Source organism: Oribacterium sp. KHPX15 (genome assembly GCF_900107835.1).
Lineage (GTDB): Bacteria > Bacillota > Clostridia > Lachnospirales > Lachnospiraceae > Oribacterium.
Genome location: NZ_FNRG01000015.1, coordinates 1 through 97,201, shown reverse-complemented (window position 1 = coordinate 97,201; position 97,201 = coordinate 1). Strand labels below are relative to the sequence as shown.

The following is a 97,201-nucleotide window of genomic DNA, read 5'->3' as shown; positions in this document are numbered from 1 at the left end:
AAGGTGCCTTGTCTCTCGTGAAATGCGACACAGAGTACCGCAACTTCTATCACTCCAAGTATAAAGAAGTGAACAGGCATCAACACAAACGTGCACTCGCATTAACTGCCCGTAAATTTGTGCGGTTAATCTTTCGACTGCTGAAAGATAATCGCCTATATCGAGCAGCGGAATAAGAACTTATTCCTGTTGCTAATACCACCTGCTTCAAAAAAGCTGAAATCGCAGGGTTTATTAAGGTTACCCTTTTTCCAGCAAATGATGCAGAAAATATATCAAAACATTATTATTTTTCACTTGACATCACACCGCTGGACTATAATAGGAACGACAGCACATTTAGAATCGCTTCTCAAGAGCTGACGCCACATAAACTACTTATCTGTTAGTCCATTGCATGATTTAAATCACCTGTGGTCCGTCGCCGATGCTTACAACATAAAATGTACAATCATAGCCGACACGTTTCTTATATGCTTCACCCACAAGCTTCCTAAAGTCTTCAACCGCCTCATCCTTTACGATGGAAACTGTACAGCCGCCAAATCCGCCGCCGGTCATACGTGAGCCGAGAACTCCCGGTACCTTCCATGCCTCTTCCACAAGGATATCAAGTTCCTCACAGCTGACCTCGAAATCATCTCTCAGGGAAACATGTGATGCATTCATAAGCTTTCCAAAGGTTTCAATGTCTCCGGCCTTTAAAGCTGCAACAGCTGTCAGAGTACGGTTATTCTCATATACCGCATGCTTTGCTCTCTTCTGAACAACCGGATCCTTGATGGCATCCTTATGCTTTTCAAAATCCTCGTTGCTGAGGTCGCCAAGGGTCTTGATTCCTGCAACAGAAGCAAGTATCTCTCTTGCCTCCTCACATTCTCTTCTTCTGTCATTGTAAGCTGAACCCACGAGCTTATGCTTCTTGTTTGTATTGGTAACCACCAGCTTCATTCCATTTAAAACTACAGGAGCGTACTCGTAATTAAGTGTCGCGCAGTCAAGGAAGATAGCATTATCCTTCTTACCCATAGCGCTTGCGAACTGGTCCATGATTCCGCAGTTCATACCGCAGTAGTTATTCTCCGCATCCTGACCGATGACAGCAAGGTCAACATTAGTCACATCGAAACCATAGAGGTCTCTCAAAATAAAACCTGTAAGAACCTCGATAGATGCACTGGAGGAAAGTCCTGATCCGTTGGGAATGTTTCCGTAAATAACCAAGTCAATTCCCTTATCCATTTTAAAGCCCCTCTTTTCGAAGGCCCACATAACTCCCTTTAAGTAGGATGTCCAGTTATCATCTTTTAAAGGTCTGAACTCATCAAGGGAGGTTTCTACTACACCGATCTTATCAAGATTGACACTGTAAAAACGCAGCTTACGGTCATCTCTCTTTTTTGCAGCCGCATAGGTTCCTATAGTAAGCGCACATGGAAAAACATGTCCACCGTTATAATCTGTATGCTCTCCTATGAGATTCACACGGCCGGGTGCAAAATAACACTTTACTCCATCAAGGCTTTCTGTGCCGAATTTCTCCTGAAATGCTTTTAAAGCGCCTTCTTTAAATGAAAGATCCATAGGTGTATCCTCCTGTGTATGGGAACAAAATCCCACCTGATATAAACTGATAAAAATTTGTCACCTTTTCATGGAACATTATAAAAATGATAACTTTCGTAGTCAACGCGAAAAAACATCTGAAAATCTTAGATATTCTATCCTGTCTATACCGATAATGTCCCCTTGAAACATCGTCATTCACATGACTAATCTATCATATTTTCGAGGATTTCCTACGGTTTATGATATCTTTGATGATTTCTGCATTTGATATGGTCGAAAACGATCACCACCTTCAAAATCAACCATTTTTAGAAAATCCCCACTGCTGTAAGGCTCATTATCCAGAAGAATATGGTAAACAATGATAAAACCGTACTTATGGCAAGGAGCTGACCCTGAAGTTCCCCGTCTCCTCCCATATTCTGGGCCATTGGGAACGATGCTCCGGCAATAGGGGTCGCATACAGGATAAACGCAATGAAAAGCTCAGGTCCTCTATATCCAAGCATATACATTAAACCAAGAATAAATGCCGGCACCGCCACAAGCTTCAGGAATAATGTCACAACAATGATATTCATATTTTTTCCAATATCAGGTAATGAAAGTGTGGCTCCCAGAATAAAGATGGCAAGCGGCGTTGTCATGTTCGCAAAGTTGCTGATGGGTTTCATGACAGATGCCGGAATCTGCCAGCCTGCAAATTTAAATACAGCTCCGGTAATGGCACCGACTATCAGAGGATTTGTTATTATATTCATCAGTATCTTTTTGACATCCACCTTTGACCCTGCGCTTCTGTCAAAAAGTGTGAAAATGATAACCGCACCAACGTTGTATACAGGAACAATCGTTGCGATAACCAGTGACGCAAGTGCTCCGTAATCCTCTCCGTACATGCTTACACATAAAGGATATGCAAACATCAGGGTATTACTGCGCCATATAGACTGAATGACAACGCCTTTTCTTGGATTCTCCTTTACGAAAACAGGCACCAGTACTATACAAAGCAGGATTATCGCTATGAGAACACCGGTAAATATCGCAATAAGGGACGCATTTTCTCCTAAGTCAATGTCAGCAGAATAAAGGTTGTTAAACATCAGAATAGGAAAAAAAGCCTTGAATACTATCTGATTAAGCCTTGTATAAAATGCTTCGTCTCCATATCCCAAATGTCTTATGATGTATCCATACAACATATAACAAATAAACGGTATTACTGCATTGGCTGCGATAAAAAAGCTCTGCATCGTATTGTCCCTTACCCCTTCTTTGATCCTTTTTTCTTTTTAGCCTTAACTGTATGTGAAACTTTAAGATCCGGCTTTTTGATCAGTTTTCCGTCAGAAGTCAGCAATGAGTGTCCTGCTTTAGGAAGCTTTTTCTTTCTCCTGGGCTTCGCCTTCCTCTTCTCCACACGGAATTTATTGATTTCGTCCAAAACGGTATTATAGTCTCTTTCAAACAGCTCTGTCGATATCTCTTTTCTTAGACAATCATAACTAATTTGGGCAGATATTCTTTTTATGACCTCTTTTTTGCTGAGATAGTCATACTTGTTTTTGAGATTCCGACTGACTATACGCTGTAGCTCCGGCCTCCACAGAAGGCTCAGTTTATCCTCGTATCTGATATGGGGGTTTTCCTTTGGCTTCCTTAATATGTAGAAGTCAGGTTTACCATCCTCCTCATCTATGGTTATGATGCCCCAGTAGTCAGGCACATGCTCCTCTATATGCATGGCATGACTTGTTCCCACTGCAATGTAATTATAGTCAAAGAATCTGTCATAATCCTTTACCTGCCCGGAAAGCCGCACGTAAGTATCCGCATCCGACTTAATCTCTATTCCGTAAATGCTGTCTTCTGTGACCATAACCACATCCGCACGGCTTTTGCCCATGATTTTCTCTTCTATTATTCTGGTTTTCCCATAGGTATCTTCAAGAAAGGAAAACAGGGGTTCTCTAATGTCTCTATCGTACAACATAGCTACCATGATACCACATTGCCCGAAAAAGCATTAAAAAAACTAGAAAAAATTACTATTCCTTTTTATAATTGAAAAAGTATGAATAGATGAGGGATTTTTAATTATGAGTAAAGACGAAAAGAACAATATTTCCGAAACAACAAACGAGCCAGCTACATCTGCCCCACAAGAGTCAGGATCCGGGAACAACTCCGGTTCCACTCTTACAAAGAAAGGCTCAGCACTGCTTGCAGTACTCATACTGATGATAGTTGCCATAATCGGTGCCTTTGGTTATATGGTAAACACTGCCATCACTGAGGATGCCATCGATGAGTCTGTTAATGCAGAACGAATCAATGCTGCAAATGAACGACTCCAGCTTGAGACAGATGCAGACGGAAATATCATCACAAAGGGTAATGGCTCAGAAGCAGCTTCTGCTGTTATTCCGGAAGACAATAGTTTTCTTAATAAGCTTAGTGCAAAGGAGCCGGTTTCAATTCTTGTTATCGGTGACGTTTTCGGCACAGGCGCAGGCGCCAAGGATGGAACAAACTGGACAGACCTTTTGGCATCAGGCATTAATGAAAGTTTTGGATCTGAAGCTTCAGTAAAGAATCTTTCCCTTCCTAATGGAAACAACGCCTACTCTGCATATGTAACTCTCATGAACGAGGCGGCAGGGAACAAGGATTCTGTCTATGATGCGGTTATCGTAGCTTTAGGTTACTATGACGCGCCATTTACATTTGATCTTCAGTATGAAGGCCTGCTTCGTTCCATAAAGCTGCAATATCCTTCCGCAGAGATCATCGGCATGATCGAGTCAGCATCATTAACAGAACCGGGTGGATATTCTGATGAAACAGCAACCTATGCCAGAAATCTTCTTGAGCACTATGGTGCCATCGTTGCAAACATGGGCGAAGCCTTTATGGTTACAGGCGAGGATGTGAACTCTTTCACAGATGACGGCGTTCTTCCAAATGCTGAAGGCCAGAAGCTCTATGCAAACTGGATAGTTCGTAAGATAAACGACAAGCTCAGGAATCCTGAGGAAATCGTTCCTGAAAATAATAATGCTGAGGCTTCAACAACTTCAACATTGGAATCTGACGGAACAATAGCACCTGTTAATCCTGACGCAGCTCTTTACGATCATTACTATTACATCGCATCAGACAGTTTCCAGCGTCTCGACGACTGCAACTTCATCATCAGCGCACAGGAGCTTACAACTCTCGGTTCAGAAACCGTCGGTATGATCGGACTTGATTATGACTACCTTACCGGCAGCAACACCGCCCAGGTAGTCATCGACAATACTATCTTCGGAGGTCTTTCTTTTGAAAGCGAAGGTGTTTCTCCGGAAAGACATATCCGTATAGTGGATAACGATGCTTCCATCAATGACAGTATCGCAGTCAGCTTCGCCACAAAAGAACAGGCAGACTGTTTCCATGGTCTCATCATAACCGGAAACCTCAATTTCAATCAGCCTAAGGACAAGTACGATGAGCTTCCTCTTCCACCTGAAACTACGGCTCCGGAGACCACAGAGGCAGAGACAACTGTAGAAGAAACCACAGAAGCAGAGACAAAGGCAAAGGAAACAACTGCAGCAGAAACCAAGGTTCCGGAGACAACTGCCAAGGAAACCAAGGCAGACAATGATAATAAGAAACAGGACGAGACTACAAAGGAAACAAAGAAAGCTTCCGAAACTCAGGCTCCTGCAAAAAAAGCTGCTCCAAAGCAGACTGAAACTCAAGCAGCAGAAACAACAGCTGCTGTCGCAGAAACCCCGGCTCCTGAAACTGCTGCTGCACAGACTACTGTAGAAGAAACAGCCGCACTGCCCCAGGAAACCGTTGTTCCTGAAACTGCTGCTATAGAAACCCCTGAATCAACCGAGCAGGCTGTCATCAGCGATCCCGCAGATTCTGCCACAATCACGATACCGACAACAGCCTACACTGTCGAGGCCGGTCAGGGAATAGATTTAAGTCAGTGGAATAACGCAGGTCCAACCATAGGCATTACTATCGCTCCATAACTATTCTATACAGAACTTTCGGAGTCCCCGGTCAGTTAAAAACTGACCGGGGGCTCTGTTTTATACGTGCAATCCATCCGTAAAATGTATATCTGCCGGCTACAACCTGCATGTATTCGCAACGCACTATTACCTTATGACGGGATTTTGCGAGAATATTCAAATAAAGTTAATTGATTTTTATCGCCAATGAAAGTATTATTAATCACTGTGTTAATCAGCACCTTGCGCACAAGTAACAATCATTGCGCATCAAACGTGGATGGTCAAAGCATTATCCCTCCACAGCATTGATATTAAGGAGATAACAATGGATTTTAAAACTTTTTTTGAGAATAACAAAAAAGCCTGTATCGGTGGAGCCGCCGGTGTAGCAGTTATCCTGCTTGGCATCGCCGCTATCAGCGGTCAGAACAATTCCGTTAAGACACCTCAGGAGACAACAATAGCTGTAACTGAATCCGATCAGAAGAACGAGACCAAAGAAACCGGAGAATCCGTAGTAACCGGAAATTTTTACGCAAAACTCAATGCCGGAAAGCCTGTATCCGTTTTAGTAATAGGCGATGGATTTGCTGCCGGAAACAATCTTGAGGATTCCTCTAATGCATGGGCCGAGCTTCTTTCTGCAAAGATCACAGAGACCTTCGGTTCCGAGGTTCTGCCGGAGAACCTGTCGCTTCCTTCTGACAACACAGTTTTTTCAGGCTATGCCGTTGCAAATCAGCTCTCTGAAGATGTGGAATATGATGCGATTATTCTTAGCTTTGGAAATTACGATGATCCTTCAAGCTTCGGAATTTTCTATGAAGGTCTTATCCGTGCTCTTGCAAACAAGAGTCCCGATGCAGTCCTCATATCTCTCATCGAACCTTCTTCTGTCACTAACCCTGAAGGCTACGCCGATGATAATGCTTCCGCAATCCAGAATATCACAGATCACTACTACGGTCTGACTGTAGATGTAGCAAAGCTAATGGAAGCAAACGGCAGCAACGCAGCAGATACTGCAGATGACGATAAGGTAAATCAGAATGCTGAAGGAAATGCTGCAGTTGCAGATGCGATCATTAAAGCAATCAAGGAGCATTCAGAAAATGGTGAAACACTCAATACTGCTTCAGATGCTCTCAATGCTGCTTCCGAAACCCTTGAAGACTTTGCATATATATCTGCAAGTGACTTTGAGAAGGTTGATGACACTACTTACGTACTCCTTGCGGATTATGTCCGTGATTATGACGATAACGCCGTATCCGGATTACTTGCTATCGACTATGAATATCTTCCGGGTTCAAATGATGTTTACGTAACTGTTGACGGCAATCCTTTCGGACGCTCCACAGTGGATTTTAAGGGAACAGAGTCAGAACAGCATATCGCACTGATCAATGATGATTTTGAGCCAGCTGAAACCATAACCGTATCCTTCGCTTCCGCAGATGAGGCCAATACATTTGCAGGAATCATAGTTTCCGGTAATGTTAAGCTCCCTATGTCTTATGATGAATTCGAAACAAAGGAAATCCATCAGTTAAGCACTGAGGAAATCAGAGCTCTTTTCGGTGAAAGTGAAGACGAAGACGCTGCCGGAGGACCCGGTTCTGAGGAAACTGAGGCTGTTACTGAAGGAAACCAGGAAGGTGACACAACATATATCGATGGTGCTCTTTATGAGTATCACAATGGTGAATGGTACGAAGTTATAAATGATGACACAGGAAACCCTGATATCGGAGTAAAATCTCAGGTAGCTCCTACAAGATCTGCACATGAAGTAATCACAAACAAAGAGGTAGTTAATTCCTCTTCTGCTGCAGGTACAGAGACTGCCGCTGTTGAAGAAACCACAGTAGCCGAAACTGCTATGACTGAGTCTTATGCTGAAACTGTTGCTGAAACCGCAGCAGAGACTGTTATGGAAACTCCTGCAGAAACAGCTTATACAGAAGCAGCTGCAGCAGAAACCACAGGCTATGAAGTTCCAGTTGAAACACAGGCAGCTTCCGGCGACTATGCAGTAAATGGAACCGATTTGAACGGCAATGCAATTGGAAACATTGCAGGATAATCAATAATCCAAGACATCAAAAAAGCAGATAAAAAAACGGCCTCCAATCTTTAGATCTAATGATTGGAGGCCGTTTTTTTATCTGCTTTTTGTTATATAACGTTTTTTAGTATCAAAAAACAGCCTTGGCTGTTTTTAAATTTGAATTATCCTGCCTTTTCGTTTCTGCGGTTTTTCGCATCATAAAGTGAAAAAGCGATATTTGTTGCGTGATCTCCTACACGCTCAATTCCGGAAATGATATCTGAGAAGAATACACCTGCCTGTGCAGAACACAAACCTTCGCTGAGGCGCTGAATATGCTTGTTCTGAAGCTCACGCTCAAGCTCATCGGTTTTATTTTCAAGATCTCTTACCTTTTCCATGTTTGTCATATCACCTGTAACAAACATGTCCAAAGAATCCTTCATAAGCTCCCTAACAATAGCCATCATGCCTTTGAGTTCCTCTTTGGCATCCGTTGATAGATGAACGTCTTTTTCATTAAAATACTTAACAATGTCAGCTATATCCTCTGCATGATCTCCGATTCGCTCTATATCCGAGCAAACATGGAAATAACCTGCGATGAGATCCGCATCACGCAAAGGAATGGCGTTCTGGTTGATCTTAGTCATGTAAGTATTGATCTGCTCACAAAGCCAGTCGATATACTTTTCTGTTTCATAAACCTTTTCGATTCCTGAAGCATCTTCGTTAAGAAGACAATCCATGGCTGTGGCAAGGTTGGTGAAGGCAGCATTAGCCATCCTCTCCATCTCCTGTTTAGCCATATAGATGGCAACCGCAGGGTTTGGAAGCTTGTTGAGATTGATGTATCTGAGCTTGAAAACATCCTCGCTGTCTTCCTGTTCCTCGCCGTCCTTAACAAGAACATAGGTAAGCTTGATGATCTGATCCATAAACGGATAGAAAACAACCACCTGGAATACCTTGAAGATAAAGTGGGCAAACGCAATGTTTCGTCCCAGGGATCCCGGATCATCTCCGGTTCCTGATATGGTTCTTATGATGGTTTCGATCTGCGGTGAAAACAAAAGCAGAAGGACAAACATCAGAATTGTACCGAAAATATTGAAAAGCAAGTGAATGAGTGCTGCACGCTTTGCGTTATTATTTCCCTGAAGCGCTGTGAGAACCGCACTTGAGCAGGCTCCGATGTTACATCCAAGGATGATGAACATACATATCCTGAGATCCACAAGTCCCATGGAACCCATAACAACGAGGATTGAAACAGTAACTGAAGATGACTGAACAATCGATGTTATGACAAATCCCATAAGTACGCCAAGCACCGGATTGGTAAAGCTTGACAGGAAGGTTATGACTGCCGGAATCTCTCTGAGGGCTGCCATGGAACTGGACATAGTGGATATACCCACAAACAAAAGTCCGAATCCCATCACTATCTCACCGGATTTCTTCACCGTAGGATTGGGGATGAAGTTCATCATCACAGCACCGAAGAAAACAAATATAGGTGCTATGGCAGATAGCCTGAAGGCTACGAGCATTGCCGTAATTGTGGTACCAATGTTGGCACCGAGTATAATTCCGCAGGCATTGGAAAGGGCCATCAAACCGGAATTAACAAAGGTTACAACCATAACCGTCGCCGTACTGGACGACTGGATAACAGCTGTAAAGAACATTCCGACAAGCACTCCCGTCAGTCTTGTTCTCGTAAACGTCTCCAGTATCTTTCGAAGCTTGTTACCTGCAACCTTCTCGATACCATGACTCATCATGTACATGCCTGCTATAAAAAGACCAAGTCCTCCTATCAGGCTCACCAAAATCGAAATCATGTGATTCTCCTCTGTTCTGTTTTTATGAACTTTGCTGAAACGCCATTCCTCTTAAGTATATCTTACAATCCTCTTTTTAAATAGAGGGATTTCATAGAAAGCATTTAAAAAATATCATAATATTTGCAAAATTGTAACAATATGCGATATGTATTTAAAAAAATAACCTGGTCTTCTCTCTGTACCCTATAAATGTCATGAGGGCTGTCAGCAGGAGTTCTGCTCCAACTATGAAATAAACCTTAGATAAAGAACTTGTGGTTCCGTAGATATCCAGTATTCCGTGAAAAACCGAGCCCACAGTCAGGGTGGCAATGCCGGATCCCCATAGATTTATGGTGTACATTGGAGGGTAATCCTTTTCAGTTGCTCCCCTTCCCATTCGGGCAGAGGCGATAAAAAGCCACGGCAGTACGCCCAAAATCAACGGGATGGCGAAAGCATATATCATATAGTAGGAATAAACACCGAAGCTGAAGTACTCATAAACTGCGCCGAACAGGGCAACTGCTATGGTGATTAAGACGTAGCCCAGTACTTTTTTAGTTGCTTCGCCGGGTTTATCCTCTCCCTTCGCTGCCATGATTTCATTCTTTTGGCTTATATCTGATCCTTTAACACCGCTCTTATAAACATTTCCATTTATACATTTTTCTTTCATTAGCTTTATCCTTTCAGATATCCATCTAAATCTAATATCGAACTGCATACAAGGGTATCACTTAACTTTCACACCTCATGTACTTTCTGTTGCAGAATCCTCTGCTTTTCCCAGATAAACTATATCGCTGACCGATCTTTCCTTTATATTGTTACCACCTGTGGTTGGCTTGTTGATGATCTCGCCGTTGAAATACAGGGTACTTGAGCCGCCACCGTCAAGATTATAGGCAGACGTGCAACCCAGGCTCTGCATAAACTCTGCAAGCTGGTACAATGTTAAGCCCTCAGACTCTTCTGTTCTTCCGTCGGTAACCACAAATACGTAATGTCCATCCTCAAGTATGCCGATAGCTGTTCTCGGATTTGAAGCCATTGCCTTACCTACTTCCTCGTCCTTTGTTACTGCTATCTCACTGTTCTCCACCAGACCGGGTCCAAAACTGAGTACGTCCACCGCTCCGGCAGCCAGAACCTCTTCTGCGGAAAGGTCATTTTCCGAAAAAATCTCGAAGCTTCCATCTGCAAGTATAGCCAGATCCTCATTTCCTCCTGAGGTGGATCTGTAAAGAGCTCCGTTTCTTATGACATAACCGTCATTCTGCGCCCCGTAAAAATCTCCGTTTATGGCAAGGATGGCGTCATTTTCTTCCGCTGTCACAGAAGTAGCTTCCTTTAAATTTTTGCCATAGGTATCATCCGCAAAGGCTGTCTGAATGAGATCCGAGGCACTGTAGGCCGATTCATCAAGCTCGGTGGCATCTCCAAGCAAATGTACATCCGCAACATATATGGAAGTATCATTTGCTCTGTATTCACTTAAGGTAATGGTCTTTACACTGTCGGTGTAGGTTCCGATAACTTCATCTGAACTTACTGTATCTATAGTTGTTGATACTGCTTCCTCAGCTTTGGATGTGCTGCTAACTTCAATCCTTTCAGGTCTGTTTTTTCTGTGATGCTTCTCCGAAGCAGCTTCTGTATTGCTTTCGGATACATTCTCAGTTCCGTAAGCATTATCTATATTACTTTCAGAACTGTTCCCTGTTTCTGAAGCATCCTCTTCCGATTTGCCCAGGTTCTCGGCATTGGCACCGGTTCCCTTTGCGGTTTCAAACACGCTTTTATCAACTTCAACTGTTCCTTCTGTATTTAATGCCACCGACTGCTGCACTGTTCCTTCTGTGTAGCTTCTTGGGATTACAAATGTGTCCAATAGCGCATATCCCGTAAACGCTGTAAGAGCCAGAAATGATGTAAGTCTGTATTTCCAGCTGCTGAAAAAATCCTTCATATAATGTTCCTTATCGTTCTGTTTATTTTTTGATGACCTGTTCCCGTTTCAATTAGGGTTTCGCTTCATTTCAAGCGGGTCAGCCTTGATTATTTTCACGCTACCCCGTAATCCTGAAAGGGGCTATGACTTCCTTTTACCGATTCTCTATCCTCTCCGGTCTGTTTTGCCTCAACCCTCATAGGCTGTGCAGAAACTTTATTTTCTTCAACGCCCTTTCCTGATGCTGCAAATACAAATCGTCTCTGGAGTGTGAAATTCACAAAGAACATCAGTATCTCTATACAGACTTTTGCGATCATGGGGTTTACAGGCAAAAATTTTGTCACTGCACAAAGGAGTGCTGTATTCAAAGCAAGAATGGTTACTGCAAGAAGCATGTACTTTACCGCTGAGTTTGCCACACTAACCTTGTTCCTTTTTTCAGCCTCTATATATTCATTGTCGGTACCTGCGAAAACGAAATTCCGGTTGATGCTGTAATTCGCTGTGGCACTGATCAAACGGGCGAAAACATTGGCACAAAGCATAACATAGGCTGTTTTTCCGAAAAGTTCCACGATGCATCCGAAAATAGCAAAATCTATGAGAAAACCGACGAAACCAGACAGGCTGAACCTGAAAAGCTCCTTGTAGATACGGATTGAGTCCTTAAGGGGATTAAAGTGGCTGCCGGCATTGTTATCGATATAGATAGTCTCTATGGTAAGCTCCTCCATGGGAACCTGCTCACGGGCAAGATTCATAAGCATATTCATCTCGTATTCATAGCGGTCACCCGGAACAGAAAGCATCCGGTCCATAAGTTTTTTTGAAAAGGCCCTGAGTCCTGTCTGAGTGTCGTAAATTCTGACTCCCGAAAGAAGTCTGAACACATTTCTGGTTATTCCATTGCCTATACGGCTTCTGAGCGGTGAACTCGGTCCCTGCTTGCGGCTTCCCAGTACAAGAGTTCCGGGGTGTACAGCAGCATGCTCCACCAGTCTTGTGGCGTCAACAATCTTGTGCTGTCCGTCAGAGTCGATGACTACTACCGCATAGTTGTCTTCATATTTGTACTCTTCTTTGATGTAGGCAAAAGCCTGCTTCATGGCATACCCCTTTCCTCTGTTTTCAGGGTAACGTATCACATGGGCAAAACTCATGACGTCTCCGAAAATTCTGTCATATTTTTCTACAGGAACTATTCCGCTCTTAACAGAGTTTCCTGACGCAGATCCGTCATCCACCACTACAACTTCAAAGCCAGAAGCTGCTGCCTCAGATGCAACTTCTATAAGCATTTCATCCGGCTCATATGCCGGTATCACCGCTATCTTTATAAGTGCTGTTTCTATATACATAATTACTGCTCCTTTCAGAAGGTCAAACGCTGTTTCACATATTCGTAGAAATAAAATCCAGATCATAAGTTTCCATCTCTTCTCATGACCTGTATGGCTGTATCTTAATTTGCGAAGCTTAAACCATGCTGAAGAATCGAAAAAATAACAACAAAAAACACCTCCCAGTGTATACAAGTGTTACACAAGAAGGTGTTTTTCAAACAGTATATTTTTTCTGTTAGAGTGACATATCTGTTTAAATGTACATTACCAAAGCCCAATTATAAATTATATTGATTATCCTGCTGCTGCGCTGGTCTCAGGCAGAGTCTCTCCGGCTCCGGTCTGGCCGAAAGCACCGTTCATATCGGGAGGGGTTCCGCCCATGTCAGCAGGTGGATTTCCGCCCTGTCCACCGGGACCACCCTTTCCTCCGGGGCCACCCTGGCCACCGGGGCCGCCTTGACCAAAGCCGCCGGTCATTCCTTCCGGTGCACCGTTTTGGCCATCGGCAGCATTCATCTCAGGCATGCCTTCCGGTGGTGTGCCCATTTCGCCCTGCTCACCGTTTCCCTGCTGACCACGCATGCCGTGTCCGGGGAAGCCGCCCATCATGCCGCCGGTTCTCTCACCGATGGTGGCAATGTTTCCATCTACAGTTACGGTTTCTTCCTGATCTCCGGTCTTTACTGTGTAAGTCTCACCCTGCTTAAGTTCGGGACTTGAAAGAAGGAATGCCTCAAATGCCTGGGTTGACTCAGCATTTTCATAGATTACATTGCCGTCAGAATCGGTTACAGTGATTTTGGTACCCGCTTCCTGCTTTTCAGTATAGTAAACCACAAGCTGAATCTGTGTTGAATCCTCACTGAAGCTCTGGAACATGCCTGAAGAGCCTGTGAGAGCAAAGGTTCCACCTGTGATGGTTCCTGTTCCGTTATAGTCAAGTGGAGCGTTTGCACCGATTTCCGGACCATCTATGTAAATCTCACCGCCGGTCACAACAACGTTTCCGTTTGAATCAAGACCGTCACCTGCTGCCGCAACATAGACATTACCGCCATTGATGGTGATAGCAGCACCCTCGGTAACAGCGAAAATGTCATCGGTTTCATCAGATCCGCCGGCGGAATTGACACCATCGTCCGAAGCCTTGACCCTGACTGTACCGCCGTTGATGGTCACGGAAAGTCCCTCAAGTCCTTCATAGGAATCAGCCACATCCACAGTTCCGCCGTCAATGATCAGAGCAGTTTCCGCATGGATACCGTCATCCTCCGCATGGATCACCAGAGTTCCGTCGCTTATGATAACGTCCCCCTTTGAATGAAGTCCGTCCTCACCGGAGGTGATGTTAATTCCTCCGTCCTGTATTTCCAGGCTGTCCTTACCATTGATTCCGTGCTCTGCTGCAGTGATATCAAGCTTCACATCATCTGAGATCACCAGTGCATCCTTGCCATGGATACCATCACAATATCCGCCCTGCACGGTAAGTGAACCACTACCGGTTATGTAAAGGTCTGATTTACTGTAAATGGCAGCATCGGGGGCATCAGATGTGTCCTTTCCACTGTCCTTGGCAGCCTCACGCTTATCCTCAACCGTATTTTCACTGCCTTCCGCAAGCTCAATAAAGAAATTTCCGGAAGTCACAACGTTTATCGGCGCAGTCTCGCTGTTTGTAATGCTGAAATTATCAAGTACAAGCCTCACATCATCCTTGTCTCCGGCCTCAACCGAAATCTGACCTTCCGGAAGTTCACCGCTTAACCTGTAGATTCCGGCATCTGTTATGGTCACGGTGGTGCCGCTAATGCTTACGGCCTTTGAATTGGCCCCTGAAACCTTGATCTCACCTGACTCCACTGTTATGAGAGTCTCATCCTTTGATACATTATCAGTCTCTGCCTTTGTATCTTCCGCTTTTGCAGCCTCTGTCTCAACAGCAGCTGTTGTCTCTGCCTGCTTCTTACTGCAGCCGGTACCAAACATAGCTGCCGCACATGCCAGTGTCAGAACTGACGCGGCACCTCTGAAGGTTCTTCTAAACATTTTTTCTGAAATATTCTGCTTTTTCATTTTTCACTTTGCCCTGATACTAAAAACCGGGCATCCTTTCCATCTTGGTTTTTCCGATTATTAATAACTGATATTCTGTATTCAACCTGAATTTCCGACCGAATACTGAGATTTCATATATTTTATAGTGATTCTGTCTTTTCCGGAATTCTTCCGCAAACTATCTCAAGGTTTCCGTTTCTTGCCCTGAGGTCATCTATCATCTGCTTTTCCTGACTTGCATTCTTAAGTGTTAACTGGTAGATCAGCTCATAGAGTGAACCCATATTCACAGTCTTAACCTTAATGAGCTTTGTGCCTTCCGCATAAGTGGAAAAAACATCATCAAATATACCTGCATAATCAAGATTCTCAGGGATTACAACCTTTAGCTCTCTTTCAAGCTCCTTAGTCTCTCCTATAGGAGCTGCCACAAGCGCCATGGTTACTATGCCAATGACTACAGTAAATACTGCTGCCAGCATGACATAACCCATACCTGTTGCAAGTCCCACAGCCATAGCCAAAAAGATAGATGCGATCTCACGGCTGTTTCCCGGAAGCGATCTGAATCTCACGAGAGAAAAGGCTCCCATTACAGCTACTCCGGTACCGACATTACCATTCACCAGCATGATAACCGACTGAATGATGGCCGGAAGAAGAACCAGTGTGATAAGGAAATTCTTACTGTATCTGTTCCTGAAGCTGTGGAAGGCTGCGATGACCGCTCCCAAAACCAGTGATGCCATAAGGCATACGATAAAGCCTTCTGATGTGATATTGTTTCCGTTTATTATTGTATCTAACATTTTATACCTCCAAAATCCATACTGAACAGTTTTTCAAACCTTTATCATCTGATGATACTGTTTTTATCTGTAATATCCGAAAAATATTCCGGTATGATATATTCTCATTAAATCTTCAAGCACGTATAAAATAATCCGATTATTCCGATCATATTCACGCCATGGCTCTGCGGCCTGCCATTCCGACACGGTCCAATGCCTCTGCCTCACCACTATTACGAAGCTCGATTGCATTGTACTGCTTAAGCGCCATGATTTTTGCCTCCCGGCCTGTACGTTCGGCAAAATGCTGCTGGTAGTAAGTTCCGTATTTTGAAAAAGACATCATGTTAATGTCAAGCTCTGCAAATGCCTCTGCCATCCACATAGGCATGGCACCCGGAATCTTCACTTCCATAAGTGTCTTTCCTTCAGGAAGCAGGTGCTCTCCCATGTCACCGTGTGTGAGCTCCAGGTCATTCTCTCTCGCCCTTATGGCATTATCGAAGGTGACTCTCAGGTCGCTGTTCTCATTTCCGTGAAGTGCCACTCTGTCATAACCTATAAATGCCTTGGGTTTTAATCCGTAAAGCTTTTTCGCATAGTCGATTTCTTTTAAAATCTGTTTGTTTGCGAAGTTCATCTCTATTTCCGGTGTTTTATCTTCGTAGAGATATTTTCTTGCCTCACTCATCTTCATTGCCACCCGACGCTTGTAAACTATACCTGCATACTTCTTTTTAAGTTCAAGGAAAACCTCCTGATCCTCGGTTGGAACTCCGTAGGATCTGAGTCTCAGCTTTTCCTTGTACTTTGGCTTCTCCAAAGATGTTCTTATAAGCTGAAAATTATCTGTATCAAAATATATGTTGCAAATGGTGTAATCAGTGAATTTATCGGGAGACATATACTTATCAAGTATCGGCTTTAACTTCTCAAGCTGCTCCTTTGTAAGCATAAACTTCTTTTCAATTCTCTCAAAAATCTGTCCTGCCATGTCATTTCCTCCTCTCAGGATGGCTGTATCATACAAGACAAAGCTGAAAGAAAACTGAAAGAATATAGAGAAAACTGTGTATAATTTGTGAACTGACCAGGAAAGGAAAGCAGACCCCAAAAAATGTCTGGAAGTCCCTGGTCAAGACATAAAATAAAAAAGCCTTGGAACCGGCTCACAGAGCCAATCCCAAGACCTGATAGTTACTTGTACTGTCAAAAACAGGATATCAATCTAAATTATCGTTGTCACCCAGGAGTTCCGGGAGGAAGTACTGAATCTGCTCTTTCCACCAGTACCAGTCATGACTTACATCATATCCCCAATAATCGCACCAGGCGTCGATACTTTTGGTAATAAAAATTCTTTCAAGACTTTTCAGTGTCTTAACACCGTCAAACTCCTGATATCCCTGTCCTACACAGAAAATCATCTTTCTCTTATTGTAGAGCTCTATGTACGCGTGATCCGGCGGCATATTCTCAAGGAAACGTTCAGGCGCATTGTCATAAAGATTGCTGTCCATATAATCATCAAAGAAATACCTGACATCATAAATTCCCGAAAGCGCCATGAGAGACTGGAAAAGATCCGGTCTCCTCAGGAAAATGATGGCAGCATGATTTGCTCCCATACCAACTCCGGCCACTATAGGCATGGTCTTTGACTTATTCTTCTTATGAATATAAGGCAGCACTTCCTCTATTATGCAATTATAATAGGCTTCCTGTCTGGACGTTCTCCAAGGATTTATACCGTTCTCACAAAACCAGCTTTCCGAATCCACAGTATTAACCGTAAATAGCTGGACACGGCCTTTCTCGATATATTCCTGAATTGCTTCAACCATTCCGTGCTCTTCCCAATCATTGGCCGAACCATTCTCACTCGGAAAAGCCAAAAGAGGAATGCCCTTCTCACCATACACGAAGAGCGACATATCTTTATCCAACTGCTTACTGTGCCATGTATAAAGCTCCTGTTTCATAATCAGTCTCTCCCTATTTTTTCAATTCACGAACATTGTCAAACAGATAGGAAAAGTATACCATGATATGACATTTTAGCGCAATTTTATTACGAAATTTTATATTAATTTAGTCCGAAAATGGTTATAATGTATTTTGGACATGCATCTGATACTAAGCAATCTTATGTCCCTCACCTCAATAATACAATTCAGGAGGCTTCTATAATGAATTTCGTTTTTATATCTCCAAATTATCCTCATAACTACCGGCATTTCTGTAAAAGACTCAGAGAAAATGGTGTTAATGTTTTAGGAATCGGCGATGCTTCTTTTGTTGAACTGGATCAGGATCTTCAGGACAGTCTGACAGAATACTACAAGGTTTCGGATCTTTCCGACTACGATCAGGTTTACAGGGCAGTTGCATTCTTTACTTACAAATACGGAAGAATTGACTACCTTGAGTCCATGAATGAATACTGGCTCAGCCAGGATGCCTCTCTTCGTACTGATTTCAACATTAAAACCGGTCTGAAAACTGAAGATCTTGAAGGTGTGAAAGATTCTATCCGGCTGCTGGACCGTTTCCGGAGAACCGATATCCCGGTTTTCACAAGAGACCTTGATGCTTTTGGTGCTACGGCAGCGCCTGTAGAGGCCGAACTTTGCTCCTATGATGCCATTGCAGACAGTCATTGTAACCCTCTGTTTGAATCCATGACTGTATGGGCTCCCGCAAAGAATCCGGATGTATTGATCGATACCGGAGAAATCTACTACACCTGCCCTAATATGCCTGCAAAGCTTCGCCTCCTTGGCCGTAGAGCTTTGAAGGCAATCGGAACCGGTTCCCGCTTTATGCGTGTCGAGTTTCTGCATCTTACAAAGGATCACGGTCAGCTTGGCAAAGCCGGTGATTATGTTGCCGTTAATGCTTCCATCTGTCCTGCAGGTGGTGATGCTCCCGACATGATGAACTACGCTCATTCTGTGGATGTATACAAAATCTGGGCAGATATGATCACAACAGACAAGCGCTACCTGGACGGTCGTCTTCAGACTTCATCGGAGCTTGGACATCATACTTCCGAAAATGATGAAGACTGCTTCTGTGTATATGCAAGCCGTAAGGAAGGCCCGTCCTATGTTCATCCTGAAAGCCGCATTGCTGACAAATTCCATGACGTTCTCATGATACGCCGAAAGGAAACAGATGAATATGGCACAGGGATCACCCGATATGTCGCAAGACTCCGCACTCAGCATGAAGTAAACACATTTATACGTTACCTGCACGAGACAACACCTCAGCTGTAAATCTCTTATAATTGATGGACTGATAATCGTTAAAGTTTCGCTTGAACTGCTTCATAAAGCCGCATGACGATTAAAAAATCGTGACAGAACAAAAAAACCGACAGATGCGTCACACTTGCATCTGTCGGTTCTTTCATCTTATTGTCCCAAGTATTCATTTTCCGGAAGATCATCCAATGACTTGAAAGTATAACCGGCACTTTCCCATCCGGTGAGAAGCTCGTCCAGGATTGCATCATTGGTGGAGGAAGTAGCATGCAGAAGTACAATTGCGCCGGGATGGATACGCTTGTTAAGGGTTGCCAGGGCACTGCTGCGGCTTGGCTGTGCCTTATCATCATAGTCCTTGTATGCAACTGACCAAAGCATGGTCTTGTAACCCATGGCACGGGCAAGCATCAGCTGAGCCTCGGAAAACTTTCCCTCAGGTGGGCGATAATAACGGTTCATGGGATGTCCTGTCAGTGTTTCGTACTGTTCCTCTACAGTATTTACCTCTGTATAGAACAGCTCTTTTGTTGTGACAGTTGACATGTTTTTATGACTGAGAGTGTGATTTCCCACTGTGAAGCCGTTTTGGGCAATGCTGAGTACTATTCCGGGATCTGACCTGGTGCAGGCTCCGGTGACGAAGAAGGTGGCAGGAGCATTATGCTTCTTAAGTGTGTTCATTATAGACACGGTGTGCCCGTTCTCATATCCAAGGTCAAAGGTCAGATAGCATACCTTTTCAGCAGTCATCTCCTTGGAATATGTGTCAAAAGCTCTGAGCCAGCTTTCATCAGCATTTCCCACAGGCGCTGAGTTTGCAACCGGGTAATAGTTTCCCCAGTCCATATTTGCTCCTCCGCCGGAAAGCTGTGAAAGATCCGACTGTATATCTGCATCCGGCTTAACATATTTCGGTACACGGATTCCGTCTACAATAGTTACTAAACCGGTGCCAGACTCAGCTGAGGATGCGGAATCACCGGTTTCAGACTCCCCTTGTACAGACTGTGGCATATTTTCAATCCCCTGTGTACTTACAGACTCAGAAATACCGGACGGGTTATTGATATAATCGACTCCCCTGGCTTTTACTCCCGCAAATGCCTGAACAGTCATTGATTCTGTGACTAAAAGTGTCAAAAGAATCTTCGCTGAAAATTTACTGAATCTCATATGTTACCTCCATGACTTATCATTATTTCCTGTCTTCAACTATCTTATTGATGGTCCAGACCCTGATGTTTAAGGATTCCAATCCGGTGCCGCAATATGGGCATACTTTCGATCCGAGGCCCTTAACAGGCGCTCCGCAGTTAGGACAATTATAGCCTAACATCTTTCCCTGGGTTTTCTCAGCATCCTGAACATACACAAGCTCCGTATGGAAAACAGTCTGAATCTTTCTCATCTTCCAGCCTGAATCTGACTCTTTGGAAGCATTGGCTTTGGTACCCACCTTAACTTTTCGTTCATAGCTGGCTGAAGTCTGGGCATGTATGGTGCAGGCTCCTGCTCCCCGTAAGTAACCTGAAACCACAGTCTTATAAGCATATCTGTTTTTGTATTCAAGCTTATCCTCAGAGTATGCCATCCCGGAAGAAACTTCACTATCGTTTGTTATGAGAGTCTCAACTTCTTTCATAATTACCGGGTACTCGCTAAGAAGCTCGGGAGCCCTTTCGTCAATTGCCTGCATTCTGAGAACCACTGCATTCTGGATACGTGACCTCCACTCATTCCAGCTGAACTCCGGAAAGTCCTTTTCTATCCTAGGAATGTAAAGTGAATCCATTGAAGACAGTGACTTTGGTGTTGCGGATATTTCCTCTTCGTCCGTAATACCTTCACCTGTCACAATGGACCTTGCCAGGATTTGCAGTGCCTGTCCCATGATGGATCTTCGAAATCTCCATATCTTATAAGAAATGAAACCACCTATTATTATAAAAACCGCCAGGTTCAAAAGCGGTCCTAAAGCTGCTGAACTCAACTCCATATCACATCATCCTCACAGTAAAATCAAGAATCATATCAATCTTCTGAAAACTTCTTCCCACACTTCGGGCAGTATTCAAAATCCTCAGAAGTCTCATAAGCACAGCCATAGCAGATTTTTGTTGTAGTCTTTTCACTTCTTGCTCCTGCCCCGCGCTGTCTCAGATAAAGGTCATTTGTACTGATGGAAACATTATCCCCCCACTCAATGGCTTTTCCGATCTCAGGTCTGAGCTCATACAGGGATCCGCAGCAGGAGGTTTCCACGTAGTAAGTCCTCCCCCACTTAAATACAGGAATAAAAAACAAGGTTAATGTCATATAAGTCATAAAAACCTTGAATCTCCCCATCCTCCCGCATACATCACAAGTCATCTGCTGATTATATTCCAGGTCCTTGCGACCGTTATTGATTCCAAAAATAAAAAACATTATTCTCTGTCCTTCTTTAAGAAAATGTACGTTTAGAATTATAGCATATAAAGATACAAAAAATGCAGTCTCCCGAAGGAAACTGCATCTTTATCTTAACTTCTCCGTTAACGCTGATTTTTGAGCCTGAATATCTGACACTCAGACTGAGATCTGATAGGCTCTATACAATTTACCAGTATCTTCCGATGGCAGCTATATTTTCATAGTGTATAGCACTGCTGCCTGCATCCTCAAATACCCATCCGCGTCGGCTGTTAGTAGCGTGAACAATGGAATTATCTCCGGTGTAGATGGCTACATGTCTGACACTGCCAATACTGCTGCCGTAGAAAATCAGGTCGCCGGGAAGCATCTCTGCCTCTGTTACATATTTTGGAGCGCTTGCAGCCTGCTCTCTGGAGCTTCTCGGAAGTGAGATACCGAAGGTTCTGTATACAGCCTGTGTGAATCCTGAGCAATCCGCCGGACCGCTGAGGCTGTTGCCTGTTCCATATCTTAAAACACCGACACCTACGTACTGTCTCGCAAAATTCACTATATCCTTACGTCCGGCAGTGTTTGTGCTGACCTCTGCTGAGGCATCAGACTGACCTGAGGAAGCTGTGGCACCCGGGGTCATATTCATGGCCGGTGTAGAAACGGCTGCCTCCACGGAGCCTGTGTTGGCATCGGAAGTCTCTCCTACAGCTTCACTTTGGGCTGAATCACCCAGCGAAAAAGAAAATGACGTGTTTACATCTCCCCAGTTTGAGGCCAATGTAAAAGTCCCATCAACATTGAAATAATAAGGTTCTGATACGCCATCGTTGTTGGCGTCCATCCATGTGATATCATTATTATCTGCAAATGCCAGGCCGGATGCTGCTGTGATCATCATTACTGTGAGCACGCCGGTGACAATTTTTTTAATATTTTTCATATGACTCCTATAAAAATTTTTCCACAACGACTTTCCTAGTTTAACCTTAAAGGGTTTATATATGCAAGTAGGCGAGGTATATATTTTATTTATAACCAAAAAAATGTCCTGATTCCTCGCATCCGGAACCAGGACCTGTCTTCGGTAATATTCACTTTACGATTTAACGGTAGCCAAAATGGTTTGATTGGCAATACTGCTGTCACAAGAGAATATCGAGCTACTGACCGGACTTGAACCGGTGACCTTCTGATTACGAATCAGATGCACTACCGACTGTGCTACAGTAGCCAACCCGGGCAGAAACGGTTTTCTGCCCTTCGTTTTTCATGCCACATAAGTTTACCGATTTTAAAAGGGGTTGTCAACCAATGATGGCATTCTCACATAAAGAAAAATCTTCACTGATATAACAGTCAGCCCCGTCCCCATTGTAGCTGTCTGCTGCTCACCGGTAGTTACTGTCACATGAGAATTATTGCGATGCAGTTACTGTACCATCTTCGCCAATGGAGATTCCTGTACTAATGCTCTCAATGTAGGAATAAAGTTCCGCCTTGTCTGCTGAATCCGACAGGGTTCTTGTATATCCTGCCGAGGATTTTCCGGGAATAAGCTGCAGCTTCAGGTCTTCCGCACCTTCCATGGTCTCATCGACAGTCACCTTAAGAAGTGCCGTCCTCGGTATGGAACTTCCGAATACAAAGTTTCCAAGGCTGTATACGATAGGAACATCTTTATAAAACTCAATTCCCTGGAGAACATGAGGGTGAGCTCCCACAACAAGATCAGCACCGGCGTCCACTATATCATGGGCCAATGTCGTTTGAATCTCATTAGGCATCTCCTTACTTTCTTCTCCCCAGTGAATATAAACCACAACAAGATCAGCCTGCTCTTTAGCCTGCCCGATCTCTTCAATCAGGTTTGATGGGTCGTAGGCTGACAGAAGCCCCGGTGATGTTTTACCTGCTTCCCATTCCCCTACCGGCATAACTCTGGTTGCTCCGATAAAAGCAATCTTCCTGCCCTTTATGTTTACCATAACAGGCTCTGATGCCTCTTCTATATTCTCTCCGGCGCCCACATGACTGATCCCGGCTTTATCCAAAGTATCAAGCGTATCCAGAAGGGCATCCGTTCCAAAATCCAGAGTATGATTATTGGCCAGGGTAACCAGATTGATACCCATTTCCTTAAACATGTCCACTTTTGAAGGATCAACCTCAAAGGTGTACTGCTTATCCTCTGCCGGAGTTCCTCTGTTACTGAACGGAAATTCTTCATTGACAACAAAGTAATCTGCCGACTTTATTTCATCAAGGTATGCCTGAGAAACCACTCCTGTAATATTTCCGGAAGCCTGATATGCTTCCATTACATGGTCACTGAGGTACACATCTCCGGAAAACATAAGTTCCACAGGTTGAAATTCAGCCGCTCCTATGGCTCCGGCTTCCTCAGTCATAACAGGATTTTCCACAAAAACGGCGCCGCTTTCATTAACATGAGTTGTGGTTTCTTCTGTTAATGTCTCAGGCTCAGATGATTCCTCTGCAGCAGCCTCTGTGGATTCTGTTAAAATTTCTCCTTCAGCATTCGCCGTTTCATCACCTTTATTTTTGTCTGCAGCGGCACTTTGAAGCTGAAGCATAACCGATCTTACTTTGTCCCCCGACTGAGGTTTCAGGGTAATCACTGTGATCATAATGATCTCATATATCACAAGGAACAAACCTATTGCCAGGAAAAGCAGTTTCCACCGGCTTCTCCCCTTAAGTCTTTCTTCCTCTTCATCTTCTTCCAAATAAGGTCTTACATCGCTGAATCTTTCTTCTGTTTCTCTTCTTTCCCGGCTTTGCAGGATTCTTTCGGAACGTGAACCTGAATAGTTGCTCTGTCTGGTATTTAAAAATACTCTGGTTCTCTCAGAATCAACAACTGAATCACTGCCGGAACCATGATTTAAACTGCTTTTTGAATTATCGCCTGCATGTACCCCGGAATTTTCAAATAAATATTTCCCGGTCTTATCCTTTGTCAAGTCTTCTCCGAAGATCAGATCAACTTCTTTATTCTCAATGTTATTACTCTTAACTGTCCTGTCTCTCTTATCTGGGTTTTTCCTCTTATTTATCCTTTTTCCATCGGATTTTCTACGGCTCCTGCCAAAATCCGAACGATCAACCTTCTCAATACTATAATCACCGCTTTTATCTATTCCCAGAGTTTTTCCGATACTCTCTACTTTTATCTGTCTCCCGGGTCCTGTATATTCAGAACTTTCCCCGTGATAATCTGATTCCAGAAACCTTTCAACTTCCCCTTCAGACAGTAACACTCTTTTAGGATAATTCACTGTCCTTTTTACGTGGCCAGCTTTTTTTATATGGCCAGTCTTTTTTACGCGATCCGTCTTTTTTACCCGGTCCGCATTTTTATCTCTTTCCCCAATATTTCTCTCAGCCCTTGGTCCTTTGTAGTTTGACCTGAGGTGATCATTCCCCGATTGCTCTCTCAAAGCTTACCTCTTAAGATTATTAGTTTTTTCAATGGTATGGACCATTGCTCAGCGCTCCATATTATTCCCCTAAGCGCAGTTAAAGTCCATCTTCCACTTGTTCTCCTCAAGTTCGGAAGATGGACTTTAAACTTATACCATCATATCTTCAATTATTCAAGTTCAAATGCACCTGTATACAACTGATAGTAATTTCCCTTTGCAGCTATCAGCTCATCATGAGAACCTCTCTCGATGATATTACCGTGATCGAGAACCATGATGACATCTGAATTCTGGACAGTGCTTAGTCTGTGGGCAATGACAAATACCGTACGTCCTGCCATAAGGGCATCCATACCTCTCTGAACTATTGCCTCTGTATGTGTGTCGATGGATGAGGTAGCCTCGTCCATGATCATAACAGGAGGATCTGCAACTGCTGCTCTTGCGATGGAAATGAGCTGTCTCTGTCCCTGGGACAGGTTTGAACCATTGGACAGGAGCTTTGTGTTATAGCCCTCAGGAAGTCTCTGTATAAAATCATCGGCTCCCGCAAGTCTTGCCGCAGCCATACACTCCTCATCTGTGGCATCAAGCTTTCCGTAACGGATATTATCCATAACAGTTCCCGTGAAAAGCACAGTGTCCTGAAGGATGATTCCGAGGGAATGTCTGAGATCCGCCTTCTTTATCTTCTTAATGTCGATACCGTCATAGGTGATGGTACCTTCCTGTATCTCATAGAAACGGTTGATAAGGTTTGTAATGGTGGTTTTTCCTGCACCGGTGGCACCAACAAATGCAACCTTCTGTCCCGGACGGGCGAAAACATTAACCTTGTGAAGAACTGAGTGTTTTCCGTCATAGGAGAAATCCACGTCCTTGAGAACTACGTCTCCTGCCAGCTTTCTGTACTCAAAACTGCCATCCTCTTTAGCACGTTTCCATGCCCACATTTCCGTAGACTCCGAAGTTTCTGATATCTGACCGTTTTCCTCTTTGCAGCTTACAAGAGTCACGTAACCCTCATCCTCTTCCGGCATTTCATCCATAAGAGCAAATATACGTCCTGCTCCCGCAAGTCCCATTACAATAGCATTGATCTGCTGTGATATACCGCCTATCTGACCTGCAAACTGCTTTTCCATTCCAAGGAAAGGAACGGTAATGCTTATGCCCAGAGCAATTCCGCTGAAGCTTAAGTTCGGCACCTTGAGGAAAAGCAAAAGCCCGCCGGCGAAAGCCAGAATAACATACATGATGTTTCCGATATTTCCAAGGATCGGCATCAGGGTATTGGCATATTTATTGGCCTTTTCCGCAACCCTGAAGAGCTCATCATTTACCTTATCGAAGTCCGCTTTAGCAGCCTCTTCATGGTTAAAGACCTTGATGACCTTCTGTCCGTTCATCATCTCCTGGATGAAGCCCTCGGTTTTTCCAAGTTCTGCCTGCTGCTTCATGAAGTATTTTCCTGAGCCTCCGCCCACCTTCTTTACTACCTTTGTCATGACGAAAACGCCGCCAACAACGATGATTGTAAGCCAGATGCTGTAGTACATCATAAGGCAGAAAATAGTGATAACAGAGATGGCAGAAACCATAAGCTGAGGAATTGACTGTGATATGAGCTGTCTCAAAGTATCAACGTCATTGGTGTAGTAAGACATGATATCTCCATGCTCATGACTGTCAAAATATCTTATGGGAAGATCCTGCATTTCGTCAAAAAGCTTAACACGGAGCTTCTTGAGAGAACCCTGCGTAATGATGGCCATGCACTGATTGTAGACAAAACCTGCAAGGAGTGAAATTGCATAGAGAACCGCCAATGTTGCCACAAGACCAAGAATCTCTCCAGATACCGAATCCCAGTCTCCGCTTTGCCAGTTCTGTTCAATGATTGCAATTACCTTCTGCTGAAACATTGATGGTATGGCACTTACTATGGCATTTATAAATATACATACAAGGGTAAATGGAATCAGCTTCGGGTAGAATGAAAACAAGAGCTTTATCAGTCTGCCCATAACCTTACTATTCGGAAGTGTTCTTTTCTTTTCCATCAGTTAACACCTCCTTCGTTATTTTCTTCAGCATCTGAAGCAGGTGCTGTCTCCTCGGTCACCTTATTCTGTGCCTTGTAAAGCTCCTGATAGGTTGTATTTCTTGAAAGAAGCTCCTCATGGTTTCCGATATCCTGTATCTTTCCACCCTTAAGGATGAGGATTCGGTCTGCCTCCTGTACAGAAGATACACGCTGTGCAATGATTATCTTTGTGGTCTCCGGGATAAATTCCTTAAAGCCCTTTCTGATAAGCGCATCTGTCTTTGTATCTACCGCCGAGGTGGAGTCATCGAGAATAAGAACCTTTGGTTTCTTAAGAAGTGCTCTTGCGATACAGAGGCGCTGCTTCTGTCCTCCGGAAACATTGGTACCGCCCTGAGTAATGTAGGTATCGTACTTGTCCGGGAATCTCTGAACAAACTCGTCTGCCTGGGCAAGCTTGCAGGCTTCGATGATCTCCTCATCAGTAGCCTTCGGATTTCCCCAGCGAAGATTTTCCTTGATAGTACCTGAGAAAAGGACATTCTTCTGAAGCACTACCGCAACCTGATCACGAAGAGTCTTGAGATCATACTGCTTTACATCCAGACCTCCTACTCTGACAGTACCCTCAGTCACATCATAAAGTCTGGGGATGAGCTGGATAAGGGAGGACTTTGAAGAACCTGTGCCGCCGATGATACCGATAGTCTCTCCGGACTTTATATGAAGGTCAATGTCTGAAAGAACATATCTTTCCGCTTTTTTTGAATATTTAAAGCTTACGTTGTCAAAATCTATGGAACCGTTCTGAACCTCCATAACGGGATTCTCCGGGTTTGTAAGAGAACTCTCTTCTCTCAGTACCTCTGCGATACGCTCTGCCGACTCGGCTGAGATGGTCACCATAACGAAAATCATGCTGAGCATCATGAGTGAAATGAGTATCTGGAAACTGTATGTAAGAAGAGCCGAGAACTGTCCTACGTCAAGAGCTGAGCCCCTGGTTGTGATGATAAGATAAGAACCGAAGCTCAGAACAAAAAGCATTACCACATAGAGGCAGAACTGCATCAGAGGATTGTTGATGGCAAGTATTCTCTCCGCCTTGGTGAAATCCCTCTGAACATCTGCTGCTGCAGCTTCAAACTTCTTCTTTTCGTACTCTTCACGTACAAATGACTTCACAACTCTCATACCGGTGACATTTTCCTGGACAGAGTCATTAAGGGCATCATACTTTTTGAATACTGCACGGAACAACGGCATAACTGTCCTTACTACAATGGCGAGGCCTATTCCGAGGATAGGGATAACCGCAACGAAGATCCAGGCCATCTTTCCACCCATGATAAATGCTGTTGCAAAGGAAAAGATCAGCATCATAGGTGCTCTGAAACCTATACGTATCAGCATCATGAATGCAAGCTGTACGTTCTGGATATCGGTGGTCATACGGGTAACCAGGGAACTGGTCTGGAACCTGTCGATATTTTCAAAGGAAAAGTCCTGTATCTTATAGAAAATATCCTTTCGAAGATTCCTTGAAAAACCTGTTGCGGCTGTAGCACTGGCATTGCCGGCGATGACACCGAAGGTCAGAGACATCGTTGCAAGGATTATCAAAACTACACCGAATTTTGTGATGACATCCATGCCACATCCTGCTTTGATCTGATTTATAAGTTCAGCAGTAACAAACGGGATAATGGTTTCCACAAGAGACTCTAATACCACAAAAAAGGGCGACTTCCAGGCCACACTTTTAAACTCTCTTATGGACTTTGAAAGTGTTTTTACAACGTCCATTTTATCTCCTTTCTTAATCTATGATATTTATCCGGATAAAGGATTTTTGAACTAAGCGCATCGCGCCCGGCGGGAATAAATCCACACCAAATATTTAGAAAGGCGCCGATAAATAGATTATCGGCGCAATGGTACTATACTAATAGATTGTTTAAAACATTTCAAGAATTTTATAAAAACTTAATGAGCGCAGATCCAGCGATTAATAGTCTCGGAAAGACAAAGAAAAAATCCTTAAGTATCCTCTTGAACCACTCAATGACAATAGCCATCGGGGACGGTTCCACGAAGAGCTTCAGCGAAAAAATACGTGGCATTTGATCTCGACCTGCAAAATATCAGCCGGGGAATATGCCCCGGCTGAAAAAGTTTTCATCAATCTTCTTTTGGTGTCTTTGTTACATCCTTGGTTTTGCATATATCGTAGATGATATCTACACAGCTGTCGATTCCGAGGCTTCCACTATCCAGGGTGATGTCATAATTCTGGCATTTGCCCCACTCCTGTTCGGTGTAGTAACGGTAATTGAATTTACGTTTCTTATCCATATCCTTCAGCATCTTGTCAGTATGCTCAGGATCCTTGTAGATACGTGTAATACGGTCTTTTCTTTTTTCAAGATCCGCATGGATGAATACATTAAGAACGTCAGTCCTCTCCCTGAGTATATAATCTGCGCAGCGTCCCACTATAACGCAGGGGCCTTTTGCCACAAGCTCAAGTATGACTTCTCTCTGCTTTGACCAGAGATAATCCTCAGGACTCATGCCGTAACTGTTACGGGCTGAGAAGGAGTACTCGATCCAGTTCTTGGCGTTGGCATACTCACCCTGTTTTTTTACATATTCTTCTGCGAAGCCCGTCTTAAAGGCAGTCTGCTCGATGATTTCCTTATCATATAATGGGATTCCCAGTTTGTCGGCGAGTTTCTTTCCTACCTCACGTCCGCCGGAGCCATATTCTCTTGAAATTGTTACATACTTAATACTCATACTGTCACCTTCTTCCGGATTGTTGTTTCACGAACTATATCTGTTTACATTTTAACATCAATATTTCGGCCATTCAATGAGTTTGAAAAAAATTTCTACATTATGACTCCGAGGTCGTAACAGTTCACGATGGCTATGTAATAATTTTTATTTCTCGAAAAATCTTTTCCAAATGAACCAGAGTAGAACACTCATGGCCCATCCGAGAACAACGTCAACAACTGAATGCTGCTTTATGAACATTGTGGAAAGGCAGATGAGAACTGCGATTATGGTTTCTATGTTCTTATATCGCAGCTTTATGTATCGGCACTCTCGCACTACCAGGTCGATGGCTATGGTGCTGGAGACGTGCATGCTGGGGCAGACGTTGCGGGGCGGGTCGATGGAGCGAAGCCAATTCACTGCTGTCGAAAACAAGTCTGTCGACTCCAAGGGTTCTCTCAAGGCGAGGCCGTTGGGCCAGATTGTGTACACTATCATGCAGATAGTGTAGCCTCCGAATAGTATGAAGCAGAGCTTCAGGAAATCATTTTTGGTTCCCCAGAAAAGGAAAAACACCAGGGCCCCCGGGAAGATGATCCACCACATGGCATAGGGTATGAAAAATGCGGGGATGGTGGGTATCATTCTGTCAATCGGTAACTCTATGATTTGGACTTCGCTTGCCGGAACTTCCCTTAACTGTAAACGCGCAAAATATAAAAGGTAACAGGGGAGGTACAGAAGCCAGAGGCAGTAAATATTATCTTTTATAAAACCTTTCGGGTTTGTGTACATGGTTTTGATTTTTTCCATTTATCATGCTTCCTTTGCAAACTGGCTGTTATAGAGTGTTGAATAGAAGCCACCCTTTTGGAGGAGCTCCTCATGTTTACCCTGTTCGATGATATTTCCGTCCTTCAGAACCAGTATCAGGTCTGCATTTCTGATGGTGGACAGACGATGTGCAACTATGAAGGTTGTTCTGCCTTCCATCATTCGGTCGAAGGCATGCTGGATATGAAGTTCGGTTCTGGTATCGATGGAGGAAGTAGCTTCGTCCAGAATAAGCATTGGCGGAAGGCGGAGCATGAGTCTCGCGATACAGAGAAGCTGTTTCTGTCCCTGGCTGAGGGAGCCTCCGTCTTCTCCGAGAACCGTATCATAACCCTGAGGCAGACGGCGGATGAATCCGTCGCAATGTGCCTTTTTTGCAGCCTCAACTATCTCTTCCATTGTGGCATCGGGCTTTCCGTAGGCAATATTTCTGCGGATGGTAGTGGCTTTGAGCCAGGTCTCCTGAAGTACCATTCCGAAGTTGTCACGGAGACTTCCGCGGGTGACAGAGCGGTTGTCAAATCCATCCACCAGGATACCGCCCTGATCCGGCTCATAAAATCTCATCAGAAGGTTTATAAGTGTTGATTTTCCGCAGCCCGTGGGACCAACGATTGCCACAGTCTCACCGGGTTTAACGTGAATGTTTATGTCGGTAAGGAGCTTCCTGCTCTTATCATAGGAGAACCAGAGGTGTTCTATATCCACTCTGCCCTCAAGCTCTTTATTTTCTCCAAGCACCACTGCGTCCGGGGCATCCGGCACCATGGCCTCTTCATCGATGATCTCAAACACACGGGATGCGGAAGCAATGGCATTCTGAAGCTCTGTCACAACCCCTGAGATTTCATTAAAGGGCTTTGTATACTGGTTTGCGTAGCTAAGGAAGGAAACAAGCTCTCCAACAGTTATAAGGGTTTTTATGGCCATAAAGGCACCGCTCACACCTACTGCCGCGTATACGATATTGTTCACGCATCTTGTTGCAGGGTTCACAAGAGAGGAAATGAAGGTTGCCTTAAAGCTGTAACCTGACAGCTTTTCGTTTATTTCTTCAAATCTTTCCTGAGCATCCTTTTCATGCGAAAATGCCTTCACCACCTTAAGGTTTCCAAGCATCTCCTCTGTAAATGCAGTTATCTCTCCTCTGCTTTCCGACTGCTTCTGGAAGAAGTTGTAGGTGTGCTTTGCTATGAGACTGGCCACAACAAAACTAAGTGGTGTAAGGCAGATAACTATCACTGTAATGACAGGCTCAATGTAGAACATAAACATTAAGGTTCCCAGTATGGTGAGAACACCTGTGAAAAGCTGGGTAAAGCCCATGAGAAGTCCCTGGGAGAACTGGTCAATGTCCGTTATTATACGGCTTGTCAGGTCTCCTGCAGGATGCTTGTCAAGGTAGCTTATGGGAAGCTCCTCCACATGGTTAAATGCTTTTGTTCTGATATCCTCAACTACTCTGAAGGTAACGATGTTGTTGATGTGGTTCATGAGCCACTGAGCAAGGGCTGTGAGGATTATGAGGACTCCCATAAGCTTCAGGATGTCCATAAGCTTCACCCAGTCAACATTACCCTCTCCGACTATAGTGTCCACCGCATATCCTGTCAGGATCGGAAGGTACAGCGTCATCACCACGGTAACCGCTGCAAGAAGGATGGAGATGATAACAAGATGCATATATTTCCTTATATACCTAAGGATCCTGCCAATGGTCCGACGGTCTTCAGCCGTCATTTTTCTTGGTTTTCCCTTTGCCATCACTCTGCCTCCTTTCCGTTTTCTGCCAATGCTTCTGCCTTTGAAGCTTCAACCGAGCCGTCATTTGAATCCGCGGAAGATCTTTCTGTTTCTGCCGAAGGATTCTGTGTGTTTCCGGCAGGTTTTCCTGCTTCATCTTTATTGAGCTGAGAGAGGCAGATCTCCTTATAAACTTCACAGGAGTTGAAAAGTTCATCATGGGTTCCGATGCCGGCAACATTACCATCATCAAGAACCACGATCTTGTCGGAATTACGTACTGTGGAGACTCTCTGGGAAATGATGAAAACAGTCATGTTCTCGGTATCTCTCTTTATAGCCTTTCGGAGTGCCACGTCCGTTGCGAAATCAAGTGCGGAAGCGGAATCATCCAGGATGAGGATCTCAGGTTTACGAACCACGGCTCTTGCGATGGCAAGTCTCTGCTTCTGTCCTCCGGAGAAGTTTCTTCCCTCCTGCTCCACCTTAAGCTCCAGGCCTTCGCCCTTCTGCTCCACAAAATCGTAAGCCTGGGCAGTCTTTAATGCAGCATAGATTTCTTCATCTGTTGCATCTTCTTTGCCCCACTGCATATTTTCTCTGAGGGTTCCTCTGAAAAGAACGCTTCTCTGGGGAACTACACCGATTTTCTTTCTAAGCTCTGAAAGCCCGTACTCTTTTACCGGCTTTCCTTCTATATCTATCTCACCGCCGGTAACGTCATAAAATCTAGGGATAAGGTTAATGAGTGTTGACTTACCTGCACCGGTACCTCCGATGACACCCACAGTTTCTCCCGGCATAACATCAAAAGTGATGCCGGAAAGGGCCGGGTCTGCACCTTCAGTATAAGCGAAGGAAACGTCACGGAAGGAAACCTTGGGGGATGCAGACTTATTGCCTTCACCCAAGGATGAGCCGGTTTGAGCTCCTTTGATAATATCTGAAGCAGCTTGTTCTTTTGAGATACCTGCAGAAACCGGAGCTTCTGATGAGCTGCTGTCTGCGCCCTTCGCAAAAATACCATTTGAAACAGAGCCGGCAGAAACTCCGGCATGACCCTGAACGCTTGGCTTGATGCTGAATACACCGTCGATTCGGTTCATACTTGCCATGGCGCGGGTGATCTGGATAACAAGGTTTGCAAGCTTGATAAGCTCCACAAGAATCTGAGACATGTAGTTCACAAGAGCTACAAGCTGGCCCTGGGTTAATGATCCCTTATCAACAAAATTGGCGCCGCGATAAATGAGATAAACTACAGCGAGATTTATGATAACGTAAGTCACAGGATTAAGAAGCGCAGAGATACGTCCGACATTTACCTGCATTTCTGTAAGTCTGTCGTTTTCTCTCTTAAACTGCTCTATCTCGGAAGCCTGACGATTGAAGGCGCGGACTACTCTCACACCGAGAAGATTCTCTCGGGTAGTCTTCATTATCTTATCGAGCTGCGTCTGGTTGTTTTTGTACATAGGCGCAGTTGTAAGGATAATTCCGAAAACCACCGCAAAAAGTACAGCTATGGTGATGGTGAAAATGATTCCGGCCTTAACATTGATGGTAAAAGCAAGGATCATGGCACCAAAAACGATGAAGGGTGATCTCATGAACAGGCGGAGGGCCATGTTTACGCCGCTTTCCACGGCATTGATATCTGAGGTCATTCTGGTAATGAGGGTGCTGGTGCCCAGGATATCGATGTCCTTATAGGAAAGACTGTTTATATGCCTGAACAGGTCATTTCGGAGCCCTTTTCCGGTATGGATTGCCACCTTTGCGGCAAAGAACTGGGCTGTGAAGGAACAGGTGAGACCTATGGCCGCCAGTAAAAGCAGCAAGCCTCCCATTTTGAAAACATATCCAAGGTCATCGTTATGTATGCCCTTATCGATCATGCTGGAAATGACCATGGGCACCAAAAGATCGAAGCAGGCTTCCAGGCACTTGAACAGCGGCGCCAGAATCGCCTTGACCTTGTAATCATTTATATAAGATAAAAGTCTTTTCACGAATTGCCTCCTGAAATTTTGTTTCTGTTTTCGCAGGAAGTGCTCTTTTCTATAGAAGAGACTCTCCCAAAACAAAAACAGCTCTGCTGCGGCAACCACCACAGCAGAGCCATTATATACCCTTTGTCAAGAGATGTCACATTTTCAACGATTATCTATTACATCCCAAATAAACCGGAATGCGTGCCTGTATCTGTTATCGAGTACACAGAAAATGTTCAGATTCCGACTAATCTAAAGTTCGACTTTAGATTAGTCCGATGCAATCAATCACATTGAAAATAACCATATGGATGATACAATTAAAATAAGAATCAGCTCTGTGAAATAAGTCTCAGAGCATTGTGCGTGAAATCAGAAAACAAAATAGACAGCGGCATGAAAGATGCCGGGAGGTGACGTATGGCAGATAAGCTTGGAATCATCGCACTTGAATCAGCGATAAAATCAGGCCAGAAGGTAGATAAGATACTGGAAAGCTGGCGTGGTGAAAGTTTTCTCATTCCCTGTGAATGTCCAAGATTTAACAGCGGAGAAGGAAAGGGAATCATAAAGGAATCTGTCAGAGATAAGGATATATACATCATGGTGGATGTATGCAACAACTCTTTGACTTACAAAATGGACGGAAGCCTGAATCGCATGTCTCCGGATGACAACTATCAGGATCTGAAACGTATCATTGCAGCCTGCAACGGAAAAGCTTCCAGAATAACTGTCATCATGCCTTTCCTGTATGAAAGCAGGCAACACAGAAAAACCATGCGTGAATCCCTGGACTGTGCGGTTATGCTTCAGGAACTGGAAGCCATGGGGGTTCATGACATTGTGACCTTTGATGCTCATGATCCGAGAATGCAGAATGTGGTACCACTAAAAGGAATAGAGAATGTTTCCCCTGCCCTTCAGTTTACACAGGGACTTTTTACCGAGTATGAAGATTTAAAGATAGATGGTGAGCACCTCATGTTCATAGCTCCGGATGAAGGTGCTACGGAAAGAGTTGTGTTTCTGGCTTCTCTGTTCGGTGTAAACATTGGCATGTTTTATAAGAGACGTGATTATACCACTATCGTGAACGGTTCCAACCCAATCGTTGCCCATGATTTCTGCGGAAGCAGCGTTGAAGGAATGGATGTCATCATAATAGACGATATGATCGATTCCGGAGGAAGCATGCTTGATGTTGCACGGCAGCTAAAGGATCGTGGCGCAAAGAGGATTATTATTTTTGCCACCTTCGGACTTTTCTCCCGTGGATTTGAAAAGTTTGATAAAGCTTACGAAGAAGGTGTTTTTGACAAGATCTTCACCACCAACCTTGTATATCAGAAAGAAGAAATGCTTGCCAAGGAATACTATTTCAGCATCAACATGGAGCGATATATAGCGGCCATTATAGACACCATGAACAAGGGTGGTTCAATGTCGAAACTGACAAAGCCTGCTCAGAGGATCAAGGAAACAGTTGAGAATTATAAAAAAATGTCCGGAATCGGAGATTGATAATAATCCAATTACCGAATAGACAAAAACTTCAACAAACCTACATACTTTTATAAAGGTGGATGTATTATTCACAGTGATCAATCAGAGTGAAAAATGAGGGAGATTCTCACCAGCGAGAATCTCCCTCATTTATGTAATTCTTTCTTATTTCATCATCTTCCATTTATCCAGTAATCGAAAACCTTCTTTGCCACCGGTACTGCGGTGCGTCCTCCGGTCTCGCCTTCTTCTACCACTACGCAGACTGCGATCTCGGGGTTATCGTATGGGGCGAATCCGGTGAACCAGGCATTGGTAATAGTTTCACCGTTTTTAGTTACCTCTGCGGAGCCGGTCTTTCCGGCCGCGGCATAGTCCGCATCTCTAAGCTTTGAGGCTGTTCCATCAGTAACAACCGAGCGCATGAAAGAGCCAAGAATCGATGCCTCCTCTTCCGTCATAAGCTGTAACTTTTCGCCTTCCTCAAAAACCTTAATGACATTTCCTTCAGCGGACTGGACTTGTTTCAAAACCTGCGGTTCTGTAAGTACACCTCCGTTTGCAATAGCTGATGCCAGAATCACCTCATGAAGGGGACTCATCATGGTCTCACCCTGCCCGATGGCGGTCTGCATCATGGTCCAGGTACCGGAGTCCTCCGTGACATTAAATCTGCTCTTTTTTGAAGAAAGAGCTATAGGCAGATCCTGGTTGAATAAAAGCTCTTCCGCTGTTTTGGCAAGCTTCGTTTTATTTACCATGGTGCCTATCTTTGCAAAGGCAGAATTGCAGGAGTAGGCAAATGCTTCGTGCAGATTCTCTTTCCCATGTTCCTCACCGCTGTAGCAATGCACCACATAGTCTTTATCCTCATCATCACTGTACTCACCGTCACAGTTGAAAGAGAAGTTTTTGTAGTCATTGGGATGCTCTCTTATATACTCAAGAGCCATAACGATCTTGAAGGTTGAACCCGGAGCATAGAGTCCCTGAGTGCATCTGTTGAGAAGTGGCGCCTCGGAGTTCTCATCATTAACTATTCTGTCCCAGTCCTCCACTATGGTGTTTGGATCAAAGCTTGGCTTTGAAGCCATGGCAAGTATCTCTCCTGTTTTAGGATTCACGGCTATAACTGCACCGTTATACTCACCCAGTGCCTCATAGGCCACCTTTTGGAGTCCCGCATCCAGGGTTATGATCACATTATCTCCAAGACTTTTGGTTTCTGTTATCTCATTCGCCACCTGAATCACGGGGTTGGAGTTTGATTCCATGAGGTAGAAATTGGCAAGAGACTCTATACCCGTTTTCCCTTTGGTTGAGTAACCCACCGTCTGTGCAAAAACTCTTCCCAGCGGATATTCTCTCTTCTCTGAGTAACTGCCATCAGGGTTGTCAGAACCATCTTCATTTTTCCTGGTATCCGTCACCTCTGTTCGTGCCAGAACCTGTCCGTCGGAAGATATTATGGCACCTCTTACGAAACGGTTATCAAATACCTCCATTCGGGGGTTGTAGGCATTACCCATTAGTTCATCCGAACGCCAGCCTATGAAGTACACCATGTAACCGATCATGGCAAAAAACAGCAGTGCAAAGAAATAGATGAACCCCACTATATTCTTATTTGTAATTTTCTCCCTTGAACGGGATTTGTTATTATCCATCACAGATCTTCCACATTGACATTATTTCCGTACACCGGATTTTCATTATAAAAACTGCCTTCCTCTCCAAAATCAGGCTCATCTTCCACCATCTCATATTCATCGAATTCGTCTTCATTGCCCTGGATAATGTATAGGGCCTGAATAATTGCAAAAACGATGAAGGCTGAAACCAGTGAAGATCCTCCGTAGCTTACGAAAGGAAGTGTAACTCCTGTAGACGGTATAAACTTTATGGCGCCTCCTATGGTAAGGAACACCTGCACTATGTACTCGATAGCAAGCCCGACAGCCACGTACTTATAAAAACTGTCCCTCATATATGTGGCTATGACCATCATCTGCATGAAGCACCCAAGGCACACCAGGGTAATACATATAGCCGTTATTGCCCCCATTTCCTCAGAAATAGCGGAAATGATGAAGTCCTTTTCAACGATTGGAATCTTATTTGGAAGTCCCTGGTAAAGTCCAAGTCCCGCAAATCCACCGGTACCTATAGCAAAAAGCGACTGGGTGATCTGATAACCCTTATTGTCGATATCAGCCCAGGGGTCGATCCAGGCAAAAACTCTTGTTCGTACATGGCTGAAAGCAAAGTAGGAAAAAACCGCTGCAAGACCCATGCCGATATTACCGATGGCGAGATACAGCCAGTTATTGGTTGCGATATAAAGGATAACAAGGTAAGCCACAAAGAAAATGAGAGCAGACCCAAGATCCTTACATAATACAAGAACCAGCATATGCAAACCCGCCACGATGGAGGTATATACGATATCTTTGAAGCTTTCCGCACAGCTAAGCATTCCCGAAACTGCCAGAATAAAGGTGATCTTTACAATCTCTGAAGCCTGAAATGTGAATCCGGCAATTGAAATAGACATCTTAGCGCCATAGCTGGTTGCACCGATTATCAGGACGATTCCCTGCATAAGTATTCCCAATGCAGCAAATACATATCTCCATCTCACCAGATCCCATACCTTGTCGATGATATAAGGTATGACCAGCGTCAATGCTGCCGCTCCCACCATGATGACAAACTGTTTTATGGATTTGCCCATGTCGAGACGCTCCAGCATGATGAGGCCATAAGCCATGAAAAACACTGTATTGTTCAGCAGTAAGCGGTTAATGTTTCTGTATATATGCGTGGATATAAAGACATAAAGTGCGAAAAACAGAAGCTGAACCAGATAAAAGATCACTGCACTGATCTCTCCGGTTTTCAGATATACTGTCAGATTCATCAGAAAATGAACTAACAGAATGATGCGAAACTGCCAGTAACACAGCGGATTCGCATCATCCTCGTCAGGTATCGTAAGATACCTGAAATTGCAATATGTATAAAGAACAATCAAAAACAGCTGGATATATTTTGTAGCTGTAATATATAAATTTACCATTTAAATCCCTACTAAATTCGAGTATGTAAAGCAGGTTCCCTTGCCTAAGTTGTAAGGAAGCACATCAAAAGCAAGCACACCTCTTAACACCGGATCACTCTATTCCGTGACGGAAATGCCCCCTCGTCATCGCCACGGGCACTGCCCCGGAAAGAATCTTCCGTACTTCATTTTCCGACTCTATGGAAAAATCATACCGTACACTCTCAGGATCAAGCGCTCTTATATCTCCCTCAAGATCATATAAAACCAGTGGCTCAGCATTAAAGATCTGGTTGTAGCAATACTTGCAGTAGCATCTAACCGGCATATCCTTCTGCATTCTGTCTCTCAAACGAAGAATGCGGTTACGATGATCGCATCTGTCAGAGGTTCTCTGTATACAGTTGGCACTTACCATCATAGGAAGATGTCCGTAAACCAGCGCCTCATAGGGCACTGTCCTGAGTCTCTCATCCGATTCATTCTCTTTGAGAGATTTTCTCAGCCCCATACATTCTCTGCCGGTAAGCTCTATGGGATAAGTGAGACCTTCCGCTCCCAGATCCAAAAGCATGGAAACTGCCTCTGTGTTGTACCCGTAACAAGTATAATCAAAAATCTTCTTTATAGTATTTAAACCTTTATTACCGCTTTCTGAAGGTTCCGATTCCGAAAGAAGCATTGCTTCGTCAAAGCTTCTGATGAGAACCGCATCAGGAGCTGCCTCAAGTTTTACTAAGTTATCAAGAAGTTCCCGTGAATTAAGGAAAGGGTCTGTCTCCCTCTCAATGCGTCTGAGCCTCAGTCCGCACTCTTTTCCGGAAGCCCTGATACTTCTGAATATTGCCGCGAATGCTTCTGCCTCACGCTTCTCATTTGCGGCCTTAGATCCTGATTCCTTTTTATCCGAGGTTATCTCCGGAATCCCAAAGCAGGCTTCGTCAACATAAATTCTACTGACAGCTTTTATATCCATCACAGCCTTAAGCTGTGCCTCTGTTTCAACGGAGGCACTGACCGGCATGTGCCAGGCTTCTGCAGATAACCCCTTTTTCCCGGTATTCTTTTTATCATTCCGCGAGTTGTCTCTTCGAACCACTTAAAATCTCCTCTTCGTACCTTTCCAGTGCTTCTCTTCTTAACTGATTAAGCTTTCCCACCGGATAAAACGCATCAGGACTGATATTGACCCTTACGTCCGTAAATCTGAACGCTGTTCCGCCGGTTTTTCGCAGCTTCTCTTCAACATCTGTCGCCACCATGGGACGTTTTTCCGCTGCCGAAACATTATCCTGAGACACCACAGTCACCATCCTGCCACCCTGATCTGTCAGAGTGAGTACCACCGGTCCTCCTGTTTCCATTACTATATCTGCTTCCAGAGGTATCGTGCGGTTTTTGTCTATAAACTCACTCTCGATGTAACCGAGAACCGCTTTATCAATTTCACGGAATTTCTTCTCCTCTATGGCAATCATATCCGCACCGTTATGCTTATTGAGATAGCTGGTGGTGCCGCCTCTGTCGAAAACCTCACTGAGTATCTTCTTGTCTTCGGGATCCACACTGTAAGACTCTATCTCTCCATCCAGATATTTCATGGCCAGATCCAGATACTTTCTGTAGACACTGACTACCCCCGCCGTATATACCGGCGATTTCATACGTCCTTCAATCTTGAAGCTGTAAGCCCCGGACTTAATAAGGTCAGGCAAAAGGTCTATGGTCTGCATGTCTTTCATGCTGAGAAGATATCCCTTTTTCCGAAGTTCTCCCGATGTCTTTCCATTTTTCGGGTTTGCCAATGTTTTCGCCCCGTCGGCAGTCTCTCCGCGGCTGATGCTTTCGTAACACAAACGGCAGGTCCCTGCGCAGCGACCTCTGTTCCCGGATCTTGCGCCAAGAAGAGAAGACATAAAACAAGCTCCTGAGAAGCTGTAACACATGGCTCCATGGCAGAAAACCTCAAGCTCCATTCCGGTTTCATCATGAATCTTTTTTATCTCTCCGAGGCTTAATTCACGGCTCACCACAGCTCTTGTCATGCCGAATTTCTGCGCCATGCGGGCTCCTGCTACACTTGATATTGTTTCCTGGGTGCTGGCATGAACTTCAAGACCCGGAAACATTTCATGTACCTTCTTAACGGCACCCAGATCCTGCATTATGAGCCCATCAACTCCGGCTTCATAATAAGGTTTTAAGTATGAAAAAAGCTCTTTAAGTTCATGATCCTTAAAGAGTATGTTTACCGTCATATAAAGTTTTACCGAGAAGAGATGACAGTAACGGATGGCCTCCATTACCATATCTTCCTCCTCGGTTGTTGCTGAATCCGCGTAGGCTCTTGCGCCAAATTTCCTGCCGCCCATGTAAATGGCATCGGCGCCTGCATTAACCGCCGCCACCACCGATTTAAATGAACCGGCCGGTGCTAGCAGCTCTACACGTTTATCTCTTATTATTTTCATATTTAATAATTAATTCTTTTTTCTTGCCCCTGTTGTGATGGAAGTAACCTTCTCATCCTCTGTAAGAGCATTATCTCTCGCATCTCTGGCAGCAAGCTTTGCTTCAAGCTCCGCAAGACGCTTCTGAGTATCTGCAAGTTCCTTTATATTATTCTCAAGCTTCATCTGATAATTTACCAGATCATGCTTCAAACTGTAGCACTCGCGCTCAGCTTCGTCTTTTTCTCTTTCAAATTTTCTGGTCTTATCCTGCTCGTGGAAAAGATCGTCACATATATTAATTTCCAAAAGTAATGCTTTTAAGTTGTCATCCAGCTTATTGTAATTGGCAACCATTTTTTTAAAATCAATAACCTTCTGATTCAGATAACTTGCTACTTCATGCATGTATCCTTCTGTTGCATTGCCTGAAAGCTGATATATCTTTCCATCGATAACGACTTCTACTGTATTTTTTTCTGCCATGGATTTACTCTCTGTTCTTTCTATAATAGGTATATGAAAAATACACCGAATATTACTACACTCCGATGGTTTTGTCAAATGTAGAAAGCCACACCCGACCTCGGAATACATGTATATTGTACCACATTACAAGCCCAATAAAACAGAGATATATGAGGAAATGCTGTTTTAATAAAGAAAATGCAAGGCGATCTTACAGATCAAGCGTCTCCTGATGAGGCAGTCCAAGATGCCTGTAAGCATTGGCAGTGGCAACACGGCCTCGTGGAGTTCTGTTTATAAGACCATTCATGAGAAGATACGGCTCATAAACGTCCTCAATGGTTCCGCTGTCCTCGCCCAGAGCAGCCGCAAGGGTCTCCACACCAACAGGTCCGCCGTTAAACTTTTCCATGATTGTCAGAAGATAGGTTCTGTCGTTCTGGTCAAGACCAAGCTTATCCACGTCCAGTATATCCAGTGCCATGTCCGCAGCTTCCTTTGTAATCTTTCCGCCGTACTTCACATCTGCAAAGTCTCTCACTCTCTTTAAAAGTCTGTTGGCAAGTCGCGGCGTTCCTCTGGATCTCAGCGCTATACGCTCGGCACCCTCATCATCTATCTCAACATTAAGAACATTTGCTGAACGCAGCACGATTTTTTTGAGCTCATCTTTATTGTAAAACTCAAGCTTTGAGATGATGCCGAAACGGTCACGGAGAGGCGCTGACAGAAGTCCTGCTCTTGTGGTTGCACCGATAAGGGTAAAGTGCGGAAGGTCAAGTCTTATGGATCTCGCCGTGGCATCCTTGCCAAGCATGATATCTATGGCAAAGTCCTCCATGGCAGGATAAAGCACCTCCTCCACCTGACGGTTAAGTCTGTGTATCTCATCCACAAAGAGTACATCTCCTTCGGAAAGTCCGTTAAGTATCGCCGCAATCTCACCCGGTTTCTCGATAGCCGGTCCGGAAGTAACCTTTATGTTCACCCCGAGTTCATTGGCTATAATGTTGGAAATGGTAGTTTTTCCAAGTCCCGGAGGTCCGTAAAAAAGGCAATGGTCCAGTGACTCTCCACGGTTCTTCGCTGCCGTGATGTATACCTTCATCATCTCCTTAAGCTTTGACTGACCTATGTAATCATCCAGCTTCTGGGGTCTGATCTTCGGCTCCAGTTGTCTGTCTTCTACTGTTTCATCTGTATTTATAATTCGACGTTCCATCTAAATTAACTTCCTTCAAATTTATAGAAAACTGAGATTCTTCAGCGCCAGCTTCAGTATCTGATCCACTGTCATATCTCCGCTTATCTCAACCTTCTTCACCGCACGACTCGCCTCGGTCTCAGAGTATCCCAGAGCAACAAGTGCTTCCACGGCTTCCCTTTGTGCACTGTGCGCCATGGCCGCTCCGGTAAATGCCTGTCCGCTACCTGAAGAACCATGATCCAGAGCTGTATTGAAAACCTCTGAGGCATCCAGCTTATCCTTGAGATCCAGAACTATCCTCTGGGCGGTTTTACTTCCTACTCCCGGTGCTCTTGAGATAGCCTTGCTGTCTCCGGTAACTATAGCCATCCTAAGGTCATCCGGCGACATGGCACTGAGGATGCCAAGGGCTCCCTTGGGTCCCACACCGCTGACTGTCAGAAGCATTGTAAACATCTCCCTGTCCTCCGGTGTCAGGAATCCGCAAAGCTCCACACCATTCTGGGTTACTGAAAAATATGTATATATCTTAACTTCTTCTCCTATGGAAGGAAGGGCTCCTATAACTGTGGCCGGCACCCTGATTCCGTATCCTACCCCGGATGCCTCAACAACTATCATTCCTTCCTGGATCTCCGCCAATTCTCCATGTATAAAACTGATCATATATGTCTCCACAAATACACGAATATTCGTCCCACACATTGCTTCTCTGAAGCTATTGCAATGCCGGCATGTACCTCGAATCCGCGCTAACGCGCTGCTTCTCAATATCTGTCGTAAAATCAGACTATCCGTTCTGTCTGTCAGGTTTATTTCACGACGCGCAGCCGTCTGATATTGGACTTATACAGTATGATAGCACAAATGTTTGCTAAATGCCATATCTCCTTTTGACCAATGTTTAATCCTGTGTTAGACTCGGTCTATCGGTCAGGAAAAATGTTTTGCTGAGAGAAAGGATTACTTTGCTTCGAATAGAAAAACCAATTGAACTTACAACTGAATTTAACTTGTCACTGATCGCTCCGGCGGAGGATATCATGTTCTTTGACATTGAAACCACCGGACTTTCTTCATGGAAATCAGGGCTTTATCTCATTGGTCTCCTTACCTATGATGAGGGCTGGAAGCTTATCCAGTATTTCTGCGAGGATGTCAGCGACGAAATCACAGTGCTCGAAAACTTTTTCACACTTCTGTCTTCAAAAAAAGTGCTGATTTCCTTCAATGGAGACGGTTTTGATATCCCATTCCTTTCACATATGGTGGAACAGTATGGGCTTCCCTACTCTTTTAATTATGTTGAGAGCTTTGACATTTTGAAAAAAATCCGTCCTTTGAAGAAACTGCTGGGACTTGAGAATATGAAACTTAAGACCTGTGAGAAATTTCTAGGGATATACCGCGAAGACCGGTTTTCAGGCGGCGACCTTATAAATGTCTATTTCCAGTGGCAGGAGGACCACTCTCAGGATAAGCTGGAATGTCTCCTTCTCCACAACTTTGAAGACGTCGAAAACATGCCCAATGTGCTTCCCATATTGAATTATATTTACGCACTTAAAGGAAATTTTTCCTTGAAATCGCAGGAAGTCGTGAAGCATCCGACTGAAAATAAACGGGTTTTGAGTCTTTGCTACGAAATATATTCCCTGAATCCGGCTTGTAAGAGCATGTCAAGCCACAATTCTGATGCAATCACAACCTCTGAAGCACCAAAATCGGAACTAAATAACGATCACGTTTCAATTTCTGTCCCTGTCCCTCTTGATATAAGTCTGGATAACTGGTTCATTAATCTGACGGGCTCTGAGCTAAACCTCTGCGCAAATCTCTATGAGGGAGAACTCAAATTCTTCTACCCGAATTACTGCGACTACTATTACCTTCCCATGGAGGATAAAGCCATACACAAGTCACTTGCTGAATTTGTGGACCGCAGCCACAGAAAGAAAGCCACTGCAAAAACCTGCTACCAGAAGGTTTTCGGCATTTTTCTTCCTGAACCGGAACCGGTCTTTTCTCCGACACTATGCCAGGACTACAAAGACAAACTCATTTACACTCAATTTTATTCGGAAATGTTTGAAGATGAGGCTTCAGCCGAGGCATATCTTTGTTCAGTCATAAAACAGCTGAAGTTGTAAAAATTGTCACATCATTCTCAGTAACAAACATCATCCAAAAAGCTATGGTCTAAAAACAGACTATAGCTTACTTTCGTTTAACAAGATAACAAAAAAATAACCGCCCCAGCCTAGCAACTGAACGGTTATTTTTTGTAACAATTTAGTTAAGGGCTAACCGCCTACGGCGAGCACCTTCTAAATAAATAGTATATCAGAATCATTCCTATTTCAATGTATTTCTAAAAAATATCATACACTTCTCACATATCCGGCAACCGCGCTGTGCGCCGCAGTCACAGGTGATGCGAGATAGATATTAACCTTGTTGGTTCCCATACGTCCCAGGAAATTTCTGTTGTTTGTAGCAACAACAGTCTCGCCATCTGTGAGGATTCCTCCGGCACGTCCGCAACAGAGTCCGCAGCCCGGATTCATGATGATGGCACCGGCATCATTAAATATCTTCATGATACCATCCCGGACAGCCGCATTATATATTGATCGGCTTGCCGGTGTCACGATGAGCTTCACATATGGTGCCACGTGCCTGCCCTTAAGTATCTCCGCTGCCGCTCTCAGATCTTCGAGACGGCCGTTTGTACAGGAACCGATAAATACCTGATCTATCTTTATATCCTTAAGCTCTGAAATAGGTCTTATCTTATCTACCTGTGAAGGGCATGCCGCTACCGGCACGAAGTCCTCGGCCTTATAATTCATGACTTTCACATAATCGCCGTCATTTGTGTCCTTAAAACAGCCATGCTCTTCATCGCAGGGCACTCCGGAAAACTCGGCAGTCTTCTCATCCGCATAGAAAAGTCCGCACTTGGCACCGGCTTCGATGGTCATGTTGGCCATGGTAAGTCTCTCCGATACCGACATAGCGTCAAAAGTATCCCCGGCAAACTCCATGGACTTATAGGTGGCTCCCGCTGCAGTGAGATCCCCTATGATGGTAAGGATCACATCCTTTGAGGTCACACCATCGGGAAGCCTGCCGTTAACATTGACCCTGATAGTCTCCGGCACCTTTATCCAAAGCTCGCCGGTTCCCAGGATTCCCGCCATTTCTGTATATCCTATTCCCGTGGAAAATGCACTGACACCACCGTAAGTCACTGTATGCGAATCTGTACCAAACACCACATCTCCGGGAGTCGCATAACGAAGCTCCGGCATAAGCTGATGGCAAATGCCGTCGGCCCTGTGAATATGCACTATGCCCTGCTCCTTTGCAAACTCGTCACCGCGTCTGAAATGTCTCGTGTCATCCACCTGACTGGCAGGCACCATATGGTCATAAATAATAACCACCTTATCCTGATCCCATACCTTCTTAAATCCCATTTCGTGAAACTTATCCGCCACGAACGGAATAAAAATGTCATGTATCATAACACGATCCGGCTTTACGAAGACAATGTCTCCGGCCTTAACATTATCATCATGAACATTACGTCTGATGATCTTTTCAATAAGTGTTGCTCCCATGCTTCCTCCTTATATAACCCCATTTCTCTTCTTCATGGCGTTTACAAGTCCGCCTTCCTTCAGGATATCCATAAGGTTTTCCGGCAGTGAGCCTATCTTGTAGGACTCCCCGTTAAGAACCAGATCCTGGCCCGGATTCACGGTAAGCTCATCACCTTCTTTTATCTTGTCCTGTATATCGCTGTTTTCTATAAGAAGCAGCCCGTTATTGATGGAATTTCTATAGAAGATTCTGGCAAAGGATTTTGCGATAACACAGCTCACACCCAATGCCTTTATGACTTCCGGTGCCTGCTCTCTTGAAGAACCGCAGCCAAAATTATTTCCGGCAACAATGATATCTCCGGGTTTTATAAGAGACGGCAGCTCCGGTCTCAAAGGATAGAATCCGTAGGGCCTCATATCCTCTATAGTTTTCAATGCAAGATATTCTGTTGGGATGATGATATCTGTATCAATGTCATCCCCGAGAATAAAAACTTTCCCTGTAAATGAAGCCATTCAAAACCTCCATTTTTTAATAGCAATCAGGATTCAGAGATACCGCCTATACCCCGGGTATTCAAATCCTTGATAACCATATCAATTCATAACTAAACTATATACAAATCTGTCAGAAAACCTTATATCATCTATAAGCGCATATTTTCAGCCGTCTATATCTGACATACAGAAGCAGATATAATCAGCACTGAAGACAGGTCTGACTATATACCTCGTCAAATCACAACCTTATATTTCAAACCTTATCTGCCCTGGCTATCTTTCCCGCAATGGCAGATGCCGTAACAGTAGCTGCCGATCCAAGATATACAAAGGAATTCTTGTCTCCGGCTCTTCCCTTAAAGTTACGGGTTCCGGTGCTGATGAGAACCTCGCCTTCACCGATAACTCCCTGACAGCTTCCCCAGCAGACACTGCAGTTAGGATTTACCACGATGGCGCCTGCGTCCATAAAGGTCTCAATGATTCCCTCTGCCATAGCCCGGTCATAAACATCACGGCTTGCGGGAGATACCAGGAATCTCACACCCTCTGCCACTTTCTTTCCTTTTATGATGGAAGCTCCCAGTCTCAGATCCTCTATACGTCCGTTATTGCAGGAACCTAAGAAGGCTTCATTGATCTTAACATCCTCCACCTCTGACACGGGAGAAACATTATCCACAAAATGAGGCTTTGCAACCACCGGAACTATCTCCGAAAGGTCAATGTCATAGACCTTCTCAAATACAGCATCCTCATCACTTACGAAACCGTCTGCCGCCTCACGGCCATGCTCTTTAAGATATGCCTTTGCGATATCGTCAACTTCCATGAGCGCTGTCTTGGCCCCCGCCTCAACACAGAGATTGCAGATACAGATTCTGTCCGACATGGTAAGGTTCTTCATACCCGGACCTGCAAACTCCATAGCCTTGTAGTTAGCACCATTGGCACCGATACGACCGATGATGGTGAGAATGAGATCCCTTGCGGTGGCACCGTTCTGAAGAGCTCCCGTGAAGTTAAACCGTAAGGTCTCGGGACAGAGAACCCATGACTTTCCGGTAACCATTGCATAGAGATAGTCTGTACATCCGACGCCTGTCCCGAAAGCTCCAAGCTCTCCATAGGAGCAGGTATGGCTGTCCGCGCCAAAAATAAGCTCCTTGGGATTTATGTACTTCTCGATCATAAGCTCATGGCAGATTCCGTCTCCCTCATGGAAGGTAATGCCGTTTTCCTTTGCAAAATCACGCATTTTCTTCTGTGAAGCCGCTGTCTTTGGGCTGTCGCAGGGAACATTGTGATCCACTATCCATACAAGCTTTGACTTGTCATATATTTGTTTATTCTTCAACTTGTTGTACATATCTATGGTAAGATGAGTGGTTCCGTCATTACTCATGAGATGGTCCAGCTCCACCACATATATATTGCCCGCATGAGCCTCCGAAGCTTTTGCTGCTCTTGCGATTATCTTTTCAGCTATAGTCATTCCCATATCATCCCTCCAGTGATGCCAGAAGTCCGCCCTGATCCAGTATATTCTTCATATATGAAGGAACCCTGGTGCAGGCATATTTCTCTCCGTTAACGGAAACATAGCCCTCTTCCATATTGAGTTCCATTTCATCCCCACGTTCAACATGGTCATAAACATCGCTGCAAACTATTACCGGCACACCCAGATTTATGGAGTTACGATAGAAAATACGTGCAAATGACTTTGCCAGTACTGCTTTTATTCCACAGGCCTTAAGCACCGCCGGTGCCTGCTCTCTTGAGGATCCGCATCCGAAATTCTCATCCGCAACTATAAAATCTCCCGGTTGCACCTCTTTGATGAAATCTCCGTCAAGAGACTCAAAGGTATGTGTTTTCATCTCTTCAATAGTCGGATACAAAAGATACTGGGACGCAATGATCTGGTCGGTATCTACATCCTTTCCGTATTTGAAAATTTTTCCCATACTGGTTTTTCTCCTCCTCATCTATAAATGCATGTTTTTCGCCGTTTATCTCTGACATACAGATGCAGATCTGATCAGCTCCTATATATGATTGTTTACCGCGCATTCTTTTAAATCAACTATAACATCAGCCTTTCTATAATTCTAATATATGTTTTTGATGTGTATTATGCTTTTTAGTTATTTTCTTTCGTGGTTTTTTCTCCAAAACATTCAAAAGTTATACTAATATCTATCATAAATAATCTTGTGTTATGGCGTGAAGATATGTTATAGTACTCATAAATTTGATTTGCAAGAGGAATATCGACATCTCTTCAAAGATTCATTAGCTAGGATTGTAGACATATGCTCCCAAGGAAAGAAGGTACATCAGATGGATCAGAATTTATCAGGCTACAAAATATTCTACGAAGTTGCAACTTGCGGAAACATTTCCAAAGCAGCAAAGAAACTTTACATTTCACAGCCGGCAATTTCAAAGTCAATAGTCAAGCTTGAAGACGGATTGGATACCAAGTTATTTAACCGTAATTCAAGAGGTGTCACCTTAACCGAAGAAGGTCAGATCCTCTATAAATACATAAAGGATGCCTTTGATAATATCAATAACGCAGAAGTTGAGCTCAAGCGAATGAAGGAATTCAACATTGGACATATCCAGCTTGGCGTTTCCACAACTCTTTGCCGTTACATCCTTCTCCCCTATCTGCAGAAATTTATGGAGCAGTTTCCAAATATCCGTGTATCCATCAACACACAGGCCACTGCCCAGACTCTTAACCTCATTGAGGCTAAAAAGATAGACGTAGGTCTTACAGCAGAGCCTAAGAGCAGACGTCCGGAAATCCGTTTTGTTAACTCAAGACAGATTCATGACGTATTTGTTGCTACTCCGGGATATATGGAGAATTTGAGATCCATCTGCGGACCCGATTTTAATGTATTTGAAGAAGCAAACCTCATGCTGCTGGATCAGAATAATATGACAAGACGCCATATCGATGACTACTTTAAGGCCATGAACATTGATCCGGCTCAGATCCTCGAAGTAACTACTATGGATCTCCTTATCGAGTTTGCAAAAATCGGCATCGGTGTAAGCTGTGTTGTACGTGAATTTGTACAGAAGGAGCTTGATGAAGGTTCACTTGTGGAGATTCCTCTCCAGCTTCCGATTCCTTCCAGAAACATCGGATTTGTATTCAATTCAGGAAATACTTCAAAATCTCTGGATGCATTCCTTAGTATTCTGGATTAACGATCATTCACATAAAGCCATAGGATTCTTTCGAAAGGCTTTGAACAGGACTGTAAAATCCATAACACTTATATCATTTAATACAATCTAAAGACCATCGTTTCATGGACGATGGTCTTTTTCTATGGTAAAATCCTATATTAAGCGCTGTCAGAACTGATTACGCTAATGATTCAAAAGCACCGATGAACACTAAGTAAACTGGTGCCGAAAGGAGTTAATATATATGGCAGAATTAGAAAACCAGACACCGGGATCCTGCAATTCCAACTGCAGCTCCTGCGGAACGGATTGTCCCTCTCGTAACGGTGGCACACCTGACTTCAAAGCAAAGCTTGCAGAAGGCTGCAGTGTAAAGAAAGTTATCGGAATAGTTTCCGGAAAAGGCGGAGTCGGCAAGTCAACCGTAACCTCTCTTCTTGCTTCCGGCACAAATAAGGACGGTTATAAAACCGCAATACTTGATGCGGACATTACCGGCCCATCTATTCCGAAAGCCTTCGGATTATCAAATGACGGAGTAGGTATGACCATAGACGGAAAGCTTATGATTCCTGACAAGTCAGCAAACGGAATCGAGATCATCTCCGCTAACCTTCTTCTTGAAAACGAAACCGATCCCATCATCTGGAGAGGTTCTCTTATAGCTCAGGCTGTTAAACAGTTCTGGTCTGAAGTCAACTGGAAGGATATCGAGTTCATGTTCGTAGATATGCCGCCCGGAACAGGTGATGTACCTCTTACAGTATTCCAGTCTCTTCCTATTGACGGAATCATCATTGTAACATCTCCTCAGGAGCTTGTATCCATGATCGTTACAAAGGCAGTTAATATGGCTGCAAAGATGAATGTTCCTATCGTGGGTCTCATCGAGAATATGTCCTACTTAAAATGCCCTCACTGCGGCGAAGAAATACACGTTTTCGGTGAGAGCCATATAGATGAAGTTGCTGCAGAGCACGGTCTCAAAGTTCTCGCAAAGCTTCCTATGGATCCCAAAAATTCAGCATATATGGATGCCGGTGCTGTTGAGGCCATCGACCTTCCTGAAATGAAAGAAGCAATAAAAGCAATTGAAGCAATATAAATAACGATCCAAGAGCCATTGTGGACGGTTCTCGCCGGTGAGAACCGTCCACAATGGCTCTTCTAAATAGAACGCGGCCGGGAGTCTCCTCCCGACCGCGCTTTTGCAAATCAGACAGCCGCACCCCTTACAAAGTGTCAGTCATCCGCTCACTAACCAATATTCATTTTAAAAAAACTTCAGTCTAATCTATCTATAACATCAGAATCATCTGATGAAATCTCTCAAAATACTCTATCCTCACTGTTAAACTCTGTTCCTTCGCCCAACCCCGAAGAAATAGCATTTATAATTGCTTCCAGAGCTTCTTCCTCATCAGGTCCTTCACACTCTACTCTTAAGTGTGCGCCCTGCTTGACTCCTGCAGCCATTACGTTAAGAACAGACTTGGCAACTATCTTGCGATCGCCATTGTATAAGTAGATATTACTCTTATACTTTATACTGGTCTGTGTCAAAACTCCTGCAGGTCTAAGATGTAATCCTGACTCATTAACTACGGTTACTTCTCCTGATACCATTTGTAATCCTCTTCCTAAAAATTATTATTTCGGGTAAAAGAAATAAATTTAACGGGTTGATTATAACTCTATTTATCTCTAAACGCCATACGTTCTTCCCGTTCTTTTTCGCTGGCAGCTTTGGAAAATTCACAGCCGCAGAAATCCTGCCTGTATAGATCATACTCCCGGGACAGTTCGATGGACTTTTGATATCCACCATTTTTTTTGAAATCCGAAGGAAGAAATGCTTCTCCATGGTTTGTACCCACCTCTTCACCAATCCTGTTAAGGATCTCCGCTGATTTCATCGGAGAAATAGTAAGGGTTGTACAGAAATAATCATAGGGCATTTCACCGGATTCATTACCGGACTCGGCACCATCTCTTACGGCATCCATATATGCTGCGGTTTTCTCCAGTCTCTGACGATAACACAGGTGGCATCTCTCTCCGCGTTCCGGATCTTTTTCGTGTCCCCGGGCGATTTCCAGGAATTCCTTATGATCATACTCAGGAACCACCACGGAAACTTTTCCCAGCATATTTCCGTCTTCATCAGTCCTTTCCATGTCTATCCCCATCTCATGTGTGAGTCTTTTCAGCTCAGATACTCTGTGTTCGAACTCCGTTTTTGTAGAAATATTGGGATTATAGTAAAAAAGGGTAATGTCAAAATATTTGCACATATGATCCAGAACAGCGCTGGAACAAGGCGCACAGCAGCTATGAAGGAGCAGTCTTGGCCTTCTCCCCTTTTTTTCAGGATCCTTCTGCCATGACTCAATGATCTTGTCCAAAAGCATTTTATAATTTTTTGTATTTGGTTCCGGCTTTATATACTCCATTATCTTCCTTTCACAACTCATATTTATTCGGATTTATCCACCGGGGACGGTTCTCGCCGGCGAGAACCGTCCCCGGTGGATACCATGTGAAAAAGATAGCCGGCATCAAAGCCGGCTACCTGTCTTTAACAATCAAATCATTTATCACTGAAGGAAATCTCTGATCCGCTTTGAACGGACAGGATTCCTGAGTTTACGAAGAGCCTTCGCCTCGATCTGACGGATACGCTCACGGGTAACATTGAACTCCTTGCCTACCTCTTCCAGAGTTCTCGGATGACCGTCCTCAAGTCCGAATCTGAGGACTATAACCTGACGTTCACGTTCTTTGAGGTCCTCGAGAAGTGAATCGATATGCTCTCTCAGCATTACGGATTCAACATTTCCCTCAGGAGATACGATATTGGAATCTGCAACAAAATCTCCGAGATTTGAGTCATCCTCTTCACCAATAGGTGTCTCAAGAGAAGCCGGTTCTCTGGCGATTTGCATGATCTCCTGAACCTTCTCCTCAGTCATATCAAGATGCTCTGCAAGCTCCTTAACACTTGGCTCGTATCCAAGTTCCAGTGTAAGTTTACGCTGCATCTTTGACATCTTGTTTATTGTCTCTACCATGTGAACCGGCACACGGATAGTTCTGGCCTGATCCGCTAAAGCTCTGGTTACAGACTGTCTGATCCACCAGGTTGCATATGTAGACAATTTAAAACCTTTTTCCGGATCAAACTTCTCAACACCCTTGATAAGTCCCAGATTTCCTTCCTGAACCAGATCCAGGAAGCTCATGCCTCTGCCTGTATATCTCTTTGCAATGGATACCACCAGACGAAGGTTTGCCTCGATAAGACGCTGCTTTGCATCCTCATCTCCGTTAGCCTTACGCGTAGCAAGACTATACTCTTCCTCAGCCGTAAGAAGCGGAACTGTTCCGATTTCCTTGAGATACATACGTACAGGATCTTCAGTACCTATACCTTCAAGCAGATTGACAGCATCCAGATCTACATTTTCCTCTTCTTCTTTTTCAAGCTCATCATCTATGGGTTCGATATCATCATCTGCATCACCGAGAAGAACTCCTGTTTCCATTCCCTTCAAAACAGATTCATCAACGATTGGATTGATCTCGATGCCACGGTTTTCTATGAGACGACCGATATTCTCCATCTGTTCCTCAGTTATATCATCTGATGCGAACATCTCATTTATGTCGGACTGATCGATTGAGTTTTTATTGCTCTTGCCCTTTTTACACAGCAGCTCTATCTTTTTTACAAGTTCCTCTTTGCTAAGCTCCTTCTTGTCAGAAGCCTTTGAAGCATTTTCACCAACACCCTTTTTATTAGCCATCTTTACTCCTTTTTATGGTTTAAACATCCGAAAATCCTTTGATCATTATTCTGTTTAAAACCAAATAGATACTGCCGAAATGATTCCTATTCCAAAAATGATCATTCCCGCGACAATCTGAAGCGAACCACGAAAACGCTGCTTCTTGTCATGTTCGGTATCATATCTTGAAACTACCGTAACTCCGCAAATTATCTTAAGTGCGGCCGCAGCAAAAAATATCAAAGGAAACAATACCATATTATCGACAGGATTTGTGAAAGCCATAACTGACATAACAACGATCACTATCCCAAGAACGATATGTATGAGATCGATATTCTTTGCAGTACCTCTTGATACAGTATTTATTTTTGCCATCTGCACCTCTTACTTTCCGCCAAGTGTAGTGTAAATAACTGCTTTGATAGTATGCATACGGTTTTCTGCCTCGTCAAAAACCACGCTGTGGTCTGACTCAAAGACTTCGTTTGTCACTTCCATTTCCTTAAGACCGTATTTCTCATAAATATCCTTACCGATCTTTGTATTTGTATCATGGAACGATGGCAGACAATGAAGGAATACAGCATCTTTCTTTGCATAGGAAAATGCCTTTGCATTAACCTGATATGGACTGAGATCATGTATTCTCTTTTCCCAAACTTCATCCGACTCGCCCATGGATACCCATACGTCCGTGCATATAACATCAGCATCTGTACATGCCGTTTTAACGTCTTCTGTGAACTCAAGCACTGCCCCGTTCTTTGATGCTATCTCTCTGCAGGTCTCTATAAGTTCCTTGTTAGGCCAGTACTCTTCGGGAGCACAGGCTACGAAATGCATTCCAAGCTTTGCACAGGTTACCATATAGGAATCTCCCATATTGTATCTGGCATCACCCATATAAACCAGCTTCAATCCCTTGAGCTCTCCTTTGTGCTCACGTATGGTGAGCATATCCGCAAGCATCTGAGTCGGGTGGAATTCATTGGTAAGTCCGTTCCAAACCGGAACATCACTGTACTTTGCAAGTTCCTCCACGATACTCTGATCAAAGCCACGGTACTCGATTCCATCATACATTCTTGACAGAACTCTGGCTGTATCTGCAATAGATTCCTTTTTTCCTATCTGTGAACCGGTGGGGCCCAGATAAGTAGATCCCATTCCGAGATCTGAAGCCGCAACTTCAAAGGAACATCTGGTTCTGGTGGAATCCTTCTCAAAGATCAATGCAATATTCTTTCCCTCAAAGCTTGTCTTATGCATCGGCTGTCCGTTTACCGGACCTGCCTTTTTTTCAGCCTTTAAACGCGCTGCAATATCGAGAAGATAATTTATCTCCTCCGGTGAATAGTCAAGAAGCTTTAGAAAATCTCTTCCGGTTAAATCTGCCATAATATCCTCCCCTTTCTACACTGTCATCTGTTCATGCGCTGCCTTACCGTTTCATACATCAGTACAGTTGCTGCAACAGCTGCATTTAATGACTCGGTTTTTCCCATCATCGGAATACGCATATATGCATCCGACAGTGATGCGATCTCTTCACTGAGACCATTGCCTTCGTTTCCTATCATGAACGCAACAGGTTTACTGTAATCGAATTCCCAGTGGTTTTTCTCGCCCTTAAGGTGTGCAGCATAAATAGCTATGCCTTTATCCTTCATTCTTATTATTTCGGCGGAAAGGTCCTCACATATAATGAAAGGCATCCTGAACATTGCCCCCATTGTAGCTCTGACAACCTTGGGTGAATAAATATCGACACAGTTCCGATTCATGATTATTCCTTTTACTCCCGCAGCCTCAGCTGTTCTGAATATGGTTCCCATGTTTCCGGGATCCTGCAGGGTATCAAGGATGATAAAGAAATCTCCGGATAAAGATTTGTAATGTTTCTGTTTTACGATAGCAAGTATGCCCTGACTTGTTTTTGTGTCCGACATGAATTCCATGATCTGCTTTGACACCTGATATACAGCGATATCTCCTCCGGCTCTTGCATACGTACTTTTAACTTTATCCCACACTAAACCCTCTGGCATTCGTCCATGATAATCCGGAGTGACAAATATACGAACTATGGAATCTGCAGGGATCTCACTGCAAAGCCTCTCGCCTTCGGCTACAAAGAGACCTGTTTCCCGTCTCAGCTTTGCCTTCTTTTCAAGTTCCCTAACCTCTTTTACCAGTTTATTACCGGTAGATATGATCTTCTCCAATGATTCCCCTATCTGCCCACTCGATGAATGACTTATGCCATATTAAAAGAAAAAGTCTAAAGGGTGTGCACTATAAATATTGCTCACCATTTAGACTTTTTCAACTGTTTTATAAAAATAATATTATTTCCTGACCGGATCAGATATCTACCTGCTGACGTCTGATAAGTTCTGAAAAAAGTCCTCCTTTTTCCATAAGCTCTTCATACTTGCCGTCTTCAACTATCTGCCCGCCGTCAAGCACTATTATTCTATTGCATTTTTTTATCGTACTTAACCTGTGAGCGATCACAATACGGGTACACTTAAGCACTGAAAGTGACTCTGCTATCTGATCCTGGGAAATATTATCCAGAGCACTGGTTGCCTCATCAAACATAAGAATCTTAGGCTTGCAGGCTATAGCCTGCGCTATCATCAGCCTCTGTCTCTGACCACCTGATATGGTACCGCCGCTCTCGGAGATCATGGTCTGCATTCCCAGCGGCATAGCCCTGATATCATCTGCTATATCAGCCATTTCTGCCGCCTTCCAGGCTTCCTTCATGGTAAGTCCCGGACAGGCGATGGAAATATTGGAAAAAATCGTACCTGCGAAAAGATGTGCATTCTGAAGCACAACTCCGATATTTCTGCGCAGTCTCTTTAAGTCAATGGAGTCCAGATCTCTTCCGTCATAATAGATTCCGCCCTCAGTGGGAGTCTCGAATCCGAGAAGAAGACGCATAAGGGTGCTCTTGCCGCATCCCGTATGTCCGACTATGGCCACATACTGTCCAGGCTGTATCTTTAAATTAATGCCCTTAAGAACCATGGGGCCTTCTTCGGAGTATCTGAAGCTTACGTTACTAAGCTCTATTCCGCCTGTCATACGTGGAATAGGCTTTTTACTTTCTCCTACTTCAGGAACAGCTTCAAGAATAGGCATCAGCTCTCTGGACAAAGGCTTGATCATACAAATCTCTCCCTCAACGGAGATCAAAGCAGAAAAGGCCGCCTGGAACAATGTAAACGCCGAAGAAAAAGCCATAAAATCAGCTTCACTCAGATTCTTTTCCACTGCAATCACACAAAGCACCACTGTACCCGCAAGAACGATAAACTCTTCAAGAACTACGGGAAGAGTTGTTATGGTGGGAGCATTGTAATTACAGTCAGACTCCTCTTTGAAAAGCTTCGCCCACTTGGCAAATGCCCTTTTCTCGGCACCTGCAAGCTTTATTTTCTGTATTCCCGAAAAAAGCTGATAGGTAAGTCCGTTTATCTTGGACTTGACCTCCAGAAGAGTAAAATTCCAGTCCTGCTGTATCCAGGCGATGACAACAAAGAAAAAAATCTGTATGGCAACTATGGCCATAGTAACAGGAAAAAGCTGAGGCACCATTATCATAATTTCAATAAGATATGCAACGGCAAGAACAGCCCCGACTATGGCAGCAAGAGCAATGTTTGTGGCCTTTTCAACGATCTCCTTTCCTGCCATGATTCTTCTCTGCATCTCTCCGGAATTATGATTCTCAAAGAACTGTACCGGAAGGTTCAGCACTCTTCCCATGATCCCACCCTCGGAAGCAATTTCAGCTTTTCTCTGAATGGTACGGAGGGACAGATTCTTACTCAGTTTTATCAGCATTGTCGCAACAAGAATGCCTAAATAATTGGCCGCTATGACCATGAGAGCCCTTCCGTTTTTCATAGGGATGATGGTATTGAATATATATTGGGTAAATATCGGCGTCACCAGCCCCATCAGGCTGACCATCATACTGAGAAGAATAAAATAAATGATCCTGTAAATTCTTATCTCCGTCACTATGTACCTGAAATAATCCATGAGGTTCATCTTCTTTATAGGCATGGGCCTGTAGAAAACGAGAGCCTCCCCTGTGAAGATATCCACATTATCTTTACGGGCTTTGATATATTTTCCGCTTTTATAATCATACCACTGGTATCCTCCGAAATTCTTCGGAAGAAGTGCCATGGCTTCCCCGGTTTTGGTATAAGCCAGTATCGGATTGGCGTCATGAATCCACCATCCCTTTTTAAGCTTGACATGTCTTTTCATGATACCGGTCGGGCTGAGCATAAAATTCATACGGTCTTCAAAGGAGTCCAGAATGCTCGGCGGATCTTCATATCTTACACCGTAGTATATGAGAATTTCCTTCAGGGCATCATCCCTTGTTCCCTTACTCTGGAAGTAAACTTCTTCTCCCATGACCGCCGCACGGAGTTCACCCAGAGCCCGTTCCATGGCATCATTATCATTTTTTCTTCTGGTTTTTATCTGATTATCAAGAAGCCCCATTACTTACTCCATCATAATAAGCTGGCGATACAAGCCATCCCTCTCCATAAGTTCATCATGTGTTCCTCTGTCAACGATCTTGCCCTTATCCATAACGATGATCTCGTCACACTCACGGATGGTAGAGAGACGATGGGCAATAACTATTATGGAAATGCCTCGTTCCCTGATGGACTCCATGACCTTATATTCGGTCTCCGCATCAAGTGCGCTGGTGGCTTCATCAAGTATAAGTATGGACGGATCCTCTGCAAGGACTCTTGCGATTTCTATACGCTGTCTCTGTCCTCCGGAAAAGTTCTTTCCATTCTCCCGGATCATACCATGATAACCGCCTTCTCTTGAAATGATCTCATCATGGATATGGGCGTCTCTTGCGGCAAGGATAATGTCAAAGTCCTCTATGGATTTGTCCCAAAGAGAAATATTTTCAGATATCTCATCCTCAAAAAGAACTATATCCTGATCCACAACTGACAATGAACTTGTGAATATATCCCTCGGAATATTATCTATAGGTGTTCCGTCATAAAGAATTTCGCCTGACCAGGGTTTATAAAGCCCTGACAGAAGCTTCGCCATGGTGCTCTTTCCACAGCCTGAATATCCAACGAATGCAACACTGCCGCCTGCAGGAACCTTCAGGGAGAAATCCTCTATAAAAGGAGCCGACAGTTTACTGTATCCAAAAGTCACATTCTTAAACTCAATTTCTCCGCTTAACTTTTCAGGATTCTCATTTTGGAACAGTCTTTCCACTATATGATCCCTTTTTAAGTCCCTCTCCTCATCATCCGGATTTTCATCCTGATCTTCATCCGACTCTGAATCCGTTTTTGATTTAGCTAAAATGATTCCGGCGTTTTCCATCTCCTCGTCAAAAGTTTCCGGAACATCCGCCTTATATCTCATTACATCTTCTACTCTGTTGATGGCATTGACCAGCTCCTGGAACTGTTGTCCCACTGAAATCAGACTCTGTAGCGGGGTGGAAACATTACCGAGAAAGCCCTGAATGGCAAGAAGCATACCTACCGTAATCTCGCCCTTTAATATAAACCAGGCACCGGCTGTAACAACCGCCCAGTTTGCGAGATCCTTCAGGAATCCCAGATATACTTCCAGACGGGCACCACGGGTGGTATTGCCATAATTCAGAAAATTGGCCTGAAGACCTGCCCATCTTTCAAAATATTCATCCTCTACTCCCGAGGCTTTTATGGTTTCTATCATCTCGACCCCGGCGATGGTTACATTATCCATGCGGCCCTTATACTGAAGCTGGGCACGGTTCCTGTTTATATCCACCGAAGTTGCTCTCTGGGTAAGCACAAGGTTCATAAACAGCACCATAACCCCAAGAAGGGTAAGCGTTACCGAATAATGAAGCATGGCTGCCACATAGAATATGGTAAAGCATACCTCGATAAGTATCGGAGCCAGACTCTTGATAAGAAGTCTTGCTATATTCTGGTTACTTTCCTGTCTCTGAACAACATCTCCCACATAACGCTGCTTGAAAAACTCTACCGGAAGATGGAGTACGTGCCACATAAACCTCATTCCGGCGTTAACACCAAGCTTTGCCTCTACCTGCAGACCATATACAGCTTCCACAATGGAAGCAATTCCGATGAATCCGGCCATCAATCCCATGAATCCGATAACTGTGACAAACCATTCCTCGTTTGAACCCGTCAGAATATAATCAAGATATACTCTGTTCAGAAACGGACTTATGAGACCGCCAAGTCCCACCAGAATCGAAAAAAGTACAGCAGCCAAAAATGTATTTTGGGAGTTTTTCAGTCTGCTGCTTACAAAATGGATAACCGTATCGGGATGACCTTCCTTTTTAAATTCAGGTCCCGGTTCAAGCTTCAATACAACTCCGGTGTAGGATACATCAAACTCTTCCATGGAAACATAAACCTTTCCCATGGCCGGGTCTATGATTTCAACCTTATCCCCGTCAAATCCGCAAAAAACCACAAAATGACTGAAATTCCAATGAAGTATCAGGGGAACAGATACATTTTTGAGCGCATCAACAGAAGCCCGGTAGCCACCTCCCACCAGACCGTAATTTCGTGCAGCCAAAACCAGGTTCAGAGCATTACTTCCATCTCTGTTTATGGCACAATCCTGACGAACCTGCTCAAGAGAAACCCATTTCCCGTAGTATCCCAATATCATATTGAGACAGGCAGCACCGCACTCTGTATTTTCCATCATCATAACTACAGGAATATTTTTGATCCTACTCATATGCCTCCCATAAGTCAGTCAAACAGTATTTTATATGGCGGTCTCTCTTCCACCACAACCTTTGCCTTTAGTTCGGCATTGATGGCAAGCTTATCTTTATCTTCATCCTCAACTGTTACGATAACAGAGCTAACCCAATCGGTGTCTTTCAGGTTATTTTCAAGCAGCCATGGAGCATTAACAGCTTCTCCTGCATTGTAATAAGACACGCTCATGCCAACAAGATCAACTGTTCCGATAATGCTGTTTTTCTCATCACTTACTATGACCTTCATTCCGGGTTCCACACGATGAGCTTCCTGAGAAGACACAAAGCAGGTTATACCCCTTGGGGTTCTGATGCCGATGGCAGATACTGTTTCGGGAACGCTGCCAAAGATTCCCCACAGGATAGCAGCACCTATAGTTATAAATAATGCCACTATCAAAGCCCACGTATTGGGTCCCGGTATATCCAGGAACTGATCCAGCTTCTCCGGGGAATTGATATGCTCATAACTTTTCTTTCTAAAGAGCTGTTTTTTATCCATATTTTTTACCAAGCACCTCTGTTGAAATAACAATTGATGAAAAGTATCTCATAAAAATCCGGTATATCCTTATAACCTGACACTTTCAGGTATGATCATCTCCTGGCCGCCCATTACTTTTTTCAGATCCTGATCCGGTATGGGTTCGAATCCGGAAAAGCCATCGAAAAACTCTATTTCCGCAGATTCATTTAAATCTTCCTTTTTTTCAAGAACTTTTTTGTCATCTTTTATATTTTCCATGATTACCTCATTTCTTTTAACTCTTCAATCCAAAGAGCAACTACCGCATCACTTGGCATTCTCAGATCTCCTCTCGGTGAAACCGCCACAGAACCAACCTTTGGTCCGTCGGGGAGACAGCTTCTCTTGAACTGCTGGGAGAAAAATCTCCAGTAGAACTTGTTTAACCATTTGAATATCTCATCTGCTTCGTATATCTCAGCATTGTCCGAATCACCCTGGTTTTCCTTTGAGAAAGCCTTCAGAGCCAGCATATAAACCTTTTTCGGACTGAAACCGAATCTCATTATCTGATAGAGGAAGAAATCGTGGAGCTCATAAGGTCCCACCAGATCCTCTGTCTTCTGGGATATCTTTCCGTCTCCTGTAGGAGGAAGAAGCTCCGGGCTTACAGGTGTATCAAAGATATCATAAAGACATGAGCTTAATGCCTTATCCTCTGAAGTATCCGCTACATACTTAACCAGATATCTCACCAAAGTTTTCGGAACTCCTGCATTAACCGCATACATGGACATGTGGTCTCCGTTATAGGTAGCCCATCCGAGAGCAAGCTCGCTGAGATCTCCGGTTCCGATAACTATTCCGTCAGTCTGATTTGCGATATCCATGAGTATCTGGGTTCGCTCCCTTGCCTGGGAATTCTCATAAGTAACAGAATGATCCTCAGGGTCATGTCCGATATCCCTGAAATGAAGTAATACCGATTCCTTGATATTAATCTCCCTCAAGGTAGCGTTAAGTCTCTTTGTCAGGGTTACGGCATTGTTATAGGTCCTGTCTGTGGTTCCGAAGGCCGGCATGGTTACAGAGATAATGTTTTCTCTTGGCAAACCCAGCATATCAAAAGCTCTTGCGGTTACCAGAAGTGCAAGTGTGGAATCAAGACCTCCCGAAATACCTATAACTGCAGTTTTGCAGCCAATGTGCTCCAGTCTCTTCTTGAGACCCAATGCCTGGATGGTGAATATCTCGTTACATCTCCGGGTTCTTTCCTGCTGGTTTCCCGGCACAAAGGGTTTAGGATCAACGTATCTCATGAGATCGGCAGCCTCTGCAAAAAGTCTTTCATGAACCGGTCCCTCTGATGATATATCAGCTTCGACCGGTTCGATTTTTTTACCATTTACATTCTCCGGTTCAAAGCTGAATCTGACAATCTCATATTTTTCTCTCAGCTCCTCAGAAACAGAAGGATATGTGGTTGTTCTTGATCTCTCCTGATCCAGCTTCTGGAGGTCGATATCCGCAATGTAGAGTCCGGTCTCAAAACGCTTTCCTTCTTTAACTATGGAACCATTCTCCGCAATGATATCCTGTCCTCCGAAAACAAGGTCCGTTGTTGACTCACCGTCCCCGGCATTGGTATAAATATAAGCCGCCACAAGTCGGGCACTGGTGGAACGAATAAGCTCCCGGCGGTAGCTGTCCTTTCCGACTGTTTCGTCAGAAGCTGACGTATTGGCAATAACTGTGGCTCCCGCAAGGGCATGCTTTGTGGAGGGAGTTTCCGGAACCCATACATCCTCACATATCTCAGCTGCAAGAACAAAATCCTTAAGGTCTTCGGCTTCAAGCAGTATATTCATACCGAAGGGGATCTCATAAATCTCTCCGGTTGCCTTCGACCTGTGCTTTAAAAATCTCACATCCTCGTTGCCCGGAGTGAACCATCTTCTCTCATAAAACTCTCCATAATTAGGAAGATTCTTCTTGGGAACTATCCCAAGAATCCGTCCATCGTGAATAAACGCAGCAGCATTATAAAGCTTATGATCTGTGTACCAGGTGGTGCCAACTACAACAACAATTTCTCTTCCTCTGGTTTCTTCCGCAAGTTCATCCAGTGCTTTTTCTGCTTTATCAATAAGAATCGTCTGGTGGAACAGATCCGCACAGGTATATGCCGTTAATGCAAGCTCCGGGAAAACGATAAGCCTTGCTCCCTGTTTCTCAGCCTCTTCTATATTTTTGATTATCGCTTCTTTATTATGTGAAACATCCGCAACCTTTATTTTTGGTGTTGCGGAGGCAACCCTTATAAATCCTTCTATCATTGAAAAAGCCTCCGATTGATTTACTTTTATTTGATGTTGATTATACCACAAAAAAGCTGTTCCTTTCGGAACAGCTCGGAAAATAAATATTTGTTTTTAATTATCCTCAACTGAGTAGTTGGGTGCTTCCTTTGTGATGTGAATATCATGTGGATGTGATTCCTTCAGGGATGCACTTGAGATCTTTACGAACTCGCTTGTGCTCTGAAGTGTAGGAATATCCTTTGCACCGCAGTATCCCATACCTGCTCTGAGACCGCCCACAAACTGGAAGATAGTATCCTCTACTTTACCCTTGTAAGCAACACGTCCCTCAACGCCTTCAGGTACGAGCTTCTTGGCATTGGCCTGGAAATAACGATCTGCAGAACCATTCTTCTGCTTCATGGCACCCATTGAGCCCATGCCTCTGTATACCTTGTACTTACGTCCCTGATAAAGCTCGAACTCACCCGGAGCCTCATCACAACCCGCAAATACAGAACCCATCATAACTGTGTTTCCACCTGCTGCGATAGCCTTTACAACATCACCGGAATACTGAATACCACCATCTGCGATGATAGGTACACCATACTTTGAAGATACCTCGTAAGCATTCATAACTGCTGTGATCTGAGGAACACCGATACCTGCGACAACTCGGGTTGTACAGATAGATCCCGGTCCGATACCGATCTTAACACAGTCAGCTCCTGCCTTAATAAGAGCTTCAGTTGCGGCACCTGTGGCAACATTACCGGCAATGATCTGAAGATCCGGGAACTTCTCCTTGAGAAGTGATACACACTTAAGTACATTTCCGCTGTGACCGTGAGCAGAATCAAGTACTACAACATCAACATGTGCCTTTACGAGCTCAGCTGCTCTTTCTACAACATTGGCAGTGATTCCGAGAGCTGCACCGCAAAGAAGTCTTCCCTGTGAATCCTTTGCAGAGTTCGGATACTTCATCTGCTTCTCGATATCCTTGATGGTGATGAGACCCTTGAGAACTCCCTCATCATCTACGATAGGAAGCTTCTCAACCTTTGCCTTTGCGAGGATCTGCTTTGCCTCCTCAATAGTTGTTCCTTCCTTTGCTGTTATAAGATTTTCGGAAGTCATACACTCCTTTATCTGCTTTGTGAAATCCTCTTCGAAAACCAGATCACGGTTTGTGATGATACCCACAAGCTTACGATCCACTGTGATCGGTACACCTGAAATCTTGAACTTGGCCATAAGATCATTGGCATCCTTAAGAGTATGCTCCGGGCTAAGGAAGAAAGGATCTGTGATAACGCCGTTCTCTGAACGCTTTACCATATCTACTTCCTCTGCCTGCTGCTCGATAGACATATTCTTGTGAATAATGCCTATGCCGCCGCAACGTGCCATGGCGATAGCCATCTGATGCTCTGTAACGGTATCCATACCTGCAGAAATAAACGGGATGTTTAACTTTATTGTCTTTGTAAGATAAGTTGAAACATCAACAGAATTGGGAACAACCTCTGAATACTGAGGTACGAGCAGTACATCATCGAATGTGATGCCATCGCCGATAATCTTGGCCATCGGAAATCTCCTTTCAAAAAAAAAACAATCGCTGACACTTTTTAACATGTCACTCTGTCTGTTTAAAAGGTCCTTTTCCCCTTGAAGGGCTTGGATCCAGGTTATGAATGGGTATTTGTTATAAAATTTTAACGAGTATAACAAAAGGAGGATTTAAAATCAACCCTCCTTTTCATAAGCAATTCTATGTATGTTATTTAGAAATCTTAGTAATATCAACTTCTTAAGTCTGATGCACCGAACCGGGAAATATGCTATCTGCATAGCCACATACCTTATTCGGCATATTGCTTTATAAGCTGCTGATAGGAAGTACTGAAATTCAGTCCCTCATACTTTTTGAGCATTTTCTCCTTCTTTTCTGCATCTGTGCCGGGCTGCGGGAAATAAATGGTGAGACCGGATACACCGCCGTCATCGTTTGGAGTCACATATCTGCTGATTTCAACAGCGTTTTCAACAGAACTCCTTAGGGAGGCCGCTGCTTCCCTTATCTCTTTGTAATTGATGCCTTCGCTTCCGCTGCCTGTGAAGTTACTCTCTATTGCTCCGAGAAAGCTGCTGAAATCCACAAGATCATAGCTGTAATTGGGTGCAAATCTGTAAGCTTCCTTACTTGCCTGCCTCAGATGATCTCTTCCGTTTTCGGTTTTCTCAGCGCTCTTCAGAAGCTCTGCCAATGCCTTCAGCCTGTCGGAAGTGTTTCGCTTAAGGGCTTTAAGGTCCACCAGTGAATAAGCGCCTACCATTTCATCCTTGCCCTCACCTTTTCCCTTGTTTACGGCAATGAAATCATCTATAACCTGCTTACCCTGCTCTATAGCTGATAACTCGGGATTGCTGTTCAGCTTCTTCAACCAGTTTGTATAGTTAAGACCTATGCAATACTCATTATCTTCCGAAGCGATCATATAATCCACATGTGATGAAAGTCCGTAACCTGTTTCCATGGCGCCCATAAGTCTTGCATCAAAAAGCAGAAGATCCAGATCCATGTCTGCATTGCTGAGAGCTGTAGACATCTCTGTCAATGTAAGCTGCTCGCCTGAGCCGTTAACCTCATCATATCCAAAGCCGCTTACGGGTCCGCCGGACTGTCCCCAGAGAACCGCCTCATATCTCTTTGCAGGGAAGTTTTTCTTTACATATTTAAGAAAAGCTTCAAATGAATCACCATCTGTCATGCTGACTTCAGAAGTGTTTCCGCCATCGCCCAGATGGATAAGCTTTGTGCCGCTGATCATCCATCTTTCAATCTTTGACTCGTCAAACTCTTTGTCAGCCGTTGAGATGTTATGGAAATCCTTGGTTCCGCCGGTTTCGATGACAACATTAATATCATCTGTCTTCAGGTTTGCTGAAAGCATGGTCACAAGACTGTTGGCAGCAAGGTTTGATTTGGTTTCAAGAGAAGACCCTATCATATATACAAGAACCGTAAGCTTTTTCTTTTCCAATGGAAGAGTTACCGTACCACTGTTTGATCCGGTAGTACCTTCTGTCTTCTGAGCTTTTGTTTCTGCTTCGGTCTCTTTTTCAGTCTCCGCTGCGGTTTCCGTTTCTGCTACAGTCTCTTTTGTAGTCTCAGCAGGGGTCTCGGCCTCAACTGCATTTTTGGTCTCCTGAGCATTTTCTTCTGTTTCAGTTTCTGAATCTGAATTTGTATCAGAAGAGCTGTCCATATATGGCTCGTTGCTGAGAACGCTATTAGTTTCAGATGCCTTTTTTGTTCCATCAGCCTTATCAAGCTTTGCTCCGGATGAACCCACTCCCAAAATCTGATTGAGAGCTTCCTGGTCATCTGAAGCAGTATTGGCTGAAAAGCTGCCGGTTGATGCTTCTGTGGCAGCTGCCACGGTTGAAGCATTAGTTTCTTTTTCTTCGGAATTCACACTGCGTTCTGCTCCTGCCACTTTGCCTGATGCTGCACCTGAACTATTTCCGTTTGAAGCTTTCCTGCCGGATCCGGCAGCTGCTTTCGAAGCCCGATCTTCGCCTGTCGCAGCTGCCGTCTCCGCTGTTTCCGGAATTCCGGTTTCTATAGTAGTGTTGATTTTCTCTGACTGATTAAATGCAGCCTCTGTAAGGCCTTCATCGGTTGTGATCTTAATGACCTCTCCTGTAGTCTCAACCTCCGCAAGCTGCTCTGTCTGTTCCACTTCAACGGCACGATTAACGATTCCAAAAGCTATGGTTCCAAACAACAGCATAAAGGCTATAGTAAAGCCGGCGCCCAAAGCAAGAACCTTTTTATGCTTTCTGAAAAATTCCACGGAGTCCTTTTTAAACTCCTGTAACTCCTCGTTCTCCCAGGTTTCGTTATTATCTTCCTGTTTTTTTCTACTTTTGAATTCTCTCATTTCTCATAAACCCTTCCCTTTGAGAAGAAACGGTTCATTATTTCATGTTGCATAAACCGCTACTGTCTCTGTTTTTATATGTTAACCCAAATCTGCCTTAATTTGGTTGAAGTTATCCATACAAAAAAGGAACAGACTTTAATAAAAAAGTCTGTTCCTTGAATTTTGTAAGATTTTTGTAAAGACCGGCATATACCTAATTTGGATAGAGCCTTAAGCAGCGTTGAGGACCATTTATATTGGAAGCTTTGCCACCAATATAATTGGAATTAGTAGATTTCGTATTATCTTTCCAATAAACATCAATATGAGGCGTCGCTGCTTTTGCATAAATTGAAACCATAACAACCGCATTCCTATAGTCCTCTGTGGACTGATAAGCCTCTCCTGACTCACTACCTGATGGAACACGTGTTCCACCATCGACTTTAGTACCTTTGCCATAAACGTAACGTTTACCGTTCTTACCGGGAGGAAGTAAATCTCTTGTTCTATAAATTTTTCCTGTTCTTGGGTCATAGGCACCATATGCATTCCACGACTCCGGACCAGTAGACATTCGGTCCACGCTCAATCCGATATTTTTCTTTTCCGGATCAGTTTCATTATCTAAATCAGCGCTATATTTAACATAATCTCCTATATAATAATATTCCATTGCAGCCGCTGCCGCCGTGCGCATCAAAGCTATATCGTGCGCCTCTCTCGACTTTTCAAGCTGCACATTAAGGATAGGCAAACTTATTGCCACCAAAATACCCACGATAGCGCATACTATCAGCAACTCCGCTACAGTAAATCCTTTCTTAACGTATTTCATATCTATCTTTCCCCTCTAAAAAACAACTATTCTCACATTTCTATTTTAATCCATGTCATACTCATTATCCATGTTTAAACATTAAAAAAACGAAAAACTATAACAAAACCTTTATAAGCCTGCTTTAAATCTATATTCATGCAAATTCCCTCATTAAGACATACATATGAGCGTCTAATCACTTGTCGTACTACAAATTCTATATCGGCAGAAATACACATTTTTATTAGCAATCCGAAAAAGACACGGCCTACACTGAAATTCTTTAATACAAAAGAAACCTACACTGCAAAATGCAATGTAGGTTTCCTGCCAACGATTTTATTAACATATGTCACACAGTTAAAGATACTCCAAAAGGATTCTCTTTTATTTATCAATATGTCTTGTACTTCTGTGGTGTGTTTCTCCGAACCTGCTTAAGAAGTTCTTCTGTTCCTTCGATATACATACATGTCTTGTTTCCGTTCCTGATATAGATGTATGCATATTTCTTATCTTCGGAACCATTACCGGAGTAGTCCAGTACCTTTGCGTTACCAATTTCAGACTTTGCGGCATCGGATTTTTTCGGCGCAAAGAGGACAAGCTCTTCACCGTTTGTTTCAACGATCTTTCTTCTGCGGGATTTGTTCAGGACTTCGTCCAGTTCGAAGCTTCCGCCGAAATAGGTGTATTCGTATTCAACACTTGAAAACAGCCAGATTGCATAGTCTGCTGCCAGCATCGCAAGGAGCAAAAGCAGTGCAAATGCATACTGAAGGGCCAAAAAAAGTGAGATAACCGTAAGAACTGCTGCAATGCCCAATGCTGCTTTCCAGTATACAGGGTCATTTCTTTTCACCATGTGCTCTACATAATCGTCCATATAATTACCGCTCCTCTCATTTATAAACACAGATTTTCGCTGCTTATTTCCGATATACAGATGTCAATCTGTTTTACCCTAAAAAAAGCCCGAACTGCTTTAACACAGTTCGAGCTTAATTATACGAAATTTACACTAATGGTGCAATTCAAAGAATATCCTTCTTCGATTCAATAAGTTTGAAAGTTCAGGCTTTCACTTATATTACATCATTCCGCCCATACCCGGGTTTGGCATTGCAGGAGCTACAGGCTCTTTAATATCAGCTACAACCGCCTCAGTTGTAAGGAGTGTTGAAGCTACAGAAGCTGCGTTCTGAAGAGCTGTTCTTGTAACCTTGGCAGGATCGAGGATTCCGGCCTCAAGCATATCTACATACTCCTCGTGAAGAGCATCGAAGCCCTGTCCGTCCGGAGTCTCCTTAACCTTGTTTACGATAACTGCACCCTCAAGACCTGCATTGGAAGCGATTGTATAAAGAGGTGCCTCAAGCGCCTTAAGAATGATCTTTGCACCTGTCTTCTCATCTCCGTCAAGCTCCTCAACAACCTTCTCAACAGACTTCTGAGCATGAATGTAAGCTGATCCGCCGCCTGCGATAACACCCTCTTCAACTGCTGCACGTGTAGCATTGAGAGCGTCCTCCATACGGAGCTTGGCTTCCTTCATCTCTGTCTCAGTTGCTGCACCGACTCTGATAACAGCTACGCCGCCTGAAAGCTTTGCAAGTCTCTCCTGAAGCTTCTCTCTGTCAAAATCAGATGTGGTTGTAGAAATCTGCTGCTTGATCTCAGCGATACGTGACTCGATGTCAGACTTCTGACCTTCACCGTCAACGATAGTTGTCTTCTCCTTGGAAACCTTAACGGACTTAGCACGGCCAAGCTGCTCCATAGTTGTATCCTTAAGCTCGAGACCGAGATCTGAAGAGATAACCTGTCCGCCTGTAAGGATAGCGATATCCTGAAGCATTTCCTTACGTCTGTCGCCATAGCCGGGAGCCTTGACAGCAACTACATTGAAGGTTCCGCGAAGTTTATTAACAATAAGAGTTGTAAGAGCCTCACCCTCAACATCCTCAGCGATGATAAGGAGCTTAGCGCCGCTCTTTACGATGTTCTCGAGTACGGGAAGGATATCCTGGATGTTTGAAATCTTCTTGTCTGTGATAAGGATGTAAGGATCGTCAAGGTTTGCTTCCATCTTATCCATATCTGAGCACATATAAGCTGAGATATATCCTCTGTCGAACTCCATACCTTCAACTACATCAAGCTCTGTAAGCATGGTCTTTGATTCCTCAACAGTGATAACACCGTCCTTGGAAACCTTCTCCATAGCATCGGCAACCATCTCACCGACATGCTCGTCACCTGCTGAAATTCCGGCAACCTTAGCGATCTGATCCTTGCCCTTAACCTTTGAAGACTGAGCCTTGATTGACTCTACTGCAGCCTTAACTGCCTTGTGGATACCCTTACGAAGGATGATAGGGTTAGCACCTGCCTCGAGGTTCTTCATTCCTTCCTTAACGATTGCCTGTGCAAGAACTGTAGCTGTTGTTGTACCGTCACCTGCAACATCATTGGTCTTTGATGCAACTTCGCGAACGAGCTGGGCACCCATATTCTCGTAAGCATCCTTAAGCTCGATCTCCTTAGCGATGGAAACACCGTCGTTTGTGATAAGCGGTGCACCATAGCTCTTATCAAGAACTACGTTTCTGCCCTTAGGTCCGAGTGTAACCTTAACTGTATTTGCAACCTGATCAACGCCGGCCTCAAGTGCCTTTCTGGCCTCAACGCCGTACTTAATTTCTTTTGCCATTTTGAATTCCTCCTCAAGCTCTCCGCCGTTGCTTTTTCGAAATCACAGCGGTAAATCTGTATTAATCCTTCGATAACTCAGGCAAATGCTTTTGCCTCACAGTAATCTTACTTCTCTACAACTGCAAGAATGTCGTTCTGCTTAACAACTGTGTACTTGGTTCCGTCGATCTCAACCTCTGAACCCGCATACTTTGAGAAAAGAACGTGATCGCCAACCTTAACCTGCATTGTGATCTCTTTTCCGTCAACAACTCCGCCGGGACCTACTGCAACAACAACTGCCTGACCTGGCTTCTCCTTGTCATTCTGTCCGGGAAGAACGATACCGCTTGCTGTGGTCTCTTCCATCTTTTCTTTCTCAAGAACTACTCTGTCAAATAATGGAACTAACTTCATTTGATTGACCTCCTAATTTATTAACTTGTCCGGCTAGAACGGGATATAAGATTTTTACAAAAATCCACATCAAAGCTAACCGGATTTCTGTTTTTATGTCTAAAAAGACTTTTTCTCTAGCAACAAATCGTATTATAAAACGCATTATTAGCAACGTCAAGCATCGAGTGCTAACAATTTACAGATTTCACATTTATTTCACATTCAGTGAAGGGACAGAGCCGGAGGGCATCCATTGGATGCCCTCCGGCTCTATCCTGACTGAATCCTGGTTACATCAGACTGCTGTCCCTGTCTATGGCAGCGATGATGTTATTGGTCACCATCAGGAGTACAAAACCTACCAGGCTCTGTAAAAACGATGCTGCTGCGGAAAAGCTGAAGTTTGCCTGCTGCATGAGAGCCTTATAGACATATACGTCCAGGGTCTGTGTGACTCCCTGCAGGGAGCCGGAGTCCATGGGCACCTGATAGAAAAGTCCAAAATCCGAATTAAGTATATTCCCGACACTCAATATAAAGATAGTACATATGGTCGGAGTGAGATGCGGTAAAGTGATATAGTGCACCTTTTGCATAAAGGTGGCTCCGTCAAGATCCGCACTCTCATACAGGGTCCTGTCGATGGAAGTAATGGCACAGAGATAAATGATCATGCTGTAGCCTGCAGACTTCCATACTCCGAGAATAATCAGAAACAATCTCCAGCACTTTGGAGTCTGATACCACTGGACAGCCGTTTTGCCGAAAAAGCCGAGGATATGATTGACAGTTCCTTCATCTGTGGCAAGAAAAGCATATACCAGATACCCTACTATGACCCAGGACAGAAAGTACGGAAGAACCATAACCATCTGAATGGTGCCCTTTAGTTTTTCGCTATGTAATTCAGTAAGAAAAACAGCCAGAAAAACAGGTATAACTATGCCAAGTATGATAAAGATAGTGTTATAGAAAAGAGTGTTAAACATTATCCCGGGCATGTCCGAAGACCGGAGCAGAAATGAAAAATTTTCAAATCCCACCCACTTGCTGTTCACAAACAGATTTTTATAAAGTGATTCCCCGGGGACAGGCGTAAATCTTTTAAACGCAAAGCATATTCCGAACAGGGGAATATAGCAAAAGCAGATGAACCATATTATGGCCGGAAGCGCCATAAGCGTCAGGGCACGATTCTTCTTTTTTGAGTAGCCTATTTCTTTCTTTACAGAAGCTTTATTCATGATTAAGTTTTTCCCACTCCCTAAGCTGCTGCCTTACATCCTCCACCAGTTCCTTCATGCCTGCCTCTTCCATTCGCTTTTTTATCACCGGAAGTACCTTATCAGGATCGCTTGTACCGGTGATGAGCTCTGTCTTATAGTCACTGTAGATTGCATTCAAAGCGGCAATGATATCTTCTTTTCGGGCCTGATCATAGGCAAAGCCATTGATTGCACTGTATATACCGTCTGTTTTGTATTCCTCAAATACGCCCTTCCACTGATCCGGGTCCGCCAGAAAAGTCCTGCTGACAGATTCCACGGAAGCAGCGGCTGAAGCTCCGGTCTGATAAAGGGCGGTATTGTATCTGCTGAGTCCTGTATCGGTTCGAAGGACGGTACCGTTTTCCAGATATTCAAAATGCTTGCCTTCTATACCGTAAGCAAGTATATCCCTGAACCTTTTGTCTGTGCTGAGCAGTTCAAGATACTTAAGGCATGCTTTTGTATGCTCGTCATCACAGGCTGCACATATACTGATCATGGCACCCTGTTCGCTGGAACGGGACAAAAACGGACCTTCATAGATTGAGGTTTTGACATTAAACCCCCAGTTCTCGGGATTTGAGTATCCCTGATATCCTTTCCAGGCAACTCCGAAACGAACCGGAATGGATTTATCCGAGGTCGTTGATTCTATGGTTGCGGCATCGGGATGAATGTACCCCGCCTTATACCACTTGTGTAAGAGCCTGAATCTGTCCATCAGCTGATCGCACTCGTAAAACGGGATCACATTTGAGGCTTCATGACCTTCACCAAAAGGCAGCACCACCAGAGTCTGGACTACCCTCTCCACAGAATTCATATATCCCGGTATCCCGCCCTTGGTCATATCCAGGGGATACCTGCCCGGAAAGTCCTCCTTGTAAGCCTTAAGGAAGGGTTCTATATCCTCAAAATTCATTCTTTCCGGGATGACCATCCCCTTCTTTCCTTCAAAATAATCGGAATTTATGCGGAACATTTCTTCGGCACCCATATCCTTAAGAAGCGGAATCCCATATATTCTCCCGTTAACCGTTCCGGCTTCCCAGAAGGGATCAACGTAATCATATAGTGCAGGTGTCTCAGTCTTCACTAAATCCGTTACGTCACGATAAAGCCCGGCTGTAGCTCCTTTATCAAACGGGTTTACCCATGAAGAGGTAAAGACCATGTCATAATATTCCCCGGAGGCCATCATCAGATTAAGTTTATCTGAGGGCTGAAATTCAAGATTTACTGTAACTCCTATCTTCTCCTTCGACACGGCATTGGCAGCCTCCACCACTTCTTTTATGTCGAGAGGAACATCCGAGGCCTGGTAGGTAACCCATCGAAGGACAATGCTGTCATCGTTTTTTCTTGTGGCTTCGCAGCCTGTAAGCATAAAAACAGAAAGCGATATCGCAAAAAATACAGCCACTATCCTATTTATAAATTTACGCAGCATACCAATCTCCTATTTAAGCTCATGTTTTTCGCCGTTTATTTCTGACATTCAGATACCAATCTAATTGGCTCCTATATGAACCCATGCTTTTCGGCACTGATAATGATGAAAATCACGCCTGTCCATATCAGCCCTTTATGGCTCCGACTGTCATTCCTCGCTTCAAAAACTGTTGGAAGAACGGAAGTATCAGCATCACCGGAAGTATAACCACCACTACCATGACCATTCTGATGGTGATGGTAGGCGGAGTATAGGCATTCATTCCCGAAAGATACTGGGTATCTCTGACGAGAGTCTGAATGCTTCGATCCATATTTACAAGAACATACTGGAGCGGATAAAGCTCTGTGTGATTACTGTCAAGATACAAAAGCGATGGATACCAGCTGTTCCAATAGTTGAAGGTCTGGAACAGGGCAACTGTCATGATGACAGGCTTCGCCACGGGTGCCACTATGAGTCTGAATATCTGAAAATGGCCGGCTCCGTCCAGCTCCGCTGCTTCTATGAGGGAATCCGGTATGGCATTCTGAAAGTAATTTCTCAGTATCATGATGAACCAGGTTGAACAGAGATTTGGCAGAATAAGGGCATAATAAGAATTACTCAAATGAAAAATCTGGGTGTTCACCATATAGGACGACACAAGACCACCGGAAAAAAGCATTGGAATCATAAGAAAAAGAAGGATACCTCTTCTCAATTTATACTCTTTTCGGGATAATGCATAAGCTATGGGACACATGAGCATAAGGCCGAAAACAACACCGGCTGCAGTTATCAAAAGGGAATTCAGAAAGGCTCTTCCAAGAAAGCCACCGGAATTAAAGAGGTAGCCGTAAGCCTTCAGAGATAATCCTTTTGGGAAAAAGCTGTACCCGATTTCATTTATGCTGTCCTCAGAGGAGAACGAAATAATGATAACCAGAAGTACAGGAAGAAATATGAACACGGCAAGAACTATATAGATAAAGCTGACTATGGCATTCATCCTTTTGGAGTAAGAACTGTTTTCCGGGCTTACATATCGGTTTATATCTTTAAATTCATTTGCTGCCATGATCTCCCATGCCTTTCCATCGGTTAGATTATTTTGTGTCTCCCGATAAGATTTCTACTTTCTTTATACTATCGGTTGTTTTATTAATAACTATAACGCACAAAAAATGATTATTTTATATTGTTCTATCATAAAGAAAAGGGCATGATCCGAAGATCATGCCCTTAAACCCGGAACCTTTCACGAGAGCACATTCATTCATAACAAAGCGGCAAAACGCACTGTGTTCTGCCGCTTAATTCTTTTTTCAGAACCTCCCCTTCTTCCTGTACCATTTATAGAAGCCGATGCAGATCAGAGCGCTGAGAAGCGAGCCTGCGGGAGCCGCAAGTCCCATGGCATACAGTGAATCAGGGCTCAGCTCTGTGGCGAGCCACGCTCCCGGGATACGCACCAGAAGCACAGACAGCACGTTGTGTACGAAACTGAGGACAGAAGCATTGCAGGCGCTGAAATATCCGGAAAAGGGGAAATGTACTCCCGCCACGATGCAGTCAAGTACATAGGTTCGCATGTACTGAACCGAAAGCTCCCGTACCACAGGATCCGATGTAAACATTGAAAAAACAGGGTCTGAAATGAACTGAAAAAGTACCGCGAATATGAGTCCGATACCGGCAGACATCATTACCCCGTATTTCAGGGTCTGACGTGCCCTTTCTCTGTCTCCCGCTCCTATGGACTGAGCTGCAATGGTAGAGACAGTCGAAAGCATACTTGAAGGCACCAGGAAAAGGAAGCTGATGGTCTTCTCAACTATGCCGACCGCCGCGGATATATCCACTCCTCTCCGATTGGCGATCACGGTGATGACCAGGAAACCGATCTGAACAAATCCGTCCTGACAGGCGATGGGAACACCGATGCCGAGTATCTTTTCAAGGATCTTTCTGTCCGGCATGAAATCAGCCTTATGTACAACAAAGAGCCTTTTCTTCACTATGGCCATAAGGGCAATGACTACACTCACCCCCTGAGCCAGCACTGTACCGAAGGCCGCACCGGATGCCCCCAGTCTCATGGGTCCCATGAAGATAAGATCAAGAACTATATTCACAAAGCAGGCGATGGCGATAAACCTAAGGGGACTCTTTGAATCTCCCATGCCTCTGAAAATGGAGCTCAGTATGTTGTAGGCTACGATAAACGGAATCCCGGCGAAGCAGATGGTGAGATAACTAACGGTTCCGGGCACCGCCTCAACAGGTGTAGAAAGGACCGAAACTATGGGATGGATGGTCATAAGCAGTATCACCGTAACTATCAATGCAGCTCCCGTGAAAAGAGTCACGGTATTTCCTATGGTACAGCTCACTTTCCTGTCATCCTCCGCTCCCACATACCGGCCTATCATGACCGTAGAGCCCATGGCGAGTCCCACAAGCATCACCGTCACCATATGCATGACCTGTGAGCCTATGGACACGGCGGATATGACCTCCGATCCGTTGAACTGCCCCGCTATAAAAAGATCTGCAAGCCCGTACAGGGTCTGCAGGAAATAACTCAGAAGATAAGGCAGTGAGAACCATATCATATTGTGAAGAAGGTTTCCCTTAGAAAGATTGTGTTGAGCCATGATGTCTCCCTTACCCGCCCCGGAGCCGCCGGTCAGAATAGCAGTCATCTTTTTTCTGCGGCCCTTCGATAAAAAAGCGTTTGTTCCAATCATTTTAAGGAACAAACGCTTTTTTCACAATATCATTTTCTCTATACCAGTTATTCTCAAAAAGATTACCTGCATTTTATCAGGCTGCCTCAACACATTTCTTTAGTTTAATGCAGCCTCAATAAGTCCCCTGAAAAGAGGGTGTGCTTTATTGGGTCGTGATTTAAATTCGGGGTGTGCCTGTGTTGCAACGAAATAGGGATGCTCCTTAAGCTCGATCATCTCAACTATATGACCGTCCGGGGACTGTCCCACAAGCATCATTCCGGCTGCTTCCAGATCTTCCCTGTAATCATTGTTAACTTCATATCTGTGTCTGTGACGCTCGGTTATGGAAGTAGTTCCGTAAAGTCTTTCCGGCTTTGAACCCTCTCTCAGCTCACATGGATAGGCTCCGAGACGCATGGTTCCTCCAAGGTCTGTGACTGTTTTCTGTTCTGGCATAAGATCGATGACAGGATGTGTGGTCTCCGGCTTAAATTCCGTGGAGTCTGCATCCTTCCAGCCGAGAACATTTCTTGCAAATTCTATGATGGAAATCTGCATTCCCAAACAGATTCCGAGATAAGGTATCTTATTCTCACGGGCATACTGCGCCGACATAATCATGCCTTCGATTCCGCGCTGACCGAACCCGCCCGGGATGAGGATGCCGTTAACCCCCTTTAATAAAGTGGCTGCTCCCTCCTTTTCAACCTCTTCGGAATCCACCCAGCGGATGTTTACCTTTGCATTATTTGCGATGGCGCCGTGCTTAAGTGATTCCGCAACGGAAAGGTAGGCGTCGTGAAGCTGAGTATACTTTCCGACGATGGCAATAACGGTTTCCTTTTCCGGATGACGGAGATTCTCCACCATTGCCGTCCAGGAAGTAAGGTCAGGCTCCGGGCATGGGAGGTGTAGACATTCGCATACTGACTGTGCAAGATGCTCACGCTCCATAAGAAGAGGAACCTCGTAAATAAATTCTGCATTGGTGTTCTGAAGCACGTGGTTTGATGGCACGTTACAGAACATACCGATCTTCTCTCTTATGTCCTGAGGAATCGGATACTCGGTGCGGCATACAAGGATATCCGGCTGAAGTCCGAGACGCTGAAGCTCACGAACGCTCATCTGTGTGGGCTTTGTCTTAAGCTCCTCGGAGGCATGAAGGTACGGCACGAGTGTCACATGTATCATGATGGCATTTTCACGTCCGATATCATGCTGGAACTGACGGATGGCCTCAAGGAAGGGCTGAGACTCGATGTCTCCCACTGTGCCGCCTACCTCAATGATGGCAATGCGATCCTCGGAAGGATCCTCTGAGCGGTAGAAATCGGACTTTATCTCGTTTGTGATGTGAGGTATGACCTGAACTGTGTGGCCTTCATACTCACCGTGACGCTCCTTGTTAAGAACAGACCAGTAAACCTTTCCTGATGTGATATTGGAACGGTGATCCAGGGACTCATCGATAAAACGCTCATAGTGACCGAGATCAAGATCAGTCTCGGTGCCATCATCAGTTACAAAAACCTCACCATGCTGGATGGGGTTCATGGTACCCGGGTCAATGTTTATATATGGATCAAATTTCTGCATGGTCACCTTGTAGCCCCTTGCCTTAAGAAGCCTTCCAAGGGAAGCTGCAGTAATGCCCTTTCCGAGTCCTGAAACTACACCACCGGTTACAAAAACGTACTTGATCATAGAGTCCCCTTTCAAAATACAAAAAAAAGAGGTGACAAAGGCCAGGGACCTTTTAAAGTCCCTGTGACACCTTTGTCACCTCGTGATATCTCTAAAAAACATGAAGATGATACAATCAAATCATATATTTGTAAATAGGGTTTTTACTATTTATTTTAGGTTTATAAATTGGTCGCTCCTTGACCTATAATCTGTTTTTAGAGATATAGGTCATATAGAATCAAGATCTTCATTGACTCATATTCTGTTTTTTGGAATATAGGTCATTCAGAATCAGGTTCTTCATTGACTCATATTCTGTTTTTTGGAATATAGGTCATTCAGAATCAGGTTCTTCATTGACTCATATTCTGTTTTTTGGAATATAGGTCATTCAGAATCAGGTTCTTCATTGACTCATATTCTGTTTTTGGAGATATAGGTCATTCAGAAAAGGTCTGACCTCCCCTATACCCCCTCCTCAGTTCAGCCCTTTAGCTAAACAACAGCTTAAAGGCTTCCATCTCCGCATCCTGCGGTGAAGAGCCGCTGTCCTCAAAATGATTTACAGCGTCCTGCACCTTCTGGTAATCGTTCGGAACTATCTTCTTGAAGCTCGGAAGGAATCTGTCGAAATTATCAAGTATTTCTTTTCCAAGCTCGGAGCCGGTCTCCTGAACATAGTCCTTAATTATGGCCTTAAGCTCCTTCACGTCGTATCTTTCCGTCACCTCCCGGAGCTGTACCATATCCTTGTTGAGCTTCAGATACAGTGAATGGTCTTCATCAAGAACATAGGCGATACCACCGGACATACCTGCCGCAAAGTTCTTTCCTGTGTGCCCGAGGATAACCGCACGGCCGCCGGTCATGTACTCAAGACCGTGGTCACCGCAGCCCTCAGCCACCGCCGTGGCACCGGAGTTTCTCACGCAGAAACGTTCTCCGGCTATACCTTCAACATAACACTTTCCGGAGGTTGCACCATAAAGCGCCACGTTACCGATGATAATGTTTTCGGACGGACGGAATGCCCTTCCTTTAGGCGGTGTCACGATAAGCTTTCCGCCGCTTAAGCCCTTTCCGAAACCGTCATTGGCATCACCGTGAAGCCTGATGGTGAGACCCTTAGGGATGAAGGCACCGAAGGACTGTCCTCCACCGCCGTAGGCTTCCACAACAAAGGTATCATCCTGGAGCTCCCGGGTCTGTTCACCCATCCAGTAATTATCTGTTATCTCAGAACCCAGGATGGTTCCGAAGGTACGGTTGGTACTTGAAACCTTAACCTTCTCCTCATGATGCTCACCCTTCTCTAAAGCCCCCTTGAATTTAGGCAGAAGTACGTCTTCGTCCAATGTCTTCTCCAGATGGAAATCGTAAACATGTTCCGGATCGAAATGGCGTACATTCTCCGGAAGACTTGCGAACTCAGGGTCGAGTATGGCTGAAAGGTCTACCTTTTTGGCACGGTCGGTAACATTGGCACGCTCCTCGGAAAAAGTCAGGCAGTCGGTACGTCCAACCATCTCCTGCACAGTTCTGAAGCCAAGCTCTGCCATGATTTCACGGAGCTCCTGAGCTATAAACTTCATAAAGTTCATAACATACTCCGGCTTGCCCTTGAACTTTGCACGGAGTTTGTCGTTCTGGGTGGCAACTCCGAAGGGGCAGGTATCTTTATGGCAGACTCTCATCATCATACATCCCATGCTCACAAGAGCCGTTGTGGCAAAGCCGTACTCCTCGGCACCGAGAAGGGCTGCGATGGCAACATCACGACCGGTCATAAGCTTACCATCCGTCTCCAGCATTACCCTGTTGCGAAGTCCGTTACGGATAAGTGTCTGGTGAGCCTCAGTGATTCCCAGCTCCCAGGGAAGTCCCGCGTGATGAATGGAAGTCATGGGGGCCGCACCGGTTCCTCCGTCATAACCAGAGATCAGGATGACCTGGGCACCTGCCTTGGCAACACCGCAGGCAATGGTTCCCACACCGTTTTCCGAAACCAGCTTCACCGAAATCCTTGCACGGCGGTTTGCATTCTTAAGATCATAAATAAGCTGCGCCAGATCCTCGATACTGTAGATATCGTGATGAGGCGGCGGTGAGATCAGGGATACACCGGGAGTTGAAAATCTGGTCTTTGCGATCCAGGGGTAAACCTTCTTTCCCGGAAGATGTCCGCCTTCGCCCGGCTTTGCGCCCTGAGCCATCTTTATCTGTATCTCACTTGCGGAATTAAGATAGGATCCCGTAACGCCGAAACGTCCCGAGGCCACCTGCTTTATGGCAGAATTCCTCTCTGTTCCGTATCTTGAAGGATCCTCTCCACCTTCGCCCGAATTTGACTTTCCGCCAAGGCGGTTCATGGCAACGGCCATAGTCTCATGGGCTTCCAGGGAAATGGAGCCGTAAGACATTGCACCTGTCTTGAAACGCTTCACGATGGACTCCACAGGCTCAACCTCACTGAGAGGAACCGGCTTATTTTTTGGAGCGAATTCCATGATGCCTCGAAGGGCATGGGGAATAGGTGCATCATCTATCATGGCGCTGTATTCCTTAAACCTCTTGTAGTCCCCCTTCTGCACTGCCTGCTGCAGTGCCTTTATGGTCTTTGGAGTATAAAGGTGTTCATCCTTATCTTTAACATTGCAGAAATTTGCCATCCTCAGCTTCTGAAGCTTTTCATTTTCCTCCCCGGAAGCCTCTAAAGAGATCTTCCTATTCTTAAGGGCGGGTACACTGTAAAACATTGACTCATCCCCATCTGCCCCATTGAGTCCCAGAGGATCAAAGGCCAGCTCATGCCTCCAGTTTACGCCTTCGGATATTTCTTTTATGCCGATGCCTCCTACCCTTGAAACAGTGCCTGTAAAATACTTGTCCGTAAACTCACGGCTAAGCCCGATGGCTTCAAATATCTTCGCCGACTGGTAGGACTGGATGGTGGATATACCCATCTTCGCCGAAATCTTTACTATGCCGTGGAGGACCGCCTTGTTGTAGTCTTCGATAGCCGTATGTGTGTCCTTGTCGAGATATCCTTCATCGATGATCTCGGCTATACACTCATGTGCGAGATATGGATTGATGGCACGGGCACCAAAGCCAAGGATCGCCGCAAACTGATGAACATCTCTCGGTTCTGCAGACTCGAGAATAAGGGAAACCGCAGTCCTCTTCTTTGTAAGCACCAGATGCTGTTCAACGGAGCTCACAGCAAGCAGCGAAGGGATGGCAACGTGGTTTTCATCAACTCCCCTGTCACTGAGGATGATAATGTTGCAGCCTCTCTGATAGGCACGGTCCACAGTGATATTTAACTGCTGGAGGGCTCTTTCAAGAGAAGTATTCTGGTAGTAAAGCAGCGACACAACAGCTGACTTGAAGCCAGGAGCTGAAAGCTCTTTTATCTTCAAAAGCTCTACTCCCGTAAGGATAGGATTTGTTATCTCCAGAACCCGGCAGTTCTCCGCCTTTTCCTGAAGGAGGTTTCCGTCAGAGCCAAGGTACACAGTTGTATCCGTAACTACCTTTTCACGAAGTGAATCGATGGGAGGATTTGTAACCTGGGCAAAAAGCTGCTTAAAATACCTGAACAGGAGCTGATGCTTATTGTCAAGCACGGCAAGGGGTGTGTCATGTCCCATGGAGGCAGTGTCCTCAACACCATTCTGCGCCATGGGAAGGATTATGGACTTCACATCCTCATGGGTGTAGCCGAAAGCCTTGTAAAGCCTGTCTCTCTGCTCCCTGTCGTGGGTTTCCACCTTGTGGTTCGGGATCCTGATATCCTCAAGATGCAGAAGATTTCTGTCAAGCCACTCTCCGTAAGGATTCTTCTCGGCATAATACTTCTTTATCTCGGAATCCGATACTATCCTTTTCTGTCTGGTATCCACAAGGAGCATACGCCCGGGCTGAAGTCTTGACTTATCTACGATATGCTTTGAGTCAATATCAAGAACTCCCACTTCAGAGGCAAGGATCAGTCTGTTATCGTCGGTAATGTAATATCTCGAAGGTCTGAGTCCGTTTCGATCCAGAGTTGCTCCCACTACATCTCCATCGGAAAAGATAATGGCTGCAGGACCATCCCAGGGCTCCATCATTGTCGCATAGTAATGATAAAAATCCCTCTTATCCTGGTCCATAAAGCGGTTGTGCTTCCAGGGCTCGGGAATGGTCACAGTCATGGCAAGGGGCAGCCCCATGCCGTTCATATACATAAATTCCAAAGTATTGTCCAGCATGGAGGAATCGGAACCGTTTCGCTCCACCACCGGGAATATCTTCTCAACCTCTTTATCCAGGAACGGACTCTGCATGGTTTCTTCGCGGGCCAGCATTCTGTCAATATTTCCCCTGATGGTATTGATCTCACCGTTATGGGCAAGCATACGGTAGGGATGGGCACGATCCCAGCTGGGAGTTGTATTGGTGGAGAATCTTGAATGGACTATAGCAATGGCAGTTTTATAGTCAGGATCCCTCAGATCATCATAGAAAGCACGAAGCTGTCCCACCAGAAACATTCCCTTATATACGATGGTTCTGGAGCTCAGAGAACAGATATAGGTGTCCTCAGAGGACTGCTCGAACTCACGTCTCTGAACATATAACCTTCTGTCAAAATCAATGCCTCTCTCCACTCCCTCAGGTCTTTCAATGAAGCACTGCTCTATACAGGGCATGCAGTCCAATGCTATCTTTCCCAGAATCTCGGGATGCGAGGGAACCGGTCTCCAGCCAAGGACAGTGAGCCCGTTCTTTTTTGCGATGACTTCAAACATCCTTTTTGCGAAGGTTCTCTTCTTTTCATTCTCAGGGAAAAAGAACATTCCAACGCCGTAATCTCTTTCTTCTCTAAGCACAATTCCGGCTTCCTTTGCTGCCTTTTTAAAGAAATCATGACTTATCTGGAGAAGTATACCTACACCGTCTCCCACCTTACCTGTGGCATCCTTTCCGGCACGATGCTCCAGCTTTTCCACTATATGAAGGGCATCATCAAGGACCTTTCCGTCCTTTGTACCGTCAATGTTTACGACTGTACCTATTCCGCAGGCATCATTGCCAAGCTCCTCAGGGTGTCCCGAGGAAACCGGTCTCCATAATGTATTGTGGCCGCGGAGTTCTTCCGGAACTATGAAGCAGTTACCGGCAGTTACATTGGCGGCCTCCTGATTTGTATTTTGATAATTCTCCATTTATATTCTCCTCACCTATTAACGCTGCTATTTAAACCTTAATAGCTGCCACGCCAACCCATTTGATGATTAACACCTTCAAGATATATCTGTTCATCACTTTTCCCATATCACTAAGGAATAAAAGTCCTATAGTACAAATCAAGCAGGAATGATACCGCCCACGATCAAAAAACAAGTCGTAGGCAGCATCCACTCCTGCAGGATCTGCCCTGCAGCTATGCAGGAAATCTTTGTCTTATGTATGTTCTTATCTCAATGAGAAAAGAAGCTTTGAATAGGTCGGATATGGCAGGCAGCTTTCCGGGATCATGCTTTCTGCATGGTCAACATGTGCTCTAAGCTCCTCCATGTCGCTCAGTACCTTGTCATGGTAAGCTCTCGCCTGTGAAAGGCTGTCACCGAGTCCCTCTGTAAAGTGAAGGTCTTTTTCCAGTTTCTCTATGCCCTTGCTTATCTCAACTGCCTCTGCATCAAGCTTTGCAAGGATGCCTGTTTCAAAAGTGCAGGCTACATCTGAAAGCAGCTGTTTCTTGGAAAGTGCAGTAGCTGTAACCTCTGTCTGATATTTGAGAAGACCTTCTGTAAAGTCCTTCTTAACCATCTCAAGCATGGTCAAAGCTTCGATACGGATGGTCTTTGCGTAGTTCTCAAGGAATATCTCATATCTTGAATCTATTTCTGATTCGGTAAATACATGATGCTTTATGAAGAGCTGTTTGTTCTTCTCGGCAATAAGTCTCGGCATAGCTTCCGGAAGTGACTTAAGGTTAAAGAGACCTCTCCTCTCGGCTTCCTCTACCCACTCGTCTGTGTAGCCGTTTCCGTTAAATACTATTCTTCTGTGCTCCTCAATGAGTTCCTTAATAAGCTTTCCGGCCTCTTCCTCGATGTTCTCAGGTGCTGTTCCCGAAAGTCTGTCTGCAATCTGATCGATAGCCTCAGCAACAGCGGTATTAAGGACGATGTTAGGGTCTGCAACTGAAAGTGAGGAACCGGGCATACGGAACTCGAACTTGTTTCCTGTAAATGCGAAAGGCGATGTTCTGTTACGGTCGGTGTTGTCCTTTCTGAAATGAGGAAGTACGTGTGCACCTGTTTCCATCTGGGTTGCAGCATCCGACTTGAAATCAGCCTCACCATTTTCGATGGATTCAAGTACCCTCTCGAGGGCATCACCTACATAAACGGAAACGATAGCCGGAGGTGCTTCGTTTGCGCCAAGTCTGTGATCATTACCGGCAGAAGCAACGGACACTCTCATGATATCCTGATACTCATCGATAGCCTTGATAATTGCAGCAAGGAAAAGCAGGAACTGAGTGTTCTTCTCAGGGTTCTTGCCGGGATCCAGAAGGTTCTCGCCCTCTGATGTGATCATTGACCAGTTGTTGTGCTTACCGGAGCCGTTGATTCCCTCAAATGGCTTTTCGTGAAGTAGACATGCGAAATTGTGCTTGTCGGCAACCTTCTTCATCATCTCCATGGTAAGCTGGTTATGGTCAACTGCAATGTTTGCAGTCTCAAATACAGGTGCAAGCTCATGCTGTGAAGGTGCAACCTCGTTATGCTTGGTCTTTGCCGGGATACCCAGTTTCCAGAGCTCCTCATCAAGGTCATGCATGAATGCTGAAACCTTTGGCTTCAGAACTCCGAAATAATGATCCTCCATTTCCTGTCCCTTTGGAGCAGGAGCACCGATAAGTGTACGTCCTGTAAGAAGAAGGTCTTCTCTCTCCTTGTAGAGATCCTTGTCGATAAGGAAATATTCCTGCTCTGAACCAACAGTCGTGTCAACTCTTGTAACTCCTGTTTTTCCGAGAATATGAAGAAGCTTTGTGGCAGATTCACTTAAAGTCTCCATGGATCTGAGAAGCGGAGTCTTCTTGTCGAGAGCTTCACCTGTGTATGAGCAGAATGCTGTCGGTATGTACAGTGTTCCGTCCTTTATAAATGCAGGAGAAGAAGGATCCCATGCAGTATATCCTCTTGCCTCAAAGGTAGCTCTCAAGCCTCCTGAAGGGAAGGATGATGCATCAGGTTCACCCTTTACAAGCTCCTTGCCGGAGAACTCCAGAAGTACTCCTCCGTCTGAGGTAGGGGTAATGAAACTGTCATGCTTCTCAGCTGTGAGTCCTGTCATAGGCTGGAACCAGTGAGTAAAATGGGTAGCTCCCATTTCCAATGCCCACTCCTTCATGGTTGCGGCAACAGTATTTGCCACATCTATTTCAAGATGTGAACCATTCTGTATGGTCTTGTGAACAGCCTTATAAATATCCTTAGGAAGTCTCTCCCTCATTATCTTGTCGTTAAATACAAGGCTTCCGTAAATGTCAGAAATTGTAGATGTACTCATAAATTCTCCTCCCTCATTGTAAACATACATAATTAAGTGATTTATAAATATAAAAAAAGAGGACAATGACGCAGTTTATCAAACCGAACGTCATTGTCCTCTTTAGTTATCATGTTATTGAATTGTTTTATAAAAACCTTTGCTTATGAATTTCGACATTCATGATATTAAGGAATCTTAAACATAGGTGTTTATTACAGATTGGTGACTATCCTTCCGTTTTCACGGATGACCTTTATTGCAGCTTCTCTTCTTGTGATGGAAGCATTCATGGCCTCTTTTTCAAGATATTTATGTGCCTCAGGCTCAGTCATGCCGCCTCTTTCGATGAGAAGGCATTTGGCTCTGGTCACATATTTCTCATCTTCAAGCTTTCGCTGAAGCTTCTGATTTTCTTTTAAAACCCTTTGTACCTTATGACTCACTGTGCTCAGCATCTGCACTGATGATGTGAACAATGCCGGGTTCACAGGTCTCGCCATAACCATGATTCCGGAATCCCCGGAACGGTACTGAACCTCCTGGTAAACGTCTTTGTTCACCAGCATAAGTATACTCATGGCCTGATATTTTGCTGCGATTTCCAATGCAGCCTGAAGACCAAACTCATCCGGAAGAGGGGTATATATGATCAAGAGATCAAAACTCTCTTCCATAAGCTTTTGCTTAACCTTTGTCATGGACGGCTGAAATGACAACTTGCCAAATCCTGAGGGCAGAATCCCTTTGATCTGGGTCGCCACTTTTTCCATGGCAGCCGCAATCAGCACACTGCTCCCTTTCTCCGCTCTCTCCATGTTAATCTCCCTAAACGGTACTTTTGCAGTACCAAGAATCCTAAAACAATCAGTTCATACGCCCGAAATATGATTTCGGACTTCTCATTCCCCGGTCCTGACTCCGGGAGTTTCAACTTGGATGCCTATGCCACCATTGGCATCACCAGATACATATTCTAAACTTCCTCTCCTGAATACGCTGCGAGATATCCTTCAGGAATAAGTGTCCTTACAAACTCAGAGTCTCTTGCATAGGCTATGGCTTCATCAAGGGACTGCGGTAATCTCTTAAGTTTATCAGTTATGGAAGTGTCTGCCTTGAAAAGATTTACATCCAAAGGCTCCATTGGCTCAAGCTTTCTCTCAATGCCATCGATTCCTGCGTATATAAGGAGCATAAACGCAAGATAAGGATTTGCGGTTGGATCAGGTGATCTGAGCTCAATTCTCTTTTGATCTGATCTTGTGGCAGGTATACGGATAAGCTGTGAACGGTTTTCAGCTGACCAGCTTACGTACTTTGGTGCCTTCATATCACCAAGTCTCTCGTAGCTCTCCCTTTTTGGATTAAGGAAAAGTGTGATCTCTCTGATATGATCAAGTATTCCCGCCATAAAGTTGTCGGTATAATCCTTTCCGTCTTTTGACCTTACGGAAATGTTTATATGCATACCGTTTCCCGGCTCATTGGTGAGAGGTTTCGGGCTGAAGTCTGCCCATACACCATCTGAATTCGCTATGGATTTTACCACCCATTTAAAGGCTGAAGCATTATCCGCAGCCTCAAGAGGTTCCGCATAACGAAAATCTACTTCGTTCTGTCCCGGACCCATTTCGTGGTGACTGGCCTCAGGTCTGATACCCATGTCAACCAGAGCGAAGCTGATCTCCCTTCGGATATTCTCACCGTGATCCTCAGGTGCTATATCCATGTAGCCTGCATTATCCTGAGGTATCTTGGTGGGCTCACCTTTTTCATCAAGCTTAAAAATGTAGAACTCCACCTCTGTGCCGATATTAATAATAAAACCTTTGTCCTCGGCCATTCTCACCGCCTGCTTCAAAAGCCAGCGACTGTCCCTCTGAAACATGCTGCCATCAGGATACTCTATATCACAGAACATTTTTGCAACCCGTCCATCGATTGGTCTCCATGGAACTATGGAAAGTGTTGTGGGATCCGGTCTCAGGAAAAGATCCGAGTGAACCTCTGCTCCGAAACCTGCCACGGAACTTGCATCTATACTTATGCCTTCGGTAAATGCTCTCCTAAGCTCATCCGGCATGATGGCGATATTCTTCTGAACTCCAAATACATCAAAGTACGCGAGTCTGATAAATTTGACATTTTCATCCTCAACAAATTCAAGGACGTCTTCATATGAATTCATTTTTTCCACCTCAAAATCATCATAGGTACTGAATATTGTATTACTGAAATTCATTGTAGTAAACTCGCTTTTCTAAAATAATCCCGTCCGGAAAACATCGGATGCGCGTAGGCACATCTTTCCGTTTTCTACATTACTTTACCAATTGACCAACAAATTCTTCGAAGCGCCTCATAGCTTCCCTGGTGTTATCGTGTGTCGAAAATGCGGTGAGTCTGAAAAAATTTGTTCCGGATTTTCCGAAGCCGGCCCCGGGGGTTCCGACTACGTAAGCTTCTTTAAGGAGCTTGTCGAAGAAGTCCCAGCTGTCCAAATCTCCCGGACACTTTAACCATATGTAAGGGGAATTCTTTCCGCCGGTGTAGTAAATACCAAGCTTATCCATGGTATCTGTTATGATTTTCGCATTATCACGATAATACTGAATGTTTTCTTCTATTTCTTTTTCACCCTCCTGAGAGAATACGGCCTCTGCGCCTCTCTGGGTGATGTAGCTTACGCCATTAAATTTTGTGGTCTGTCTGCGGAGCCACATTTTATTGAGATTTCCTTCACCTCTTGTGAGGGTATCGGGAACCACTGTGTAACCGCATCTTGTTCCGGTAAAGCCTGCCTTCTTTGAAAGGCTGCAAAACTCTATGGCTACTTCTCTTGCTCCCGGAATCTCATAAATGCTGTGAGGATAGTCACCGGTTATAAAGCACTCATAGGCTGCATCAAACAGGATTATGGAATCATTCTCTCTTGCGAAATCAACCCATTTCTGCAAGCCCTCTCTGTTATAAACCGCCCCGGTAGGATTGTTGGGGCTGCAGAGGTAAATGATGTCTGCTTTGTATTCAGGTGCCGGAAGCGGGAGGAAGCCATTGTCCTCTGATGACATTGCAAGGATTATCTTTCTTCCGTCCATCATGTTGGTGTCTACATATACCGGATAAACAGGATCTGTAACAAGGACAGTATTGTCTTTATCGAAAAGATCCAGTATGTTGCCAAGGTCTGACTTTGCACCGTCGGAAATGAATATTTCGTCAGGATTAAGTTCCACTCCAAATTTTGTATAGTAATTTCTGATAGCTTCCTTAAGGAAATCATATCCCTGCTCAGGCCCGTAGCCTCTGAAGGTTTCAGGCTTGCCCATCTCTCCGGCTGCCTTAATCATGGCATTAACAACGGTTTTTGGAAGAGGTCTCGTCACATCTCCGATTCCCATGCGGATAAGCTTATCTGAGATATCAGGATTTGATTCCTGCCAGGTACGGATGCGCCTTGCAATCTCAGAAAAAAGATAGCTCTCATTAAGCTTCAAAAAATTCTCATTTATACTTGCAGACATTTTAAATGCTCCTGTATATTATTCATTCTTTACGAGTCTTACGCATAGCTCTGCTGACTCAAACATAAAGAAAAGGACAACACACCCCTGGTATCATAACCGGGACGCCGTTGTCCTTTGTCATCATTATACGAACCACAAAATACTTGTCAAGGTTATTTCGGATTGCAAAAATTTATACAAGCTATTCCTTGACATTTGTTTTTTACTGCGCAATAATCACTAACCATAAAGACGGCAACGATGTCGGTTTAACCACCGGGATCTTTGCCGTCTTTTTTGTTTTCAGGTTTGATGAATTAAGCCCGGTCAGAACATTGTAAAGGTCCGTAAACATTAAACCAAAATCCTATAACTATCTTATTAGGGAGTATCAGATTATGTGTAGTATCATTGGTTTCTGTGATAAGCGCGCACAGTATGAAGTTGTTAAAACTGCGCTTCTTAAAACAACCTCCAGAGGTCCGGATGCCTCAAGGATCATCGACACAGGTAATGGTTTCCTTGGCTTCAATCGACTTTCTATCATGGGACTCAATGATGCCGGCATGCAGCCTTTTGAACTTGACGGCTCATATATCGTATGTAACGGAGAAATCTACGGTTTCCGCAAATTAAAGGAAATGCTTATAAAGAAGGGTTACACCTTTAAGTCAGATTCCGACTGCGAAATCCTTCTGCCCCTCTATAAAGAGTTTGGAACAGATATGTTCAGAATGCTGGATGCTGAATTTGCCATGGTTATCTATGATGCAGAAACAGAATCCTACATCGCAGGAAGGGATCCTTTCGGAATCCGTCCCCTTTACTATGGAGAAACCACAGACGGTGTTCTCTCCTTCGCTTCCGAGCCCAAAAACCTTGTGGGGCTTTGCCATGAAGTTAAGCCATTCCCGCCGGGACACTACTACAAGGACGGCGAATTCATTTGCTACTATGATGTTTCCAAAGTAAATAAATATAATAAGCAGGATGATCTTGATGCCATCTCAAAAAACATTCATGACCTTCTTATAAAGGGTGTAGAGAAGCGTCTCGATGCGGATGCTCCTGTCGGTTTCCTGCTTTCCGGAGGTCTCGACTCTTCTCTCGTTTGCGCTATTTCCGCAAAGCTTCTGAACAAGCCCATTGAAACCTATGCCATCGGCATGGACATTGACGCCATTGATCTTAAGTATGCAAGAGAGGTTGCGGATTACATCGGATCAAACCACCACGAAGTTATAATTAACCGTAATGATGTTATAAATGCCATCGAGCCGGTCATTGAAGCTCTGGGAACCTACGATATTACAACCGTAAGAGCTTCCATAGGTATGTATCTCTTATGTAAAGCCATCCATGAGCAGTCAGATATCCGCGTACTTCTCACCGGTGAGATTTCCGATGAGCTCTTCGGATACAAGTACACAGATTTTGCACCGTCTGCAGAGGAATTCCAAAAGGAAGCTGAAAAGCGTGTCCGTGAGCTCCATATGTACGACGTTCTCCGTGCGGACCGCTGCATCAGCGTAAACTCCCTTGAGGCACGCGTACCTTTCGGCGATCTGGCATTTACAGACTATGTAATGCATATCGACCCCGAAAGAAAGCTTAACACTTATAACAAGGGTAAATATCTCCTTCGCCACGCCTTCGAAGAGGATCATATCCTTCCCGAAGACATCCTCATGCGTGAAAAGGCTGCTTTTTCCGATGCGGTAGGTCACAGCCTTAAGGACGACCTGGCAGAATTCGCAGAGGCCAGCTACACTGATGAAGAATTTGAAGAAAGATGCGAAAAGTACACTCATGCAACACCTTTCACCAAGGAATCTCTCCTTTACAGAGACATCTTTGAGAAATACTATCCCGGTCAGTCCGGAATGGTAGTTGATTTCTGGATGCCAAACAAGACCTGGCCGGGTTGTAATGTTAACGACCCTTCAGCCCGCGTTCTCAGTAACTACGGTGACTCCGGAAAATAAAAAGATTCGAAAATATGAAATACCTGTCTGATGCATATATTTAAGGAACCTCCGGAGACTATATCAATCTCCGGCGGTTTTAAGTTAATGAATCATTATATACATTACAACCGAAACCACAGTACTTGTAAGACCGATGATGGCTTCGTAAGGAATCAGTTTCATGCGCTCACTGATGGTAAGGTTTACTGCACCGCCTGTTGCGTGGAAGAAGGAACCGTGTGGCAGGGAATCCAGCACTGTTGCTCCGGCATGGATCATTGCTGCTGCGGCCAATGCTGAAACACCGTTAGCAAGGAGTGTAGGAGCAAAGGTTTGTGAAGCAACGGTTGCTCCAGCTGTGGTTGATGCTGTAGCTGCTGCCATAAGTATTCCTGAAAGCGGAGCCAGAACGAAAGCCGGCATATTCATTGCCTCAAGGAGGTTTGTCACATCATACTGTAATGCAGAAGCCTTTATGATACCTGCGATTGTACCGGTACCTATAAGAAGGATTGATACACCGATCACCTTGCTGAGACCAAATTCCATATACTCGATACAGTTTTTGACTTTACCGGTTGCAAGCATACACACAAAACCTCCCACCGGAAGTGCGATCAAAGGATCAATAGCTATTCCTGCGATAGGACGTAATGCAAGCATCACTATAACCACAACCGGACCGAGTACTGCAGGTAAAAATGCAGGAAGGTTCTTTTCGCCTGTAGCTTCCATGTCATCGGCTGTGATCTCTCCTCCGCTCTTTTTAACAAGCATGGAAGCCAGAATGATGGACACTATAAGAGCAAATACTGCAGGAACTGCATTTCTCATCATTACTGCTGTAAGATCCTGTGAAAATGCCTCTGATACTGAAATTGTATTGGGGTTCGGGGAAATAATGTTTCCGGCCTTTCCTCCACCAATCATAGCGATAAGGATGCCGCTTTTTGAAAGACCTGCTCTCTTTCCTATTGCCAAAGCTATGGGAGCAACCGTAATTACGGAAATATCTATAAATACACCAACCGCACAGATAATCATGGTGGCTATGGCAATTGCCGCCACAGCTCTCTTTTCACCAAGCTTCTCAACAATGGTTTCTGCGATTTTCTCTGCAGCTCCTGTTTTGATCAATGTTCCTGCCAGGATTCCGCTGGTGAGAATTCTGAGAACCGATGACATCATTGAGCCTGCTCCGCTGACCATGGTGCTTACTGTTATGGAAAGACCACCTCCGCCGATCAGACCTCCGATCAATGCTCCGAGAATAAGACTATATGCCGGCTGGACCTTTTTGATGATAAATATTATCGCAACAGCCAGTCCGATAATTGCTCCTAAAGTTGTAAATTGTGCTTCCATGGTTACTTCCTTTCGTTATCTATCTACTCATCTATTAACACAGTTTTTGAGCCTTAACATCTGACACACAGATGTCAATCCAATCGACCATTATCGTGGTCGCCATACCACCTTGATTTCTAAAAAATCAAAAAGAATCATTCTTTATAGAGATATGTTGATCATCCGGAACATTCGAACAGCTCCCTTATAGTAAAGCTCTTCTGCCCTATCCAGAGCTTCCGACAGAGGCATTGGCCCATCCACCGTAGTCATGATGGAATTGATTCCATGCTCGAATATTCCTTCATAGCCTTTTCCGAGACCGCCGCAAAGGGCTGCAACCGGAATCTCATGGCTCTTTGCTCTGTCTCCGACTCCCTGCATTACCTTTCCGAAGCAGCTCTGCCAGTCTGTTCTGCCTTCTCCGGTAACTATCAGGTCCGCACCTTCTATAAGTTTATCAAATCCGATGAGATCAAGCACTGTCTCGATACCCGACTTCATCTCTGCATTTAAAAATATTTTAAGCGCCGTACCAAGTCCGCCTGCTGCTCCCGCTCCTTGTATATCATCGGGATTAATTCCAAACTCCTTTATGATCACATCCCGATAATTACACATGCCTTTCTCGAGGCGTTCCAGAATTTCGTGGGTTCCACCCTTCTGTTTTCCAAATGTAAATGTGGCTCCGTCTTTTCCGCAAAGAGGATTTGTAACATCACACATAACCGTGAAACGCGCCTTCTTTGCTCTCTCATCCAAACCACTCATATCTATATGAGCGACCTTCTCAAGCTCGCTGCCCTTGCCTTCAAGTACGTTTCCGTTAATGTCCAAAAACTTTACTCCCAGGGCACTCGCAAAGCCCATGCCTCCGTCATTGGTTGCCGATCCGCCGATGGCAATGGATATATCCTCGAATCCTTCATCCAGCGCCGCCTTAACAAGCTCTCCGGTTCCATAGGTTGTGGTGTTAAGAGGATTCCTCTTATCCTCCGGAACCAGGGGAAGTCCTGAGGCCTGTGCCATCTCAAGAATTACCTCGGAATCACTAAGCTGTCCATAATAAGCTGTGACATCTTCCATCAGAGGACCGTGTACTTCCTTATAGACCTTTTTGCCTTTTCTGGCCAGAATAACGGCATCTGTTGTTCCCTCTCCGCCATCCGCAACAGGGATACCCATAGTCTCACAGGGACCAAATACCTCATGCGCTGCTTTTGTAAGTAATTCAATGGTTTGTTCGCTGGACAATGTGCCTTTGAAAGAATCCGATGCAAATACCAGTTTCATAGTCTGCTCCTTTTTTGTTACGACATACCATAACGATTTATGCAGTTTGTTAAGTTCATTGCATAAAATCGTTAGTTTCTATTGTTCTGAGTCACTCATTTATTAACTATATCTATATTTTATTTAAAATTTCTGATTTGGATAGAACTTCCGAGCATAAAAAGAGCGCATATATTTGTGTCTGCTACACAAAACATGCGTTCCGTATAAGTTTGCCCATTGTATACATTAGCCAATGAGATACATGTACAAAAAATCCATGAATCCCCGGTCCCTTGCACTTTCCAATGGATTAATGCCCAAATAATCCTTCATTTTGTTGTATCTGTACATCAGTGTATTTTTATGGATATAGAGCTTTTTGGATGCTTCAGACAAATTATAGTTTGATTCTTCCAGAGCTCCGATCATTTCGGTCAGCTGCTTTATCTGATCCTCTTTAAGTCTGCTTTTATATATGTAAAAAACCTGCTGAAGCTCCTGCCTCGAAACCAGTGAATGAAAATACTCCTGCACATGATCCATGAAGAATATGATTTCTTCTGAAGAATTTATATGGGATTCCAGCCACCGGCAGTGGCGAAAGGCATGATAGTACCTGGAAAAAGTGGTCTGAAGTGAACCTACATAAAAAACTGCACCGATGCCGGCTTCTTTCAGCTGTCTGATGGTGTACTCAAGATATATCGAAATCTCTTCTCTGTAATCAGTAAGATTCCTGTGTCCATCGACCTTTACCGTCTTAAATACCAGAAGGTGGTTGTCATCCATTACAAAACTGAAATCCTGGACCCAATGTCCTTTTCCCTGTCTGAGAACGGCAAGCACTTCATCAGGCTCCATAGCTTTGTTTCCAGACCTATCAGTTTTTCCAATCTTCGCGAAATTCAATTTACATAAAATCGGAACTCTGACCAGTGACTCATCATATTCCAACTGCTTTGCGATGCTTCTGATCTCAGCTGCATCTGCATATTCCGCCTGGGTTAAAAGATTCAGGAAATGTTCTTTCCTGCTTCTTCTGAGGCGAATGCTCTCCTGCTGCTTTTCAAATTTAAGCATGGTCTCAATGGCCATACGGGTAATGAGCGCAACATCATGTATCTGATCCGGATCTCCGGTAACTCCCACAACTCCTTCTTTACGCCCATCGCAAACTATAGCCATATTTATGCCCGGAAGCACTCCGGGGAATAATGAATCTTCCCGAACCACCAGAACATCCTGTGAACTGTGAATAACTCGATTCGCAGCTTCGTGGTACTTTCCCACACGTTCCTGATCCCGGCTTGCTATGATCACTCCCGATTCATCCATGATGTTAATGTTGTAGCCCGTATATTGGGTGACCTGCTCGATAAATTTTCTTGCTAACTCAGGTTCGATCATGAGAGGATTTTCCTTTCTGCAAAGAAATCAGCTTTAAAAACATCCCAACCCATCCACGCAAGGAGCAACAATTGATTTGCGTGATGATAAAATTCATTTTGAAGAAGCTATGACAAAACCATTTGACATTGGGGCTTTTGGCATTCTCGTTATGCCAATTATTTCATCAGTAATCCAGCGCCAACTTTGCCATGAGGACTGCACCCCGACAGAGGACAGCTTCATTTCCTTTATAATGGGCTGAGTGAAGAGGCCAAACCTTATCACCTTCATCTGTGGTTCCCAACCAGTAAAAAGCTCCCGGAGTTTTTTCGAGATAAAAGGCAAAATCTTCTGCAGTCATGGCCGGTTTATCAAGTCTTATGGTGTCTTCTTTTCCAAAAAGTTCTTCTGCCTTACATAAAACGTAATCTGCCATTTCAGGGTCATTCATAACAGCATTATAACCATGTTCATAGGTCAGTTCTCCGTCTATGGAGAATGCTATCTTTATCCCTTCAAATATTTCTTTTATACGCTTCTCGGCAGTTTCTCTGATATTTTTCTCGAAACTTCGCACAGTTCCTTCAAGCCTACAGGAACCCGGCACGACATTATACCTGGATCCAGACTGAAAAGTTCCTATGGTTATAACTCCTGACAGCATAGGATCCATATTTCTGCTAACCACAGTCTGAACAGCATTAACAAACTGACAGCCTGCAACCAGCGCATCATTTCCCTGATCCGGCATGGCGCCATGGGAGGTTTCTCCCAGAAACTCTATGGTGAATCTGTCAGAAGCTGCCATCTGTGGGCCTGCTTTTACACCAATTTTTCCGGCGGGAAGGTTTGGCCACACATGAAGTCCGAAGACCGCATCTGCATTCTGAAGCGCACCTTCCGCGATCATGTTTCTCGCACCGCCTCGGGGATTAAATTCTTCCGCCGGCTGGAAAATGAGCCTCACGGTTCCTTTCAAATCCTCCTGATGAAGTTTCAAAAGTCTCGCTGCTCCAAGAAGCATGGTAATGTGATGATCGTGGCCGCAGGCATGCATTACACCGCTATTTTCGGAAGAAAAAGGAAGACCCGTGTCCTCGGTTACCGAAAGTGCATCCATGTCTGCTCTGAGACATACAGTTTTTCCAGCTTCCTTTCCTATTATTTCCGCGAGAATCCCGTGACCCCCAACATTGGTCCTAATTTCATAACCTCCTATATCTGAAAGCTCCTCCAGGATTTTTTTTGAAGTTTCGACTTCCTGAGTCGAAACCTCTGGGTGCCTGTGAAACCAGCGCCTAAGATCTATAAGATGGGATTCGAACCCTTTTGCCTCATTAATAAGATCCATAAATTCTCCTTCTTGCTGCCGCTACATACTTCGTAGCCATTATAACACCGCAGTGTCTATTTGTAACAGTTCAGCCAGGATGCCTTATTTTCGCAGTGAACAAGGCATTACATTGATCCATATTCCGGTTACCAGCATTTGAGTCATCCTAAATGGCAGGTTATAATGACTTAATTTCAGGTAATCAGGATTTGGGTCATCCTGAATAGCAGGTTACATTGACTCAATTTCAGGTAATCTGGATTTGGGTCATCCTGAATGGCAGGTTACATTGACT

General features: G+C 44.4%; 72 protein-coding genes and 1 tRNA gene. 8 read left to right on the top strand and 65 right to left on the bottom strand.

Going from position 1 to position 97,201, the window contains the following annotated elements; translation table 11 throughout:
• Positions 1–402: 402 nt before the first annotated feature.
• The 3 genes from BLV86_RS10415 to BLV86_RS10405 form a co-directional block, all read right to left on the bottom strand.
• Positions 403–1,584 (bottom strand): galactokinase, encoded by a 1,182-nt coding sequence (locus BLV86_RS10415; protein ID WP_090816927.1) that lies wholly within the window; start codon positions 1,582–1,584, stop codon positions 403–405.
• 293 nt (positions 1,585–1,877) lie between these two features.
• Positions 1,878–2,825, bottom strand: a complete 948-nt coding sequence (locus BLV86_RS10410; RefSeq protein ID WP_090816924.1) for an AEC family transporter — start codon at positions 2,823–2,825, stop codon at positions 1,878–1,880.
• An 11-nt stretch (positions 2,826–2,836) separates the two neighbouring features.
• Positions 2,837–3,574 carry a sce7726 family protein gene (locus BLV86_RS10405; RefSeq protein WP_330386223.1) on the bottom strand — a complete coding sequence of 246 codons (738 nt, stop codon included), beginning with the start codon at positions 3,572–3,574 and terminating at the stop codon, positions 2,837–2,839.
• Between the two features lie 97 nt (positions 3,575–3,671).
• Between BLV86_RS10405 and BLV86_RS10400 the strand changes: the two genes are divergently transcribed.
• A complete protein-coding gene (locus tag BLV86_RS10400) occupies positions 3,672–5,606 on the top strand; it encodes an SGNH/GDSL hydrolase family protein (RefSeq protein ID WP_090816921.1) in 1,935 nt (644 codons plus the stop codon).
• Between the two features lie 310 nt (positions 5,607–5,916).
• The gene (locus tag BLV86_RS10395) at positions 5,917–7,677 is read left to right on the top strand and encodes an SGNH/GDSL hydrolase family protein (protein WP_090816918.1); all 1,761 of its coding nucleotides are present in this window, start codon (positions 5,917–5,919) and stop codon (positions 7,675–7,677) included.
• A gap of 146 nt (positions 7,678–7,823) precedes the next feature.
• Here BLV86_RS10395 and BLV86_RS10390 read toward each other — a convergent pair whose 3' ends face one another.
• The 8 genes from BLV86_RS10390 to BLV86_RS10355 form a co-directional block, all read right to left on the bottom strand.
• Positions 7,824–9,488 carry a Na/Pi cotransporter family protein gene (locus tag BLV86_RS10390; RefSeq protein ID WP_090816915.1) on the bottom strand — a complete coding sequence of 555 codons (1,665 nt, stop codon included), beginning with the start codon at positions 9,486–9,488 and terminating at the stop codon, positions 7,824–7,826.
• A gap of 154 nt (positions 9,489–9,642) precedes the next feature.
• On the bottom strand, positions 9,643–10,149 hold the full coding sequence (locus tag BLV86_RS10385) for a hypothetical protein (RefSeq protein WP_090816912.1): 507 nt from the start codon (positions 10,147–10,149) through the stop codon (positions 9,643–9,645).
• A 75-nt stretch (positions 10,150–10,224) separates the two neighbouring features.
• Complete coding sequence (locus BLV86_RS10380) at positions 10,225–11,442, bottom strand: phosphodiester glycosidase family protein (RefSeq protein ID WP_090816909.1); 1,218 nt, start codon at positions 11,440–11,442, stop codon at positions 10,225–10,227.
• A gap of 95 nt (positions 11,443–11,537) precedes the next feature.
• Positions 11,538–12,785, bottom strand: a complete 1,248-nt coding sequence (locus tag BLV86_RS10375) for a bifunctional glycosyltransferase family 2/GtrA family protein (protein ID WP_175456503.1) — start codon at positions 12,783–12,785, stop codon at positions 11,538–11,540.
• Positions 12,786–13,064: 279 nt separating this feature from the next.
• Positions 13,065–14,849 (bottom strand): carbohydrate-binding domain-containing protein, encoded by a 1,785-nt coding sequence (locus tag BLV86_RS10370; protein WP_090816903.1) that lies wholly within the window; start codon positions 14,847–14,849, stop codon positions 13,065–13,067.
• Between the two features lie 122 nt (positions 14,850–14,971).
• On the bottom strand, positions 14,972–15,640 hold the full coding sequence (locus BLV86_RS10365) for a DUF4956 domain-containing protein (protein WP_090816900.1): 669 nt from the start codon (positions 15,638–15,640) through the stop codon (positions 14,972–14,974).
• A 154-nt stretch (positions 15,641–15,794) separates the two neighbouring features.
• Positions 15,795–16,616, bottom strand: coding sequence for a polyphosphate polymerase domain-containing protein (locus tag BLV86_RS10360; RefSeq protein WP_090816897.1), 822 nt, complete (start codon positions 16,614–16,616; stop codon positions 15,795–15,797).
• Positions 16,617–16,845: 229 nt separating this feature from the next.
• Entirely contained in the window at positions 16,846–17,604 is a 759-nt protein-coding gene (locus BLV86_RS10355) for an esterase family protein (protein ID WP_090816894.1), read from the bottom strand.
• 207 nt (positions 17,605–17,811) lie between these two features.
• Here BLV86_RS10355 and BLV86_RS10350 point away from each other — a divergent pair, with 207 nt between their 5' ends.
• Positions 17,812–18,903, top strand: coding sequence for a hypothetical protein (locus tag BLV86_RS10350; RefSeq protein WP_090816891.1), 1,092 nt, complete (start codon positions 17,812–17,814; stop codon positions 18,901–18,903).
• A gap of 138 nt (positions 18,904–19,041) precedes the next feature.
• On the opposite strand, the gene BLV86_RS10345 is transcribed toward BLV86_RS10350, so the two are convergent.
• The 12 genes from BLV86_RS10345 to BLV86_RS10290 all read right to left on the bottom strand — a co-directional run bounded on the left by BLV86_RS10345 (position 19,042) and on the right by BLV86_RS10290 (position 34,169).
• A complete protein-coding gene (locus BLV86_RS10345; protein WP_090816888.1) occupies positions 19,042–20,067 on the bottom strand; it encodes a polysaccharide deacetylase family protein in 1,026 nt (341 codons plus the stop codon).
• A gap of 22 nt (positions 20,068–20,089) precedes the next feature.
• Entirely contained in the window at positions 20,090–20,890 is an 801-nt protein-coding gene (locus tag BLV86_RS10340; protein WP_090816885.1) for a zinc ribbon domain-containing protein, read from the bottom strand.
• Between the two features lie 35 nt (positions 20,891–20,925).
• The gene (locus BLV86_RS10335; RefSeq protein ID WP_090816882.1) at positions 20,926–21,321 is read right to left on the bottom strand and encodes a zinc ribbon domain-containing protein; all 396 of its coding nucleotides are present in this window, start codon (positions 21,319–21,321) and stop codon (positions 20,926–20,928) included.
• Positions 21,322–21,493: 172 nt separating this feature from the next.
• On the bottom strand, positions 21,494–22,243 hold the full coding sequence (locus tag BLV86_RS10330) for a C40 family peptidase (RefSeq protein WP_090816879.1): 750 nt from the start codon (positions 22,241–22,243) through the stop codon (positions 21,494–21,496).
• A 218-nt stretch (positions 22,244–22,461) separates the two neighbouring features.
• A tRNA-Thr gene (locus BLV86_RS10325) sits at positions 22,462–22,534 on the bottom strand.
• A gap of 184 nt (positions 22,535–22,718) precedes the next feature.
• The gene (locus BLV86_RS10320; protein WP_242873285.1) at positions 22,719–24,602 is read right to left on the bottom strand and encodes a CapA family protein; all 1,884 of its coding nucleotides are present in this window, start codon (positions 24,600–24,602) and stop codon (positions 22,719–22,721) included.
• A 314-nt stretch (positions 24,603–24,916) separates the two neighbouring features.
• Positions 24,917–26,812: an ABC transporter ATP-binding protein gene (locus tag BLV86_RS10315; RefSeq protein ID WP_090816876.1), complete on the bottom strand. Its 1,896-nt coding sequence runs from the start codon at positions 26,810–26,812 to the stop codon at positions 24,917–24,919.
• Positions 26,812–28,602, bottom strand: coding sequence for an ABC transporter ATP-binding protein (locus tag BLV86_RS10310; protein ID WP_090816873.1), 1,791 nt, complete (start codon positions 28,600–28,602; stop codon positions 26,812–26,814). The genes BLV86_RS10315 and BLV86_RS10310 overlap by 1 nt, the downstream gene beginning before the upstream one ends.
• A 375-nt stretch (positions 28,603–28,977) precedes the next feature.
• The gene (locus BLV86_RS10305) at positions 28,978–29,595 is read right to left on the bottom strand and encodes a cytidylate kinase-like family protein (RefSeq protein WP_090816870.1); all 618 of its coding nucleotides are present in this window, start codon (positions 29,593–29,595) and stop codon (positions 28,978–28,980) included.
• A gap of 147 nt (positions 29,596–29,742) precedes the next feature.
• A complete protein-coding gene (locus BLV86_RS10300; RefSeq protein ID WP_090816867.1) occupies positions 29,743–30,393 on the bottom strand; it encodes a phosphatase PAP2 family protein in 651 nt (216 codons plus the stop codon).
• 3 nt (positions 30,394–30,396) lie between these two features.
• The gene (locus BLV86_RS10295; protein ID WP_090816864.1) at positions 30,397–32,178 is read right to left on the bottom strand and encodes an ABC transporter ATP-binding protein; all 1,782 of its coding nucleotides are present in this window, start codon (positions 32,176–32,178) and stop codon (positions 30,397–30,399) included.
• Positions 32,178–34,169, bottom strand: a complete 1,992-nt coding sequence (locus BLV86_RS10290) for an ABC transporter ATP-binding protein (protein ID WP_090816861.1) — start codon at positions 34,167–34,169, stop codon at positions 32,178–32,180. Before BLV86_RS10290 ends, BLV86_RS10295 begins: the two co-directional genes overlap by 1 nt.
• Positions 34,170–34,571: 402 nt before the next feature.
• Between BLV86_RS10290 and BLV86_RS10285 the strand changes: the two genes are divergently transcribed.
• A complete protein-coding gene (locus BLV86_RS10285; RefSeq protein WP_090816858.1) occupies positions 34,572–35,675 on the top strand; it encodes a ribose-phosphate pyrophosphokinase in 1,104 nt (367 codons plus the stop codon).
• 155 nt (positions 35,676–35,830) lie between these two features.
• Here BLV86_RS10285 and BLV86_RS10280 read toward each other — a convergent pair whose 3' ends face one another.
• From BLV86_RS10280 to ruvA, 7 genes are all read right to left on the bottom strand, one after another.
• Entirely contained in the window at positions 35,831–37,324 is a 1,494-nt protein-coding gene (locus BLV86_RS10280) for a peptidoglycan D,D-transpeptidase FtsI family protein (protein ID WP_031555021.1), read from the bottom strand.
• Positions 37,324–38,736 carry an FtsW/RodA/SpoVE family cell cycle protein gene (locus BLV86_RS10275; RefSeq protein WP_044917289.1) on the bottom strand — a complete coding sequence of 471 codons (1,413 nt, stop codon included), beginning with the start codon at positions 38,734–38,736 and terminating at the stop codon, positions 37,324–37,326. The genes BLV86_RS10280 and BLV86_RS10275 overlap by 1 nt, the downstream gene beginning before the upstream one ends.
• Positions 38,737–38,830: 94 nt before the next feature.
• Positions 38,831–39,817, bottom strand: a complete 987-nt coding sequence (locus tag BLV86_RS18290) for a hypothetical protein (RefSeq protein WP_242873284.1) — start codon at positions 39,815–39,817, stop codon at positions 38,831–38,833.
• On the bottom strand, positions 39,789–41,189 hold the full coding sequence (locus tag BLV86_RS18285) for a peptidase U32 family protein (protein ID WP_242873283.1): 1,401 nt from the start codon (positions 41,187–41,189) through the stop codon (positions 39,789–39,791). The genes BLV86_RS18290 and BLV86_RS18285 overlap by 29 nt, the downstream gene beginning before the upstream one ends.
• A gap of 9 nt (positions 41,190–41,198) precedes the next feature.
• Positions 41,199–41,654: a cell division protein ZapA gene (locus BLV86_RS10265; protein WP_090816855.1), complete on the bottom strand. Its 456-nt coding sequence runs from the start codon at positions 41,652–41,654 to the stop codon at positions 41,199–41,201.
• Between the two features lie 193 nt (positions 41,655–41,847).
• Positions 41,848–42,858, bottom strand: a complete 1,011-nt coding sequence (gene ruvB, locus BLV86_RS10260) for a Holliday junction branch migration DNA helicase RuvB (RefSeq protein ID WP_031555015.1) — start codon at positions 42,856–42,858, stop codon at positions 41,848–41,850.
• A 21-nt stretch (positions 42,859–42,879) separates the two neighbouring features.
• Positions 42,880–43,509, bottom strand: a complete 630-nt coding sequence (gene ruvA / locus BLV86_RS10255) for a Holliday junction branch migration protein RuvA (protein WP_031555013.1) — start codon at positions 43,507–43,509, stop codon at positions 42,880–42,882.
• Between the two features lie 281 nt (positions 43,510–43,790).
• Here ruvA and BLV86_RS10250 point away from each other — a divergent pair, with 281 nt between their 5' ends.
• Entirely contained in the window at positions 43,791–44,993 is a 1,203-nt protein-coding gene (locus tag BLV86_RS10250; RefSeq protein ID WP_207647470.1) for a ribonuclease H-like domain-containing protein, read from the top strand.
• Positions 44,994–45,224: 231 nt separating this feature from the next.
• On the opposite strand, the gene BLV86_RS10245 is transcribed toward BLV86_RS10250, so the two are convergent.
• The 4 genes from BLV86_RS10245 to BLV86_RS10230 form a co-directional block, all read right to left on the bottom strand.
• A complete protein-coding gene (locus BLV86_RS10245) occupies positions 45,225–46,469 on the bottom strand; it encodes a 3-isopropylmalate dehydratase large subunit (RefSeq protein WP_090816849.1) in 1,245 nt (414 codons plus the stop codon).
• Between the two features lie 9 nt (positions 46,470–46,478).
• Positions 46,479–46,970 (bottom strand): LeuD/DmdB family oxidoreductase small subunit, encoded by a 492-nt coding sequence (locus tag BLV86_RS10240; RefSeq protein ID WP_090816846.1) that lies wholly within the window; start codon positions 46,968–46,970, stop codon positions 46,479–46,481.
• 238 nt (positions 46,971–47,208) lie between these two features.
• On the bottom strand, positions 47,209–48,456 hold the full coding sequence (locus BLV86_RS10235; protein ID WP_090816843.1) for a 3-isopropylmalate dehydratase large subunit: 1,248 nt from the start codon (positions 48,454–48,456) through the stop codon (positions 47,209–47,211).
• A 1-nt stretch (position 48,457) separates the two neighbouring features.
• Positions 48,458–48,925, bottom strand: coding sequence for a LeuD/DmdB family oxidoreductase small subunit (locus tag BLV86_RS10230; protein ID WP_090816840.1), 468 nt, complete (start codon positions 48,923–48,925; stop codon positions 48,458–48,460).
• A gap of 376 nt (positions 48,926–49,301) precedes the next feature.
• On the opposite strand from BLV86_RS10230, the gene BLV86_RS10225 reads away from it, so the two are divergent.
• Together BLV86_RS10225 and BLV86_RS10220 are read left to right on the top strand one after the other, a co-directional pair.
• The gene (locus tag BLV86_RS10225) at positions 49,302–50,186 is read left to right on the top strand and encodes a LysR family transcriptional regulator (RefSeq protein ID WP_090816836.1); all 885 of its coding nucleotides are present in this window, start codon (positions 49,302–49,304) and stop codon (positions 50,184–50,186) included.
• Positions 50,187–50,412: 226 nt separating this feature from the next.
• Positions 50,413–51,273, top strand: coding sequence for an Mrp/NBP35 family ATP-binding protein (locus BLV86_RS10220; RefSeq protein WP_090816833.1), 861 nt, complete (start codon positions 50,413–50,415; stop codon positions 51,271–51,273).
• Positions 51,274–51,497: 224 nt separating this feature from the next.
• On the opposite strand, the gene BLV86_RS10215 is transcribed toward BLV86_RS10220, so the two are convergent.
• The 27 genes from BLV86_RS10215 to BLV86_RS10090 all read right to left on the bottom strand — a co-directional run bounded on the left by BLV86_RS10215 (position 51,498) and on the right by BLV86_RS10090 (position 89,613).
• Positions 51,498–51,794: an HPr family phosphocarrier protein gene (locus BLV86_RS10215; RefSeq protein WP_031552274.1), complete on the bottom strand. Its 297-nt coding sequence runs from the start codon at positions 51,792–51,794 to the stop codon at positions 51,498–51,500.
• Positions 51,795–51,862: 68 nt separating this feature from the next.
• Positions 51,863–52,621, bottom strand: a complete 759-nt coding sequence (locus tag BLV86_RS10210; protein WP_175456502.1) for an epoxyqueuosine reductase QueH — start codon at positions 52,619–52,621, stop codon at positions 51,863–51,865.
• A 144-nt stretch (positions 52,622–52,765) separates the two neighbouring features.
• Positions 52,766–53,974: an RNA polymerase sigma factor RpoD gene (gene rpoD / locus BLV86_RS10205; RefSeq protein ID WP_044916772.1), complete on the bottom strand. Its 1,209-nt coding sequence runs from the start codon at positions 53,972–53,974 to the stop codon at positions 52,766–52,768.
• Positions 53,975–54,028: 54 nt separating this feature from the next.
• Positions 54,029–54,334, bottom strand: coding sequence for a DUF6637 family protein (locus BLV86_RS10200; protein ID WP_044916774.1), 306 nt, complete (start codon positions 54,332–54,334; stop codon positions 54,029–54,031).
• 9 nt (positions 54,335–54,343) lie between these two features.
• On the bottom strand, positions 54,344–55,357 hold the full coding sequence (gene argF / locus BLV86_RS10195; protein ID WP_090816826.1) for an ornithine carbamoyltransferase: 1,014 nt from the start codon (positions 55,355–55,357) through the stop codon (positions 54,344–54,346).
• 23 nt (positions 55,358–55,380) lie between these two features.
• Positions 55,381–56,184 (bottom strand): TrmH family RNA methyltransferase, encoded by an 804-nt coding sequence (locus BLV86_RS10190; RefSeq protein ID WP_090816823.1) that lies wholly within the window; start codon positions 56,182–56,184, stop codon positions 55,381–55,383.
• A gap of 139 nt (positions 56,185–56,323) precedes the next feature.
• Positions 56,324–58,495 carry an ATP-binding cassette domain-containing protein gene (locus BLV86_RS10185; RefSeq protein ID WP_090816819.1) on the bottom strand — a complete coding sequence of 724 codons (2,172 nt, stop codon included), beginning with the start codon at positions 58,493–58,495 and terminating at the stop codon, positions 56,324–56,326.
• A 3-nt stretch (positions 58,496–58,498) separates the two neighbouring features.
• The gene (locus BLV86_RS10180; RefSeq protein WP_090816817.1) at positions 58,499–60,763 is read right to left on the bottom strand and encodes an NHLP family bacteriocin export ABC transporter peptidase/permease/ATPase subunit; all 2,265 of its coding nucleotides are present in this window, start codon (positions 60,761–60,763) and stop codon (positions 58,499–58,501) included.
• Between the two features lie 14 nt (positions 60,764–60,777).
• Positions 60,778–61,293, bottom strand: coding sequence for a hypothetical protein (locus BLV86_RS10175; RefSeq protein ID WP_090816814.1), 516 nt, complete (start codon positions 61,291–61,293; stop codon positions 60,778–60,780).
• Positions 61,294–61,362: 69 nt separating this feature from the next.
• Positions 61,363–61,536, bottom strand: a complete 174-nt coding sequence (locus BLV86_RS17825; protein ID WP_155991385.1) for a hypothetical protein — start codon at positions 61,534–61,536, stop codon at positions 61,363–61,365.
• A 2-nt stretch (positions 61,537–61,538) separates the two neighbouring features.
• The gene (locus BLV86_RS10170) at positions 61,539–63,593 is read right to left on the bottom strand and encodes an NAD(+) synthase (protein WP_090816811.1); all 2,055 of its coding nucleotides are present in this window, start codon (positions 63,591–63,593) and stop codon (positions 61,539–61,541) included.
• 96 nt (positions 63,594–63,689) lie between these two features.
• Positions 63,690–65,153, bottom strand: a complete 1,464-nt coding sequence (gene guaB, locus BLV86_RS10165; protein ID WP_090816808.1) for an IMP dehydrogenase — start codon at positions 65,151–65,153, stop codon at positions 63,690–63,692.
• Between the two features lie 275 nt (positions 65,154–65,428).
• Complete coding sequence (locus BLV86_RS10160; protein WP_090816804.1) at positions 65,429–67,513, bottom strand: clostripain-related cysteine peptidase; 2,085 nt, start codon at positions 67,511–67,513, stop codon at positions 65,429–65,431.
• A 196-nt stretch (positions 67,514–67,709) separates the two neighbouring features.
• Entirely contained in the window at positions 67,710–68,333 is a 624-nt protein-coding gene (locus tag BLV86_RS10155; RefSeq protein ID WP_090816801.1) for a type IV pilin protein, read from the bottom strand.
• Positions 68,334–68,709: 376 nt separating this feature from the next.
• Positions 68,710–69,201 carry a hypothetical protein gene (locus BLV86_RS10150; protein WP_090816798.1) on the bottom strand — a complete coding sequence of 164 codons (492 nt, stop codon included), beginning with the start codon at positions 69,199–69,201 and terminating at the stop codon, positions 68,710–68,712.
• Between the two features lie 204 nt (positions 69,202–69,405).
• Positions 69,406–71,028, bottom strand: a complete 1,623-nt coding sequence (gene groL / locus BLV86_RS10145; protein WP_031552316.1) for a chaperonin GroEL — start codon at positions 71,026–71,028, stop codon at positions 69,406–69,408.
• A 107-nt stretch (positions 71,029–71,135) separates the two neighbouring features.
• A complete protein-coding gene (locus BLV86_RS10140; protein ID WP_029200923.1) occupies positions 71,136–71,426 on the bottom strand; it encodes a co-chaperone GroES in 291 nt (96 codons plus the stop codon).
• A 272-nt stretch (positions 71,427–71,698) separates the two neighbouring features.
• Positions 71,699–72,652, bottom strand: coding sequence for an ABC transporter permease (locus BLV86_RS10135; protein ID WP_090816794.1), 954 nt, complete (start codon positions 72,650–72,652; stop codon positions 71,699–71,701).
• The gene (locus BLV86_RS10130; protein ID WP_090816791.1) at positions 72,645–74,126 is read right to left on the bottom strand and encodes an ABC transporter substrate-binding protein; all 1,482 of its coding nucleotides are present in this window, start codon (positions 74,124–74,126) and stop codon (positions 72,645–72,647) included. Before BLV86_RS10130 ends, BLV86_RS10135 begins: the two co-directional genes overlap by 8 nt.
• Positions 74,127–74,253: 127 nt before the next feature.
• Positions 74,254–75,189: a carbohydrate ABC transporter permease gene (locus BLV86_RS10125; protein WP_090816788.1), complete on the bottom strand. Its 936-nt coding sequence runs from the start codon at positions 75,187–75,189 to the stop codon at positions 74,254–74,256.
• A gap of 247 nt (positions 75,190–75,436) precedes the next feature.
• The gene (locus tag BLV86_RS10120) at positions 75,437–76,816 is read right to left on the bottom strand and encodes an MATE family efflux transporter (RefSeq protein WP_090816785.1); all 1,380 of its coding nucleotides are present in this window, start codon (positions 76,814–76,816) and stop codon (positions 75,437–75,439) included.
• 144 nt (positions 76,817–76,960) lie between these two features.
• Positions 76,961–78,553 carry a CTP synthase gene (locus tag BLV86_RS10115; protein ID WP_090816781.1) on the bottom strand — a complete coding sequence of 531 codons (1,593 nt, stop codon included), beginning with the start codon at positions 78,551–78,553 and terminating at the stop codon, positions 76,961–76,963.
• Positions 78,554–79,026: 473 nt separating this feature from the next.
• Positions 79,027–83,748: a glutamate synthase-related protein gene (locus BLV86_RS10110; protein WP_090816778.1), complete on the bottom strand. Its 4,722-nt coding sequence runs from the start codon at positions 83,746–83,748 to the stop codon at positions 79,027–79,029.
• Positions 83,749–83,998: 250 nt separating this feature from the next.
• Complete coding sequence (locus BLV86_RS10105) at positions 83,999–86,107, bottom strand: glutamine synthetase III family protein (RefSeq protein WP_031552336.1); 2,109 nt, start codon at positions 86,105–86,107, stop codon at positions 83,999–84,001.
• A gap of 194 nt (positions 86,108–86,301) precedes the next feature.
• Entirely contained in the window at positions 86,302–86,904 is a 603-nt protein-coding gene (locus BLV86_RS10100; RefSeq protein ID WP_049962387.1) for an ANTAR domain-containing response regulator, read from the bottom strand.
• A 158-nt stretch (positions 86,905–87,062) separates the two neighbouring features.
• Positions 87,063–88,277, bottom strand: a complete 1,215-nt coding sequence (locus tag BLV86_RS10095) for a glutamine synthetase family protein (protein WP_090816930.1) — start codon at positions 88,275–88,277, stop codon at positions 87,063–87,065.
• A gap of 133 nt (positions 88,278–88,410) precedes the next feature.
• Positions 88,411–89,613, bottom strand: a complete 1,203-nt coding sequence (locus tag BLV86_RS10090) for an LL-diaminopimelate aminotransferase (RefSeq protein WP_090816775.1) — start codon at positions 89,611–89,613, stop codon at positions 88,411–88,413.
• 380 nt (positions 89,614–89,993) lie between these two features.
• Between BLV86_RS10090 and asnB the strand changes: the two genes are divergently transcribed.
• Positions 89,994–91,580 (top strand): asparagine synthase B, encoded by a 1,587-nt coding sequence (asnB, locus tag BLV86_RS10085; protein ID WP_090816772.1) that lies wholly within the window; start codon positions 89,994–89,996, stop codon positions 91,578–91,580.
• 84 nt (positions 91,581–91,664) lie between these two features.
• Here asnB and BLV86_RS10080 read toward each other — a convergent pair whose 3' ends face one another.
• The 4 genes from BLV86_RS10080 to BLV86_RS10065 all read right to left on the bottom strand — a co-directional run bounded on the left by BLV86_RS10080 (position 91,665) and on the right by BLV86_RS10065 (position 96,924).
• Positions 91,665–92,927 carry a GntP family permease gene (locus tag BLV86_RS10080; RefSeq protein ID WP_029201201.1) on the bottom strand — a complete coding sequence of 421 codons (1,263 nt, stop codon included), beginning with the start codon at positions 92,925–92,927 and terminating at the stop codon, positions 91,665–91,667.
• A gap of 144 nt (positions 92,928–93,071) precedes the next feature.
• Entirely contained in the window at positions 93,072–94,202 is a 1,131-nt protein-coding gene (locus BLV86_RS10075; protein ID WP_090816767.1) for a glycerate kinase family protein, read from the bottom strand.
• A gap of 228 nt (positions 94,203–94,430) precedes the next feature.
• Entirely contained in the window at positions 94,431–95,591 is a 1,161-nt protein-coding gene (locus tag BLV86_RS10070) for a CdaR family transcriptional regulator (protein WP_029201203.1), read from the bottom strand.
• 166 nt (positions 95,592–95,757) lie between these two features.
• Positions 95,758–96,924: a M20 metallopeptidase family protein gene (locus tag BLV86_RS10065; protein ID WP_090816764.1), complete on the bottom strand. Its 1,167-nt coding sequence runs from the start codon at positions 96,922–96,924 to the stop codon at positions 95,758–95,760.
• Positions 96,925–97,201 lie beyond the last annotated feature (277 nt).

Bases quoted from the DNA above. Each gene is read 5' to 3' on its own strand.
- BLV86_RS10415 (WP_090816927.1), bottom strand. From the start codon at position 1,584: ATGGATCTTTCATTTAAAGAAGGCGCTTTAAAAGCATTTCAGGAGAAA.
- BLV86_RS10410 (WP_090816924.1), bottom strand. From the start codon at position 2,825: ATGCAGAGCTTTTTTATCGCAGCCAATGCAGTAATACCGTTTATTTGT.
- BLV86_RS10405 (WP_330386223.1), bottom strand. From the start codon at position 3,574: ATGGTAGCTATGTTGTACGATAGAGACATTAGAGAACCCCTGTTTTCC.
- BLV86_RS10400 (WP_090816921.1), top strand. From the start codon at position 3,672: ATGAGTAAAGACGAAAAGAACAATATTTCCGAAACAACAAACGAGCCA.
- BLV86_RS10395 (WP_090816918.1), top strand. From the start codon at position 5,917: ATGGATTTTAAAACTTTTTTTGAGAATAACAAAAAAGCCTGTATCGGT.
- BLV86_RS10390 (WP_090816915.1), bottom strand. From the start codon at position 9,488: ATGATTTCGATTTTGGTGAGCCTGATAGGAGGACTTGGTCTTTTTATA.
- BLV86_RS10385 (WP_090816912.1), bottom strand. From the start codon at position 10,149: ATGAAAGAAAAATGTATAAATGGAAATGTTTATAAGAGCGGTGTTAAA.
- BLV86_RS10380 (WP_090816909.1), bottom strand. From the start codon at position 11,442: ATGAAGGATTTTTTCAGCAGCTGGAAATACAGACTTACATCATTTCTG.
- BLV86_RS10375 (WP_175456503.1), bottom strand. From the start codon at position 12,785: ATGTATATAGAAACAGCACTTATAAAGATAGCGGTGATACCGGCATAT.
- BLV86_RS10370 (WP_090816903.1), bottom strand. From the start codon at position 14,849: ATGAAAAAGCAGAATATTTCAGAAAAAATGTTTAGAAGAACCTTCAGA.
- BLV86_RS10365 (WP_090816900.1), bottom strand. From the start codon at position 15,640: ATGTTAGATACAATAATAAACGGAAACAATATCACATCAGAAGGCTTT.
- BLV86_RS10360 (WP_090816897.1), bottom strand. From the start codon at position 16,616: ATGGCAGGACAGATTTTTGAGAGAATTGAAAAGAAGTTTATGCTTACA.
- BLV86_RS10355 (WP_090816894.1), bottom strand. From the start codon at position 17,604: ATGAAACAGGAGCTTTATACATGGCACAGTAAGCAGTTGGATAAAGAT.
- BLV86_RS10350 (WP_090816891.1), top strand. From the start codon at position 17,812: ATGAATTTCGTTTTTATATCTCCAAATTATCCTCATAACTACCGGCAT.
- BLV86_RS10345 (WP_090816888.1), bottom strand. From the start codon at position 20,067: ATGAGATTCAGTAAATTTTCAGCGAAGATTCTTTTGACACTTTTAGTC.
- BLV86_RS10340 (WP_090816885.1), bottom strand. From the start codon at position 20,890: ATGGAGTTGAGTTCAGCAGCTTTAGGACCGCTTTTGAACCTGGCGGTT.
- BLV86_RS10335 (WP_090816882.1), bottom strand. From the start codon at position 21,321: ATGTTTTTTATTTTTGGAATCAATAACGGTCGCAAGGACCTGGAATAT.
- BLV86_RS10330 (WP_090816879.1), bottom strand. From the start codon at position 22,243: ATGAAAAATATTAAAAAAATTGTCACCGGCGTGCTCACAGTAATGATG.
- BLV86_RS10315 (WP_090816876.1), bottom strand. From the start codon at position 26,812: ATGGAAAAGAAAAGAACACTTCCGAATAGTAAGGTTATGGGCAGACTG.
- BLV86_RS10310 (WP_090816873.1), bottom strand. From the start codon at position 28,602: ATGGACGTTGTAAAAACACTTTCAAAGTCCATAAGAGAGTTTAAAAGT.
- BLV86_RS10305 (WP_090816870.1), bottom strand. From the start codon at position 29,595: ATGAGTATTAAGTATGTAACAATTTCAAGAGAATATGGCTCCGGCGGA.
- BLV86_RS10300 (WP_090816867.1), bottom strand. From the start codon at position 30,393: ATGGAAAAAATCAAAACCATGTACACAAACCCGAAAGGTTTTATAAAA.
- BLV86_RS10295 (WP_090816864.1), bottom strand. From the start codon at position 32,178: ATGGCAAAGGGAAAACCAAGAAAAATGACGGCTGAAGACCGTCGGACC.
- BLV86_RS10285 (WP_090816858.1), top strand. From the start codon at position 34,572: ATGGCAGATAAGCTTGGAATCATCGCACTTGAATCAGCGATAAAATCA.
- BLV86_RS10280 (WP_031555021.1), bottom strand. From the start codon at position 37,324: ATGGATAATAACAAATCCCGTTCAAGGGAGAAAATTACAAATAAGAAT.
- BLV86_RS10275 (WP_044917289.1), bottom strand. From the start codon at position 38,736: ATGGTAAATTTATATATTACAGCTACAAAATATATCCAGCTGTTTTTG.
- BLV86_RS18285 (WP_242873283.1), bottom strand. From the start codon at position 41,189: ATGAAAATAATAAGAGATAAACGTGTAGAGCTGCTAGCACCGGCCGGT.
- BLV86_RS10265 (WP_090816855.1), bottom strand. From the start codon at position 41,654: ATGGCAGAAAAAAATACAGTAGAAGTCGTTATCGATGGAAAGATATAT.
- ruvB (WP_031555015.1), bottom strand. From the start codon at position 42,858: ATGGAACGTCGAATTATAAATACAGATGAAACAGTAGAAGACAGACAA.
- ruvA (WP_031555013.1), bottom strand. From the start codon at position 43,509: ATGATCAGTTTTATACATGGAGAATTGGCGGAGATCCAGGAAGGAATG.
- BLV86_RS10245 (WP_090816849.1), bottom strand. From the start codon at position 46,469: ATGGGAGCAACACTTATTGAAAAGATCATCAGACGTAATGTTCATGAT.
- BLV86_RS10240 (WP_090816846.1), bottom strand. From the start codon at position 46,970: ATGGCTTCATTTACAGGGAAAGTTTTTATTCTCGGGGATGACATTGAT.
- BLV86_RS10235 (WP_090816843.1), bottom strand. From the start codon at position 48,456: ATGGGAATGACTATAGCTGAAAAGATAATCGCAAGAGCAGCAAAAGCT.
- BLV86_RS10230 (WP_090816840.1), bottom strand. From the start codon at position 48,925: ATGGGAAAAATTTTCAAATACGGAAAGGATGTAGATACCGACCAGATC.
- BLV86_RS10225 (WP_090816836.1), top strand. From the start codon at position 49,302: ATGGATCAGAATTTATCAGGCTACAAAATATTCTACGAAGTTGCAACT.
- BLV86_RS10220 (WP_090816833.1), top strand. From the start codon at position 50,413: ATGGCAGAATTAGAAAACCAGACACCGGGATCCTGCAATTCCAACTGC.
- BLV86_RS10215 (WP_031552274.1), bottom strand. From the start codon at position 51,794: ATGGTATCAGGAGAAGTAACCGTAGTTAATGAGTCAGGATTACATCTT.
- BLV86_RS10210 (WP_175456502.1), bottom strand. From the start codon at position 52,621: ATGGAGTATATAAAGCCGGAACCAAATACAAAAAATTATAAAATGCTT.
- rpoD (WP_044916772.1), bottom strand. From the start codon at position 53,974: ATGGCTAATAAAAAGGGTGTTGGTGAAAATGCTTCAAAGGCTTCTGAC.
- BLV86_RS10200 (WP_044916774.1), bottom strand. From the start codon at position 54,334: ATGGCAAAAATAAATACTGTATCAAGAGGTACTGCAAAGAATATCGAT.
- argF (WP_090816826.1), bottom strand. From the start codon at position 55,357: ATGGCAGATTTAACCGGAAGAGATTTTCTAAAGCTTCTTGACTATTCA.
- BLV86_RS10185 (WP_090816819.1), bottom strand. From the start codon at position 58,495: ATGGGGCTTCTTGATAATCAGATAAAAACCAGAAGAAAAAATGATAAT.
- BLV86_RS10180 (WP_090816817.1), bottom strand. From the start codon at position 60,763: ATGAGTAGGATCAAAAATATTCCTGTAGTTATGATGATGGAAAATACA.
- BLV86_RS10175 (WP_090816814.1), bottom strand. From the start codon at position 61,293: ATGGATAAAAAACAGCTCTTTAGAAAGAAAAGTTATGAGCATATCAAT.
- BLV86_RS17825 (WP_155991385.1), bottom strand. From the start codon at position 61,536: ATGGAAAATATAAAAGATGACAAAAAAGTTCTTGAAAAAAAGGAAGAT.
- BLV86_RS10170 (WP_090816811.1), bottom strand. From the start codon at position 63,593: ATGATAGAAGGATTTATAAGGGTTGCCTCCGCAACACCAAAAATAAAG.
- guaB (WP_090816808.1), bottom strand. From the start codon at position 65,153: ATGGCCAAGATTATCGGCGATGGCATCACATTCGATGATGTACTGCTC.
- BLV86_RS10160 (WP_090816804.1), bottom strand. From the start codon at position 67,513: ATGAGAGAATTCAAAAGTAGAAAAAAACAGGAAGATAATAACGAAACC.
- BLV86_RS10155 (WP_090816801.1), bottom strand. From the start codon at position 68,333: ATGAAATACGTTAAGAAAGGATTTACTGTAGCGGAGTTGCTGATAGTA.
- BLV86_RS10150 (WP_090816798.1), bottom strand. From the start codon at position 69,201: ATGGACGATTATGTAGAGCACATGGTGAAAAGAAATGACCCTGTATAC.
- groL (WP_031552316.1), bottom strand. From the start codon at position 71,028: ATGGCAAAAGAAATTAAGTACGGCGTTGAGGCCAGAAAGGCACTTGAG.
- BLV86_RS10140 (WP_029200923.1), bottom strand. From the start codon at position 71,426: ATGAAGTTAGTTCCATTATTTGACAGAGTAGTTCTTGAGAAAGAAAAG.
- BLV86_RS10135 (WP_090816794.1), bottom strand. From the start codon at position 72,652: ATGAATAAAGCTTCTGTAAAGAAAGAAATAGGCTACTCAAAAAAGAAG.
- BLV86_RS10130 (WP_090816791.1), bottom strand. From the start codon at position 74,126: ATGCTGCGTAAATTTATAAATAGGATAGTGGCTGTATTTTTTGCGATA.
- BLV86_RS10125 (WP_090816788.1), bottom strand. From the start codon at position 75,189: ATGGCAGCAAATGAATTTAAAGATATAAACCGATATGTAAGCCCGGAA.
- BLV86_RS10120 (WP_090816785.1), bottom strand. From the start codon at position 76,816: ATGACTGCTATTCTGACCGGCGGCTCCGGGGCGGGTAAGGGAGACATC.
- BLV86_RS10115 (WP_090816781.1), bottom strand. From the start codon at position 78,553: ATGATCAAGTACGTTTTTGTAACCGGTGGTGTAGTTTCAGGACTCGGA.
- BLV86_RS10110 (WP_090816778.1), bottom strand. From the start codon at position 83,748: ATGGAGAATTATCAAAATACAAATCAGGAGGCCGCCAATGTAACTGCC.
- BLV86_RS10105 (WP_031552336.1), bottom strand. From the start codon at position 86,107: ATGAGTACATCTACAATTTCTGACATTTACGGAAGCCTTGTATTTAAC.
- BLV86_RS10100 (WP_049962387.1), bottom strand. From the start codon at position 86,904: ATGGAGAGAGCGGAGAAAGGGAGCAGTGTGCTGATTGCGGCTGCCATG.
- BLV86_RS10095 (WP_090816930.1), bottom strand. From the start codon at position 88,277: ATGAATTCATATGAAGACGTCCTTGAATTTGTTGAGGATGAAAATGTC.
- BLV86_RS10090 (WP_090816775.1), bottom strand. From the start codon at position 89,613: ATGTCTGCAAGTATAAATGAGAATTTTTTGAAGCTTAATGAGAGCTAT.
- asnB (WP_090816772.1), top strand. From the start codon at position 89,994: ATGTGTAGTATCATTGGTTTCTGTGATAAGCGCGCACAGTATGAAGTT.
- BLV86_RS10080 (WP_029201201.1), bottom strand. From the start codon at position 92,927: ATGGAAGCACAATTTACAACTTTAGGAGCAATTATCGGACTGGCTGTT.
- BLV86_RS10075 (WP_090816767.1), bottom strand. From the start codon at position 94,202: ATGAAACTGGTATTTGCATCGGATTCTTTCAAAGGCACATTGTCCAGC.
- BLV86_RS10070 (WP_029201203.1), bottom strand. From the start codon at position 95,591: ATGATCGAACCTGAGTTAGCAAGAAAATTTATCGAGCAGGTCACCCAA.
- BLV86_RS10065 (WP_090816764.1), bottom strand. From the start codon at position 96,924: ATGGATCTTATTAATGAGGCAAAAGGGTTCGAATCCCATCTTATAGAT.